General features: G+C 73.4%; 95 protein-coding genes (2 of these 95 running past the window's edge). 40 read left to right on the plus strand and 55 right to left on the minus strand.

The features are described 5' to 3' along the window. Both ACIBIW_RS25590 and ACIBIW_RS25595 read right to left on the minus strand, forming a co-directional pair. Positions 1 to 430 carry the 5' end (the start) of a deoxyguanosinetriphosphate triphosphohydrolase gene (locus ACIBIW_RS25590; protein WP_399339356.1) on the minus strand. The gene continues 950 nt to the left of window position 1, outside the view, so the window shows 430 of its 1,380 coding nt (coding positions 1–430); the start codon lies at positions 428 to 430; its stop codon lies beyond the left edge, outside the window. Between the two features lie 53 nt (positions 431 to 483). Further along, positions 484 to 1,290 (minus strand): sirohydrochlorin chelatase, encoded by an 807-nt coding sequence (locus ACIBIW_RS25595; protein ID WP_399339357.1) that lies wholly within the window; start codon positions 1,288 to 1,290, stop codon positions 484 to 486. Positions 1,291 to 1,489: 199 nt separating this feature from the next. Between ACIBIW_RS25595 and ACIBIW_RS25600 the strand changes: the two genes are divergently transcribed. The 3 genes from ACIBIW_RS25600 to ACIBIW_RS25610 all read left to right on the plus strand — a co-directional run bounded on the left by ACIBIW_RS25600 (position 1,490) and on the right by ACIBIW_RS25610 (position 6,572). Beyond that, entirely contained in the window at positions 1,490 to 3,751 is a 2,262-nt protein-coding gene (locus tag ACIBIW_RS25600; protein WP_399339358.1) for a molybdopterin oxidoreductase family protein, read from the plus strand. Between the two features lie 464 nt (positions 3,752 to 4,215). Beyond that, complete coding sequence (locus ACIBIW_RS25605) at positions 4,216 to 5,181, plus strand: glycosyltransferase family 2 protein (RefSeq protein ID WP_399339359.1); 966 nt, start codon at positions 4,216 to 4,218, stop codon at positions 5,179 to 5,181. 2 nt (positions 5,182 to 5,183) lie between these two features. After that, positions 5,184 to 6,572 (plus strand): polysialyltransferase family glycosyltransferase, encoded by a 1,389-nt coding sequence (locus ACIBIW_RS25610; RefSeq protein ID WP_399339360.1) that lies wholly within the window; start codon positions 5,184 to 5,186, stop codon positions 6,570 to 6,572. A 50-nt stretch (positions 6,573 to 6,622) separates the two neighbouring features. Here ACIBIW_RS25610 and ACIBIW_RS25615 read toward each other — a convergent pair whose 3' ends face one another. Continuing rightward, entirely contained in the window at positions 6,623 to 7,801 is a 1,179-nt protein-coding gene (locus ACIBIW_RS25615) for an acyltransferase (RefSeq protein ID WP_399339361.1), read from the minus strand. A 151-nt stretch (positions 7,802 to 7,952) separates the two neighbouring features. Then, on the minus strand, positions 7,953 to 8,576 hold the full coding sequence (locus tag ACIBIW_RS25620; protein ID WP_399339363.1) for an NADPH-dependent FMN reductase: 624 nt from the start codon (positions 8,574 to 8,576) through the stop codon (positions 7,953 to 7,955). A 53-nt stretch (positions 8,577 to 8,629) separates the two neighbouring features. On the opposite strand from ACIBIW_RS25620, the gene soxR reads away from it, so the two are divergent. The 6 genes from soxR (at position 8,630) to nirD (ending at position 15,251) form a co-directional block, all read left to right on the plus strand. Then, positions 8,630 to 9,088 carry a redox-sensitive transcriptional activator SoxR gene (gene soxR / locus ACIBIW_RS25625; protein WP_399339364.1) on the plus strand — a complete coding sequence of 153 codons (459 nt, stop codon included), beginning with the start codon at positions 8,630 to 8,632 and terminating at the stop codon, positions 9,086 to 9,088. 214 nt (positions 9,089 to 9,302) lie between these two features. Further along, positions 9,303 to 9,821 (plus strand): hypothetical protein, encoded by a 519-nt coding sequence (locus ACIBIW_RS25630; RefSeq protein WP_399339488.1) that lies wholly within the window; start codon positions 9,303 to 9,305, stop codon positions 9,819 to 9,821. Between the two features lie 373 nt (positions 9,822 to 10,194). Beyond that, positions 10,195 to 10,839: a class F sortase gene (locus ACIBIW_RS25635; RefSeq protein WP_399339489.1), complete on the plus strand. Its 645-nt coding sequence runs from the start codon at positions 10,195 to 10,197 to the stop codon at positions 10,837 to 10,839. A 67-nt stretch (positions 10,840 to 10,906) separates the two neighbouring features. Continuing rightward, complete coding sequence (locus ACIBIW_RS25640; protein WP_399339365.1) at positions 10,907 to 12,148, plus strand: NAD(P)/FAD-dependent oxidoreductase; 1,242 nt, start codon at positions 10,907 to 10,909, stop codon at positions 12,146 to 12,148. 2 nt (positions 12,149 to 12,150) lie between these two features. Next, positions 12,151 to 14,847 (plus strand): nitrite reductase large subunit NirB, encoded by a 2,697-nt coding sequence (gene nirB / locus ACIBIW_RS25645; RefSeq protein WP_399339366.1) that lies wholly within the window; start codon positions 12,151 to 12,153, stop codon positions 14,845 to 14,847. Beyond that, positions 14,844 to 15,251, plus strand: coding sequence for a nitrite reductase small subunit NirD (nirD, locus tag ACIBIW_RS25650; protein WP_399339368.1), 408 nt, complete (start codon positions 14,844 to 14,846; stop codon positions 15,249 to 15,251). The genes nirB and nirD overlap by 4 nt, the downstream gene beginning before the upstream one ends. 19 nt (positions 15,252 to 15,270) lie before the next feature. Here the strand turns inward: nirD and ppdK are convergent, their stop codons facing one another. Both ppdK and dusB read right to left on the minus strand, forming a co-directional pair. Further along, on the minus strand, positions 15,271 to 18,096 hold the full coding sequence (ppdK, locus tag ACIBIW_RS25655; RefSeq protein WP_399339369.1) for a pyruvate, phosphate dikinase: 2,826 nt from the start codon (positions 18,094 to 18,096) through the stop codon (positions 15,271 to 15,273). A 387-nt stretch (positions 18,097 to 18,483) separates the two neighbouring features. Continuing rightward, on the minus strand, positions 18,484 to 19,611 hold the full coding sequence (gene dusB / locus ACIBIW_RS25660; protein ID WP_399339370.1) for a tRNA dihydrouridine synthase DusB: 1,128 nt from the start codon (positions 19,609 to 19,611) through the stop codon (positions 18,484 to 18,486). Between the two features lie 166 nt (positions 19,612 to 19,777). On the opposite strand from dusB, the gene ACIBIW_RS25665 reads away from it, so the two are divergent. Then, the gene (locus ACIBIW_RS25665) at positions 19,778 to 21,268 is read left to right on the plus strand and encodes an MFS transporter (protein ID WP_399339371.1); all 1,491 of its coding nucleotides are present in this window, start codon (positions 19,778 to 19,780) and stop codon (positions 21,266 to 21,268) included. Between the two features lie 29 nt (positions 21,269 to 21,297). Here the strand turns inward: ACIBIW_RS25665 and ACIBIW_RS25670 are convergent, their stop codons facing one another. Next, positions 21,298 to 22,242 (minus strand): helix-turn-helix transcriptional regulator, encoded by a 945-nt coding sequence (locus ACIBIW_RS25670; RefSeq protein WP_399339372.1) that lies wholly within the window; start codon positions 22,240 to 22,242, stop codon positions 21,298 to 21,300. Between the two features lie 110 nt (positions 22,243 to 22,352). Between ACIBIW_RS25670 and ACIBIW_RS25675 the strand changes: the two genes are divergently transcribed. After that, positions 22,353 to 23,831, plus strand: coding sequence for an MFS transporter (locus ACIBIW_RS25675; protein WP_399339490.1), 1,479 nt, complete (start codon positions 22,353 to 22,355; stop codon positions 23,829 to 23,831). Positions 23,832 to 23,871: 40 nt separating this feature from the next. Here ACIBIW_RS25675 and ACIBIW_RS25680 read toward each other — a convergent pair whose 3' ends face one another. Next, entirely contained in the window at positions 23,872 to 24,876 is a 1,005-nt protein-coding gene (locus ACIBIW_RS25680) for an aldo/keto reductase (protein WP_399339373.1), read from the minus strand. 446 nt (positions 24,877 to 25,322) lie between these two features. Further along, positions 25,323 to 26,705, minus strand: coding sequence for a glycine--tRNA ligase (locus tag ACIBIW_RS25685; protein ID WP_399339374.1), 1,383 nt, complete (start codon positions 26,703 to 26,705; stop codon positions 25,323 to 25,325). Positions 26,706 to 26,925: 220 nt separating this feature from the next. Between ACIBIW_RS25685 and ACIBIW_RS25690 the strand changes: the two genes are divergently transcribed. Continuing rightward, on the plus strand, positions 26,926 to 27,378 hold the full coding sequence (locus ACIBIW_RS25690) for a Fur family transcriptional regulator (protein ID WP_399339375.1): 453 nt from the start codon (positions 26,926 to 26,928) through the stop codon (positions 27,376 to 27,378). Between the two features lie 62 nt (positions 27,379 to 27,440). Here the strand turns inward: ACIBIW_RS25690 and ACIBIW_RS25695 are convergent, their stop codons facing one another. The 4 genes from ACIBIW_RS25695 to ACIBIW_RS25710 all read right to left on the minus strand — a co-directional run bounded on the left by ACIBIW_RS25695 (position 27,441) and on the right by ACIBIW_RS25710 (position 31,942). Next, positions 27,441 to 28,286 carry an isoprenyl transferase gene (locus ACIBIW_RS25695; RefSeq protein WP_399339376.1) on the minus strand — a complete coding sequence of 282 codons (846 nt, stop codon included), beginning with the start codon at positions 28,284 to 28,286 and terminating at the stop codon, positions 27,441 to 27,443. Positions 28,287 to 28,329: 43 nt separating this feature from the next. Next, complete coding sequence (gene recO, locus ACIBIW_RS25700) at positions 28,330 to 29,076, minus strand: DNA repair protein RecO (RefSeq protein WP_399339378.1); 747 nt, start codon at positions 29,074 to 29,076, stop codon at positions 28,330 to 28,332. A 76-nt stretch (positions 29,077 to 29,152) separates the two neighbouring features. Next, the gene (locus tag ACIBIW_RS25705) at positions 29,153 to 31,063 is read right to left on the minus strand and encodes a beta-galactosidase (RefSeq protein WP_399339379.1); all 1,911 of its coding nucleotides are present in this window, start codon (positions 31,061 to 31,063) and stop codon (positions 29,153 to 29,155) included. A gap of 138 nt (positions 31,064 to 31,201) precedes the next feature. Next, positions 31,202 to 31,942, minus strand: a complete 741-nt coding sequence (locus ACIBIW_RS25710; RefSeq protein ID WP_399339380.1) for a FadR/GntR family transcriptional regulator — start codon at positions 31,940 to 31,942, stop codon at positions 31,202 to 31,204. 173 nt (positions 31,943 to 32,115) lie between these two features. Here ACIBIW_RS25710 and ACIBIW_RS25715 point away from each other — a divergent pair, with 173 nt between their 5' ends. The 5 genes from ACIBIW_RS25715 to ACIBIW_RS25735 are packed head-to-tail and all read left to right on the plus strand — an operon-like array spanning position 32,116 to position 38,797. After that, positions 32,116 to 33,747: an ABC transporter substrate-binding protein gene (locus tag ACIBIW_RS25715; RefSeq protein ID WP_399339381.1), complete on the plus strand. Its 1,632-nt coding sequence runs from the start codon at positions 32,116 to 32,118 to the stop codon at positions 33,745 to 33,747. A 28-nt stretch (positions 33,748 to 33,775) separates the two neighbouring features. Beyond that, complete coding sequence (locus ACIBIW_RS25720; RefSeq protein WP_399339382.1) at positions 33,776 to 34,735, plus strand: ABC transporter permease; 960 nt, start codon at positions 33,776 to 33,778, stop codon at positions 34,733 to 34,735. Then, positions 34,732 to 36,834 (plus strand): dipeptide/oligopeptide/nickel ABC transporter permease/ATP-binding protein, encoded by a 2,103-nt coding sequence (locus ACIBIW_RS25725; protein WP_399339383.1) that lies wholly within the window; start codon positions 34,732 to 34,734, stop codon positions 36,832 to 36,834. Before ACIBIW_RS25720 ends, ACIBIW_RS25725 begins: the two co-directional genes overlap by 4 nt. Next, positions 36,831 to 37,847 (plus strand): oligopeptide/dipeptide ABC transporter ATP-binding protein, encoded by a 1,017-nt coding sequence (locus tag ACIBIW_RS25730; protein WP_399339384.1) that lies wholly within the window; start codon positions 36,831 to 36,833, stop codon positions 37,845 to 37,847. The genes ACIBIW_RS25725 and ACIBIW_RS25730 overlap by 4 nt, the downstream gene beginning before the upstream one ends. Beyond that, positions 37,844 to 38,797, plus strand: a complete 954-nt coding sequence (locus tag ACIBIW_RS25735) for a dihydrodipicolinate synthase family protein (RefSeq protein ID WP_399339385.1) — start codon at positions 37,844 to 37,846, stop codon at positions 38,795 to 38,797. The genes ACIBIW_RS25730 and ACIBIW_RS25735 overlap by 4 nt, the downstream gene beginning before the upstream one ends. Before the next feature lie 172 nt (positions 38,798 to 38,969). Here ACIBIW_RS25735 and ACIBIW_RS25740 read toward each other — a convergent pair whose 3' ends face one another. Then, positions 38,970 to 40,196 (minus strand): exo-alpha-sialidase, encoded by a 1,227-nt coding sequence (locus ACIBIW_RS25740; protein ID WP_399339386.1) that lies wholly within the window; start codon positions 40,194 to 40,196, stop codon positions 38,970 to 38,972. A gap of 420 nt (positions 40,197 to 40,616) precedes the next feature. Continuing rightward, a complete protein-coding gene (locus tag ACIBIW_RS25745; RefSeq protein WP_399339387.1) occupies positions 40,617 to 41,864 on the minus strand; it encodes a helix-turn-helix domain-containing protein in 1,248 nt (415 codons plus the stop codon). 153 nt (positions 41,865 to 42,017) lie between these two features. Between ACIBIW_RS25745 and ACIBIW_RS25750 the strand changes: the two genes are divergently transcribed. Beyond that, positions 42,018 to 42,710 carry a hypothetical protein gene (locus ACIBIW_RS25750; RefSeq protein ID WP_399339388.1) on the plus strand — a complete coding sequence of 231 codons (693 nt, stop codon included), beginning with the start codon at positions 42,018 to 42,020 and terminating at the stop codon, positions 42,708 to 42,710. A gap of 7 nt (positions 42,711 to 42,717) precedes the next feature. Further along, complete coding sequence (locus tag ACIBIW_RS25755) at positions 42,718 to 43,347, plus strand: hypothetical protein (RefSeq protein ID WP_399339389.1); 630 nt, start codon at positions 42,718 to 42,720, stop codon at positions 43,345 to 43,347. 62 nt (positions 43,348 to 43,409) lie between these two features. Here ACIBIW_RS25755 and ACIBIW_RS25760 read toward each other — a convergent pair whose 3' ends face one another. The 6 genes from ACIBIW_RS25760 to leuA all read right to left on the minus strand — a co-directional run bounded on the left by ACIBIW_RS25760 (position 43,410) and on the right by leuA (position 51,895). Further along, the gene (locus ACIBIW_RS25760) at positions 43,410 to 44,645 is read right to left on the minus strand and encodes a cysteine desulfurase-like protein (protein ID WP_399339391.1); all 1,236 of its coding nucleotides are present in this window, start codon (positions 44,643 to 44,645) and stop codon (positions 43,410 to 43,412) included. A gap of 73 nt (positions 44,646 to 44,718) precedes the next feature. Further along, positions 44,719 to 45,390, minus strand: a complete 672-nt coding sequence (locus ACIBIW_RS25765; protein WP_399339392.1) for a response regulator — start codon at positions 45,388 to 45,390, stop codon at positions 44,719 to 44,721. Next, entirely contained in the window at positions 45,387 to 46,643 is a 1,257-nt protein-coding gene (locus tag ACIBIW_RS25770; RefSeq protein ID WP_399339393.1) for a sensor histidine kinase, read from the minus strand. The genes ACIBIW_RS25765 and ACIBIW_RS25770 overlap by 4 nt, the downstream gene beginning before the upstream one ends. 92 nt (positions 46,644 to 46,735) lie before the next feature. Next, positions 46,736 to 48,811, minus strand: coding sequence for an MMPL family transporter (locus tag ACIBIW_RS25775; protein ID WP_399339394.1), 2,076 nt, complete (start codon positions 48,809 to 48,811; stop codon positions 46,736 to 46,738). A gap of 416 nt (positions 48,812 to 49,227) precedes the next feature. Then, complete coding sequence (locus ACIBIW_RS25780) at positions 49,228 to 49,875, minus strand: TerB family tellurite resistance protein (protein WP_399339395.1); 648 nt, start codon at positions 49,873 to 49,875, stop codon at positions 49,228 to 49,230. Positions 49,876 to 50,140: 265 nt separating this feature from the next. Then, positions 50,141 to 51,895: a 2-isopropylmalate synthase gene (gene leuA, locus ACIBIW_RS25785; protein WP_399339396.1), complete on the minus strand. Its 1,755-nt coding sequence runs from the start codon at positions 51,893 to 51,895 to the stop codon at positions 50,141 to 50,143. Positions 51,896 to 52,333: 438 nt separating this feature from the next. On the opposite strand from leuA, the gene ACIBIW_RS25790 reads away from it, so the two are divergent. Together ACIBIW_RS25790 and ACIBIW_RS25795 are read left to right on the plus strand one after the other, a co-directional pair. After that, on the plus strand, positions 52,334 to 53,392 hold the full coding sequence (locus ACIBIW_RS25790; protein WP_399339397.1) for a M4 family metallopeptidase: 1,059 nt from the start codon (positions 52,334 to 52,336) through the stop codon (positions 53,390 to 53,392). 49 nt (positions 53,393 to 53,441) lie between these two features. Then, positions 53,442 to 53,708, plus strand: coding sequence for a protealysin inhibitor emfourin (locus ACIBIW_RS25795; protein ID WP_399339398.1), 267 nt, complete (start codon positions 53,442 to 53,444; stop codon positions 53,706 to 53,708). 108 nt (positions 53,709 to 53,816) lie between these two features. On the opposite strand, the gene ACIBIW_RS25800 is transcribed toward ACIBIW_RS25795, so the two are convergent. Then, on the minus strand, positions 53,817 to 54,719 hold the full coding sequence (locus tag ACIBIW_RS25800) for an aldo/keto reductase (protein WP_399339399.1): 903 nt from the start codon (positions 54,717 to 54,719) through the stop codon (positions 53,817 to 53,819). Positions 54,720 to 54,885: 166 nt separating this feature from the next. On the opposite strand from ACIBIW_RS25800, the gene ACIBIW_RS25805 reads away from it, so the two are divergent. From ACIBIW_RS25805 to ACIBIW_RS25815, 3 genes are all read left to right on the plus strand, one after another. After that, positions 54,886 to 55,608 (plus strand): TetR/AcrR family transcriptional regulator, encoded by a 723-nt coding sequence (locus ACIBIW_RS25805; RefSeq protein WP_399339400.1) that lies wholly within the window; start codon positions 54,886 to 54,888, stop codon positions 55,606 to 55,608. A gap of 89 nt (positions 55,609 to 55,697) precedes the next feature. Beyond that, complete coding sequence (locus ACIBIW_RS25810) at positions 55,698 to 55,859, plus strand: hypothetical protein (RefSeq protein ID WP_399339401.1); 162 nt, start codon at positions 55,698 to 55,700, stop codon at positions 55,857 to 55,859. Positions 55,860 to 55,891: 32 nt separating this feature from the next. Next, positions 55,892 to 56,785, plus strand: coding sequence for a virginiamycin B lyase (locus tag ACIBIW_RS25815; protein WP_399339402.1), 894 nt, complete (start codon positions 55,892 to 55,894; stop codon positions 56,783 to 56,785). Positions 56,786 to 56,886: 101 nt separating this feature from the next. On the opposite strand, the gene ACIBIW_RS25820 is transcribed toward ACIBIW_RS25815, so the two are convergent. Continuing rightward, entirely contained in the window at positions 56,887 to 58,530 is a 1,644-nt protein-coding gene (locus ACIBIW_RS25820) for a fucose isomerase (protein WP_399339403.1), read from the minus strand. Positions 58,531 to 58,776: 246 nt separating this feature from the next. After that, on the minus strand, positions 58,777 to 60,294 hold the full coding sequence (locus ACIBIW_RS25825; RefSeq protein WP_399339404.1) for an FGGY-family carbohydrate kinase: 1,518 nt from the start codon (positions 60,292 to 60,294) through the stop codon (positions 58,777 to 58,779). A 304-nt stretch (positions 60,295 to 60,598) separates the two neighbouring features. Between ACIBIW_RS25825 and ACIBIW_RS25830 the strand changes: the two genes are divergently transcribed. From ACIBIW_RS25830 to ACIBIW_RS25845, 4 genes are all read left to right on the plus strand, one after another. Continuing rightward, on the plus strand, positions 60,599 to 61,690 hold the full coding sequence (locus tag ACIBIW_RS25830; protein ID WP_399339405.1) for a glycoside hydrolase family 172 protein: 1,092 nt from the start codon (positions 60,599 to 60,601) through the stop codon (positions 61,688 to 61,690). 112 nt (positions 61,691 to 61,802) lie between these two features. Further along, entirely contained in the window at positions 61,803 to 63,167 is a 1,365-nt protein-coding gene (locus ACIBIW_RS25835; RefSeq protein WP_399339406.1) for an ABC transporter substrate-binding protein, read from the plus strand. Further along, entirely contained in the window at positions 63,164 to 64,120 is a 957-nt protein-coding gene (locus ACIBIW_RS25840) for a carbohydrate ABC transporter permease (RefSeq protein WP_399339407.1), read from the plus strand. Before ACIBIW_RS25835 ends, ACIBIW_RS25840 begins: the two co-directional genes overlap by 4 nt. Continuing rightward, positions 64,110 to 64,982, plus strand: coding sequence for a carbohydrate ABC transporter permease (locus ACIBIW_RS25845; protein WP_399339408.1), 873 nt, complete (start codon positions 64,110 to 64,112; stop codon positions 64,980 to 64,982). Before ACIBIW_RS25840 ends, ACIBIW_RS25845 begins: the two co-directional genes overlap by 11 nt. Before the next feature lie 13 nt (positions 64,983 to 64,995). Here ACIBIW_RS25845 and ACIBIW_RS25850 read toward each other — a convergent pair whose 3' ends face one another. After that, positions 64,996 to 65,340 carry an ArsR/SmtB family transcription factor gene (locus tag ACIBIW_RS25850; protein WP_399339409.1) on the minus strand — a complete coding sequence of 115 codons (345 nt, stop codon included), beginning with the start codon at positions 65,338 to 65,340 and terminating at the stop codon, positions 64,996 to 64,998. 114 nt (positions 65,341 to 65,454) lie between these two features. Here ACIBIW_RS25850 and ACIBIW_RS25855 point away from each other — a divergent pair, with 114 nt between their 5' ends. Then, on the plus strand, positions 65,455 to 66,162 hold the full coding sequence (locus ACIBIW_RS25855) for an alpha/beta fold hydrolase (RefSeq protein WP_399339410.1): 708 nt from the start codon (positions 65,455 to 65,457) through the stop codon (positions 66,160 to 66,162). Positions 66,163 to 66,194: 32 nt separating this feature from the next. Here the strand turns inward: ACIBIW_RS25855 and ACIBIW_RS25860 are convergent, their stop codons facing one another. Next, positions 66,195 to 67,601: a sulfatase-like hydrolase/transferase gene (locus ACIBIW_RS25860; RefSeq protein WP_399339411.1), complete on the minus strand. Its 1,407-nt coding sequence runs from the start codon at positions 67,599 to 67,601 to the stop codon at positions 66,195 to 66,197. Positions 67,602 to 67,646: 45 nt separating this feature from the next. Further along, positions 67,647 to 68,669: a LacI family DNA-binding transcriptional regulator gene (locus ACIBIW_RS25865; protein ID WP_399339412.1), complete on the minus strand. Its 1,023-nt coding sequence runs from the start codon at positions 68,667 to 68,669 to the stop codon at positions 67,647 to 67,649. Positions 68,670 to 69,032: 363 nt separating this feature from the next. Between ACIBIW_RS25865 and ACIBIW_RS25870 the strand changes: the two genes are divergently transcribed. The 4 genes from ACIBIW_RS25870 to ACIBIW_RS25885 are packed head-to-tail and all read left to right on the plus strand — an operon-like array spanning position 69,033 to position 74,647. Further along, positions 69,033 to 70,619, plus strand: coding sequence for an ABC transporter substrate-binding protein (locus ACIBIW_RS25870; protein ID WP_399339413.1), 1,587 nt, complete (start codon positions 69,033 to 69,035; stop codon positions 70,617 to 70,619). Positions 70,620 to 70,623: 4 nt separating this feature from the next. Beyond that, positions 70,624 to 71,571, plus strand: a complete 948-nt coding sequence (locus ACIBIW_RS25875) for an ABC transporter permease (protein ID WP_399339414.1) — start codon at positions 70,624 to 70,626, stop codon at positions 71,569 to 71,571. Further along, entirely contained in the window at positions 71,568 to 72,518 is a 951-nt protein-coding gene (locus ACIBIW_RS25880; protein WP_399339415.1) for an ABC transporter permease, read from the plus strand. Before ACIBIW_RS25875 ends, ACIBIW_RS25880 begins: the two co-directional genes overlap by 4 nt. Beyond that, complete coding sequence (locus ACIBIW_RS25885; protein ID WP_399339416.1) at positions 72,515 to 74,647, plus strand: dipeptide ABC transporter ATP-binding protein; 2,133 nt, start codon at positions 72,515 to 72,517, stop codon at positions 74,645 to 74,647. Before ACIBIW_RS25880 ends, ACIBIW_RS25885 begins: the two co-directional genes overlap by 4 nt. Positions 74,648 to 74,702: 55 nt before the next feature. Here ACIBIW_RS25885 and ACIBIW_RS25890 read toward each other — a convergent pair whose 3' ends face one another. Beyond that, positions 74,703 to 75,701, minus strand: a complete 999-nt coding sequence (locus ACIBIW_RS25890) for a LacI family DNA-binding transcriptional regulator (protein ID WP_399339417.1) — start codon at positions 75,699 to 75,701, stop codon at positions 74,703 to 74,705. Positions 75,702 to 76,279: 578 nt separating this feature from the next. Between ACIBIW_RS25890 and ACIBIW_RS25895 the strand changes: the two genes are divergently transcribed. Then, a complete protein-coding gene (locus tag ACIBIW_RS25895) occupies positions 76,280 to 77,155 on the plus strand; it encodes a helix-turn-helix transcriptional regulator (RefSeq protein WP_399339418.1) in 876 nt (291 codons plus the stop codon). A gap of 51 nt (positions 77,156 to 77,206) precedes the next feature. Here the strand turns inward: ACIBIW_RS25895 and era are convergent, their stop codons facing one another. Both era and ACIBIW_RS25905 read right to left on the minus strand, forming a co-directional pair. After that, positions 77,207 to 78,157: a GTPase Era gene (gene era / locus ACIBIW_RS25900; protein ID WP_399339419.1), complete on the minus strand. Its 951-nt coding sequence runs from the start codon at positions 78,155 to 78,157 to the stop codon at positions 77,207 to 77,209. Positions 78,158 to 78,244: 87 nt separating this feature from the next. Beyond that, positions 78,245 to 78,787 (minus strand): MarR family winged helix-turn-helix transcriptional regulator, encoded by a 543-nt coding sequence (locus ACIBIW_RS25905; protein ID WP_399339420.1) that lies wholly within the window; start codon positions 78,785 to 78,787, stop codon positions 78,245 to 78,247. A 160-nt stretch (positions 78,788 to 78,947) separates the two neighbouring features. Here ACIBIW_RS25905 and ACIBIW_RS25910 point away from each other — a divergent pair, with 160 nt between their 5' ends. Beyond that, on the plus strand, positions 78,948 to 79,463 hold the full coding sequence (locus ACIBIW_RS25910) for a YceI family protein (protein WP_399339421.1): 516 nt from the start codon (positions 78,948 to 78,950) through the stop codon (positions 79,461 to 79,463). A 50-nt stretch (positions 79,464 to 79,513) separates the two neighbouring features. On the opposite strand, the gene ACIBIW_RS25915 is transcribed toward ACIBIW_RS25910, so the two are convergent. The 14 genes from ACIBIW_RS25915 to hrcA form a co-directional block, all read right to left on the minus strand. Further along, positions 79,514 to 79,849 (minus strand): cytidine deaminase, encoded by a 336-nt coding sequence (locus ACIBIW_RS25915; protein WP_399339422.1) that lies wholly within the window; start codon positions 79,847 to 79,849, stop codon positions 79,514 to 79,516. A gap of 100 nt (positions 79,850 to 79,949) precedes the next feature. Continuing rightward, a complete protein-coding gene (locus ACIBIW_RS25920) occupies positions 79,950 to 80,306 on the minus strand; it encodes an MmcQ/YjbR family DNA-binding protein (protein WP_399339423.1) in 357 nt (118 codons plus the stop codon). Beyond that, complete coding sequence (locus ACIBIW_RS25925) at positions 80,303 to 81,637, minus strand: hemolysin family protein (RefSeq protein WP_399339424.1); 1,335 nt, start codon at positions 81,635 to 81,637, stop codon at positions 80,303 to 80,305. Before ACIBIW_RS25925 ends, ACIBIW_RS25920 begins: the two co-directional genes overlap by 4 nt. Positions 81,638 to 81,641: 4 nt before the next feature. Beyond that, a complete protein-coding gene (gene ybeY / locus ACIBIW_RS25930) occupies positions 81,642 to 82,139 on the minus strand; it encodes an rRNA maturation RNase YbeY (protein ID WP_399339425.1) in 498 nt (165 codons plus the stop codon). Between the two features lie 13 nt (positions 82,140 to 82,152). Beyond that, positions 82,153 to 83,232, minus strand: a complete 1,080-nt coding sequence (locus ACIBIW_RS25935; protein WP_399339426.1) for a PhoH family protein — start codon at positions 83,230 to 83,232, stop codon at positions 82,153 to 82,155. Between the two features lie 380 nt (positions 83,233 to 83,612). After that, the gene (locus ACIBIW_RS25940) at positions 83,613 to 84,713 is read right to left on the minus strand and encodes a PfkB family carbohydrate kinase (protein ID WP_399339427.1); all 1,101 of its coding nucleotides are present in this window, start codon (positions 84,711 to 84,713) and stop codon (positions 83,613 to 83,615) included. A 77-nt stretch (positions 84,714 to 84,790) separates the two neighbouring features. After that, the gene (locus ACIBIW_RS25945; protein WP_399339428.1) at positions 84,791 to 86,086 is read right to left on the minus strand and encodes a glucarate dehydratase family protein; all 1,296 of its coding nucleotides are present in this window, start codon (positions 86,084 to 86,086) and stop codon (positions 84,791 to 84,793) included. A 115-nt stretch (positions 86,087 to 86,201) separates the two neighbouring features. Continuing rightward, positions 86,202 to 87,113 (minus strand): ribonuclease Z, encoded by a 912-nt coding sequence (locus ACIBIW_RS25950; RefSeq protein WP_399339429.1) that lies wholly within the window; start codon positions 87,111 to 87,113, stop codon positions 86,202 to 86,204. A gap of 6 nt (positions 87,114 to 87,119) precedes the next feature. After that, on the minus strand, positions 87,120 to 87,479 hold the full coding sequence (locus ACIBIW_RS25955) for a histidine triad nucleotide-binding protein (protein WP_399339430.1): 360 nt from the start codon (positions 87,477 to 87,479) through the stop codon (positions 87,120 to 87,122). Positions 87,480 to 87,591: 112 nt separating this feature from the next. Then, the gene (locus tag ACIBIW_RS25960; protein WP_399339431.1) at positions 87,592 to 90,819 is read right to left on the minus strand and encodes a S41 family peptidase; all 3,228 of its coding nucleotides are present in this window, start codon (positions 90,817 to 90,819) and stop codon (positions 87,592 to 87,594) included. A 163-nt stretch (positions 90,820 to 90,982) separates the two neighbouring features. Then, positions 90,983 to 91,765 carry a 16S rRNA (uracil(1498)-N(3))-methyltransferase gene (locus ACIBIW_RS25965; RefSeq protein ID WP_399339432.1) on the minus strand — a complete coding sequence of 261 codons (783 nt, stop codon included), beginning with the start codon at positions 91,763 to 91,765 and terminating at the stop codon, positions 90,983 to 90,985. Next, entirely contained in the window at positions 91,762 to 92,961 is a 1,200-nt protein-coding gene (locus ACIBIW_RS25970; protein ID WP_399339433.1) for a nitronate monooxygenase, read from the minus strand. The genes ACIBIW_RS25965 and ACIBIW_RS25970 overlap by 4 nt, the downstream gene beginning before the upstream one ends. 82 nt (positions 92,962 to 93,043) lie before the next feature. Further along, on the minus strand, positions 93,044 to 94,177 hold the full coding sequence (gene dnaJ, locus ACIBIW_RS25975) for a molecular chaperone DnaJ (protein WP_399339434.1): 1,134 nt from the start codon (positions 94,175 to 94,177) through the stop codon (positions 93,044 to 93,046). Next, positions 94,178 to 95,194, minus strand: coding sequence for a heat-inducible transcriptional repressor HrcA (hrcA, locus tag ACIBIW_RS25980; RefSeq protein ID WP_399339435.1), 1,017 nt, complete (start codon positions 95,192 to 95,194; stop codon positions 94,178 to 94,180). 219 nt (positions 95,195 to 95,413) lie between these two features. On the opposite strand from hrcA, the gene ACIBIW_RS25985 reads away from it, so the two are divergent. Together ACIBIW_RS25985 and ACIBIW_RS25990 are read left to right on the plus strand one after the other, a co-directional pair. Then, positions 95,414 to 96,184 (plus strand): MBL fold metallo-hydrolase, encoded by a 771-nt coding sequence (locus tag ACIBIW_RS25985; RefSeq protein WP_399339436.1) that lies wholly within the window; start codon positions 95,414 to 95,416, stop codon positions 96,182 to 96,184. Between the two features lie 65 nt (positions 96,185 to 96,249). Further along, entirely contained in the window at positions 96,250 to 97,071 is an 822-nt protein-coding gene (locus ACIBIW_RS25990) for a DUF3097 domain-containing protein (RefSeq protein ID WP_399339437.1), read from the plus strand. Between the two features lie 182 nt (positions 97,072 to 97,253). On the opposite strand, the gene hemW is transcribed toward ACIBIW_RS25990, so the two are convergent. The 3 genes from hemW to lepA form a co-directional block, all read right to left on the minus strand. Then, positions 97,254 to 98,486 (minus strand): radical SAM family heme chaperone HemW, encoded by a 1,233-nt coding sequence (hemW, locus tag ACIBIW_RS25995; protein WP_399339438.1) that lies wholly within the window; start codon positions 98,484 to 98,486, stop codon positions 97,254 to 97,256. A gap of 97 nt (positions 98,487 to 98,583) precedes the next feature. Further along, positions 98,584 to 100,467 (minus strand): AMP-dependent synthetase/ligase, encoded by a 1,884-nt coding sequence (locus ACIBIW_RS26000; RefSeq protein WP_399339439.1) that lies wholly within the window; start codon positions 100,465 to 100,467, stop codon positions 98,584 to 98,586. A 618-nt stretch (positions 100,468 to 101,085) separates the two neighbouring features. Next, positions 101,086 to 103,005, minus strand: a complete 1,920-nt coding sequence (gene lepA, locus ACIBIW_RS26005; RefSeq protein ID WP_399339440.1) for a translation elongation factor 4 — start codon at positions 103,003 to 103,005, stop codon at positions 101,086 to 101,088. Positions 103,006 to 103,262: 257 nt separating this feature from the next. Between lepA and rpsT the strand changes: the two genes are divergently transcribed. Continuing rightward, the gene (gene rpsT, locus ACIBIW_RS26010) at positions 103,263 to 103,529 is read left to right on the plus strand and encodes a 30S ribosomal protein S20 (protein ID WP_399339441.1); all 267 of its coding nucleotides are present in this window, start codon (positions 103,263 to 103,265) and stop codon (positions 103,527 to 103,529) included. Positions 103,530 to 103,728: 199 nt separating this feature from the next. Here the strand turns inward: rpsT and holA are convergent, their stop codons facing one another. From holA to ACIBIW_RS26025, 3 genes are all read right to left on the minus strand, one after another. Beyond that, entirely contained in the window at positions 103,729 to 104,715 is a 987-nt protein-coding gene (holA, locus tag ACIBIW_RS26015) for a DNA polymerase III subunit delta (protein WP_399339442.1), read from the minus strand. A 79-nt stretch (positions 104,716 to 104,794) separates the two neighbouring features. Beyond that, entirely contained in the window at positions 104,795 to 105,040 is a 246-nt protein-coding gene (locus ACIBIW_RS26020; protein ID WP_399339443.1) for a hypothetical protein, read from the minus strand. 86 nt (positions 105,041 to 105,126) lie between these two features. Then, on the minus strand, positions 105,127 to 106,008 hold the full coding sequence (locus ACIBIW_RS26025) for a YceI family protein (protein ID WP_399339491.1): 882 nt from the start codon (positions 106,006 to 106,008) through the stop codon (positions 105,127 to 105,129). A gap of 292 nt (positions 106,009 to 106,300) precedes the next feature. On the opposite strand from ACIBIW_RS26025, the gene ACIBIW_RS26030 reads away from it, so the two are divergent. Together ACIBIW_RS26030 and ACIBIW_RS26035 are read left to right on the plus strand one after the other, a co-directional pair. Further along, complete coding sequence (locus ACIBIW_RS26030) at positions 106,301 to 106,909, plus strand: helix-turn-helix domain-containing protein (RefSeq protein WP_399339444.1); 609 nt, start codon at positions 106,301 to 106,303, stop codon at positions 106,907 to 106,909. Then, positions 106,906 to 108,225, plus strand: coding sequence for an MFS transporter (locus ACIBIW_RS26035; protein WP_399339445.1), 1,320 nt, complete (start codon positions 106,906 to 106,908; stop codon positions 108,223 to 108,225). The genes ACIBIW_RS26030 and ACIBIW_RS26035 overlap by 4 nt, the downstream gene beginning before the upstream one ends. Positions 108,226 to 108,275: 50 nt before the next feature. Here the strand turns inward: ACIBIW_RS26035 and ACIBIW_RS26040 are convergent, their stop codons facing one another. The 5 genes from ACIBIW_RS26040 to leuS all read right to left on the minus strand — a co-directional run. Beyond that, a complete protein-coding gene (locus ACIBIW_RS26040; RefSeq protein ID WP_399339446.1) occupies positions 108,276 to 110,804 on the minus strand; it encodes a ComEC/Rec2 family competence protein in 2,529 nt (842 codons plus the stop codon). Continuing rightward, the gene (locus ACIBIW_RS26045; RefSeq protein WP_399339447.1) at positions 110,801 to 111,832 is read right to left on the minus strand and encodes a helix-hairpin-helix domain-containing protein; all 1,032 of its coding nucleotides are present in this window, start codon (positions 111,830 to 111,832) and stop codon (positions 110,801 to 110,803) included. Before ACIBIW_RS26045 ends, ACIBIW_RS26040 begins: the two co-directional genes overlap by 4 nt. A 120-nt stretch (positions 111,833 to 111,952) precedes the next feature. Further along, a complete protein-coding gene (locus ACIBIW_RS26050; RefSeq protein WP_399339448.1) occupies positions 111,953 to 112,798 on the minus strand; it encodes a DegV family protein in 846 nt (281 codons plus the stop codon). A gap of 63 nt (positions 112,799 to 112,861) precedes the next feature. After that, the gene (locus ACIBIW_RS26055) at positions 112,862 to 113,614 is read right to left on the minus strand and encodes a hypothetical protein (RefSeq protein ID WP_399339492.1); all 753 of its coding nucleotides are present in this window, start codon (positions 113,612 to 113,614) and stop codon (positions 112,862 to 112,864) included. A 267-nt stretch (positions 113,615 to 113,881) separates the two neighbouring features. Next, positions 113,882 to 114,393, minus strand: the end of a protein-coding gene (gene leuS, locus ACIBIW_RS26060) for a leucine--tRNA ligase (RefSeq protein WP_399339449.1). Its footprint extends 2,407 nt past the window's final position; only the last 512 of its 2,919 coding nucleotides appear in the window; the start codon falls outside the window, past its right edge; the stop codon is at positions 113,882 to 113,884.

Consider the following 114,393-nt stretch of genomic DNA (forward strand, 5'->3'; position numbering starts at 1 on the left):
CGCCGCAGTCCCCGGCGATGTCGCTGAGGACCTGCTCGCCGTTGTGCCCGAAGGGCGGGTGGCCGAGGTCGTGGGCGAGGCAGGCGGCCTCGACCAGGTCGGGGTCGCAGCCGAGCGCGGCGCCCAGCTCCCTGCCGACCTGGGCGCACTCCAGGGAGTGGGTGAGCCGGGTGCGGGGGCTGGTGTCCCAGGCGCGGCCCTCGGCGCCCGGCGTGACGACCTGCGTCTTGCCTGCGAGGCGGCGCAGTGCGGCGGAGTGCAGCACCCGGGCGCGGTCGCGCTGGAAGGCGGTGCGCCCCGCCCGTTTGTCGGGCTCCGTGACGCGGCGCTCCAGGGAGGCGCCGTCGTACGGGCCCCCGTGGTGCGGGAGCGCGGCGCGGTGCGGCGCGGGCGGCGCGATGGGGCCGGGGCCCGGTGTGGTGCCTTCCATGCCGTCGACAGTACTTCGGGGCGGCGTCGGGGCCGCGTCAACGGGGGCGGGGCTCAGTGGGGCACCGGCACGGGCAGGGTGGCGCGGGCGGTGGTGTAGCGGTGCAGCAGCAGCCTGGCCACCGCGGGGTGGGCGCCGAGCGGCGCGGCGGCGAGGGCGGGCGCGGCGGCGCACTGCGCGGCGAAGCGGCCGGGGGCGGTGAAGTAGGAGGCGACGGCGGTGTCGCGGTGCCCGGCCGCGCGCAGTTCCCGGACGGCTTCGGCGACCGTGGGCCGCGTCGCCGACGCGTACGCGGCCGTCACCGGCACCCCGAGCCCGGCCGCGAGCAGCCCGGCCGCGCGTACGGTGTCCGCGGTCCCCGCCGGGTCCCGGGAGCCGGCCGCCGCCAGCACCACGGCGCCGCGCGCGGAGCGCCGCCATCCTGCCTCGTGCAGCCGGTCGCGCAGCGCGTCCGTGAGCAGCGGGTGGGGGCCGAGGGGCGGTGCGACGGCGGTGCCGAGATGGGCGGCGCGGGCCGCGGCGGCGGGGATGTCGTGGGAGCTGTGGTAGCCGCGGCCGAGCAGCAGCGGCACCAGTACGGCGAGCCCCGGCGGCAGTTCGCCCAGCACCTCGGGCAGCGTCGGCGCGTTCAGCTCCAGGTGGGCCAGGCGCACCGGGAGCCGCGGCGCCAGCGCCCGTACCCGGGTCAGCAGCGCGGCCACCGCCGCGGGGGTGCGCGGGTCCCGGCTGCCGTGCGCCACGAGCACCAGCGGCGGCGGCCCCGGTACGGCACGGGGGCGGGGGCCGGGCGCGGGGGTACGGGGGCTGAGGGCGGGGGTGCCGGTGCGGGGGCGGGGGGCGGTGGCGCCGGTCGGCATCATGCGCCCGATCCTGCGCGGCCGGTGTTATCGGGCCTTTGCCCCGGGGGTGCCGGGTGGTTTCCGGGGTCTCACCCCGGGGCGGGCGCGGCTGTGCGCCCCGGCCGCTCACCGGCCCCCTCGTGCCGCGGGGAGGCGCACGTACCGGCCGTGTAACCGCCGCCCCGACGTGCCGTAACACGCGCCCCGCAGGCTGCCCCGTATGCCGCACGCACTGCCCTCCCCGCCCGCCGCCACCGACGCCCGCGCCGGGGCCGCCACCGACACCCACTGCCCGTACTGCTCGTTGCAGTGCGGGATGACGCTGACCGGGGCTGCGGGCCGGGTCGAGGTGGTGGAGCGTGCCTCGTTCCCCGTCAACCGGGGCGCGCTGTGCGCGAAGGGGCGTACGGCCCCCGCACTGCTCGACCCGGCGGCGCGCCTCACACAACCGCTGGTACGCGATCCGGCGACCGGGGAGCTGGCCCCCGCCGGCTGGGACACGGCGCTCGACCGGGTCGCGGCCGGGCTCGCCGCGGCGCGCGCGGCGCACGGCGCGGACGCCTGCGGGGTGTTCGGCGGCGGCGGGCTCACCAACGAGAAGGCGTACGCGCTCGGGAAGTTCGCCCGGGTGGTGCTCGGCACCTCGCAGATCGACTACAACGGGCGCTTCTGCATGGCGTCGGCCGCCACCGCGCACCAGCGGGCGTTCGGGCTCGACCGGGGGCTGCCGTTCCCGCTTGCGGACGTGGCGCGCACCGGCTGTGTGATCCTGGTCGGCGCCAATCCGGCGGAGACGATGCCGCCCGCGCTGCGTTACTTCACCGAGCTGCGGGAGAACGGCGGCTCGCTGGTCGTGGTGGACCCGCGGCGCACCAGGACGGCCGGGTCGGCCGACCTCCATCTGGCGCCGCGGCCCGGCACGGATCTGGCGCTGGCGCTCGGCCTGCTGCATCTGGTGGTGGCGGAGGGCCGGGTCGACGAGGCGTTCGTCGCGGCGCGCACCACGGGCTGGCCCGCGGCGCGGGCCGCGGCGATGGCGCACTGGCCCGAGCAGGTGGAGCGGATCACCGGGGTGCCGGTGCCCAGGATGCGGGAGGCGGTACGGAGGTTCTGCGACGCCGGGACGTCGATGGTGCTCACCGCGCGCGGCCCCGAGCAGCAGTCCCACGGCACCGACACGGTGAACGCCTGGATCAACCTCTGCCTCGCCACCGGCAGGGCGGGGCGCCCGCTGTCCGGGTACGGCTGTCTGACCGGGCAGGGCAACGGGCAGGGCGGCCGTGAGCACGGGCAGAAGGCGGACCAACTGCCCGGCTACCGCAAGTTGACCGACCCGGCGGCGCGTGCGCATGTGGCGGGGGTGTGGGGCGTGCCCCCCGAGTCGCTGCCGGGTCCCGGGCGCAGCGCGTACGAGCTGCTCGACGCGCTCGGCGGCGATGTGAGGGCGCTGCTGCTGATGGGGTCCAACCCGGTGGTGTCGGCGCCGCGCGCCGCGCATGTGGAGCGGCGGCTGCGCTCGCTCGACTTCCTCGCGGTGGCAGACGTCGTGCTCTCGGAGACGGCGGCGCTCGCCGACGTGGTGCTTCCGGTGACCCAGTGGGCGGAGGAGACCGGCACCGTGACCAATCTGGAGGGGCGGGTGCTGCTGCGGCGCCGTGCGGTGGACCCGCCGCCGCTCGTCCGCTCCGACCTGGCGGTGCTCGGCGGGCTCGCGGCGCGGCTCGGGGTGCGCCGGGGGTTCCCCGAGGACCCCGGGGAGGTCTTCGACGAGCTGCGCAGGGCGAGCGCGGGCGGGCCCGCCGACTACTCGGGCATCAGCTATGCGCGGCTGGCGCGCGGGGAGGGGGTGTTCTGGCCGTGCCCTGCGGGTCCTGGGCACAACGACGGGGACGGCGACGGGGGCGAGGACAGCAATGGGGGCGGGCATGGCGGCGCGGGTGAACGGGCGGGCGGCGGCGGGGAGTTGCCTCCCGGGACGCCGCGGATGTTCCTCGACCGGTTCGCGACCGAGGACGGCAGGGCGCGCTTCGTAGCGGTGTCGTACCGGCCCTCGGCCGAGGAGCCGGACGCCCGCTACCCGCTGCTGCTGACGACCGGCCGGGTGCTCGCGCAGTACCAGTCGGGGGCGCAGACGCGCCGGGTCGCGGAGCTGAACGCGGCGGCCCCCGGGCCGTTCGTGCAGCTCCACCCGGGGCTCGCGGCGCGGCTCGGGGTGGCGGAGGGCGACATGGTGACGGTGGTGTCGCGCCGCGGCAGGGCGAGCGCGCCCGCCAGGCTGAGCGCGGACATCCGCCCCGACACGGTCTTCATGCCGTTCCACTGGCCGGGCCCAGGACGGGCCAACACACTGACCAACCCGCTGCTCGACCCGGCCTCCCGGATGCCGGAGTTCAAGCGGTGCGCGGTACGGGTCGAGAAGGCAGAACAGGCCCAGACGGCGGAGCGGGCAGAACAGGCGGGGCCCGGCCGCCAACTCCGGTAAAAGTACGGGTCGGCAGCAGGCAAAGGCGGGCTCCCCAGGACCCGGTGGAGCGGGGGCCGTGAGAGGGTTCGTCGCGGCGGCGGGTATCGCGTACGGCACCGCGGCGGTGTTTTCCCCACGGGGACAACGGGCGGCATCCCGCGGTCCCGCCCGGCAAGCCGTGCACGCCTTCGGTGAGATGAATCACAGAGAATTCATCAATCATGTGGGCAACTGCGGGCTATTGCGCGCTATGCCCGGCCAATTGTTGCGGGCAAAATCCGCGGGGTAACAAAACGCCAGGTCAGAGGCGCTGTTCAGCGCCTACTCTAGGGGGCGGACCCGCATCGGCCGATGCCGTTTCCACCGCGTATGCCGCACCGGATTCCCTCTGCCCACATGCTTGATTAACGATTAGTTCACCCCTTGTTCACCCGCATACGCATGCCCGCCTTCCGACCCGCCTTTACCGCCCTGGACTACGTATGCCCAAACTCTCTGTCATCGTGCCGTGCTTCAATGTGCAGGAATTCGCGGAGGACACCCTGATGGGCCTCGCCAACAACGCGGGGCCCGAGACCGAGTTCATCCTTGTCGACGACTGTTCCACGGACTCCACCGGCCAGATCCTCGACTGGTGGGAGCGGCGGCTGCCGAACGCCAGGGTGATACGGCACGAGCGGAACAGCGGCATCGCGCAGGGCCGCAACACCGGGATCGACGCCGCACGCGGCGAGTACCTCACCTTCCTCGACGGCGACGACTGGTACGCCCCCGGCTACCTCGACGCCCTCGTCCGCGTCATCGACGGCCTCGGCTGCGACTTTCTGCGCACCGACCACATACAGAGCACGGGCCTGCGGCGGGTCAGGCGCAGCGCCCCCGCGCCGGTGCGCGGCAAGGTGCTCGGCCCCCGCGACGTCATCGGCTCGCCGCACGCGGAGACCATGGTGGACTACCCGTTCGTATGGGCCGGGGTCTACCGGCGCTCGCTCTTCGACGACGGCGGGATGCGCTTCGATGTCGGCCTGCGCACCGCCGAGGACCGGCTGTGGACCTGGCGGCTGCACCTGAGGGCGCGCACCTTCGCGGCGACCGAGGTGCTCGGGGTGTTCTACCGGCGCGGTGTGACGACCTCGCTCACCCAGATACGCGACGCGCGTCAACTCGACTTCATACCGGCCCACGACGCGCTCCTCGCCGACCTCGCCGCCGACCCCGAGGGCGAGCGGTTCCTGCCCAAGGCGGTCCGCACGTACTGCGCGCTGATCGCCTTCCACCTGGCCAACATCCGGCGCTACCACGCCCCCGTGGCCAGGCGGCTGAAGAAGATGTCCGCCGCCGCGCTGCACGGCATGCCCCAGGACACCCTGGAGCTGACCCTCGCGGGCATGGACAACCGGCGCGCCGACGCCCTGCGGCGGCTGCACTCCGCGGGAAAGGCGGCCTGAAGATGCCCGAGACCCCTGCCACCGCGCGCCCCGTCCAGATCTTCGAGGTCTCCACGCTGTACGGCGCCGCGACCCTGGCCGCCGCCCTGGACGCGGGCCAGTTCGGCACCCGCGGCGCGGCCCGCCGCATCTTGCTGGTCTCCAACAACTCGGCCACCCCGGAGGCCGCGACCCTGCTGCCCTCGATGAACGGCTTCGCCGCGCTCGCCGCCCGCTTCGACGAGACCGTCGACTGGAACGACGCCATAAGACCGCACCACCCGAGCGCGTGGACACCGCTGCGCGACGAGTCGCCGGTGTGGGAGCGGATGTTCAGGAACGCGTGGCGGCTCGGCACCGCGCCCGTCGAGCTGGTCGTGGAGTCGGTCCAGGTCAGCCCCGCCAAGGCGCTGGCGACGATCTTCGGCGGCAGCGCCATCCACGTCTACGCGGACGGCCTGATGAGCTACGGGCCCACCCGGGAGCGGCTGCCGCAGTGGCTGGCCTGCCGCATCCGGCGGCTGCTCCACCTCGACCTGGTGCCCGGGCTGCGCCCGCTGCTGCTCGCCGAGCGCGAGGTGCCCGCCGAGACCGTGCCGAGCGACACGTTCGTGAAGGTGCTCGGGGAGCTGGGCGAGGCGGCGGTGGACGACCCGGGCCTCACCGAGGCCGCCGCGGACCGCCCCACGGCCGTGCTGCTCGGGCAGTACCTGGCCGCGCTCGGCATCCTCACCGCCGAGGAGGAAGAGGAGCTGCACGCCCGTATGCTGCGCGGCGCGGTGGCGGCGGGGCACCGCAGCATCGTCTTCAAGCCGCACCCCACGGCGCCCGCACGCTACTCCAAGATCCTTGAGGAGACCGCCGCCGGGGCGGGCGTACGGCTGCATGTGCTGACCGGGCCCGTGCTCGCGGAGGCGGTGTACGACCGGTGCCGGCCGGAGCTGGTCGTCGGCTGCTTCTCGACGGCACTGCTGACCGCCGCCGCCTACTACCGCGTCCCCATCGCCAGGGTCGGCACGGAGCTGCTGCTCGAACGGCTCACCCCGTACCAGAACAGCAACCGGGTGCCGGTCACCATCGTCGACTACGCGGTGGCCGACCTGGAGGGCCCCGAGGAGTACGCGCCGCTGTCCGAGGAGGAGACCGAGGACCTGGAGGCGCTGATCCGCACGGTGGGCTACTGCATGCAGGCCAAGCTGCACCCGACGCTGCGGGGCGACGCGGTCGCCTGGCTGGAGACGCACTTCGACGAGTCCACCGAGCGCTACTTCAAGCGGCGCCGCCTCACCGCGCTCGCCCTCCCGGGCGGCGGCACCTCGGTCCGCGCCCGGCTGCTGCGCAGCAGCCCCACGGCGCGGCGGGCCGCCCAGCAGATACGCGCCGCCCAACGGAGGCTCCGCCCCGCGGAGTAGCGGAGGGGGCCGGTACGCGTACCGGCCCCCTCCGTCTTCCCCCCTCGGGCTCACCCGAGGTATCGCCTCAGCTTCAGCTTCCCCCAGAGCATGCTGACGGCGAAGGACGGGACGGCGGTGGCCACGGTGAGGGCCGCCGCCGCGACGGCGGAGCCGAGCCAGCCGCGGCCGCCGTCCATGAACGACGGTGAGATGGTCTTCAGCAGCAGGACGTGGACCATGAACGCGCCGAGCCCCGCGTCCATCACCAGCGTCAGCCGCGGCCGTATCCGCTCGGGAATGCGCAGCCCGTTGAGGGACATCAGCACACAGGCGGCGAGCGCGCCGACGAAGATGCTGGCGTTGGGGATCACGAAGTGGATGGTGTGCTGGGACCAGAGGATCAGCGCGAGCGACACCACCGCGCCCAGCACCCACCAGCGCCGGTGGCCGCGCGGGGTCGGCGGCAGGCTCAGCAGCAGCGCGCCCACGACCGCGTACACCATCGAGTAGGTGCCGGCCCCCCAGCCGAAGTGCGGCACGTCCCAGCCGGTGACACTGGCGAGGTCGCCGGTGGCGGTCGGCCCCGCGCCGAGCACCACGAGCGCCGCGACGACGCCCCAGGGGCGCCGCCCCGCCTTCAGCAGCATCACGAAGCCGAGGATGAGGATCAGCGGCACGTGCGCGTAGAAGTACCAGAGGTGGTACGCGGGCTGGACGGTGCCGAAGACGGCGTCGAGCGCCAGCTTGGGCGTGGGGTGGCCGTTGGTGTCGCGCACCCAGCCCCACGCCAGGTAGACCGCCGACCAGATGCCGACGGGGACGATCATGCGCAGCGAGCGCTTGCGCAGCGTCCTGCCGTCCCGCGGCGGCGCGCCGACCAGCACCGCCCAGCCGGCGATCGCGAAGTACAGCGGGACGGCCCAGCTCGTCACCGAGTCGAGGAACAGGCCCGTCCAGTAGACCGCCTTGCCGTTCTGCTCGGACTTGTCGACGGCGAGCATGCACTCGCCGCCGACGTGCCCGAGGATGATGCAGAACGCGCAGATGATGCGCAACAGGTCGATGTCGTAGCGGTGTTCGCGGCGGGGCCGGTCCTGCTTCGCGGGGGTGGCGGCCGCCGCGGCCGGGGCCTCGGTCTGCACCGCCGTGACGGCCGCCGTGGCCGGGGCCGCGTCGGCGGGGGGCCGCGGCGCCGGGACCGTCTCGCGCGGGGTCGCCGGATGCGCGGATGCGTTCTCAGTTGACATGCCCTGCCCTGTGAAGACGAGGAAACGTGCACTACCTCGCCGTTCTGGGGCGAGCAGACGTTCGCATCTTTTCAGGAGGCAAGCCCGCGAAACTGTACGGAAGAAGAACAGAAGTCGAACTCATCCCCGTGCGCCCCTGCGGCCCCTCGGCTCACGCGCCGTACGGGCGGCGGGACTTGGCCTCCCGCAGCGCCTCGGCCCACCACACCAGGCGGTCGGCCATCGTCGCCAGGGCGGCGTCCGCGGCGGCGGGGTCGCGGTGGGCGCCGTGCTCGTCGAAGAGGCCGCCCGCGTTGTGGAAGGACACCGTGTCCCTGACCGTCACCGCGTGCAGTTCGGCGAAGACCTGCCGCAGGTGCTCCACCGCGCGCAGGCCGCCGGACACCCCGCCGTACGAGACGAGGCCGACCGGCTTCGCCTGCCACTCGGTGAAGTGCCAGTCGATCAGGCTCTTCAGGGACGCGGGAAAGGAGTGGTTGTACTCGGGGGTGAGGATGACGAACGCGTCGGCCGCCGCCAGCTTGGGGGTGATGTCGGACGCCAGCGCGGCAGGGGGCGCGCCGAGCCTGGTGGGCAGCTCGTGGTCGGCGAGGTCGAGCACGTCCAGGGCCAGGTCCGTGCGCCCGCGCAGCCCGGCGAGCAGCCATTCCGCCACCACGGAGCCGAACCTGCCGTCGCGGTTGCTGCCGACCACGACGAGGGTGTGCACGGGGGTGGTGGTGTCCGATGCGGTGGCGGGGGCGGCAAGGGTCTGGGGAGAAGAAGAAGGTGTCATGCGGCGAGTCTCATAGTTGAACCATGGTTTAAGTCAAGCGTTACAGTGGGGGCATGCCACGCCCCGTGCCCCTGGACGCCAAGGAGATCACCGTCGGCGAGCTGTCCCAGCGCAGCGGTGTCGCCGCCTCGGCGCTGCGCTTCTACGAGCGCGAGGGGCTGATCCACAGCCGCCGCACCTCGGGCAACCAGCGCCGCTACGCCCGCGACACGCTGCGCCGCGTCGCCTTCGTGCGCACCTCGCAGCGGCTCGGCATCCCGCTGGCCGCGGTGCGCGACGCGCTGGCGCTGCTGCCCGACGACCGCACCCCGAACCGCGAGGACTGGGCCAGGATCTCCGAGCGCTGGCGCGCCGACCTGGACCACCGCATCCGTACTCTGCAACGCCTCAGGGACGACCTCTCCGACTGCATCGGCTGCGGCTGCCTCTCCCTCGACCGCTGCGTCCTGTCCAACCCGTACGACGAACTCGCCAGCCATGGGCCGGGGCCGCGGCGGCTGATCGAGGACTGAGCGGCTCGGCGCCGGTCACCCGTTCACCCCCACGCCCCCCGCTTCCGAAACTCCCGCCCCGGGGCCGCTCTGACCTGCCCGGATTCTTGGGGGGCCGGGGCGTGGGCGCGGTTTCTGACGGGGCGTCGGCAGGCGGGGCCGCGGTGGGGGCACTTTGCTCGGGGCAGTGGCGGTTCGTACGGCCGCCTCCGTCACGCCCTTGCGAGGAGCACGCCTGATGCGCACTGCCCTGGTGCTGACCGGTTCCGTACTCGCGGTGGCCGCGGCCGCCGCGCCCGGATACGCCCGGGACGCCTCCTCCCGCGAGGCCCCCGCCGCCCATGGCGCGCTCGACGTGCGGCCGGCCGCGGCGGCGCCCGGCGCCACGGTGCGGGTCAGCGCGGCCGGCTGCGACGGCGGGCACGCCGCCGCGGGGGACGCGGAGGCCGTGGGGGCGCCGCCGTTCACGCTGGCCGCGGGGGACGAAGGCGCGGCGGGGCGGTTCCGGGTGCCGGACACCGCGCAGCCCGGCACGTACGAGATCGTGGCGCGCTGCGCGGGCGGCGGCCTCGCCCGCGGCGACCTCGCGGTCACCGAGGCGGCGGCGCGCCCCGCGGGCGCCGTGCACACCGGGGTCGGCGGGGCGCTCGGCCCCGACCCCGCACAGACCGCGGCGGGTGTGGCGGCGCTCGCCGTCGCCGCCGCGGGCGGTACCTGGCTCCTGCATCGCCGCGCGAGAGGCGACGGGATCTGAAGGACACCCTCCGCTGTCCACCGGTACCGCCGCTCCTCCCCCTCCGCTCCGGCCTCACCGCCCGGAGGGGGAGGAGCGCGACCGCGCCGGGAGGGACCGAGAAGGGCCAGGAGAGGCCAGGAGAGGCCAAGAGGGCCAAGAGGGCTCAGAGGGCCAAGAAAGCCAAGAAGGCCAAGGAAACCAGGAAGCCAGGAAGAGGGGGAAGCACCCCGTGCGTCTCATACCCGGTGCCCCGGCCGGGCGCCCCGCCGCCCGGCCGGGCCGCCGCCGCACCGTCCGCCGCCACCGCCGCCGCGGGGCCGCGGGGACTGCGCCCGCCGCCGCGGCCGATGGAACCCCGCGCCCCGCCGCCGCGCGCCGCCGCCCCCACCGTCTGACCGAGGCGGCCGTCGCCACCGTCACCGCCCTGGCGCTCACCGCCGCCGTCGTCCTGCTGCACGGCGGCCTCACCGGCACCCCGCCGCCCAGGCCCCCGGCCGACCAGGCCCGCCCCCGCGCCGCGGGACCCGCCGCCGCCCCGCTGCCGCGCGCACGCCCCGACCGGGTCCGCATACCCGCGCTGCGCGTGGACGCCCCGCTGACCGGGCTCGGCCTCACCCCGGACGGCCACCTCGACCCACCGCCGCCGGGCCGCGCCGACCTCGCAGGCTGGTACGCCGACGGGACCGCGCCGGGCGAGCGCGGCACCGCGATCCTGGCCGGGCACGTCGACACCGCGACGGGGCCCGGCGTGTTCTACCGGCTCGGCGCGCTGCGCAGGGGCCGCACCGTGGCCGTGGACCGCGCCGACGGCAGCACCGCCGTCTTCCGGGTGGACGCGATCGGGGTGTACCGCGCGGACGACTTCCCCGACGAGCGGGTGTACGGCGCCGCCACCCGCCCGGAACTGCGCCTGATCACCTGCGGCGGCCCCTACTCCTCCGGCACCGGCTACCGCGCCAACGTCGTCGTCTTCGCCCACCTCACCGGCCGCGCCCCGCGCCCGAGCGCCCTCACAGCGGTGTCGTCCGCCCGCTGAGAGCCACGTTCCGCACGGGAAACAGCCGGGATGCCGCCGGGTAACACCACGCGCCCAGGCTCGGCGTATGGCCACAGAACCGCACCGCGCGCCGCCGCGGGCCGCCGCCGCTCCTGGCCCCGTGGTGATCGTCGGCGCCGGGCTCGCCGGGTGCCGGGTCGCCGCGCGCACCGGCGGCGTCCTCATCGGCGACGAGGCCCACGCCCCGTACAACAGGGTGCTGCTCGCCGAGGTGCTGGCCGGCCGCTACGGGCCCGGGGTGATCGCGCTGCCGCCGCACCCCGGCACCCTGCTGCACACCCGCGCCACCCGCGTCGACCGCGCCACCCGCACCGTGCACTGCGCCGACGGGAGCGAGGTCGGGTACGGCACGCTGGTGCTCGCGACCGGTTCCGACCCGGTACTGCCGCCGCTGCGCGGCCTCCCGGGGGACCGTGCGCTGCCCTCGGGGGTGCACGCGTTCCGCACCCTCGACGACTGCCTCGCGCTGTCCGCCGCGGTGCGCCCGTGCGCCGCGGCCGTGGTGGTCGGCGGGGGCCTGCTCGGGGTGTCGGCGGCCAGGGCGCTGGCGCGGCGCGGCGCCCGGGTGGTGCTGGCGCAGCAGGCCGGGCGGCTGCTGGAGCGCCAGCTCGACCCGCGGGCCGCGGCGCTGGTGCGGCGCCATCTGACCGGGCTCGGCGTGCAGGTGCGCACCGAGTGCCGGGTGCGCGGCGCCCGGGTGCGCGGCGGCGCCGTGCGGGGCGTGGAACTCGCCGACGGGCACGTCCTCGACTGCGAGTTGCTGGTACTGGCGTGCGGGGTGCGGCCGCGCACCTCCCTGGCCGCTGCGGCCGGGCTCGCGGTGCGCCGCGGGGTCGTCGTCGACGCGGAGCTGCGCACCAGCGACCCCGACGTCCGCGCCGTCGGCGACTGCGCGGAGCACGACGGCGTGGTCTACGGGCTCGCCGCGCCCGCGCTCGACCAGGCCGACACGCTCGCCGACGCCCTCGCCCCGCCGCACCGCGCCGCCCGCTACCGCGGCACCAGGTCGCTGACCCGGCTGACCCTGCCGGGGCACGGGGCGCCCTGCGGGCCGCTCGACGTGGCCGCGTTCGGCGAGGTCGAGCCGCGCCCCGGCGACGACGTCGTCCAGCTCAGCGACGCCACCCGGGGCGTCCACCGGCGGGTGCTCGTGCGCGGCGACCGCCTGGTCGGCGGGGTGCTCATCGGCGACCTCGACACCGTGGGCGCGCTCGCCCGCGCCTGGGAGGACGGGGTGCTCGCCGACGCCCCGCTGCTGCATCTGCTGACCCACGACGGAGGCCGCTGACCATGTCCCACCATCCGCCCGCACCGCACTCCCCCGGCCGCCGGGGCGACACGCGGCCCGTCGTCGTCCTCGTCGGGCACGGCATGGTCGGCCAGCGGTTCCTCGAAGCGCTCGCCGCGCTCGGCGCCACCCGCACCCACCGGGTCGTGGTGCTGTGCGAGGAGCCACGGCCCGCCTACGACCGGGTGCACCTGACCTCGTACTTCTCCGGCACCCCCGTGGACGGTCTGGCGCTGGCCCCGCCGGGGTTCCTCGCCGAGCACGGCATCGAGATGCTGCTCGGCGAGCGCGCCGAGAGCCTGGACCCGGCGGCGCGCACCGTCACCGCGGCCTCCGGGCGCGTGCTGCGCTATGACGCGCTGGTGCTGGCCACCGGCTCGTACCCGTTCGTGCCGCCGGTGCCGGGCCGGGACGCGGAGGGCTGCTTCGTGTACCGCACCGTCGAGGACGTCCTCGCCATCGAGGCGTACGCGGCGCGCGGCGCCACCCGGGGCACCGTGGTCGGCGGCGGCCTGCTGGGGCTTGAGGCGGCGGGGGCGCTGTCCGGGCTCGGGCTCGACACCCGGGTGGTGGAGTTCGCGCCGCGGCTGATGCCCGCCCAGGTCGACGACGGCGGCGGCGCGGCGCTGCTGCGCCGCATCGAGGGCCTGGGGATCGGCGTGCACACCGGCACCGGCACCCAGGAGATCGTCACGGGCGCCGGAGGGCGGGTCACCGGGATGCGCCTCGCCGACGGCGGTGAACTCGCCACCGACGTCGTGGTGTTCTCGGCGGGCGTGCGGCCCAGGGACGAGCTGGCCAGGGCGTGCGGGATCGCGGTCGGCGAGCGCGGCGGCATCGCCGTCGACGAGCGGTGCCGCACCTCGCAGCCGGGGGTGTACGCGATCGGCGAGTGCGCCCTCGCCGCCGACGGGCGGGTGTACGGGCTCGTGGCGCCCGGCTACGAGATGGCGCGGGTGGCGGCGGAGGCCGTCGCGGGGACGGCGGCCATGGCGGACGGTGCCGGTACGACGGCCGCGGCGGGGGGCGAGGGCGCGGGGCACCGCGCCCTCGCGGTGTTCACCGGCGCCGACACCTCCACCAAGCTGAAGCTGCTCGGCGTGGACGTCGCCTCGTTCGGCGACGCGCACGGCACCGCGGACGGCTGTCTCGACGTGGTGTACGCCGACTCCCGCGCGGGCGTGTACAAGAAGCTCGTGGTCGCGGCCGACGGGACGCTCCTCGGCGGGGTGCTCGTCGGGGACGCGGAGGCGTACGGCACGCTGCGCCCGCTGACCGGCTCGGTGCCCCCGCTCCCGGTGGAGCGCCTGGTGCTGCCGCCGGGCGCGGGCGCCCCCGCGGCGCTCGGCCCCGCCGCGCTGCCCGACACCGCGGTGATCTGCTCCTGCCACAACGTCACCAAGGGCGCCGTCAGGGCCGCCGTCATCGAGGAGGGCTGCGCCACCGTGCCCGAGGTGAAGCGGTGCACCAGGGCGGGGACCGGCTGCGGAAGCTGTGTGAAGGTCCTCGGGGCGCTCGTCGACGCGGAGCGCGCGGCGGGCGGCGCCGAGGTCGACAGGGGCCTGTGCGGCTGCTTCGGACAGACCAGGCAGGAGCTGTACGAGACCGTGCGGGCGCTGCGCATCGCCTCGTTCCGGGAACTGCTCGACCGGCACGGCAGGCCATCGGCGCGCGGCGGCGACGGCTGCGACGTCTGCAAGCCCGTGGTGGCCTCCGTGCTCGCCTCGCTCGCCCCGGCCCTCGGCACCAGCGGCCATGTGCTCGACGGGGAGCAGGCCGCGCTCCAGGACACCAACGACCACTTCCTCGCCAACCTCCAGAAGAACGGCTCGTACTCGGTCGTGCCCCGGATACCGGGCGGTGAGATCACCCCGGAGAAGCTGATCGTGATCGGCGAGGTGGCGCGGGACTTCGGCCTCTACACGAAGATCACCGGCGGTCAGCGGGTCGACCTGTTCGGCGCCAGGGTGGAGCAGTTGCCGCTGATCTGGGCCCGTCTGGTGGCGGCGGGCTTCGAGTCGGGGCACGCGTACGGGAAGGCGCTGCGCACCGTGAAGTCCTGTGTGGGCAGCGACTGGTGCAGGTACGGGGTGCGGGACTCGGTGCGGATGGCGATCGACCTCGAACTGCGCTACCGGGGCCTGCGGGCGCCGCACAAGCTGAAGTCGGCGGTCTCCGGCTGCCAGCGGGAGTGCGCGGAGGCGCGCTCCAAGGACTTCGGCGTGATCGCCACGGCGAGCGGCTGGAACCTCTACGTGGGCGGCAACGGCGGCGCCACGCCCCGCCACGCCGACCTGCTGGCGCAGGACCTGTCGGACGCGGAACTGGTGCGCCTCGTCGACCGGTTCCTGATGTTCTACATCCGCACCGCGGACCCCCTGGAGCGCACCGCGGCCTGGCTCGAACGCGTCGAGGGCGGCCTCGACCACGTGCGGGACGTGGTGGTACGCGACGCGCTCGGGATCTGCGCCGAGTTGGAGGAGCTGATGGCGCGGCATGTGGCGGGCTACCGGGACGAGTGGGCCGCGACCCTGGACGACCCGGAGCGCCTGGCCCGCTTCGTGTCCTTCGTGAACGCGCCGGGCACCCCCGACCCCACCGTCCGCTTCGTGCCCGAGCGCGGCCAGATCAGGCCGGAGCCCCCGCTGCTCACCCTGGCCCCTCCCCCGTCCCGCCCGCTGGAAGGAAGCCCCCGATGACCGACACCGCCCCGGCCGCGCCCGCCCCGGCCCCCGCCCTCCCGGAACCGCCCGCGCCCGGACGCCCCGTACGGCTCACGGTGCTGCTCAGACTGGACGCGGGCTGGCACCCGGTGTGCGAGGGCGCCGGGCTGCTGCCGGGGCGCGGCGTGGCGGCCCTGCTGCCAGGCGGCGAGCAGGCGGCGCTCTTCCTCGACAGGCGGGGGCGGCTGTACGCGATCGACAACCGCGACCCGTTCACCGGCGCCGCCGTGCTCTCCCGCGGCCTGACCGGCTCCGCGGACGGCGTCCCGTACGTGGCGTCCCCCCTGCTCAAACAGCGCTTCGCGCTGACGACGGGGCGCTGCCTCGACGAGGACGGGGTGTCGGTACGGGTCTACGAGACCCGCACACTCGCGGAGTGAGGGCGCGCGGCGGCCCGGTTCAGCCGCCGTTCACGGCGCCGCGGCCCGCCTCAAGACGGGCGACCGGGACCCGGAACGGCGAGCAGGAGACGTAGTCGAGTCCCACCTCGTGGAAGAAGTGGACGGACTCGGGGTCTCCGCCGTGCTCCCCGCAGACGCCGAGCTTGAGGCCGGGGCGTGCCGCGCGCCCCGCCTCCACCGCGTCCCTGACCAGGGCGCCGACGCCGTCCTTGTCGATGGTCTCGAACGGCGACACCCCGAAGATGCCCTTCTCCAGGTAGGCGGTGAAGAAGGACGCCTCGACGTCGTCCCGGGAGAAGCCCCACACGGTCTGGGTGAGGTCGTTGGTGCCGAAGGAGAAGAACTCGGCCGCCCCGGCGATCTGGCCCGCGGTGAGCGCGGCCCTGGGCAGCTCGATCATGGTGCCGAGGGCGAGCCGGATGTCGGCGCCGGTGGCGGCGGCGACCTCGGCGATGACGCCCTCCGCCTCGTCGCGGACGATCTCCAGCTCCTGCACGGTGCCGACCAGCGGGATCATGATCTCGGCGCGGGGGTCGCCCTTGGCCTCGATCCGCTCGGCGACCGCCTCCGCGATCGCCCGTACCTGCATGGTGAACAGGCCGGGGATGACGAGGCCGAGCCGCACCCCGCGCAGGCCGAGCATCGGGTTCTGCTCGTGGAGACGGTGCACGGCCTGGAGCAGCCTGAGGTCGTTCTCGTTGGCGTCCTCGCGGGACTCGGCGAGCGCGACCCGTACCGAAAGCTCGGTGATGTCGGGCAGGAACTCGTGCAGCGGCGGGTCGAGCAGCCGTACCGTCACCGGCAGGCCGTCCATGGCCTCGAACAGCTCCACGAAGTCGCGCCGCTGGAGCGGCAGCAGCGAGGAGAGCGCCGCGTCGCGCTCCTCGTCGGTGTCGGCGAGGATCAGCCGCTCCACGTCGCGGCGCCGGTCGCCGAGGAACATGTGCTCGGTGCGGCACAGGCCGATGCCCTGCGCCCCGAAGCGGCGGGCGCGCAGCGCGTCCTCGGCGTTGTCCGCGTTGGCGCGCACCCGCAGGCGCCGCACCCGGTCCGCGTAGGCCATCACGCGGTGGACGGCGGCGACGAGTTCGTCCGCGTCGTCGGCGCCCGCGTGCATCCTGCCCTCGAAGTACTCGACGACGGGCGAGGGCACCACCGGCACCTCCCCCACGTACACCCGGCCGTTGGAGCCGTCGACGGAGACCGTGTCGCCCTCCTCGACGACGACGCCGCCCGGCACGGTCAGCCGCCGCCGCTTGGTGTCGACCTCCAGGTCCTCGGCGCCGCAGACGCAGGTCTTGCCCATGCCGCGGGCGACGACGGCGGCGTGCGAGGTCTTGCCGCCGCGCGAGGTGAGGATGCCCTGCGCGGCGATCATGCCGTCCAGGTCGTCCGGGTTGGTCTCGCGGCGGATCAGGATGACGCGCTCGCCGGAGCGCGACCACTTGACGGCGGTGTAGGAGTCGAAGACGGCCTTGCCGACGGCGGCGCCCGGGGACGCGGCGATGCCGCGCGCCACGCACACCGCGGCGCCCTTGCCGTCCCCCGTGTCCTTGCCCTTGCCCTTCCCCTTGCCGCCCGCGGCGGCCGCGTCGAAGCGGGGGAACATGAGCTGGGCGAGCTGCGCGCCGTTGACCCGGCGCAGCGCCTCGGCCTCGTCGATGAGCCCCTGGTCGACGAGCTGGGTGGCGATGCGGAACGCGGCGGCGGCGGTGCGCTTGCCGACCCGGGTCTGGAGCATCCACAGCTTGCCGCGCTCGATGGTGAACTCGATGTCGCAGAGGTCCCTGTAGTGGTTCTCCAGGGTCTCCATGATGCCGAGGAGTTCGTCGTAGGACTTCTTGTCGATCTTCTCCAGGTCGGCGAGCGGCACCGTGTTGCGGATGCCGGCGACGACGTCCTCGCCCTGGGCGTTCTGGAGGTAGTCGCCGTAGACGCCCTGGTGCCCCGTGGCGGGGTCGCGGGTGAAGGCGACGCCGGTGCCGGAGTCGGGGCCGAGGTTGCCGAACACCATGGAGACGATGTTGACGGCGGTGCCGAGGTCGTGCGGGATGCGCTCCTGGCGGCGGTAGAGGCGGGCGCGCTCGCCGTTCCACGAGGAGAAGACGGCGCGCACCGCGAGGTCCATCTGCGCGCGGGGCTCCTGCGGGAAGTCGGCGCCCGTCTCGGCCCTGACGATCTTCTTGTAGACCTCGACGAGCTGCTTCAGCGCGTCCGCGCCCAGGTCGGTGTCGGCGCGGGCGCCCTGGGCGTGCTTGGCGTCCTCCAGGGCGTCGTGGAAGCGCTCGCCGTCGATGCCGAGGACGGTCTCGCCGAACATCTGGATGAGCCTGCGGTACGAGTCCCAGGCGAAGCGCTCGTCCCCGGCCTGCGCGGCGAGACCCCCGACGGAGGCGTCGGAGAGGCCGACGTTGAGGACGGTGTCCATCATCCCCGGCATGGAGAACTTGGCGCCCGAGCGCACCGAGACCAGCAGCGGGTCGTCCTCGGCGCCGAGCTTCTTGCCCATGGCGGCCTCCAGGGCGGCGAGGTGCGCACTGACCTCGTCACTGAGTGCCGCGGGCAGGTCCCCGGTCTCCAGGAAGAGTTTGCAGGCCGCGGTGGTGATGGTGAAGCCGGGCGGCACGGGGAGGCCGAGATTGGTCATCTCGGCGAGGTTCGCGCCCTTCCCGCCGAGCAGGTCCTTGTGGTCCTTGTCGCCCTCGGTGAAGTCATAAACGAACTTGGCTGGGGGTGATGCTGCTTTGTCCGGCACGGATCTCGACTCCTCGCACGCCTCGAATCCATCGATGGCTCTGCCGACTGCCCTGACGGCAGGGAACATACCCAGATCGAAGGCTTTCGGGTACGTCCACTTGTGCGTCACATGGCCGCAACCACCCATCCGCTGAGAGATCAAAAGTCGATGGCGCGCGGCTTCCGGACGCTCCCCGTGTTCACTTCCTGAAGATCAGGCTACTCATTCTTGAAGCTCTCCGCTCATCCGAGCGGCAAAAAGCGCGGCCGGGTTTGCCCTTCGAACCTCCAAGGGGTGGCACTGGGTGCCACCCCTTGGAGAAGTGTGATGGGAGTCCGGCGGGCCCGAGCGGGCTCAGACGAGCATCGGATGTCTCAAAAGTGGCGGGAATCACTCGCCGCGCGGCGGTGGCGAGGGGGTGGCGGGACGGTTACGGAGGCGCGGCGGGCGGGCGCCGGCCGGCTCCCCGTGCGCTCAGCCGCCCGACGTGTCCAGTTCCGCGTCCGCGGCCACGCCCGGGCAGGCGTGCGGGTCGTCGAGCCAGCCGTCGGGCAGGACCACGCGGTCGCGGCCCGAGGTGCGGCCCCTGGGGCCCTCGGCGCCCTCCGGCCAGCCCTGGCCGAGGTCGAGTGCGGCGAGGCCGTCGGACAGCTCGGCGAGCGAGGAGGTCACCGCGAGCCTGCGGCGCATCGCGGAGCCCACGGAGAAGCCCTTGAGGTACCAGGCCACGTGCTTGCGGAAGTCGATGACGCCGCGCGCCTCGTCGTCCAGCCACTCCCCCAGCAGCCGGGCGTGCCGCTCCATGACGGCGGCGACCTCGCGCAGCGTCGGCGCCGCGGGCGCGCCCCCGCCGTCGAAGGCGGCGACCAGGTCCCCGAAGAGCCAGGGCCTGCCCAGGCAGCCGCGGCCCACGACGACGCCGTCGCAGCCGGTCTCGCGCATCATGCGCACCGCGTCGGCCGCCGACCAGATGTCCCCGTTGCCCAGCACCGGGATCTCCGGGACATGCTCCTTGAGGCGGGCGATGGCCTCCCAGTCCGCCGTGCCCGAGTAGTGCTGGGCGGCCGTGCGGCCGTGCAGGGCGATGGCCGCGACCCCCTCGTCGACGGCGATACGGCCCGCGTCCAGGCAGGTCGGATGGGCGTCGTCGATGCCCTTGCGCATCTTCATGGTGACCGGCAGCCGCCCCGCGCCCGCGACCGCCTCCCGCAGGATGGCCCGCAGCAGCGGCCGCTTGTACGGGAGCGCGGAACCGCCGCCCCTGCGGGTCACCTTCGGCACCGGGCAGCCGAAGTTGAGGTCGATGTGGTCGGCCAGGTCCTCGTCCGCGATCATCCTGACCGCCTTGCCGACGGTCGCGGGGTCGACCCCGTAGAGCTGGATGGAGCGCGGCCGCTCGCCGGGACCGAACTGGATGAGCCGCATGGTCTTCTCGTTCCGCTCGACCAGGGCCCGCGAGGTGATCATCTCGCTGACGAAGAGACCGCGCCCGCCCGCGAACTCCCGGCACAGCGTCCTGAAGGGCGCGTTGGTGATACCCGCCATGGGGGCGAGCACCACGGGGGGCGTGACGGTGTGGGGACCGATGGTGAGCGTGGACATGGGCCCCATTGTCCCGCACGCCGCACGCGGGGCCGCCCGTGGCGGGCGGTGGCAGGGTCGCGGGCGGGGCCGCTGTGGTCGTCGTCACGGGTGACCATCGCCTCACCTGGCCGGATCGGGCCCGCGCATGGCCCAACAGGTCATTAGTTAGTCGTACTATTGATGTATGCCCGACCTCAGCCCGCGCCGTCGCATGCTCGTCCTCGCCATCTGCTGCATGAGCCTGCTGATGGTCAGCCTCGACAACACGGTCCTGAACGTCGCGCTGCCCTCCCTCCAGACGGAGATGGGGTCGAGCGTGGCCGGTCTGCAATGGACCATCGACGCCTACACGCTGGTGCTCGCCTCGCTGCTGATGCTCGCCGGGTCGACCGCCGACCGGCTCGGCAGGCGCCGGGTCTTCCAGGCGGGCCTCGTGGTGTTCGTGCTGGGCTCGCTGCTCTGCTCGCTCGCGCCCAACCTGCCGTCCCTGGTCGCGTTCCGCATGGTGCAGGCGGTCGGCGGCTCCATGCTGAACCCGGTGGCGATGTCGATCATCACCAACACCTTCACGGACCCGCGCGAGCGGGCCCGCGCGATCGGCGTCTGGGGCGGGGTCATCGGCATCTCCATGGCGGCGGGCCCGCTCGTCGGCGGCCTGCTCGTGGACAGCGTCGGCTGGCGCTCGATCTTCTGGCTCAACCTCCCGGTGGGCCTCGCCGCGCTGCTGCTCACCGTCAAGTACGTACCGGAGTCCCGCGCGGCCACCGCGCGCCGCCCCGATCCGGTGGGCCAGGTCCTGGTGATCGTGCTGCTCGCCGCGCTCACCTACGCGATCATCGAGGCGCCCTCGGCGGGCTGGTCGGCCCCCACCGTCGGCTTCGGCGCGCTCGCGCTCGCCGCGCTCTGCGGCCTCGTCGGCTACGAGTCGCGGCGCCACGAGCCGCTGATCGACATCCGGTTCTTCCGCAGCGCGCCGTTCAGCGGGGCGACCGTCATCGCCGTCTGCTCGTTCGCGGCGCTCGCCGGATTCCTCTTCCTCAACACGCTCTACTTGCAGAACGTGCGCGGCGAGAGCGCGCTCCACGCCGGTCTCTGGATGCTGCCGATGGCCGCGATGACGCTGTTCTTCGCACCGCTGTCGGGGCGCCTCGTCGGCAGCAGGGGGCCCCGGCCCTCGCTGCTGGTGGCCGGGGTGACGATGACCGCGACCGGCGTGCTGTTCGCGGCGTTCGACGCGGAGACCAGCGCCTTCCCGCGGATCGTCGGCTACGTCCTCTTCGGCATCGGCCTCGGCGTGGTGAACGCGCCCATCACCAACACCGCCGTCTCCGGCATGCCGCGCTCCCAGGCGGGCGTGGCGGCCGCGGTGGCCTCCACCAGCCGCCAGATCGGCTCCACGCTCGGCGTGGCGGTGATCGGCGCGGTGCTCGCCTCCGGTGTGGCCGGGGGCTCGTACCGGGACACGTACGTGGCGGCGAGCAGGCCGGCCTGGTGGATACTCGCGGGCTGCGGGGTCTGCGTGCTGCTGCTCGGGCTGCTCACCTCGGGGCGGTGGGCGGCGCGCACCGCCCACCGGATGGCGGAGCGCATCGAGGCAGAGGACGCGGAGGCGGCCGTGGCCGCGCCCCTGGCACCCGCCGTGGAGGGCCCGGCACCGTCCCCGCACGCGTCGTAGCGGCGCCCCGGCGCGGGTCCCGGCGGCGGCTACCGCTCCCCCGGCTCCTCCCGCTCCCCTCGCTCCGCGGCGAGGGCCAGCTCAAGGAGCCGTTCCAGGCGGGCCCTGGTCGTGTCGTCGACCGGGACGTACGTCACGAGGCGGGGGCCGTGGGCGGGGCCGATCTGCAACTCCGTGTGCTCCACGGTGAGCAGGCCCACGTCCCGGTTGCGGTACTGCTTGACCTTGCCGCTCGGCGCCTGCACCTCGTGCCGCTCCCACACCTCGCGGAACTCGGGTGACTGCGTCAGCAGCCGGTCGAGCAGCATCTTCCAGGCGGGCTCCGCCAGGTGCTCCGCCATCGAGGCGCGGAACTTCGCGGCCATGGCGCGCGTCGACTCCTGGAGCGTGACGATGCCCGCCCGCCAGTGCGGGTTCAGATAGGCGAGGACCATGCAGTTCAGATCCTCCTCCGGCACCTCGTCGAGCGCGCAGAGCATGCGTCCGTAGGTGCGGTTGTACGCGAGGATGTCGTAGCGGCTGTTCTGCACGCCCGCCGGGATCGGTTCGAGCTGCTCCATGAGGCGGCGTACCGCGGGCGTCACCGTCTCGCAGCCGCGCCCCGGCAGCGGGTCGCTCTGCGCGGCCAGGTGGAAGAGGTGGGCGCGCTCGCTGCCGTCGAGCATCAGCGCGCGGGCCAGCGCGTCGAGGACGCTCACCGACACCTGGATGTCACGGCCCTGTTCGAGCCACGTGTACCAGGTGACCCCCACCGTGGAGAGCTGCGCGACCTCCTCGCGGCGCAGCCCTGGCGTGCGCCTGCGGCTGCCGCGCGGCAGCCCCACCTGCTCGGGGGCGATGCGCTCGCGGCGGCTGCGCAGGAAACCGGCCAGCTCGGAGCGGCGGATCTCGGACTCCCCCGCAGCGGCGGCGCGCGGCGCGGCGGGCGGCGGTCCTGTCCTCGGCAGCGGCGGCCCGGGTGAAGCGGTGACCATGCAGCCAGCGTGCCGCACCGCCGCGGTCATTGCCAGGTGCTTCTGCTACCAGGATAAGGACACTCTGGTACCAGTCTCGGCGGTCGACGAGGCTCGCTGCCGTGAGTGACATTCCCACGACCCAGACCAGGGCGGGCACCGCGGGCCCCACCACGGCCGCGCCGCCCGCCACCGGCGCACCGGGCGGCCGCGTCACGGTCCACCCGACCACGGTGCTCTCCGGCGCCGGGCTGCTCACGGTGCTCATCGGCGCCGCGCTGCCCCTCATCGACTTCTTCATCGTCAACGTCGCCCTGCCCACCATCGGCAGCGACCTGCACGCCGGGGAGGCGCTGCTGGAACTCGTCGTCGCCGGGTACGGCGTCGCGTACGCCGTCCTGCTGGTGCTCGGCGGCCGGCTCGGCGACCGCTTCGGCCGCAGGCGGCTGTTCATCGGCGGCATGGCCGCCTTCGGCGTCACCTCCCTGGCCTGCGGCCTCGCGCCCGACGCCTGGAGCCTCATCGGCGCCAGGGTCGCCCAGGGCATGGCGGCGGCGCTGATGCTGCCGCAGGTCCTCGCCACCATCCAGGCCACCACCCAGGGCCACCGGCGGGCGCGGGCCATGAGCCTGTACGGGGCGACGGCCGGGCTCTCCATGGTCGCGGGCCAGATACTCGGCGGCGTCCTGATCGCCGCCGACATCGCGGGCACCGACTGGCGGGCGGTGTTCCTGGTCAACGTGCCGGTGGTGGCCGTCGCGCTGGCGCTCGCGGTGCGCACCGTGCCGCCGACCCGCGCCGCGCGCCCCGCACCGGTCGACCTGGCGGGCACGGCGCTGCTCGCGGTGTCCCTGCTGACCCTGCTGCTGCCGCTGACCGAGGGCCGCGCCGCGGGGTGGCCGCTGTGGACCTGGGCGGCCCTCGGGGTGTTCCCGTTCGCCGCGTGGGGCTTCTACGCGGTGGAGCGCCGCCTCGACAGGCGCGGGCACACCCCGCTGGTGCCGCCGAGCCTGTTCCGGCTCGTGACGCTGCGGCGCGGGCTCGTGCTGATCGTCCCGTTCTCGATGGGGTTCAGCGGGTTCATGTTCGTGATGGCGGTGGCGCTCCAGCAGGGGGCGCGCCTCGGCCCCGTCGCGGCGGGCCTGGCGCTCGCACCGCTCGCCGGGGTCTTCTTCGTGTTCTCGGTGCTCGGGCCGCGCCTCGTGCGGCGCTTCGGCACCCGGGTGGTGACCGCGGGCGCCGGGCTCCAGGCCGTGGGGCTGCTGCTGATCTGCCTCGCGGCCTGGCGCGACTGGCCCCGCCTCGACGCGCTCACCCTGCTGCCGGGCTCCGTGTTCGCGGGCGCGGGGCAGGCGTTGCAGCTTCCGGTGATCTTCCGGGTGGTCATGTCCGAGGTGCCGGTGGAGCGGGCCGGGGTGGGCAGCGGCGTGATGATCACCACCCAGCAGTCGTCGCTTGCGCTCGGGGTCGCCGTGCTCGGCTCGCTCTTCCTGAGCGTGGCCGACGGCGGCGGGCTGCGGGACGGGCTGCTGGTGACGCTCGCCGTCCAGTTGGCCGGGGTGGCCGTGACGGCGGCGCTGAGCACCCGGCTGCCGCGGACGGTCGGGTAGCGGCCCGCCCCCGGTCGGCGTGCGCGGGCGGCGTGGGCGGTCAGCGCTCGCTGTCGAGCGAGGCCATCTGCGCCGCCGGATAGCGCTCGCCGCGCGCCGCGCCCGGCGGCACGGCGCCCTCCACCGCGGCGAGGTCGTCCTCGTCGAGCGTGACATCGAGGGCGCCGACGGCCTCCGCCAGGCGCTCGCGGGTACGGGCGCCGATCAGCGGCACGATGTCGTCGCCGCGGGAGAGCACCCAGGCGATGGCGATCTGCGCGACGGTGGCGCCCTTGCGCTCGGCGACGGCGGCGAGCGCGTCCACGAGGTCCAGGTTGTGCTGCAAGTTCTCGCCCTGGAAGCGGGGCGAGTGGGCGCGGAAGTCGGTCGGCTCCAGTTGGCGGTCGCGGGCGAAGTGCCCGGAAATCAGGCCGCGGGAGAGCACGCCGTACGCGGTGATGGCGATGCCCAGCTCGCGGGTGGTCAGCAGGATGGACTCCTCGATGCCCCGGGAGATCAGCGAGTACTCGATCTGGACGTCGCTGATCGGGGCGGTCGCCGCGGCCCTGCGGACGGTGGCCGCGCCGACCTCGGAGAGGCCGATGTGGCGTACGTGGCCCGCCTGGACGAGTTCCGCGATGGCGCCGACGGTCTCCTCGATGGGGACGGCAGGGTCGACGCGCGCGATGCGGTAGACGTCGATGTGGTCGACGCCGAGGCGGGTGAGGGAGTACGCGGCGAAGTTCTTGACCGCGGCGGGGCGGCCGTCGTAGCCGCCCCAGCCGCCGTCGGGGTCCCTGAGGCCGCCGAACTTCACGCTGAGCTGCGCCCCGGCGCGCCGCGCGGGCCCCGCGGAGCGCAGCGCCTCGCCGATCAGCATCTCGTTGTGGCCCATGCCGTAGAAGTCGCCGGTGTCGAGCAGGGTGATCCCGGCGTCGAGCGCGGCGTGGACGGTGGCGATGGACTCGGCCCTGTCGGCCTGCCCGTACAGGGCGGACATGCCCATACAGCCGAGGCCGAGGGCGGCGACCCGGGGGCCCTCGGTGCCGAGCGGAACGGTGCGCATGGTGCTCTCTCCTCGCTGACGCCCGTGGACGCCGCCGGTGGTGTGGCCTTGCCACTTCACCCTGCCACCTCGGCCCCGGCCCGCCCGGCCCGCAGCGGGGGCCTGCCGGTCCCCCCTTCCGGGCTTCGCCCTTTCGGCGGGCGCCGCCCCGTCTTCGCAAGAAGAACGACGAGGGGGCCAGAAGACCCCCTCGCACACGCCCACGCCCGGGGCGCTGGGGAGTGTCTTCAAAAGAGCGTCGTCCGCCTGTAGGGCGGGGTCGGGATGGTCCGGTGCTCCCCCACTGCCCGAAGGGCGTGGGAGGTGCCCCCATCGCAAGGCGGAGGAGGGAGTCGACGCGGCGCGTCGGCGACTGACGACAACGCGGCGTGGGGGCACCTCCCGGCCGAAGGCTGGGGGAGTGCGTGCCGGGCCGCCCCGACCAGACGGGCTCTTGAAGACACGCCCTAGCAGCCCGCCAGCCGCTCCCCGAGGTAGCCCTCGATGCGGTCGAGGGAGACCCGCTCCTGCCGCATGGAGTCGCGCTCGCGCACCGTGACGGCGTTGTCCTCCAGGGTGTCGAAGTCGACCGTCACACAGAACGGGGTGCCGATCTCGTCCTGGCGGCGGTAGCGGCGGCCGATCGCGCCCGCGTCGTCGAACTCGACGTTCCAGTTCTGCCGGAGCGCGGCGGCCAGGCCCTTCGCCTTCGGGGAGAGGTCCGCGTTGCGGGAGAGCGGCAGCACGGCGGCCTTGACCGGCGCGAGGCGCGGGTTCAGCCGCAGCACGGTGCGCTTCTCCATCTTGCCCTTCGCGTTCGGCGCCTCGTCCTCGGTGTAGGCGTCGAGCAGGAAGGCCAGCATGGTGCGGCCGACCCCGGCCGCGGGCTCGATGACGTACGGCACCCAGCGCTCCCCGGCCTCCTGGTCGAGGTAGGACAGCTCCTGCCCCGACGCCTTGGCGTGGGCGGAGAGGTCGTAGTCGGTGCGGTTGGCGACGCCCTCAAGCTCACCCCACTCGCTGCCGCCGAAGCGGAAGCGGTACTCGATGTCGGCGGTGCGCTTGGAGTAGTGGGAGAGCTTCTCCTTCGGGTGCTCGTACCACCGCATGTTCTCCTCGCGCAGGCCGAGGCCCGTGTACCAGGACCAGCGCTGCTCCATCCAGTACTCGTGCCACTTCTCGTCCTCGCCCGGCTTGACGAAGAACTCCATCTCCATCTGCTCGAACTCGCGGGTGCGGAAGATGAAGTTGCCCGGGGTGATCTCGTTGCGGAACGACTTGCCCATCTGGGCGATGCCGAACGGCGGCTTGCGGCGCGAGGTCTGCTGCACCTGGGCGAAGTTGGTGAAGATGCCCTGGGCGGTCTCGGGCCGCAGGTAGGCCACGGAGCTGGTGTCCTGGGTGGGGCCGAGGTGGGTGGCGAGCAGCCCGGAGAACTGCTTGGGCTCGGTGAACTGGCCCTTGTTGCCGCAGTTGGGGCAGTTCACGTCGGCGAGGCCGTTCTCGGGGAGGCGGCCGTGCTTCGCCTCGTACGCCTCCTCCAGGTGGTCGGCGCGGAACCGCTTGTGGCAGGAGGTGCACTCGGTGAGCGGGTCGGTGAAGGTGGCGACGTGCCCCGACGCCTCCCACACCTCGGTGGCCAGGATCACCGAAGAGTCGAGACCGACGACGTCCTCGCGCGAGGTGACCATGTAGCGCCACCACTGGCGCTTGATGTTCTCCTTCAGCTCGACGCCCAGCGGCCCGTAGTCCCAGGCGGCCCGCTGGCCTCCGTAGATCTCACTGCTCGGATAGACGAAGCCACGGCGCTTGCTCAGGCTGACGATGGTGTCGATCTTGTCGGCGGCCACGGTGCTCTCTTCATACGACGGTGAACGGCGAATGCCTCAGATTACCGGCGTGGCGCCCCCCCGGATCAAATCAGGGCGGCCCCCGTCCGCGCGCGGGTCCGTACGTGGCGACCCGCGCAGGTCCCGCCCCGCTCACGGGGCGCGCACGGCGCGCGCCGGGGCCCCCGGGGCGGCGCCGGGGCGCACCGTGGCTGCCGCCCCTGACGCCGGAGCTGGCAGAATGGCTGGACAAGCCGACGTGAGGAGGCACACCGTGGCAGCCCCGGTACGAGGCCGGTCGACCCGGCAGCGCGCGGCGGTAGCGGCCGCGCTCGACGACGTCGACGAGTTCCGCAGCGCTCAGGAGCTGCATGACATGCTCAAGCACAAGGGCGACTCCGTGGGCCTGACCACGGTGTACCGCACCCTCCAGTCGCTGGCCGACGCCGGGGAGGTGGACGTGCTGCGCACCTCGGACGGCGAGTCGGTCTATCGCAGGTGCAGCACCGAGGAGCACCACCACCACCTGGTGTGCCGGGTGTGCGGCAAGGCCGTCGAGGTGGAGGGGCCCGCGGTGGAGAAGTGGGCGGAGGGCATCGCCCGCGAGCACGGGTATGTGAACGTGGCCCACACCATAGAGATCTTCGGCACCTGCGCGGACTGCGCGGGGCACCCGGGGCACGGGGACGGCTGACGCCGCGCCCCGCCCGCCGGCACCGCCGCGGCGCCCCGCCCGCGCCCGCGCGTCACGCCCGGCTACTCTTCGCTTCCCGCGGCGGCCCCGGCCTCCTCGTCGGCGGTCTCGTTGGGGATCGCGCCGCCGAAGCGGCGGTCCCGTGAGGCGTACTCGACGCAGGCCCGCCACAGGTCGCGCCGGTCGAAGTCGGGCCACAGCACGTCCTGGAACACCAGCTCCGCGTAACTGCTCTGCCAGAGAAGGTAGTTGGAGGTACGCTGCTCCCCGCTCGGGCGCAGGAACAGGTCGACGTCGGGCATGTCCGGGTAGTACAGGTACTTCTGGACGGTCTTTTCGCTGACCTTCTCCGGGTCGAGCCTGCCCGCGGCGACATCGCGGGCGAGCCTTCGCGCGGCGTCGGCCACCTCGGCCCTGCCGCCGTAGTTGACGCAGAAGTACAGCGTCATGGCGTCGTTGCCGACGGTCTGCTCCTGGGCGACCTGCAACTCCTTGACGACGGACCGCCACAGCTTCGGCATCCGGCCGACCCAGCGGATGCGGATGCCCATCTCGTCCATCTCGTCGCGGCGGCGGCGGATCACGTCGCGGTTGAAGTTCATCAGGAAGCGGACTTCCTCGGGCGACCGCTTCCAGTTCTCGGTGGAGAAGGCGTACAGCGAGAGGTTCTTCACGCCGATCTCCAGGCAGCCCTTGAGCACGTCGAGGACGACGCCCTCGCCGACGCGGTGGCCCTCGGTCCTCGGCAGCCCGCGCTCCTTCGCCCAGCGGCCGTTGCCGTCCATGACGATGGCGACGTGCCGGGGCACCAGTTCCCCGGGGAGCTTCGGCGGGCGGGCGCCCGACGGGTGCGGCTCCGGCACCCTGTACTCGCGGCGCTGCCGTCCCAGAATCCCGCGTACTGCCATGATCGCTCCAGCTTCCCTGCTCGGACGTGTGGACCTCGGGGGACTACTTCTCGACGTACCGCAGTGAGCGCAGCCCGCGCTCCATGTGCCAGTGCAGATACGCCGACACCAGGCCGCTGCCCTCCCTGGCATACCGCGGCTCGGTGGCGTCCGCCGTCTCCCAGTCCCCCGTCAGCAGCGCGCCGAGCAGGGTGAGGGCCCCCGACGAGGGTACGACGCTGCCGGGCACCCGGCAGTCGGCGCAGACGCAGCCGCCGGCGCCGACGGAGAAGAAGCGGTGCGGTCCTGGCAGCCCGCAGCGTGCGCAGTCGGAGAAGCTGGGGGCGTAGCCGCCGACGGCGAGGGAGCGCAGCAGGAACGCGTCGAGGACGAGCCGGGGCTCGTGCTCGGCCCTGGAGAGGGTGCGCAGTCCGCCGATGAGCAGCAGGTACTGCTGGACGGCCGGTTCGCCCTCGTGGTCGGTGAAGCGCTCGGCGGTCTCCAGCATCGCGGTGCCCGCGGTGTAGCGGGCGTAGTCGGCGACGATGCCGGAGCCGTACGGCGAGATGGTCTCGCCCTGGGTGCACAGCGGCAGGCCGCGGCCGACGAGTTCACTGCCGCGGGCGAAGAACTGCACGTCGACATGGGTGAACGGCTCAAGACGCGCGCCGAACTTGGACTTGGTGCGCCGCACCCCGCGCGCCACGGCCCGCACCCGCCCGTGCCCCCGGGTGAGCAGCGTGATGATCCGGTCGGCCTCCCCCAGCTTCTGGGTCCGCAACACCACACCGTCATCCCGGAACAGGCTCATGGCCCCCATTGTCCCGCACGGATCTCCCGCCCCGCCCCACCCGGCGGCGCGGGCCGGGGCCGGGGCGTCCCGGGGGTCAGCCGCGGCGGATCTCCACCTCTGCCGTCGTGTCGTTCAGGACGATGTGGACGGGGGTGCCGTCGGCGGTGAGGCGGGTGCGGGCCTGGGTGGACGGGGGGAGGCCGGGGAGTACGGGGTGGACCTCGGCCTCCTCGCGGACGCGGTCCATCAGCGCGCGCATCGCCTCGGGCTCCGGGCGGGTGCCCAGGTACCAGGCGGTGCCCTCGCCGTAGGGGTGGCGGGTGACGGCGGGTGAGCCGTCGTCGAAGGTGTCGACCGCCTCCGCGCCCTCCAGGCGGATCACCTCGGCCCAGGAGCCGTCGGGCCCCGGGTCGAACTCCTCGACCGTGAGGCCGAGCAGCTCGCGGAACGGCGCCGGGTAGCCGCCGGGGTGGACCCGGTCGTGCTCGTCGGTGATGCCGGAGAAGTACGACATCACCAGGGTGCCGCCGCCGCGCACATACGCGGTGATGCGCTCGGCCGCCGCGGTGGGGACCGCGTACAGGTTCGGCACCACCAGCAGCTTGTAGGGGGCGAGGTCCGCGTCGAGGGGGACCACGTCGGTGGCGACGGACGCCTCGTACAGGGGCCGGTGGTGGGCGAGCGCGGCGGACATCAGGGTGACGTCGCGGCTGGGGTGGGCGTCGAGTTCCAGGGCCCACCAGCTCGGCCAGTCGAGCAGGATGGCGGCGTCGGCGCGCAGCGGGCGCGAGCCGAGGAGTTCCGGGTGGTCGGCGAGTTCGGCGCCCAGCTCCCTGACCTCGCGGTGGATACGGGTGTCGGGGCCGCCGTGCGGCACCATCGCCGAGTGGTACTTCTCGGCGCCGCCGCGCGACTGGCGCCACTGGAAGAAGAGGACCGAGTCGGCGCCGTGCGCCACCGCGCGCCAACTGTCGAGCCGCATCCGCCCCGGCGGCTTGCGGCCGTTGCGCTTTCGCCAGTTGACCGCGCTGGGCGCCTGCTCCATCAGCAGCCAGGGCCGGCCGCCGCCGAGCCCCCGCATCACGTCGTAGCAGAACGCGGTCTCGCGGCCCGCGGCCGGGTCGTGCGGGTCGGGGTAGGAGTCGTACGAGATGACGTCCAGGTGGGGCGCCCAGGAGAACAGGTCGAGGGTCTTGGCGACGGGCACGAAGTTGGTGGTCACCGGCACCTGCGGGGTCACCCGGGCGAGCACCTCCTTCTCCGCGAGGTAGCAGGCGAGCAGTTCGTCGGAGGAGAAGCGCAGGTAGTCGAGCTGCTGGGTGGGGTTGCGGAAGGACGGTGCGGTGCGCGGCGTGTGGATCTCGTCGAAGGAGCCGTAGCGCTGGGACCAGAAGTCGGTGGACCAGGCGGCGTTGAGCGCGTCCACGTCGCCGTAGCGCTTCCGCAGCCAGTCGCGGAACGCCGCGGTGGAGACCTCGCAGTGGCAGTGCCGTGAGATGTGGCAGCCGTACTCGTTGCCGATGTGCCAGAGGGCGAGGGCGGGGTGGTCCCCGTACCGCTCGGCGAGCTTGCCCGCGAGGCGGGCGGCGTGGTCGCGGTAGACAGGGCTCGACGGGCACCAGTGCTGCCGGGAGCCGGGGTAGAGGCGGGTGCCGTCGGCGAGCACCGGCAGCGTCTGCGGGTGCTCGGCGGCCAGCCAGGCGGGCGGGGAGGCGGTCATGGTGGCGAGGCTGACCGCGATCCCGTTCTCGGCGAGCCGGTCCATGTGGGTGTCGAGCCAGGTGAAGTCGTAGGCGCCCGGGGCCGGTTCGGACTTGGCCCAGGAGAAGATGCCGAGTGTGACGAGGTTCACCCCGGCGGCCCGCATCAGGGTCATGTCCTCGGCGTGGGTGGCCTCGTCCCACTGCTCGGGGTTGTAGTCGCCGCCGTAACCGGGGGTGCTGAGGCGGTCGTAGAAGTGCCGCAGGCGGCTTTCGCGGTTGGGGGCGTCCGGGGCGTCCGTCATGCGTGGTCCTCGTCCGTGCGGTGGTGGGCGGGGTCGGTGCGTGGTGGGCGGGTCGGTGGCGTGGGGGCGGGGTCGGTTACGTGGGGGTCGGTGGCGCGGGCGGGTGCCGACCGGCACCCGAGGGCTCCCCGGCGGGGGTCAGCCGACGCCACGGGTCTCCTGGGCGGCCCTGGTCTCGATGCCGCGGAAGTGGTCGGCCATGGCGCGCTGGGCGCCCTCGGTGCTGCCCTCGCGCAGGGCGTCGAGGATGTCGCGGTGGCGGCGGACGGTGAGGCTCGGCTCGGGGTCGTCGTCCCAGCCGCGGGCCCGCGCGACCCGGTGGAAGACGTGCCAGAAGGCGCCGAGTAGCTGGGGCACCAGCGCGTTGCCCAGGGTCTGGTACAGGCGCTCGTGGAACTCGCGGTCGAGGTCGGGGAAGGGCGACCCGGCGTCCTCGCCGCGCTCCATCCTGGCGACGATGTCGCCGAGCGCCGCCAGGTCCTCCGTGGTCACACAGTGCACGACCCGGCGTATCAGACCCTCCTCAAGCACCTCTCTGACCTGGAGGATCTCGCCGAGCGCATGCTCGTCGTCGCCGGACATGGCGAGGGTGCGGAAGGTGAGCCCGTCCACCAGCGGGGTCAGCGAAGCCTGGCCCACATAGGTGCCGTAACCGTGCCGGATCTCGACGATGTCGAGGGCCTGGAGCGCCTTCAGCGCCTCGCGCACCGAGTTGCGGCTGACGCCCAGGTCCTCCATCAGCTCGGTCTCGGTGGGCAGGGGGGAGCCAGGGCGCAGCTTGCGGTCCAGGATGAGCTGGGTGACCTCGCGCTGGATCTGGCTGTTCACGCGCGACTGACGGGTCGCGCGCATCCCGGAGTTGCTCGGCTCCTCAGGCATGCCGCACATCGTACGCCCATCAGACATCCCACGTCCCATGTCCGGCCAGGCGCCGACCGCCGGGCGTATGCGCGCCCTCTTGACCGGCCACCGGACCGGACTTATCGTCGCGCAACACGACGTAGGACGTCCTATCTCCCGAATATTTTCCCGGAAGCCCCGATGGAGGCACTGTGAGCGACGCGACCCCAGGGCGGGCCCTGCACCGCCGGTCCTTTCTGAAGTACACCGGCGCGTTCGGCGCCGCCACGGCCATCACCACCTCGCTCTCCGCCTGCTCCTCGGGTCCCGAGTCGACCAACGACACCGGGGGCGGCGGCGGTGGCTCCAAGGACGTCACCGCGGTCATCGGGTACGGCAACGACCAGAGCTGGGACCCACTGAAGACCGCGTCGGCCTTCTCCATGGCGGCCAACCACCACATCTTCGAGGGCCTGTGCGACAACGACCCGATCAGCCGCAAGCCCTACGCCGCGCTCGCCACCGCGATCCCGGCCGACCCGCAGGCCACCACCTGGCGCTTCACCCTGCGGGAGGGCGCCAAGTGGCACGACGGGCAGCCGGTCACCGCGGACGACGTGGTCTTCACCTACGACAAGATCCTCGACACCAGCTCCTACACCCTCGCGCAGGGCTTCTTCGCCTCCTGGCTGAAGAGCGTGAAGAAGGTCGACGCAAAGACCGTCGAACTCACGCTGAAGTTCCCGTTCCCGGACGGCACCGCCCGGCTGACCCTCGGCAAGATCCTGCCGAAGCACATCGTGGGCAAGTCCGGCGGCTGGGAGACCCTGGACGCGGGCAAGGCCATCGGCTCGGGCCCGTACAAGCAGACCGCGCACCACCCGAAGTCGAACACCACCTTCGCCGCCAATCCGGACTACAACGGGCCGCGCAAGGCGAATTTCGACACCATGAACTGGCTCGCCATCGTGGACGCCGCGCCCCGGGTGGCGAAGATCTCCGGAAACAGCGCCGGGGCCCAGATCGCCGACAACATTCCGTACCCGAACATCGAGCAGCTCCAGAAGAGCGGGCTCACGGTCGAGGGCGGCGCGGGGATGAACCACATCTTCCTGTTGTTCAACACCGCCCACAAGCCGTTCGACGACGTCCGGGTGCGCCAGGCGCTCTTCTACGCGATCGACACGGAGAAGATGATCCAGGCGGGGCTGCGCGGCCACGGAAAGGCGGCCCAGTCCTTTCTCGACCGGCAGAATCCCACCTTCCGCAAGGCGAAGACCGTCTACACCTACGACCCGGACAAGGCGAAGCAGCTCCTCGCCCGGGCGGGCGTGAAGAACCTCAAGGTGAACCTGCTCGCCGGGAACGTGAGCTGGATCGTGGACTGCCTGCCCACCATCAAGGCGTCCTGGGACGCGGTCGGGGTGAAGACCACGCTCGACCCGCAGGAGACCTCGGCGGTCTTCAGCAAACTGGACCAGAAGAAGGACTTCCAGGTCGTGGCGAGCGCCTCGAATCCGAACCAGTTCGGCATCGACGCGGACCTGATCATGCGCTACAACTACTCCCCCACAAACACCTGGACGGGCTACGCCAGGTGGCAGAGTAATTCCACCGCCAAAGCCCTGTTCAAGCAGATGGACCAGGCCACGAGGGAGTCGGATCCGGCGAAGAAAAAGAAGATGACGCAGGACTATATCGACGTGGTGGCGGAAAATGCGGTCATCTACCCGATCGTGCACACAGAACTGATGACGGCCTGGGACCCGAAGAAGATCACTGGAGTGCGGGCGCAGTCGTATCCCGGCATCAACCTCCTCCAGGCCAAGCCCGCAGCGGGCTGATCTCCCGCACCTCCGTTAGGAGCCGCACGTGCTCGCGATAGCCAGAATTCTGGCCCGCCGCATCCTGCTGCTGATTCCGCTGATGCTCGGGATCGTGCTGTTCGTCTTCATCATCATGCGGTTCTCGAACAGCGATCCGGCCTCCGCGTACTTCCAGGGTGCCAATCCGACCCCGGAGCAACTGCATCAGTTCCGGCAGGAGAACGGGCTGCTCGATCCGTTCCCGGTGCGCTATGTGCACTTCGTGGGAGACCTCCTCCACGGCGACATGGGCTTCAGCGTCCTCAATCGCGGCCAGGTGCTCGACCAGGTCTCCACCGCCCTGCCGCTGACCCTCCAGCTCACCCTGCTCGGCCTGGTCGTCGCGATCGTCATCGCGCTGGTCCTCGGGGTGACGGGCGCCCTCTACCGGGACCGCTGGCCCGATCAGGTGATCCGGGTGCTCTCGCTGATCGGGGTGGCCGCCCCCGGATTCTGGCTCGCGCTGCTCATGATCCAGTACCTCGCGGTGAACGCGGGCTGGTTCCCCGCCAACGGCTACATCAACCCGGGCGACTCGTTCAGCGGCTGGCTGAAGAGCATGACGCTGCCCGCGCTCGCCCTCTCGCTCCCCGTGGCCGCGCAGCTCACCCGTATCGTGCGCACGGCCGTCGTCGAGGAGCTGGACAAGGACTACGTGCGCACCGCGGTCGGCAGCGGTCTTCCGCCGGTCGTCGTGGTGGGCCGCAACGTCCTGCGCAACGCCCTCATCAACCCGCTGACGGTGCTCGGCCTGCGGGTGGGCTATCTGCTCGGCGGCGCGGTCGTCATCGAGACGATCTTCGCGCTGCCCGGCATGGGCAAGCTGATGATCGACGCCGTGAAGAACGGCGACCCCGCCGTGGTGCAGGGCGTCGTGATCACCACCGCCGTCGGCTTCGTCGTGGTCAACCTGATCATCGACATCCTCTACCTCCTGGTCAACCCGCGTCTGAGGAGTGCCGCATGAAGCCCGGGCAGCCGACCAAGGGGCGGGCGGCCCTGCGGAGTCTCACACTGCGCAGGCTGCCGGTGCGCTCCCGCGTCTCCGTCGTGGTCATCGCGCTGGTCATCCTGATGGCCCTGTGCGCGCCGCTGATCGCCCCGCACGACCCGCTCGACCAGGCCACCATGATCGGCAACGGGGGCCCGTCGGGCGAGCACTGGATGGGCCAGGACAGCCTCGGCCGCGACATCCTCAGCCGGCTGATGTACGGGGCGCGCTGGTCGCTCGCCATCGGCCTCGGCGCCACCGCGCTCGGCCTCGTCGCCGGGGCGGTCCTGGGCGCCGTCGCGGCCACGTCACGCAAGGCGGTCGACGAGACCCTGATGCGCGTCCTCGACGTAATCATGGCCTTCCCCGGCATCGCGCTCGCCGCCGTCCTCGTCACCGTCTTCGGCGGCGGCATCCCCATCCTGATCTGCGCGCTGGCGTTCCTGTTCACACCCCCGATCGCCCGCGTCGTACGGGCCAACGTCCTCGACCAGTACGGCGAGGACTACGTGGTCGCGGAACGCGTCATCGGGGCCCGCACCCCGCACATCATCCTCAGGCACGTCGCGGTCAACTGCGCGGCGCCGATCCTGGTCTTCTGCACGGTGCAGGTCGCCGAGGCCATCGTGTTCGAGGCGTCGCTGTCGTTCATCGGCGCCGGGGTGCGCCCGCCCGACCCGTCGTGGGGCAGCGTCATCTCCGACGGCAAGAACATGGTCCTCACCGGCGGCTGGTGGGCCACCGTCTTCCCCGGCCTGCTGATGCTGATCACGGTGCTGGCGCTGAACATCCTCTCCGAGGGCGTCTCCGACGCCTGGGCCTCACCCGGCGCCCGCACCGGCGACCAGGACCGGGCCGCGACCCGCAGCGTCACGGCAGAAGCGGCCGAGGGCGCCGAGCGGGTCGACCTCGTCAAGGGCGGGCCCGACACCGCCACGGCCGAGGGCGCGACCGCCTCCGGGGCCCCCGCGGGGGAGGCCCTGGACGCGCTGGAGGCGCCACGGCCCGGCAGCGGCGTCATCACCGAGCTGCCGTCCCTGACCGAGGCGGCGGCGCGGCTGCGGGAGCGGGCACGCGCGCTGCCGGGCGGCGAGCCCGTGCTGTCGGTGGAGGGGCTTGCCATCGGCTTCGAGCAGCGCCACCGCGGCGTGGACATCGTCGACGGCATCAGCTTCGACGTGCGCCCCGGGGAGGTGCTCGGCCTTGTCGGCGAGTCGGGATGCGGCAAGTCGCTGACCGCGCTCACCGTGATGGGCCTCGCGCCCGACAGCGCCCGTATCCGCGGCCGTGTCGTCTTCGACGGGCGTGAGCTGACCGGGATGCCCATGCGGGCCAGGCGCAGGCTGCTCGGCCACGACATGGCGATGATCTACCAGGACGCGCTGTCGTCGCTGAACCCGGCGATGACGGTCCGCGCCCAGCTCCACCAACTGGTGCGGCGCGGCGGCAGGCGCACCCCCGCCGAGCTGCTGGAACTCGTCGGCCTCGACCCGGCGCGCACCCTGAGGAGCTATCCGCACGAGCTGTCGGGCGGCCAGCGCCAGCGCGTCCTGATCGCCATGGCGCTCTCCCGCAGCCCCAAGCTGATCGTCGCGGACGAGCCCACCACCGCCCTCGACGTGACCGTGCAGGCGCAGATCATCGAGCTGCTGCTGCGGCTGCGCGAGGAGCTGGGCTTCGCCCTGATCCTGGTCTCGCACGACCTCGCCCTGGTGGCGGACGTGACGGACCGCATCGTCGTGATGTACGGCGGCCAGATCGTGGAGAGCGCGGTCACCGCCTCCCTGGTGGAGGCGCCCGCGCACCACTACACCAGGGGGCTGCTCGGCTCGGTGCTCTCGCTGGAGTCGGGGGCCGACCGGATGACGCAGATCAGGGGCGTGGTGCCGTCGCCCGCCGACTTCCCGCGCGGCTGCCGGTTCGCGGACCGCTGCCCGATGGCGAGCGAGGTCTGCCGCACCACGGCGCCCGCGCTGCTGGGCCCCGCGCCCACGCACACGGTCGCCTGCCACCACCCCGCGGTGGAGCTGCCCGTCTCCACCCGCACAGGACAGGGAAGCGAGGCCCTCAAATGACTCTGATCTCCTTGGCGGGCGCCAGTGTCGTGCACCGGGCCCGCACCGGCTCCCTGTTCAGGCGCGACCGGGTGTACGCCCTCACCGGCGCCGACCTCGACATAGCGGCCGGGGAGACGGTGGGCGTGGTCGGCGAGTCGGGGTGCGGCAAGTCGACCCTGGCGAAGGTCCTCGTCGGCATCGACAGGCCCAGCTCGGGCACGGTCTCCTTCGAGGACAGGGACCTGTGGTCGATGTCCGCGGCCGAGCGCCGCACCGCCGTCGGCAGCCACACCGGCATGATCTTCCAGGACCCGTCGACGGCGCTCAACCGCAGGCTGCCGATACGGCAGATACTGCGCGACCCGCTGGACGTCCACAGGCGCGGCACCACCGAGGCCCGCGAGGAGCGGGTGCGGGAGCTGATGGACCTGGTGGGTCTTCCGCCGGTGCTCGCGGACGCGCTGCCCGGACAGCTCTCCGGCGGGCAGCGGCAGCGGGTCGCGATAGCCAGGGCGCTGGCGCTCGACCCCCGCCTCGTGGTGGCGGACGAGCCCACCAGCGCCCTGGACGTCTCGGTGCGCGCGCAGATACTCAACCTGCTGCTCGACCTGAAGAGCCGGCTCGGCATCGCGATGGTGTTCGTCTCGCACGACATCCAGACGGTGCGCCGGATGAGTGACCGTGTCATCACCATGTACCTGGGCCGCATCGTCGAGGAGTCCCCCGCGGGGCGCGACACCGCGCAGGCCCGGCACCCGTACACCCGGGCGCTGTTCTCGGCGACGCCGGGGCTGCTCGACCCGATCGAGGCGATTCCGCTCGTCGGGCCCGTGCCGTCGGCGACCCATCCGCCGAGCGGCTGCCCGTTCCGCACACGATGCTGGAAGGCGGACGACACCTGTGCGGCGACGATGCCGGACTTCTCGCCGTCGGGTCCCGACCACCGCTTCCGCTGCCACCATCCGGTGGCGGCGGGCCAGTCCATCCGCGACCTCGTAGCCCAGGCCACGGTGCAGAAGGAGCGTTCATGAGCCCCCGTCCGTCATCCGCCCCGTTCCCCGCCCCGCTGACCGGTGTCGTGCCGCCCGTCTGCACCCCCCTCACCCCGGAGTACGAGGTGGACACCGCGTCGCTTGTCAGGCTCGTGGACCACCTGGTGGCGGGCGGCGTCGACGGGCTCTTCCTGCTCGGCTCCTCGTCCGAGGCGGCGTATCTGCCCGACGGGCACCGCAGGAAGGTCGTGGAGACCGTCATCGGGCATCTGGGCGGGCAGGTGCCGGTGCTGGTGGGCGCTATCGACATGGCGACCCTGCGGATGCTCGACCACGCCCGGGAGGCGGTCTCCGCGGGCGCCGACGCGGTCGTCGCCACCGCGCCGTTCTACACCCGCACCCATCCGGCGGAGATCGCCCGGCACTTCAGGATGCTCGCCGGGCGCACCGGGGTCCCGGTGTTCGCGTACGACCTGCCGGTGTCCGTGCACACCAAGCTGGGCGCGGGGCTCGTCCTGGAGCTGGCCGCCGACGGGGCGCTGGCCGGGCTCAAGGACTCCAGCGGCGACATGAGCGGCTTCCGCGAGGTCATCGTCGGCGCGAAGGAGCGCGGCATCCCCGGCTTCAGCGTGCTGACGGGCTCGGAGACCACGGTGGACTCGGCCCTCGCGATGGGCGCCGACGGCGTCGTGCCCGGGCTCGGCAACGTCGACCCTGACGGGTACGTACGGCTGTACCGGCTGTGCCGTGACGGCGACTGGGCGGCGGCGCGCGCCGAGCAGGAGCGGCTGTGCGCGCTGTTCCGCATCGTGCGGGCGGGCGCGGCGGACCGGATGGGCGGCAGTTCCGCCGGGCTCGGCGCGTTCAAGGCGGCGCTGCACCTGCGCGGCGTCATCGACTGCCCCGTGACCGCCTACCCCCAGATCCCGCTGGACGAGGACGAGGTACGCACCGTCGGCAAGCACCTCGCGGCGGCGGGCCTCCTGTAGCGGGGGCGTCAAGGACGCGGTGCGCGGCGGGGTCTTCGGGGGAGTCCGCCGACACCGCCAGGCGGGGTCCCGGCGCGTGTGCCGGGGCCCCGCTTCGGTGTACGGGGCTTCGGTGTACGGGGGCTTCGGTGCACGGGGCCGGTCGCAACCTCTCCGCCGTGCTGACGCGGCGTCAGTCGCCGTGCGGGGTGAGCCCGTCGAGCCGCAGGCGCCTGAACTCGATGCGCTCGTACGTGCCTTCGTCGCCTGTCTCGTAGAGGACGCCGACGGTGCCGCGGTCGGGCTGGACGAGATCCGAGTAGGCGGCGGGGAGTTCGGAGAGGGTGGTGGCCTTGGTGAAGCCGGCGCCTGCGTCGGTGCTGGACCAGACGGCCATGCCGGCGCGCGCGGTGGGCACGGAGGGGCCGGCGAACAGCAGCGGGGCGTGGCGGCCGCCCTCGGTCTGGAGCACGCTGCCCTGGACGACGGGGACGTCGTTCAGGGTGGGCTGGACGGCGTAGGGCCTGTCGAGGGTGGCGCCGCCGTCGCTCGAATAGGTGTCGAGGCGGTTGCCCGTACTGGTGCCGTTCTGGTCGCGGGCGCTGAAATAGATGCGCCCGTCGGGAAGTTGGGCGGCGGTCGACTCGTTGGCGTTGATGACGCCGTCGTAGGTCTCGTCGACGAAGCCGAGCTTCCAGTGCAGCCCGCCGTCGTCGCTGTAGAGGGCGTGCGCAGCGTAGTACTTGGCCTCCTGGCCGGTGTCGGACGAGCCGGCGGGCGGGGCGGTCGAGTAGTTGGAGGGGACCACGAGGCGGCCCTTGTGGGGGCCGTGGGTGAGGGCGATGGCATGGCCCGGCCCGGTGGCGTACCAGCGCCAGTCGGGGCGCTTGACGTCCGCGGTGATCTCGCGGGGCTTCGAGAAGGTGTGGCCGTCGTCCCTGCTGGTCTGCACGAAGACCCGGCGGCTCTGCTCGGGCGTCACCTCGCCGCGCATGATCTGGGCCTCGGTCACCTGCCCGCTGTTGAAGCAGGTGACGAGGACGAGGTGCCCGGTGCGCGGGTCGACCACGGGGGCAGGGTTGCCGCGGGTGTCGCCGCCGCCCGCGGCGACCACGCCGAGCGGCCCCCAGGTGCAGCCGCCGTCGTCGGAGCGCTTGCGCACGACGTCGATGTCGCCGCTGTCCGCCTCGCCGTCGTGCCGCCCCTCGGCGAAGGCGACGAGGGTACCGCCCGGGGTGCGCACCGCGGAGGGGATACGGAAGGTGTCGTAGCCGTCCTCCCCCGCTCTGAACGGCACCGAGGAGGTGCACGAGGCCGGTCTGTGACCGCTGCCGCCTGCGGCGAGGGCGGTTCCCGTACTGGCCAGCACCGCGGCCCCCAGCACGGCCATGCTCGTGATCAGCCGACTCTGCACGCTCATCTGTTACTTCCTTGGGACGGGAGGACACACAGGACATGGGAGGTGGGACATGGGACGTAGGACGTCCTGTGACGCTAGTGCGCGGCGAGTGCCAGATCAATACCCGCGCGACGGGCGGGGCGTGGGCCGCGTGGGCCGCGGAGGCCGCGGCGGGCGAGCCGGGTCCCCCGGGGCCGCCGGGGGGCAGGCGGCAAGGACGGTACGCCCGTCCGGGACGAGCAGACCTGCCGCGACGGCTACAGCCTCCAGCCTCCGCCTGCGGCCCCGGCCGGGCTCGTCTGTCGCCTCGACGACATGCCCCCCGATGACTCCTGCTCGGCGCCGCCGCAGGCCGCCGGACTCGACCCAACCCGCGGGCAGTACCGATAACTCACGGCCCCGCCCGCCCTGTGAAGGGGCGAGCGAAGGCCACTTCGCCGTTCACCTCAACAGCAGATGAGCATGATCCTTGAGGACTTCGCGGATCTCTGGCACATGGCGAAAGGGCTGCATACGGTCCAGCACGGCCTGGGCTCGCACGGCTGTCCTCCTCGATGACAAAGCCTCAGATGCCGTAAGGACCCGGGAGGCTTCATCGGCGGCCTGCTCGGGCTCGTTGGCGTCGAGGAGTGCGATGGCCAGCCACGAGCGGTACAGCGCGAGTTCTCGCGCGTGCGTGACGTCGTAGCGGCTCAAGACATCGGTCAGCAGGGGCACGGCACGGAGGGGCCTGCGCAGTTCCGTGTAGGCCCTGGCGTCCATGATGTCCAACTCGGCCGCCGAAACCCAGTACGCCCAGCGCGGGCTCTCGGGTCCATCACTGTTCAGCGCCTCGTGCGCCTCCCCGAGCGCCCGCATCGCGCCCTGGCTCTCTCCCACCCGAGTACGAGCCCAGGCCACGCGGTCAAGGAACAACGCTCGTGCCACCGGGGGTACGTCCGGCCCCGCCTCGTCGACCGCAGCCTGGGCAAGTTCGGCCCCTTCGTGCATCCGGCCGTTGTTCGTGTGCTGATAGGCGAGGGAGCCCGCGAGGTGAGCAACCAAGATCTTGTCATCCGCCTGACGAGCCGCGTCTATGCCGAGCCGATATGCGCGCTCGGCGTCCTTACGCCGACCAGCGTCGGAGGCCACCCAGCCGGCGATCTGTGCCACCTCGCCCACTTGGACAAGAAGTGCGCGCCCCACCTCGTCTGTGAACGTCGCCTCCCTGTAGAGCCGGACAGCGCGACGAAGCTCCTCGAACGCGGGAGCGACGATGTCGCCGCCTGAGAGGACGTCGTCAGCCAGCCGCAGGGCATGAACTCGGGCGGCGAGGCTCTCAACGTCCTCCGCTCCGAGGCGGCGCCCGGTACTGACGACGGCGCGTGCGAGCGGACCGCCGTCGCGGGGCAGGAGTTGAGCGAGTATGGCACTCGCCCCCGGCAGAACTGCACGGTCCTCGCCTCGGCCGTACGCTGCCGCCTGATCGAGATCAGCGAGCGGTGTGCCCAGCACGTGCGCCAGGGCGGACAACCACGAGCCCGGAACGCGAACCCCGCGCTCCCACCGGGAGACCTCGCTCCTCGTCACCGAATGTGTGCCCGTGGCCGCGCACAGAGCATCGGCCAACTCTGGCTGCGTCATCCGGGCTTGTCGACGAAGCCGCGCAAGATAGGCGCCGAACTGCCGTCGTCGCTCGCTGCTGTCCATGCCGGCCCCCTTCTCCGTACAGTCTGGCCCCTCCCTGGCCCCTTTTGTGGCTCCTGTGCGTGACCGGCCGCACCGGTTCGATAAGCGCATTCACCCCGGCAACCGCTTGTGACCGGTCCCGGGGCATGGCCGACTGCGAAGGAGTCGACGGGGATGGACGCTACACACTGCCACCCGGACGAGCGAACGGAACTGGACGCGTCCGCGGCGGCGTTGGCGCCCGCGTACCGGACGGGCGCCGCCGCAGCCTGGCTTGCCCAAGCGCACCCGCGCCCGGCGGAGGTGCGCGAGGCGTGGACGCACCCCTACGGGGTGGCGGCGCTGCCGTGCGACGGGCCGTTCACGGCGGTGCGTCTGCCGGAGAACGTGGTGCGGGCCGCGTGCGACGCCGACGACCTGACCGCTCTCCACGCGCAGCTCGGCGCCGCCCTGCACGGGCCGGTCATCCACGACCCGCAGTACCACCGCTACTACGCGCTCGTCCCGGCCGGGGCCGCGAAGGACTGGCGGCTGTCGTGGACGGAGTGTCTCGGCCCTGAGTACTACCTCGGCATGCCCCATCCCGCCGCCGTGCGCCCCTCGGGCATGAACGCGTACTGGGCGGTGCCCATGGACGGACCCGGCCACCTGTGCGACCCGGTCGCGGTGGAGGAGTTGGCGCGGGTGGGGCGGGAGCGGGTGGCGGCCGGGGCAGTGCGCTGGTGCAACTGGCATCACGGTCATGCCCGCGGCACGGAACTGGTGAGCATCATCGAGCAGATGAGCGGACCGGGCGCGAGCCTGTACGCCTGTGCCGACTGCCGCGCGGCACACCGCCTCACGCCCCTGGCCGAAGGCGGTGTGTGAGGTGCCGGTGAATGACAGCCGCCCCGCAGCCGACTGGCTCGCCTCCGCCCACCCCCGGCCCGCCCAGGCACACCAGGCGTGGGAGCGGCCGGGCGGTGTGGCCGCGCTGCCGTGCGGGGTGGTGTTCACCGCCGTGCGCCTGCCCGCACTGCTCGTCCACGCCGCCGTGGGAACCGCCGTCCCCCACGCCGTGCGCGCCCGGCTCGGCGAGCGCCTGGGCGGACCCGTCATCCACGACCCCGCGCACGCCCGCTACCACCTGCTCGTCCCCGCGGACACCGCCAAGTCCTGGCACCGCACGGTGGCGTACGTACGGTGCCTGGAACCCGAGGACCACCTCGACACCCCCGCGCCGGGCGCCACCCAGCTCTCCGGGCAGGTCCCGTACTGGGCCGTACCCCCGGCGAAGCCACACAAGCTGTGCGCCCCGGAAGCAGTGAAGGCCCTGACCCGCCACGGCCAGCGGCGGGCCGCCGCGCGCGGTATCGGCTGGTGTCACTGGCACACCGGCTACGCCCCCGGCACCGAACTGGTCACGGTCACCGGCACGTCGAGCCTGGACGCCGGCGGACGCTGGGCCTGCCCGCCCTGCCGCAGAACCCACCGCCTCGAACCCTTCTACGGTCGGCGGAACTGACCCCCAACTCTCACGTGACCGACGACCCCGCGGGGCGGCCACAGAAGCGCCGCCCCCGCCGTTCAGGCCGCCCCCGCGATGAACTCCCCCAGGCCCGCCAGCAGTCGGTCGATGTCGTCCTCGTCGGTGTACGGGGCGAGCCCGACGCGCAGGCCCCCGGTGTCGCCGAGGCCGAGGCCGCGGGACGCCTCAAGCGCGTAGAAGCTGCCGGAGGGTGCGGCGATGTCGCGCTCGGCGAGGAAGCGGTAGGCGTCCCGGGTGTCGGCGCCCTCGATGGTGAGCAGCAGGGTGGGGGTGCGCAGCGCGGCGCGGGAGTGGACGCGTATCCGGTCGAGCCCGGCGAGGCCGGTTTCGAGGCGGCGGCGCAACGGCTCCTCGTGCGCTGCGAGCACGGCGAAGGCGGCGTCGAGCCGGGCGGGCCTGTCGTCCGCGCGCCCCGCGCCCGCGCCCGTTCCCGTGCCGTCGGCGAGTCCCGCGAGGAAGTCGACGGCGGCGGTGGCCCCCGCAAGCGACTCATAGGGCAGGGTGCCGTACTCGAAGCGCTCGGGGACGCGGTCGGTGGACGGCAGCAGCTTGTGGGGCCGCAGGGTTTCGAGGAGCGCGGGGCGGCTCGCGAGGACGCCGAGGTGGGGGCCGAAGAACTTGTAGGGGGAGCAGACGGCGAAGTCGGCGCCGAGCGTGTCGAGCCGTAGGCGCGCGTGCGCGGCGAGGTGCACCGCGTCCACGTACAGCAGCGCGCCCGCGCGGTGGACCAGTTCGGCGATCTCGGGGACGGGCGGCCGGGTGCCGATGAGGTTGGACGCGCCGGTGACGGCGACGAGCCGGGTGCGCTCGCCGACCTCGGCGGCGATGCGCGCGGCGGTCAGCTCGCCCGAGTCCGGGTCGAACGCGGCCCGCCGCACGGTGGCGCCCACGGCCGCGGCCGCCTGCACCCAGGGGCGGATGTTGGCGTCGTGGTCGAGCGTGGTCACCACGATCTCGTCGCCCGGCTCCCAGGTCGCGGCGAGGGTGCGGGAGAAGTCGTAGGTGAGCTGGGTGGCGCTGCGGCCGATGACGACACCGTCGGGGTCGGCCCCCAGCAGGTCGCCGAGCGCCGCCCTGGCCCCGGTCACGAGGGCGTCGGCGGCGCGCTCGCCCGCGGTGAGGCTGCCGCGGTTGGACAGCGGGTGTGCGAGGGCGTCGGCCATCGCGTCGATGACGGGGCGCGGCGTCTGGCTGCCGCCGGGCCCGTCGAAGAAGGCGACGCCGGAGCGCAGGGCGGGGAACTGGGCGCGCAGGGCGCCGATGTCGTAGGTCACGCTGGTCTCCTAACCACCCCCGCCCGTCCTCACTCCCCGCCCCGGCCCGGCCCGGGGCCCCTCCCGCCTGGGCTCAGCCGCCCTCCCCCGGCCGTACGAGCCCCGACTCGTAGGCGGTCACGACGAGTTGCGCGCGGTCCCGGGCGCCGAGCTTGCCCATGATGCGGCTCACATGGGACTTGGCGGTCAGCGGGCTGAGCCCGAGCGCGCGGGCGATCTCCGCGTTGCTGAGGCCGTGGGCGACGAGCGCGAGCACCTCGCGCTCGCGGGCGGAGAGGCAGGCGGGCCCCTCGCCGTGGGCCGCGGGCGGCGCGGCGCCGCGCAGGAAGCTGCCGATGAGCCGGGCGGTGGCGGCGGGCGAGAGCAGCGCGTCCCCGGCGGCCACCACCCGTATCGCGTCGAGGAGTTCGGCGGGCCTGGTGTCCTTCTCCAGGAACCCGGAGGCCCCGGCGCGCAGCGCGTCCGCGATGTGCTCGTCGGTGTCGTACGTGGTCAGCACCAGGACCCGGACGCCGCCGAGCGCGGGCTGCGCGGCGATGCGGCGGGTGGCCTCGATGCCGTCGAGGTCGGGCATCCTGATGTCCATGACGACGACGTCGGGCGCCGCCTCCACGGCGAGCCGCACCGCCTCGCGCCCCGTGCCCGCCTGCCCGACGACCTCCATCCCCTGCGCGGTCCCGATCAGCATCGCGAACGCGGCGCGCACCAGTTTCTGGTCGTCGGCGAGGAGGACGCGGATGGTCATGAGACGGCTCCGTTCAGCGGCAGTACGGCGGTGACGGCGAAGCCGCCCACGGGGCGTGGCCCGGCGTGCAGGGTGCCGCCGACGCTGCGGGCGCGCTCGCGCATCCCGACGAGGCCGAAGCCGCCCGGTGTCGCGGGCGCGCCGGGCGCGGCGGCGCCGTCGTCGGTCACGGACACCCGCAGCGCACCGTCCCGTATCGCTATGTCGATGTCCACTCCGACCTCGGGCCCCGCGTGCCGGACGGCGTTGGTCAGGGCCTCCTGGACGATGCGGTAGGCGGCGGCGCCCACGGCGGGCGGTGTCCCGTCGTCGGGTCCCCCGGGCACGCGCAGCCGCACGGTGGCGCCCGCGCCGCGCGCCGACCTGGCGAGGTCGGTGAGTCCCGCGAGGCCGGGCAGCGGCTCGCGCGGCTCCGCGGCCCCGGCGCGCAGCACCTGGAGGGTGGCGCGCAGGTCGCCGCGTGCGGTGCGGCAGGTCTCGGAGATGTCGTCGAGGGCGCGGGCGAGGGCGGCGGGGTCGTGGTGCGCCGGGTCCGCGGCGAGCACGTGCGCGGCGACCGACGCCTGGACGCCGATGAGGGTGATGCTGTGCGCGAGCAGGTCGTGCAGGTCGCGGGCGATCCGCAGCCGCTCCTCGGCGACCCGCCGTGCGGCCTCCTCCTCCCGGGTGCGCTCGGCGCGTTCCGCGCGCTCCACGACGGCGGCGACGTGCTGGCGGTGGACGCGCACGTAGCCACCGATGAGCAGGAAGGCGAGCACCCAGCCGGAGATCCGCAGCAGTTCGACACCGCGGTGGGTGTCGACGCTCAGCGTCACCGAGAGCGACACCGCGAGGATGCAGGTGCCCGCGAGGAGGGTGCGCAGCGGGCGGCCGGTGGCGGCGAGGGTGTAGAGGGCGACGTAGGAGGCGCCCGACGGGGCGAGGTGGTTGTAGTCGAGGCCGTGGTACGGGGCGACGCAGCACAGCAGCGCCGCCATCATCAGCAGCGGGCAGCGGCGCCGCCACACCAGCGGCACGTGCAGCGCGACGAGCAGTGCCCAGCCGACCGCGTCCGGCCGTCTCGCCGGGTTGGTGAGCAGCGCGATCACCACCGCGGACACCGCGAGTACCGCCGCGAGCGCGGCGTCCTTGGCGAGCGCGTGGCGGGCGGCCAGCGGGTCGCCGTTGACGACGCCCACCAGCCACCCGCCTGTCCTGCTCATGGCCCGGCGCGGCCTCGCGGTGCGGTGTGGTGCCTGGGTGTGGGCCTGCACGGGTCCATCCTGGGGTACGGCGGTGGCGGCGCGGCCGCGGGGGCGCGCACCGCCGCCTGCCCCGGCGGGGCGGCGGGGGCGGCGGGTGTGGCTCAGCGCGCCGGGTCGGCGGCGGGTACGGGCTCCGGTGCGGACGCGGGTTTCGCCAGGGCGCCCGGCCACCAGACCCGGCGGCCGAGGAGCACGCTCGCGGACGTCACGAGGTAGGTGCGCACCAGGAACGTGTCGAGCAGCACCCCGACCGCGATGACGAAGCCCAGCTCCGCGAGTTGGACGAGCGGCATGTTCAGCAGCACGCCGAACGTCGCGGCGAGCACGACGCCCGCGGAGGCGATGACGCCGCCCGTGGTGCGCAGCGCGGTGAGCGCGGCGGCGGCCGGGACGGCGCCCGCCAGGGCCTCCTCGCGCATCCGGTGCAGCAGGAAGATGCCGTAGTCGACGCCGAGGGCGACGAGGAACACGAACGACAGCAGTCCGAGCCCGGGATCGGTGCCGTGGAAGCCGAACAGCGGCCCGAAGAGCAGCCCGCCGACGCCGACCGCGGCGCCCCAGACCACCACGACGGCGGCGAGCAGCAGCAGCGGCGCCACCAGGCTGCGCAGCAGCGCGACGAGGATCAGCAGCACGGCGGCGAGCACGAGGGGCACGACGAGCGCGCGGTCCCGGGCGTTGGTGTCCTCCAGGTCCCGCTGCTGGGCGCTCTCGCCGCCGATGTGCGAGCCGGGCAGCGAGGCGCGCAGCCGCCCGATGAGGGCGCTCTCCGCGGGGCTCTGCGGCGATGCCTTCGCGAGGACGGACAGTTCGGTCCAACCGCCGCCGCTGCGGCCGCGCGTGGCGGAGGCGACGCCTTCCGTGCCGCGGACGTCGGTGAGCGCACCGTCGGCGCCACGGGTCGGCGTCATGACGGTGAGGGGCTGGGTGCCGCGCTCCGGGTAGGCGTCGGCGAGGGTCCGCATGGCCCTGACGGCCTCGGGGGCGCTGCTGAACGAGTCCTCCTGCCTGAGGTCGCCGGGCAGCGCGAACTGGCCTAGGGCGAGGGCCCCGAGGAGCAGCGCGCCGAGTACGAGGACGGTGCGGGGGCGGCGTCCCGCGGAGGCGCCCATGGCGTTGAACAGGCCCCGGCGGCGCGGCGGGCTGCTGCCGAGTGAGGGCAGCAGCGGCCAGAACACCCGGCGCCCGAGGAGCACGAGCAGCGCGGGCAGCAGGGTCATCATGGCGAGCAGCGCGCAGAGCACCCCGACGGCGCCGAGCGGGCCCATGCCGCGGCTGCTGTTGAGGTCGGCGGCGAGCAGGCAGAGCAGCCCGGCCGCGACGGTGCCCGACGACGCGAGGACGGCGGGCCCGCAGCCCCGCAGCGCCGCGGCCATGGCGTCGTACGGGCGCGCCACGCGCCGCAGTTCCTCGCGGTAGCGGGAGACGAGCAGCAGCGCGTAGTCGGTTCCTGCGCCGAACACGAGGATCGTCATCACGCCCGCGCTCTGGCCGCTGACGGAGGTGTCGAAGACCCGGTTGAGTCCGTACGCGGCGGCCATCGCGAGGGCGTCGGCGACCCCGGCGGTGAGCAGCGGCAGCAGCCACAGGAACGGGCTGCGGTAGATCAGGACGAGCAGTACGGCGACGAGGGCGACGGTGGTGTAGAGCAGCGGGTCGCCGAGCGAGCCGTACACCTCGCCGGAGTCGGTGGCGAGGGCGCCGGGGCCGCCGACGTCGGCACCGAGCCCGCCGCCGCCCCTGACGACGTCGCGCACAGCGTCCACGAACCGGTCCCTGGCCTTCTCGTCGCCGCCGGGGGCGGTGGTCGAGACGGGGTACATGAGGGTGGTGCCGTCGCGGGAGGGCACCGCCCCGGGCGCGGACGCCAGGTCGAGGCGGCTCGCGACCCGCGCGGTCTGCCGGGCGGCGGTGGCACGGTCGGCGGCGGTGAGGCCGCCGTCGCGGTGGTACACCACGACAAGGTCCGTGGCCTGCCCGCCGGGCAGCGCGCTCTGCAACTCGGCGGCCCTGGTGGAGTCGGCGCTCGCGGGCAGGTAGTCCACGACGCGGTTGTGCTCCACGCCCCCGAGCCGCCCCGCGAAGGTCCAGGCGACGGCGACCAGCACCACCCAGAACCCCACCACAAGCCAGGGCGCGCGCCTTCCGCGCCGGCCCGCCTTCGTCTCGGCCCCCATCCGGGCCCCCTCCCACTGGGCGTTGCACAACCCGCCCAGCGTCCAGCCGACCCCCCACCCCCCGCGTCCCCCACCCGACCGACCCCGCCCTACCGCCCCGGTCCCGCCACCGCTTCCGTTCCTCCCGCCGGAGTACAGCACGGGGAGCGACGGGCGCTCCTCTTCGCAGCTTTCCCCTCCTCTCCCCCCTCCCCCCTTCCCCCCTTCCCGCCGCAACGGCGAGAACCCCGTAGCCGAGGGTCCGGCGGAATCCCCACGCACCCGCATCCCGACCCTCCAACTCCCCACCCACCCGCACAGCAAGGAGAGCCCCACCCCCGACAACCCCACGCCGACGCAACGCCGACCGACAACGCAAAACGCCCCCCGCACAGGGGGGCGCCGCCCGCGTAGGGCAAAGCGGTGTCACGCCAGGGCTACGCCCTGACCGCCGCCAGCAACCGGTCAATGTCGTCAGGACAGAGCGTGAGCGCGGCCCCCACGGTCCCCAGCACCTCCCGCTCGGCGGGCGTGTACGCCCCGTCCGCGAGGGCGATCCGCGCCCCCTGCGCGAGGATGGACTCCCGCCCGGCGGGCGCGAGATGGGGCGCGAGCGGGTCGAGCGCCTCGTGCAGCTCTATGGCGAGCCCGGTGAGCCCGGTCCCGCACTGCTCGGGCAGCCGCCCGGTGTCGGCGGCCAGCGCCTCGATCAGCGCGAGCAGTTGGTCCTCCGTGCACTCGTCGAACCCGGCGGCGCGTACCACCGACACGGCCGTGCCGAGCGCGGCGCGCTCGCACGTGCCGTCGGCGGCGAGCACGGCGAGCGCCACGGTGTGGACCGCGTCGCGCAACATGGCCGAAAAGCGGTGCGTGGTGGGGTGGTCGAGCACCTCGGTGCCGAACTGGTCGTCGCAGGCGGCGCATTCGACGACGGGCCCGGCGGAGCCGCGCGGCAGTACCGGCACGCCGAGCAGGAAGAAGCGGCGGCGTCCGGTGCGCCGCTGGTAGTTCCTGTCGCCGCCGCACCCCGGGCAGAAGAACTCTCCGTCGCCCACGGTGGTCCAGACGACGCGGGTGCCGAGCACGCGGGAGAGGCTGGAGGGGCGCCCTGCTGGGTGATCCGCAGCGAATTGTCCGCTAGGTCCGGTCTGACCGAATCTCCCGGTTCCCCCCGGTCGTCCCCATACTGGCAGCACGTGGCACCTCCCATAACGCTGCGGCAACGATGCCGCATTGGCGTGATGTTAGCCACATACCCGAGGGGACGTCAGTACCCCGCACGGCGGCTGGCCGGGACACGCCCCGTCCCCGGCGGCGGGAAAGCGCCGCCGGGGAGGGGGAAAGCGCCGGTCAGGCCCCCTGTCGGGCCGCGCGGTTGACCGCGGAGACAACCGCCTTCAGAGAGGCACGTGTCGTATTCGCGTCGATGCCGATCCCCCACAGCACGGCCCCGTCGATGGCGCACTCGATGTACGAGGCGGCCTGCGCGGACGCGCCCTCGCTCATCGTGTGCTCCTGGTAGTCCAGCAGCCTGGCGTCGATGCCGATGCTCTGGAGCGCGGCGAAGAACGCCGAGATGGGGCCGTTGCCCGCGCCGGTCAGCACGGTCGGGGCGCCGTCCACGTCGGCCCGTGCCGTGAGGGTGTCGACGCCGTCCTTGTCGGTGGTCGTCTGACCGGCCCTGAGCTGCACCCTTCCCCAGGGGTTGGCGGGGTTGGGCAGGTACTCGTCGCGGAAGACGTCCCAGATCGCGCCGGGCGTGACCTCGCCGCCCTCGGCGTCCGTCTTGGCCTGGATGATCTTCGAGAACTCGATCTGCATCCGGCGCGGCAGGTCCAGATTATGGTCGTTCTTCAGGACGTAGGAGATGCCGCCTTTGCCCGACTGCGAGTTGACCCGGATGACGGCCTCGTAGGAGCGCCCGACGTCCTTGGGGTCGATGGGCAGGTAGGGCACGGCCCAGGTGATCTCGTCGACGGTCCTGCCGGCCGCGGCGGCCTTGGCCTCCATGGCCTCGAAGCCCTTCTTGATGGCGTCCTGGTGGGAGCCGGAGAAGGCGGTGTAGACGAGGTCGCCCGCGTAGGGGTGGCGCGGGTGGACCTCCATCCGGTTGCAGTACTCGGCGGTGCGGCGGATCTCGTCGATGTCGGAGAAGTCGATCTGCGGGTCGACGCCCTGGCTAAACAGGTTCATGCCGAGGGTGACCAGGTCGACGTTGCCGGTGCGCTCGCCCTGCCCGAACAGGCAGCCCTCGATGCGGTCGGCCCCGGCCATCAGGGCCAGTTCCGCGGCGGCGACGGCGGTGCCGCGGTCGTTGTGCGGGTGGACGGACAGGCAGACGTACTCGCGGCGGGAGAGGTTCCGCGACATCCACTCGAAGCGGTCGGCGTGGGTGGAGGGGGTGGAGCGCTCGACGGTGGCGGGCAGGTTCAGGATGATCTCGCGGCCCTCGCGCGGGCCCCACACGTCCATGACGCCCTCGCAGACCTCCAGCGCGAAGTCCAGCTCGGTGTCGGTGAAGATCTCGGGGCTGTACTGGTAGCCGAAGGTGGTGCGCTCGTCGAGCAGCTTGTCCGCGTACTCCATGACGAGCCGGGTGCCGTCCACGGCGATCTGCCTCACCTGGTCGCGCGAGCCGCGGAAGACGACCTCGCGCCAGACGGGCGCGGTGGCGTTGTACAGGTGCACGGTGGCCCGGTGGGCGCCCTTGACGGACTCGACGGTCCGCTCGATCAGCTCCTCGCGCGCCTGTGTCAGCACGGAGATCGTGACGTCCTCGGGAATGGCGTCGCTCTCGATGATGGAGCGTACGAAGTCGAAGTCGGTCTGGCCCGAGGAGGGGAAGCCGACCTCGATCTCCTTGTAGCCCATGCGCACCAGCAGGTCGAACATCTCGCGCTTGCGGGCGGGGGACATGGGGTCGATCAGGGCCTGATTGCCGTCGCGCAGGTCGGTGGAGAGCCAGCGGGGCGCCTTGGTGACGCGCTGCTCGGGCCAGGTCCTGTCGGGGATGTCCACCTGCTCGTACCGGTCGTACTTGTGGATCGGCATACCGGTCGGGCGCTGGAAGTGGGAACCAGTGGTGATCGGAGTAGGTTGCGACATTTAGGGGGCTCCTCGGTCCGCGGGGGACGGCCGACGTGGACAACGCCGCACTCCGCGGGGAGGGGGTCGGCCTACGACTACAGACCCTCGCCGCGGCAGCTAAGAAGAAGCAGCCCGTAACGCATGATGTGGGGCAGCATAGCCGAGGCGCCGCGGTCCAAGAGATCCGTATCAGTATGCGGGACCCTTTCCGGGCTCCCGGCCCCCACGCGTGCGGGCCCGCCACGGGCGCCCCGGCGGCCCCGCGCACCGCCGACGCCCCTGACGGCCCTGACGGCCCTGACGGCCCTCGCGCACTATGCCGTCACCGTCTTCTCAAACCAGATCCACCGTATGTTTCACTCTATTTCACCAATCGCCGTTGCAGCTAGTGACATCAGGGTGACGGAGTGCCACCTTCGGAGTATGACCACGACTTCATCTCCGGGCACACGGCCCATGACGGGGATCACCCCCGTGTTCTGCACGATCGTCCCGCCCCAAGTCCTCGACGCGCTGTCCAGGAGCACCGACCCGGCCCTCTCCGACCCCGCACGCCGCACCCTGATGCGTGACGCGGAGCACCGCACCAGGCGCCACACGGCGACCCTCGCCGTGACGGCGGGGGCGGCCCAGGGCGCGGCCTCCGACAAGCCCCGCCGCACGGTGTACGACTGCCGGCACGGCACCTCCCTGCCGGGCACCAAGGTCCGCTCCGAGGGCGAGGAGGCCGTCGAGGACGCCACGGTGAACCGCGCGTACGCGGCCCTCGGCGCCACCTTCGAGTTCTACCTGAAGGCGTACGACCGCCGCTCCATCGACAACCACGGCCTCCCGCTCGACGCGAGCGTGCACTACGACGAGAAGTACAACAACGCCTTCTGGAACGGCGAGCAGATGGTGTTCGGCGACGGCGACGGCGAGGTCTTCCGCGACTTCACCATCCCCGTGGACGTCATCGGCCACGAGCTGACCCACGGCGTCACCCAGCACACGGCGAACCTGACCTACCAGGGCCAGGCAGGCGCGCTCAACGAGTCGGTGTCCGACGTCTTCGGCGCCCTCATCAAGCAGTACTCGCTCGGCCAGACCGCCGAGCAGGCCGACTGGCTGATCGGCGCGGGTCTGCTCGCCCCGAGGGTCACGGGCAAGGCCCTGCGCTCCATGAAGGCCCCGGGCACGGCGTACGACGACGACGTCCTCGGCAAGGACCCGCAGCCCGCCACCATGGCCGACTATGTGGACACCCAGGAGGACAACGGCGGCGTCCACGTCAACTCCGGCATCCCCAACCACGCGTTCTACCTGGTGGCCAAGGAGATCGGCGGCCACGCGTGGGAGCGCGCGGGCCGGATCTGGTACGACGTGCTGACCGGCGGCGACCTGGAGTCGAACGCCGACTTCGCGGCCTTCGCCCGGCTGACCGTCGAGGCGGCGCGCAACCGCTTCGGCGACGGCGACGCGGAGGAACAGGCCGTCACCAAGGCGTGGCAGCAGGTGGGGGTGCTGACGTCGTAGCCGCGCCGCCGCCCTGTTCCCCGGCGGCCCGAGCGGCTAGACAGGACCCATGCGTATCCAGGTGAAGCGAACCGGCGGGTTCGCCGGAATCCCCCGCCGCGCCGAGGTGGACACGGCCGACCGCTCCGACGCGGCGGAGTGGCACGACCTGGCCCACCGCGCCCTCGCGGAGGCCGAGACCACCCCATCCCCCGGCGTCCCCGACGGCTTCCACTACACCCTGACCGTCGACGACACGACCACCCACTGCACCGACCCCCATCTCAGCCCGTCCCAACGGGAGTTGATCAGCCGAGTGCTGAAAGAGGGCGCCTAGCCCCGCGGGGCCGCCCCCAGCGGCGCCCGGCGCGGCGGGGGCCCCTCCCGGGGCGCGCCGTAAGGCCCGAAAGCCGACCTCGGACTTCCCGGTCGGCCTTCCCGCCGCTCAGCGGTGCTCGCGCGCCGCGGCGGCGAGGGCGTCGAGCGTGGACTGGTCAGGACGGTCGAGGACAGCCGCCGACTCGTCGACGAGGCCCGTCAGCCGTGCCACCTCGGCGTCGGTGAGTTCCCCCGCCACCTCGGCGGCGGCGACGTTGGCGCGCAGATGGCCGGGGTTCGACGTGCCGGGGATGACGACCACGGCGGGGGAACGGCGCAGCAGCCAGGCCAGCGCGATCTGGGCGGGCGTCCTGCCCAGGCGCCCGGAGGGGCCGGTCAGCGCCTCGTCACCGGTCAGCCGCCCCGACGCCAGCGGGAAGTAGGGCACGAACATGACGCCGTGCTCCTCGCAGTCGGCGAGGACCTGGACGCCGCTGCGGTCGAGCAGGTTGAAGCGGTTCTGCACGGCCGCGATCGGCGTCATCCGCCGCGCGCGTGCCAGCATCTGCGGCGAGGCGCCCGACAGCCCGATACGGCGGACGAGGCCCTGTTCGCGCAGGTCCACGAGCGCCCCGAGCGACTCTTCGAGCGGCACGTCGCTCGTGGCCCCCGGGGTGTCGCCGCCGAGCCGCAGATAGGTCAGCTCGCTGGCCTCGGCGCCCATGTCCTCCAGGGCCTCGTGGACCTGTCGGCGGACCGTGTCCGGACGGTCGGTGATGATCCACGACCCGTCCTCGCCGCGCCCGGCGCCGACCTTGTTGCCGACGATCACCCCTTCGGGGAAGGGCCGCAGCGCCTCCCCGATCAGCCTGTTGACGGTACGGGGCCCGTACGCGTTGGCGGTGTCGAAGAACGTGACCCCGCACTCCACCGCCAGCCGCAGCACCCGCCGCGCCGCTTCCGGGTCGTCCGGCGGCCCCCACACGTTCGGCCCGGCGAGCTGCATGGCGCCATATCCCACACGGTTCACAGACTTCTCCCTGTCCATTTCATTCTGTTTGATCCTGGTAAATTCCAGTCGCCCCGGTCGTCCCGCCCCGATTCGAGGGCCAGGGCCCGGTTCCGTATCACTGCCACACCAATGCGCGTATCAGTGCCTGTGTCAGTGATACGCGGAATGCCGTAGCATCGCAACCGTGGAGGACGCGAAGAGCCGGACACGGCAGCAGATCATCGAGGTGGCGGCCGACATCCTGGAGCGCGAGGGCGCGCAGGCGGTGTCCACCCGGTCGGTGGCGGCGGCGGCCGGTATCCGCGCCGCCTCCCTCTACCAGCTCTTCGGCGACAAGGACGGCCTGCTCGCGGCGCTGGCCGTGCACGCCTTCGAGAAGTACCTGGCCGAGAAGCACGCGCTGAAGGCGGGCGGCGACCCCGTGGAGGACATGCGCCGCGGCTGGGACACCCATGTCGAGTTCGGGCTGCGCCACAGCGCGCTCTATCTGCTGATGTACGGCCCCGACCGCCCGGGGCGGCGCCCGCCCGCCGCCGACGAGGCGCAGGGCCTCCTGAGGGCGTTCCTCGACCGGGTCGCCGCCGCCGGGCGCCTGCGGGTGCCGCCCGCGCTCGCCGCGTCCCTGTCGCTGGCCGCCGTCACCGGCGCCACCCTGTCGCTGATCGGCCTCCCCGAGGAGGAGCGCGACCCGGCGATCTCCACGCGCCTGCGCGACACCCTCATCGACTCCCTCGTCACCGACCCCCTCCCGCCCCCGGAGCCGGGCCTGGCCCCCCTGGCCCTCTCCCTGGACGCCGCCCTCACCACCACCGACCCCGCCACCCTCCCCCTGCGCCCCGCCGAGACGGCCCTGCTGCGGGACTGGCTCGGACGGTTGGCGGGGTGGGAGCGGGCTTCGGCCCGGTAGCCGCACTCCCCGTGCCCTGAGTACGCCGAGTACTCCGTTCCCCGGGGGAAATGCGGTTGCGCGGCCCGTCTTCCCGCAGACAGGGTGCGATGGTGACCGGAACAGAGATCGAACTCCCCGTCGCGGACGGGGCCCTGTCGGGTGTGGACTTCGGCGGTCACGGCAAGCGCGTGCTGCTTGTCCACGGCAGCGGGCACCACGCCGCGGCTTGGTGGGACCGGGCCGCGGCATCGGCAGCCGACGTCGATTGATCTCACCCCACCACCCCTGCAAGGAGTTTGCCGTGCAATCATCCGGTGCCCCGGCCATCAGGGAGATCTCCGTGCCGGACAAGGGTGCGGGGCCCTACGGCATCGTGGCCGGACCCGACGGCGCGCTGTGGCTCACCTTCGTGCACAGTGGCCGCGTCGCGCGTCTCTCCCTCGACGGCGAACTCGACGAATACCCCCTGGACTCGTCCGAGTGCGGCCCTACGGTCATCGCTCCCGGGCCCGACGGAGCACTGTGGTTCACCCGCACCCAGGACCACCGGATCGGCCGCGTCACCGCCGACGGCGAGGCGGAGTCCTTCCCCGTACCGACGCCCGGCAGCGGACCCTACGGCATCACGGCCGGTCCGGACGGCGCGATGTGGTTCACGGAGATGAACACCGACCGTATCGGCCGTATCACCCGCACGGGAGAGATCACCGAGTTCGCCCTTCCCCGTACGGGCGCCTATCCCTCGGCGATCACCGCGGGCCCCGACGGAGCCCTGTGGTTCACCCTCAACCAGGCGAACGCGATCGGCCGCATCACTCTCCACGGCGACATCGCCATACACCCGCTCCCCACTCCCGGCGCCGCACCCGTGGGCATCACCAGTGACGGCGCCGCCCTGTGGTTCGTCGAGATCGCGGCGGGCCAGATCGGCAGGATCTCGGTGGACGGCGCGGTCAAGGAGTTCCCGCTCCCCGACCGCACGGCCAGACCCCACGCCATCATCGCGGCCTCCACGGGGGACTGCTGGTTCACCGAATGGGGAGCCAACCGCATCGGCCACATCACCGAGAGCGGCGAGATCGCCGAATACAGCCTGCCGTCACCGTCGTCCGAGCCGCACGGCATCGCCCTGGGCCCCGACGGCGCTCTGTGGGCGGCCCTTGAGACCGGAGGGGTCGCGCGGCTTGAACCGTAGCGGATGACGGGCGGACGGGAGCGGCGCCTTCCCCCGGCGACCGCCCCCTCCGGGGTGGGAATCCCCGCGGCTTCCCACCCCGTCCGGGGAACCCTCCCCCGTCAGATTCCGGCCTCCCCGCACAGATGGACCGTGAGGCCCAGCTCCGCGAAGAACGCCGCCTTCGCCAGGAGGGCCTTCTCCGCGGTGGGGGCGTCGGGGGCGTAGGCCACATTGAGGTGGTTGGCGCGGTGGCGGGCCATGAACTGGTCGCGGGTGACGCCATGCAGGACCGCGTGCATGATCGGCCACTGCGGGTTGGTGGCGTCGAGCCTGCGGCGGGTCTCCTCCTCCGGGAGCGCCACCGCGGTGGCACGCCCCAGGTCGACATGGAGGGTGCCGTCCATCAGGAAGACACGGGACCACACGAGTTCGCCCGGCTTGGAGACGCCGCTGAGGGTGCCGCCGCCCAGCGGGAAGAACATCGGGGGCTGGCGCATGCTCCAGGACTTGTCGTAGCCGCCGTGGTGGGAGGCGGGCACCGCGCCCGAGATCTCGAAGACCCAGACGAAGCGGCCGTCGTACTCCTCGCCCCAGCGGATGTCGTGGAGCGTGGTGGCCGGGTCGAGGCCCATCGCGGTCCAGATCCGGTTGGTGACGAGGAGGTCGACGGCGACGCCCTCGTCGACCTCGTTGAAGTGCGGCAGCGGGGCGCCCGCGTACAGCTCGCGGGAGCCGTCGCGGCTGCGTACCGGCGGGCGCTGCACATTGCCCAGCAGCCCCTCGGCGAGGTCGCTCGCGGGGACGGTGTCCTTCAGGCCCTGCTGGTACTGGATGCCGACGGCGTCGAGGCCGAAGTCGTCCGCGATCCGCAGCGCGGCGATGTACATCTTGAACTGGCTGTGCAACTGCGCGTCGGTCAGCTCGGTGGCCTCGTCGGTGCCGGTGTGGAAGGTCATCCCGGCGTCGTCGAGCCAGGTGCGCACCGCGGCGGCCTCCTCGTCGGGGACCTTCCTCATCTCGGCGACGAGGGCGCTCTGCGAGAGCCGCTCCTTGTATATGCCCAGGGGGTTGAGGTGCTCGTCGTCGATGATGGCGTTGTACATGCCCATGCAGCCCTCGTCGAAGACGCCGATGATGGCCTTCTCGGTGATGAGCTGCCGCGCGAGGGCTGTGCCGAGTTCGGTCTCGGGCCCGGCCGGGAGGTCGGCGAGCGGGGGCAGGTCGCGTACGTGGCCGGTGTCGTGGCGCAGCGTGCCGGTCTCCAGCCAGGTGCGCAGGCCCTCACGGGCCCACTCGTCGGTGAAGTCGACGCTCCAGAGCACCGAGTAGTCGCGGCGGGCCTTGGTGAGGCTGCCGGCGAGGTTGAGCAGTCCGACGAGCCCGGGGAACTCACCGCTCCAGTTCGCCACGACCAGGATCGGGCCGCGGTGGCTGCGCAGCCCGGCCAGCACATGATGGCTGTACTGCCACACGCCCTCGACGACGATCAGGGGCGCGTCGGGCGGCAGCGTCTTGAAGACCTCGATACCGGCGCGCTGGCTGTCGATGAAGCCGTGACCCTTGGCCTCGTCGACGGGGTGGCCGCGGGCGACCTTCCAGCCGAGTGCGGTGAGGGCGGCGGTGAGGTCGCCCTCCAGTTTCTGCTGGGTGGGCCAGCAGGTGACGTTGGCGCTCGGCCGCAGGTCGCCACTGGCCACGGTGTAGACGGTCCCGGTCGCGGCGCTGGGCGCCTCGGTCACGACGGGAAGCGTGTACGTGCTCATATGCTCTCCGAACTACGAAACGATCCGGCCCGGAAGACCGGAAAACCGAACAGGACCCCGGGGCCCCGGCTCAAGAACCCCGGCACCTCAGGGGCCCGGCGGGGTCCGAGGGCGGCCCCCTCGACCCCCCGCGCTCCTCGCCCACCCACGCACTCCCCGTACGCACCGCACCCCACCCGCACGCGCCCCCGCACGCCCCCGCGCAGAGCGCATCCGCCTCACGCGCCCCCGCGCGGGACGCACCGCTCACCCCTCCCGCTGGAGGGCCGCGAGCGCGTGCACGGTGTCCGCGGTGCCGTCGTAGAGCCGTCGGTAGAGCCCGTAGAGCCGGTCGTAGCGCTCCCGGTTCCCGGGGCGGGGGGCGACCGTCTCCACGACGGGGTTCCAGGCGTCGAGCGAGACGTCCTCGACGAGGCGGGCGGCGAGCCAGGCGCCGCCGTAGCTGGCGCCGATGGTGGTGGCGCGCAGCTCCTGTTCGCGGCCGGTGATGTCGGAGACGATGCCGGTCCACAGGCGGCCCTGGGTGCCGCCGCCGACGGCGACGACGCGCCGGATGTCGCCGCCCGCGGCCTCGATCACCTCGATGTTGTGGCGGACGCCGAAGCCGGTGGCCTCCAGGGCGGCCCGGTAGAGGTCGCCGCGGGTGTGGGAGAGGGTGAGCCCGGCGACGACGCCGCGCGCGTCGGGGTCCATGACCGGGGTCCGCTCACCGGAGAAGTACGGCAGCATCAGCAGCCCGCCGGCGCCCACGGGCGACTCGGCGGCGGCCTCGACGAGCCCCGCGTGGCCCGCGGAGCCGAACAGGTCGCGCAGCCAGTTGGTGACGGCGCCCGAGGTGGCCATGCCCCCGGCGAGGTTGCGGGTGCCGGGCAGGGCTCCGACGGTGCCCCAGAGGGAGGGGCTGGTCAGCGGCGCGGGCACGGTGTGGATGAGGAACATGGTGGTGCCGTACATCAGCATGAGGTCGCCGACGCCCTGGGCGCCGACGCTCAGCGCCTCCGCCCAGGCGTCGATGGTGCCGGTGGTGACGGGCACGCCCGCGGGCAGCCCGGTGGCGGCCGCGGCCTCGGCGGTGACGGTGCCCGCGGCCTCCCCCGACCACCGCAGGGGCGGCAGTTCGATACCGGGGGCGACCCGCTCCGCCCAGGGCGCGTACCAGGCGCGGGCGGCGGTGTCGTAGAGCGGCGTGGACTGGCTGGCCGAGTGGTGGTCGAGGACGTAGGCGCCGGTGAGCCTGCGCACCAGCCAGGAGCTGGGCATATAGAGGCGGCGGGCGCGTGCGTACCGCTCGGGCTCCTCGTCGGCGATCCAGGCGATCTTGGGTCCCGCGGCCTGGGTGGTGAGGGCGGAGCCGCAGCGGGCGATGACGGCGTCGGCGCCGAGTTCCCGCTCCAGGCGCTCGATCTGGCGCACCGCGCGGGTGTCGACGCCGTAGAGGATCGCGGGGCGCAGCGGGGTGTCGTCGGCGTCCGTGAGCAGCACACAGGGGCCCATGCCGCTGACGCCGACGGAGACAACGGTGGCGGCCGTGGCGGCGGTGAGTTCGCGGGCGATGCCGGTGAACTCCCGCCACCAGAGCCCGGCGTCCATCTCGAAGTGGCCGGGCGCGGGCCGCTCGGGGGCGTGCTCCCGTACGGCGGTGCCCAGCAGGGTGCCGTCGAGCCCGACGAGGACGCCCTTGGTGCTCGACGTGCCGATGTCCACGCCGAGAACGGCACGGACGGCCCGGGTGGGGGACGGGGCGCTGGCTGCGTTGCTAGGCATGACCCGCACGGTGGCAGAAATCGATTTCAAGGTCAAGAGGCCCGACAGCCCGCCCCGCAACTCCCCGGAGATTCCAGCAGGTCAGCAGCGCGGTCCACACCGTGACGCAGCAGCCCTTGACACCTCGGGCACCCCACTCTACGTTTCGGTGAAATGGATTTCAGCCACCTCCCATATAGTTACAATCGGCGAAGTCCAGTACGTTTCCCGACATTTCTTGATCGTCGGCGGTCCGGGGTCCCACGGGGGGTGCCCGGGCCCGCACGGCGCGCACTCGCGTACTCCCCCTCGAAGGCGGACAACGATGACGACCTTTGGACTCGACGGCCTCTCCCGCAGGTCACGAGCCGTGACGCGCTCCATCAGCGCCGAGAACTTCACCGGCGCGAAGTCGGGGGGCGGCCGGGCGACCGAGGGCACGGGCGCCGTCGCGGCCGACAGGCTCGGTCCCGGCTGGAAGATCTCTCCCAGCATCGGGATAGCCGGCGGCGAGACCGCGACGCTCGCGTCCGTCGAGGGCCCCGGCACCCTGCGCCACCTCTGGTGCACCACCGCACCGCACCAGGCGTGGCGCTCCACGCTGCTGCGGGTGTACTGGGAGGACGAGGCGGAGCCCGCCGTGGAGGTGCCGCTCGGCGACTTCTTCTGCAACGGCTGGAACACCTGGAGCCAGGTCTCCTCGGTCCCGGTGGCGTCGAATCCGAACGGCGGTTTCAACGCGTACTGGCCGATGCCGTTCCGGCGCGCCGCGAGGATCACGCTGGAGAACCTCTCCGCCGACCCGGTGACGCTGTACTACCAGGTGGACTACGAGCTGGCGGACGTCCCCGAGGACTCCCGCTACTTCCACGCGCAGTGGCGGCGCAGCCACCCGGTGCCGTACGGCGAGGTGCACACCCTGCTCGACGGGGTGCGGGGCGAGGGCAGCTACGTCGGCACCTATCTCGCCTGGGGCGTGAACAGCCCGGGCTGGTGGGGCGAGGGCGAGCTGAAGTTCTACCTGGACGGGGACGAGGAGTTCCCCACGATCTGCGGCACCGGCACCGAGGACTACTTCGGCGGGGCCTGGAACTTCGACGTGCCGGGGCAGGGGTACACCGCGTACACGACGCCGTACCTCGGGCTGAACCAGATCCTGCGCCCGGACGGGCTCTACAGCAGCCAGCAGCGCTTCGGGATGTACCGCTGGCACGTCCTGGACCCGATCCACTTCGCGGATGACCTGCGGGTGACCGTCCAGAGCCTGGGCATCGGCCCTGGACAGGGCAACGGGCTGCCGCACCGCTACCGGCCGACGAGCGACGACATCGCCAGCACCTCGCTGTTCTATCTGGACGCCCCGTCGTCCGCGTCCCGTCCCGGGGCGCCCGACCTGCTCACCCTCGAAGTGGACTGACGGCGTCCCGCTCGCCCTCCTCCCCGGTGGTCCGCACGGACCCTGCCCCGCGGCGCGGCCGCAGGGGCGTTCCCTTCCGCATGGCTCCATCCCACGAACAGGAGCGAACCTGATGCTCCAGCACGGCAACGGCACCGGGCGCGGCGGCGTCTCGCGGCGCCGTTTCCTCACCGCCACCGCGGGCGCGGGGGCCGCGGCGGCCGCCCCCGCGCTGCTCACCGGCTGCGGTACGGCCTCGGCCAAGGGCGGCACCCTGAAGTTCTGGAACTTCTACGGGCCCCAGGACTCCCCCGACCCGGCGGTCAACGCGCAGTCGAAGTGGTATGTCGACATGGTCGACAAGTGGAACGCGACCCACAAGACCCGTATCGAACTGGTCTACCTGCCGCAGCCGACGTATCTGAACGGCTTCAAGGTGCCGTCCGCGTTCGCCACGGGCGACGGTCCCGACATCTTCATGCTGAGCCCGGGCGACTTCCTGCGCTACTACAACGGCGGGGTGCTCGCCGACCTCACCCCGCACCTGGGCAAGGGCGTCGTCGAGGACTACGGCACGGCGCTGGACAGCCGCCGGGTCGGGAACAAGGTGTACGCGCTGCCGATGGAGGTGGAGCCGCTGGCGATCTTCTACTCGGTGGACGCCTTCGAGAAGGCGCACCTGTCGGAGGCGGACATCCCCACCACCTGGGACCAGCTCCTCGACGTCGGCGACAAGCTCCGTACGAGGACGAGGGCGGGCCTGGTCTTCGAGACGAACCCCGGCTACTACCAGAACTTCACCTGGTACCCGTTCATGTGGCAGGGCGGCGGCGACGTGCTGGACAAGAACGGTGACGTCGCGTTCGACTCCAAGGCCACGCGGCAGGCGCTCCAGTTGTGGCAGGACGCGGTGAAGCACGGCATCGCACCGCGCACGCTGCCGGCCGCGGGCGACGTCATCAGCGGCTTCAAGGGCGGCAACGTCGCCATGTGGCAGCAGGGCATCTGGAACGTGTCCAGCTTCAAGGCGTACGCGCCCAAGTTCCGCTACGGGGTGTTCAAGCTGCCGCTGCCCCCGGGCGGCAAGTACGTCACGGGGCTGGGCGGCTGGTCGTTCTGCGCGAACGCCAAGGGGCGCAATCCCGAGGCGGCGGCGGAGTTCTGCGCCTGGGCGCTCGGCTCCGACCGCCGGGACTCGGTGGACCGCATGGTCGACTGGTGCATCCGCGCCAAGTCGGACGTGGCGCCCCGGCAGAGCGCGCTGAAGCGCGGGAACGCCGAGGGCGGCTACAAGTCGCCGGTCATGACGCAGTTCAAGGACGAGATATTTCCCGGCGGGCGCGCCGAGCCGCGCTATCCCCCGGTGGTCTACAAGGCGATCTCCGACGCCGTCCAGGGCGTGATGCTGGCCGGCCGGAGCGTGGACAGCGAGGCGTCGCGGGCCGCGGAGTCCATCGCCGCGTACACGAAGAGCTACAAGGGGGCGAGCCTGGTATGAGCAGTGTCACCGCGGGGCGTGACCGTGCCGCCGCCCCGGAGGCGGCGGAGCGGCCGCCGCGGCCCCGGATGAGCCGCAAGCACAGGGAGTGGCTGGCCGCCCTCCTGTTCCTGGCGCCCGACGGCATCGGCCTGCTGGTCTTCGTGGCCGTTCCGATGGTGCTGTCCGTCCTGCTGAGCTTCTTCCAGGTGAGCGGCTTCGGCAGCTACGACTGGATCGGTCTCGGCAACTACGACCGGATGTTCCACGACCCGCTGTTCTGGCAGTCGTTGAAGATCACCGGGCTGTACATGGTGATCCTGGTCCCGGTGCTCTTCTGTGTGAGTCTGGGTCTCGGGCTGCTGATCAAGCAGAGGCTGCCGGGCGTGGGCGTCTACCGCACGTTGCTCTTCCTGCCGTACGTGATCAGCCTCGTCGTGGTCGGCGTGCTGTGGAAGTTCCTGCTGGACGAGCAGACCGGCGCGGTCAACAGGGCCATGCGGGCCGCCGGGTTCGACGGCGAGTCCTGGCTGGGCAGCCCCTCGCTCGCCCTCGGCTGCGTCATCGCGGTCATGGTGTGGGTGATGATGGGCTACTACATGATCATTTTCCTGGCGGGCCTCCAGGAGATCCCCACCGAGTACTACGAGGCCGCGAAGATCGACGGCGCCGGGCCCTGGCGCACGTTCCGCTCCATCACCTGGCCGCTGCTGCGCCCCACGAGCTTCTTCGTGCTGCTGATGTCGGTGGTCGCGGCGATCACCGGCGGCCTCGACCTCATTTTCGTCCTCACCAACGGCGGCCCCGCGAACGGCACCTCGCTGGCGATCTTCTACATCTACCAGCAGGCGTTCGGCTTCGGGGAGTACGGCTACGCGTCGGCCATGGGCACCTTCCTGGTGCTGATCATGGTGGTCTGCTCCGCGGTGATCTTCAAGTTCACGCGTGGCGGGAGGTTCGACGATGGCGAGTGACACGACCGCGGTGCGCACGGCGGGCGGACGGGCGCGGACGCGGCCCGCGCGGCGGCTGCGTCCGGGCAGGGCGGGTCTGACGCTCCTCGCCGTCGTGGTCTCCGTGATCAGTGTGCTGCCGGTGCTGTACATGGTGTCGGCGGCGTTCAAGACCCGTTCCACGGTCACCGACGGGAGCCTGGTCCCCAAGGAGTTCACGGTCCAGAACTTCGTCTACGTCTTCACCGAGGTGCCGTTCGCGCGCTATCTGTGGAACAGCTTCTTCACCTCGGCCGTGATCACGATCGTGGCGCTCTTCTTCCACTCGATGGCGGCCTACGCGCTGGCGCGGCTGCGCTTCCCGGGCCGGGAGAAGATCTTCGCGTCGATCTTCGCGACGCTGCTGGTGACGGCGCCCGTGGTGCTGATCCCGCTGTTCATGGTCGCCCGCGAGCTGCACCTGCTCAACAGCTACCAGGGGCTGATCGTCCCGGCCATCTTCAACGCCTTCGGGATCTTCCTGCTGCGGCAGTTCTATCTGGGGCTGCCCAAGGAGCTGGAGGAGGCGGCGATCATCGACGGCTGCGGGCACTGGCGGGTCTACTGGAACATCGTCCTTCCGATGTCCCGTCCGATCCTCTCGGCGCTGGCGATCTTCTTCTTCCTCGCCAACTGGAACGCCTTCGTCTGGCCCCTCGTCGCCACCAACGACGACAGCCTGACGGTGGTGCAGTTGGGGATCGCCTCGTTCCAGACGCAGTACAGCTCCAACTGGAACTACATCCTGGCGGCGGCCACCGTCGCCGCCATCCCGATGCTGATCCTGTTCTTCGCCTTCCAGCGGCAGATCGTGGAGTCGATCAAGACGTCCGGGCTGAAGTAGGGCGGGGTCCGCCTCAGCCCTCCCGTGCCATCGCGCGCAGCAGCGCCGTGACGAGCCCGGGGAACCGGGCGTCGAGGGCGGCGCGGCGCAGGCTCATATAGCGGTGGGTGCCCTCGCGGCGGGTGTCGGTGAGCCCGGCGAGCCGCATGACCTTGAAGTGGTGCGAGGCCGCGGACGCCTTCAGACCCAGGTCGGCGATGGCGCCCGTGCAGGAGATCTCGCCGCCCTCGGCGAGCAGCCGGAAAATGGTGCGCCGGTGGGGGTCGGAAAGCGCGGAGAGCAGCCCCCCGAGGGACGGTTCGGGGACCGCGTCCCCCTCGGGCGGGTCCTCCGCGTCCGCCACCGTGCTCCGCGCCATCCCGGCCCCCTTCTTCAACGCCTCTTGAACAATAACGTGCCGTCCGGGCATGCTGTGCACCCCGCGCTGTTTCAACAGACCTTGAAACAGGCCCGTACGGCGAAAGGCACAGCCATGCCCGCGTCCCCCGGCTCCTCCTGCCCGCCCCTGCGCACCTGGGGCGAGGGCGACCGCACCGTACTGCTCGTGCACGGCCTCAGCTCGGCCTCGACCAGCTTCGTACGGCTCGGGCCCGCGCTGGCCGCACGGGGTTATCGGGTCCTGGCGCCCGACCTGCCGGGGCACGGCCGCAGTTCCAGGCTGGAGTCGTACACCCTCGGGGCCGAGGCGGACGCGCTGGCCGCCGCCGCGCCCGGCCCGTACACGGTCGCCGTCGGCCACAGCCTGGGCGGGCGGCTGCTGTTCATGGCGCGCGACCGTATCCGCGCCGCACGCTATGTGTACCTGGACCCGGCGTGGGGCCCGGCCCCCGACGAGAGCGTCGCGGCGGGACTGCGTGCCCAGACCCGCTGGGACCTGGACACCCTCGCCGCCGCGAACCCGCGCTGGCACCCGGACGCGCTCGCCGCCAAGCTGGCGGCGCTGCGCCGCTGGGACACCGCCACCCTCGACGCGTCCCTCGGCTCCCCCGGCGTGACACCGGAACCGGCCGACGCCCCCTCCCTGGTGCTGCTCGCGGACCCCAGCCTCACGGTCCCCGACGCGCTGGCGCGGCGGCTGCCCGGCCTCGGCTACACGGTGCGGACCGTGCCGGGCGCGGGACATGTGCTCCACCACGACGACCTCGACGGCACGCTGCGGGGGATGGCCGACTGGCTCTGACGCGGGCGTGGCGTGGGTCCGGCACCCGGTGGTCACCGCCCGCCCTTCGGCTGGTGCCCGAAGCGCGCTCCCCGCACGGCGAGGGAGTGCACCGTGGGGTCGACGCGGCGCTGGGAGCGGGTGCGCGCCGGGGCGGGCACGATCTCGGCGGGCGGCTCGCCCGCCTCCGCCATCCGCCGCAGCAGCCGCTCGCGCAGCCCGTCGGCGACAGCGCGGTGGGACGTGAGGCCGACCAGGTTGTCGAGTTCGTACGGGTCGTGCTCCAGGTCGTAGAGCGCGGACTCGGTGTAGCGGGCGGACGCGGGCGTGTTCCAGGGGTCGGCGTCCGGGTCGGCGACGTAGTACTTCCAGCGGGCGGTGCGCAGCGCCCTGCCGCACTCGGACTCGCTGATCTGGCTGTACGCGGCCGCGTCGGGGGCGGCGGCGGGGTCGCGCAGCCGGGGCAGGAACGAGCGGCCCTGCATGTCCTGCGGCACCCCGACACCGGCCGCGTCCAGCAGGGTCGGCGCCAGGTCCATGGTGCTGACGGGCCCGGTGAGGACCCGGCCGCCCTCGAAGCCAGGACCGCGCACGGCGAGCGGCACCCGCAGCGAGCCGTCGTGGCAGGAGCGCTTGTACTCGGCGTTGCGGGTCTTGAAGTGGCTGCCGTGGTCGGAGGTGAACGCGACCACGGTGTCGTCCAGGATGTCCATGCTGCGCAGGGCGTCGAGCAGCCGTCCCAGGCCCTCGTCGACGCGGCGGACCTGGCCGAGGTAGCCGCCCATGTGCCGGTGCGCGGTGCCGCCGTGGGCCGAGAGGGCGGCCAGGTCGGGCGGCATCCAGCGGCCCTGGTAGCGCTCGGCGTAGCCCTCGGGCGCCGGATGGCTGTCGACCTCGTTCTGGTGGTGCGGCTCGATCAGCGAGAGGAAGAGGAAGAACGGCTCGCGGTGGTGGTCGGCGGCGAAGCGCACGGCGGCGTCGAAGAGGGCGTCCGAGCGGTAGCCGGGCAGCCTGACGGGGTCGCCGTCCTCGTCGTAGAGCACCGTGCGGTAGGCGTCGGAGGTGAACTCCAGGGTGTTCGCGCCCAGCCAGTGCCGGTAGCCGCCGCGCTGCGCCTCGGGGACCGGGTCGCCGTCGGCGAGGTGCCACTTGCCGATGTAGCCGGTGGTGTAGCCCGCGTCGCCGAAGTGGTGGGCGAGGGTGCGGTTCCCGGCTCCGAGGGGGATGCCGTTGCGGAAGGTACCGGTGGCGGTCGGGTGGCGGCCGGTCTGGAGGGCGGCCCTGGCCGGGGCGCAGACGGGCTGGGGCGTGATCGCGGCCTCGGCGAGGGTGCCGGAGCGCGCCATCCGGTCGAAGGCCGGGGTGAGTCCGAGCGGGTTGCCGCCGGCGCCCGTGGTGTCCCAGCGCTGCTGGTCGGTGAGGACGACGATCACATGGGGGTGGGGCCGCCCTTGCGGCATGGCGGGTTCCTTTCGCTGGGCCGCGCGGTGCCGCGGCTCGGTGTGTCAGGTGGTGCCACGGCGGATGAAGGACCAGGGGATGACGGCCTCGCGGCCCGGCGGGGGCTCGTCGGCCTCCAGCCGGTCGAAGAGCAGCTCTATCGCGCCCGTGAAGTCGAGCCGAGGCTGTCCCACGGTGCTCAGCGCGGGCCGGGTGATCAGCCCCTCGTCCAGGTTGCCCACGCCGAGGACGGCCACGTCGAACGGGACGGAGCGGCCCGCGTCGCGGATCGCCCACACGGCGCTGATCGCGGCCCTGTCGGACGCGCAGAAGATCGCGTCGGGGGGCTCCTCAAGTTGCAGAAGACCGGTGACGGCCCAGTAGCTGCGGGTGCGGTCCTCCGCCCCCGGCACCAGCAGCCGCGGATCGCGCGGCAGCCCGTGGCGCGCGTGCGCCTCGACATACGCGTCGAGGCGCTCGGCGAAGCCCTGAGGACCGGGCCGCAGGTCGCTGTCGTGGCCGAGGAACGCGATCCGGCGGCGCCCGCTCTCCACGAGGTGGTCGAGCGCGATGCCGCACTCGCGCTTCTCCGGGGTGCGCACGACGTCGAAGCCCTCCGGGTCCACCGCGTTGTCCATGACGACCAGCGCGAGCCGGTTGCGCGCGAGCGCCGCCAGCCTGCCCTGGTCCATGCGGTTGTACGGGTCGGAGACGAGGGCGCCGTCGGCGATGCCGCGCCGCAGCAGCGCGAAGGCGCGGTCGGCGCGCGCGGCGGAGTCGACGAGGACGCTCAGGACGCTGTAACCGCGCCGGTCGGCCTCGTCGTTGAGCTGGCGCACCAGCACGTCGGTCGCCGGCACCCCCACCGAGCCGAGTACCAGGCAGATCTGGTCCGTGCGCCGCCTGCGCAGCCCGCGCGCCGCGGAGTCCGGCACATAGCCGAGCTGCTCGACGGCGGCGAGCACCCGGTCCCTGGTGGCGGCGCTGAACCGGTCGCCGCGCCCGTTGACGACGTAGGACACGGCCGCGGGCGATACTCCCGCAAGCTCGGCCACGTCCTTGGCGGTGGGGCGCTGTCCCTTCGGCATGGTGAGACGATTAACAACCCCGGGGCCGGGAGTCAACCCCGCTGCGTTCACCATTTGAACCTCCCTTCACGCACACCGCCCTGAACTGCACGTTCCGTAAGCGGCCTGTGGCTTCACAGCAATTTAATCAATCGATTCACTCCTTTCTCTTGCCAGCGGAGGGTGAGGGCACCTTTCCTGGGCGCTGCGTGGGTGAAGGACCAGCGGGGCCGCCCCGGGCGCACGGCGAGGGCCGGAAACACGGAAACGCGAGAACGCGAGAACGCGGCAACACCGAACACCCGAACACCCGAAACACGGAGAACGAGGACGGACACGGCGGCTGCCGGACACGCGGCCGCCGGTCACGGCGAGGGGGTGGCCATGTCGGAGCCCGACGCGGCGCACGGGCGGCCGTCGCGGCGCGCCCTGCTCGGCGCCGCGGGCCTGGCGGGGGCGGGCCTGCTCGCCGCGGGATGCACCCCGGTGGTGCGGCAGGTCGGCAGCGCGAGCGGGGGCGCGCGGCGCGGCGGGCGTCTTGTCATGGCGCAGATGGACGATGTGGACATGCCGACGCTGCGGCAGCAGAACACCCCGAACACCTCATGGCCCCGGCTGGTGTTCAACTCCCTGACCGCCTACGACCACCGCACGCTGACCCCGCGCCCGCAGCTCGCCGCCGACTGGGACATCGGGGACGGCGGCCGCACCGTCGTGCTGCGCCTGCGCGACGACGTCCGCTTCCACTCGGGCCGCCCCTTCGGGCCCCGGGACGTCGCCGAGAACATCGCGTACCAGGCGAGCGGGGAGGGCGCGCCCGGCCAACTGCGCTCCGCCGCCTCGGTGGTGAAGGACCACGGCGTCACCGGCAGGAACGAGATCACGCTGCGGCTCGGGCACAGCATCACCAACTTCTTCGACCTCGCCGAGATCATGATGATCGTCGACCACGAGTCGATCCCGGAGCTGGAGAGCGGCAAGGTCATCAACGGCACCGGCGCGTTCACGTTCCGGGACTACTCCCCCGGCGTGTCGATGACCTTCCGCCGCAACCCCCGCTACTGGCGGGCGGGGCTGCCCCGGCTCGACGAGGTCGAACTGCGTATCGTCACCGAGCCGCAGGCCATCGTGGCGTCCCTGCAGAGCGGCCAGACCCATCTCGGCGTCGGGCTCCAGCCCCTCCAGCAGCGCGACATCCGCGCCGACGACCGGCTGCGGCTGATCGAGGCGGACACCCGCGACGTCGGCCAGTACATCGGCTGCAACGTCACCCGCGCACCGCTGGACGACAAGCGGGTGCGGCAGGCCATCGCCTGGTCCGTCGACCGCCGCAAGGTGCGGGACATGGCCATGTCGGGCGTCGGCACCACCAGTTGCCTGCCCTGGGCGCCCACCTCCCCCGGCTACGACGAGCGGGCCGCCGGCCACTACCACCAGGACCTGCCGCGCGCCCGGCGGCTGGTCGAGGAGGCCGGCGCGCGGGGCGCCCACCTGGAGCTGACCATCCGCGGCAACGACTCGGGCGGCTACCGCTCGATCGCCGAGATCGTCCAGGTCGGGCTGCGCGCCATCGGCCTCGACGCCACCATCCGGCCGCTCCAGCCCGCCGAGTTCCAGCAGCACCTGAACACCGCCACGTTCCCCGGCCTGTGGGTCGCGGGCCACGGCTTCGGGCAGATCAACCCGGCCACCCTGCTGGGCGGCGCCTATCCGTTCAACGCCACCAAGAACGCCTCGAACTTCGACAGCGCCGAGTACCGGGCGCTCGCCGCGAAGCTGTGGGCGTCGAACGAGCCGGACGCCACCCGGCGGACCGTGGCGCGGGTCAACGCCTTCCTGCTGGACGAGCAGTTCGTCATCGACCTGGTCAACAGCTCGACGACGTTCGCCGTGAGCAGGTCGGTACAGGGCATCGCCTACAGCATGTTCAACTACCTGGTCCTGGACGGGACCCGGCTGGCGGAGGGCTGAGACGATGCTCCGTTACGTGCTCCGCAGGGTGCCGTCGGCACTGCTCGTGCTGCTGCTGTCCACCGTGCCGATCTTCGCGGTGCTGCGGCTGGCGCCGGGCGATCCCGCCGCGATCGTGGCGGGCCCGGACGCGGGCCCGGCGGCGGTGGCCGCGATCCGGCACGGCATGGGCCTCGACCGGCCGCTGACCGACCAGTACTTCTCCTGGCTCGGGCACGCGCTGCGCGGCGACTTCGCCACCTCGTTCACCAGCGGCGCCCCGGTGTCGGAGCTGGTGCTGCGCGGGCTCGGCAACACCGGGACGCTGGCGGTGTGCGCACTGCTGCTCGCGGTGCTGATCGCGTTCCCGCTCGGCGTGGCGAGCGCGCTGGCGCGCACCGGCTGGCTGCGCACCGCGCTCGCCGCGTTCAACGCCCTGATGCTGTCGGTGCCGACGTATGTCACCGGGGTCGTCCTGGTGCTGGTGTGCTCCACCTGGCTGCGGCTGCTGCCGCCCGGCGGCTATGTGTCGCTGTTCTCCGACCCGGTCGCGGGGGCGCAGTTCCTGCTGCTGCCGAGCCTGTGCCTGGCGATGCCCGCGGCGGCGGTCCTGGCCAGGTTCCTCACCGCCTCGCTCCAGCGGGTCTTCCACGAGGAGCACTACTTCGCCTCCCGGATGCGGGGGCTCTCGGGCCGCAGGCTGCTGCTGCGGCACGCGCTGCCCAACACGGCGGGCCCCGTGGTGACCGTGCTGGGCATCCAGATCGGGCAACTGCTGGGCGGCGCGATCATCGTGGAGAGCGTCTTCGCCTGGCCGGGGCTCGGCCAGACGATGGTCACCGCGGCCCACGCCCGTGACTATCCGCTGGTGCAGGCCCTGCTGCTGCTCGCCGTCACGGCGTTCATCGTGCTGCAACTGCTCAGCGACGTCGTCTACGCGGCCCTCGACCCCCGAGTGCGGGAGCGGACATGACGGACCCGAACGAGGCGGCGCACCCCGCCGACACGACCGGCACGGCCCATCCCGTGGAAGCGGCCGTGGCCGACAACGGCGGACCCGACGGGCCGCCCGCGGCCGCCCCTGCACCGCCCGCGGACACCGGGCGCGGCGGCCTCCTCGGCGCGCTGCGCACCCCGGCCATCGGGGTCAGCGCCGCCCTGCTGCTCCTGCTGGCGCTCGCCTCGCTCGTCGTGCCGCCGCTGCTGCCGCACGGCCCCGACGAACTGGCGTCCGCCACCGCGCTCGCCCCGCCGTCCTGGGCGCATCCGCTGGGCACCGACGAACTCGGCCGCGACCTGCTCGCCCGGGTACTCGCCGGGACCAGACTGACGCTGCTCGTCATCGTGACGGGGGTGCCGCTGAGCCTGGCGGCCGGGGGGCTGCTCGGCCTCTTCTCGTCCGCGGGACGGTGGTCGGACACCCCCGTACAGCGGCTGTTCGACGTGGTGCTCGCGTTCCCCGCGCTCATCCTCGGCCTCGCCTTCGCCGCCGTGCTCGGCGCCGGGCTGCCCGCCGTCGTCACGACGGTGGCCGTGGCCGCGACGCCGATGATCGGCCGGGTGCTGCGCGGCGCCGTACGGGCCCAGGCGCACCGGGAGTACGTGCACTCGGCGCGGGTGCTCGGGGTGCCCACGGCCCGGCTGTACCTGCGGCACATCCTGCCCAACTGCTTCGACGTGCTGCTGGTGCAGACCGCGCTGTCCTGCGCCACCGCCGTCTTCATCGAGGGCGGCATGGGCTTCCTCGGGCTCGGTGTGGCGCCGCCCGACCCCTCGCTCGGCAGCCTGCTGAACACCAGCCTGTCGCTGCTCACCTCCTCGCCCTTCTACGCGATAGGACCGCTGGTGGTCATCAGCCTCATGGTGCTGTGCTTCACGCTGCTCGCCGACGCGCTGAACCGGAAGCTGGCCGCCCGGTGACGGCCGCGGCCACGCCGCCCGGGGCGTCCGGGGCGCCCGTCGTGCTGCGGGTGCGGGACCTGCGCGTCAGCTTCGACACGCCCGCCGGGCGGGTGCGCGCCCTGCGCGGCGTCGACCTGGACGTGCGCGCGGGGCAGACGCTCGCCGTCGTCGGGGAGTCGGGCTCCGGCAAGTCGGTGACCGCGCTCTCGCTGCTCGGCGAGGTCCGCGGCAGCGGCCGTGTCGACTCGGGCGCTGTCGCCTTCCACGGCCGCGACCTGTTCGCGATGCCGGAAGCGGAGCGTGCGGCGCTGCGCGGCGACCGGATCTCCATGGTGTTCCAGGACCCGATGAACGCGCTCGACCCGGTGATGCGGGTGGGCGCCCAACTGGAGGAGACCATCCGGGTCAAGCGCCCCGGGCTCGGCGGCCCCGAGGTGCGCGCCCGGGCCATGGAACTGCTGCGCGTCGTCGGCATCCCGGCGCCGGAACGCCGCTGCCACGACTACCCGTTCGCGTTCTCCGGCGGCATGCGCCAGCGCATCGTGATCGCGCTGGCGCTGTGCGGGGAGCCCGAGGTGCTGGTGGCGGACGAGCCGACCACCGCGCTCGACGTCACCGTGCAGGCCCAGATCCTGCGGGTGTTCGCCCGGCTGAACCGGGAGTACGGCACCGCCGTGGTGCTGGTCACCCACAACTTCGGGGTCGTCGCCGAACTCTGCGACGAGGTCGCGGTGATGTACGCGGGCCGTGTCGTGGAACGGGCCCGGCTGCCCGAGGTGTTCACCGCGCCCCGGCACCCGTACACCCGCGCGCTCATCGACTCCGTGCCGCACCTGGGCGCGCGCAGGGACCGCAGGCTGCGCGCCATCGAGGGCGCCCCGCCCGATCTCACACGCCCCCTCGAAGGCTGCTCGTACGCGCCGCGCTGCGCCAGGGCGCTCGACTCCTGCGCCACGCGCGACCCGCACGGCGTGTGGGACGGCGCGGGCGGGGAGCCGGGCGCCGCCTGCTGGAACCCGGTGCCGCTCGACGCGGCGCGGGGTGACGCGGCCGTAACCACACCGTCCGCGCCGCGCGCCGCGCGCAGTTCGCCGGGGACCGGCGACGAGAGCGCGGCGGCGCCCCTCGCCGGGCGGGCCCTGACCCGGCACCACCGGGTGCGCAGCCGCCTGTTCAGCAGGGGCGGGGCCGGGGTGGTGCGCGCGGTGGACGGCGTGGACGTGTCGGTCGCGCCGGGCGAGACCCTGGGCATCGTCGGTGAGAGCGGCTGCGGCAAGTCGTCGCTCGCCCGGCTCCTCGTCCGTATCGACGAGCCCACGGGCGGCACCGTCACCGCGGGGGGCCGGGACGTCACCGGGCTCTCGGGGCGGCGGCTCGCGCCGTTCCGCCGCTCGGTGCAGATGATCTTCCAGGACCCGAAGGCGTCCCTCAACCCCCGCAAGACCATCGGGGCCCTCCTCGACGAGCCGCTGCTCGTGCACGGCATCGAGCCGGACCCGCGGGCCCGCCGCAAGCGGAGCGCCGAACTCCTCGAAGCCGTCGGCTTCGGCGCCGACGCGCTCGACCGGCGCCCCGGGCAGTTCTCCGGCGGGCAGCTCCAGCGGATCTGCATCGCCCGCGCGCTCGCGGTCGACCCCCGGGTCCTGATCTGCGACGAGGCGGTCTCCGCGCTCGACGTGTCCCTCCAGGCGCAGGTGGTGAACCTGCTGGACGAACTCCAGGCGGAACGCGGCCTCTCCTACGTCTTCATCTCCCACGACGTCTCCCTGGTGCGCTACTTCAGCCACCGGGTCACCGTGATGTACCTGGGCACCGCCGTGGAGACGGGCCCCGCCGCCACCGTCCTCGACGCCCCGCTGCACCCGTACACCCGGGGCCTGGTCGCGTCGGTGCCCGAGCCGAGCGCGGCATCCGTAGAACGGCGCGCACGGCGCGCGCCCGCGCTGACCGGGGAGCTGCCGAGCCCCCTCGACCCGCCCGCCGGCTGCCGCTTCCACACCCGCTGCCCCCTGGGGCCGCTGCACCACGAGGGCCGCGCCCGCTGCACCGAGGAGGCGCCGGTCCTGCGCGAGATACGCCCCGGCAGGTCCGCGGCCTGCCACTTCGCCGAGGAGCTGCTGGACGCGGGCAGCCCCACGGCGCCCTGAACGCACGGACGGCGCGGCGCGCGTACGGCGCCGGGGGCCGCCGGGGCGGGGGGCGCTACGGCTCCGCGGGGCCCGTGGTGCTCTCGCGGGCGCGCAGCGTGGTGCGCAGCACCACCGTCTGGAGCGAGGTCTCCCGCCCGCTCATCCGCCGCAGCAGCAACTCGGCGGCGGTGCGGCCCAGTTCGTACGAGGGCAGTTCGACGGTGGTGAGCGAGGGGCGCAGCAGGGAGGCCCAGGGCACGTCGCCGAAGGAGAGGACGCCGACGCCGGGCGCCGCGAGGTCCGCCTCGCGCAGTGCGTCGAGGGCGCCGATGGTCATCAGGTTGTTGGTCACGAAGACCGCGTCCGGGGGCTCGGGCAGCGCGAGGAGCGCGCGCATCGCGGCCCTGCCGCCCTCGACGCGGAAGTCGGCGTAGCGGACGTAGGCGTCCTTGACGCCGCCGCTGTCGCGGAGCACCGTCAGGTAGCCGCTCAGCCGCTCCTCGGAGGTGGAGGCGCCCTCGGGTCCTGTGATACAGGCGATCCTGCGGTATCCGGCGCGCAGCAGATGGCGGGTGGCGGCCTCGCCGCCGTGCTGGTTGTCCACCATCACGGCGTCGACCTCGGCGTCGTGCGGCCTGCGGTCGACGGCCACCACCGGGATGCCGCGGGCGATCAGCGGCCCCAGGTCCGTATGGTCGCGGGAGGCGGCGGCGACGATCACCCCCGCCATCTGCTCGCCGAGCGCGACCTCCAGATAGCGGCGCTCCTTCTCGGTGTCCTCGTCCGAGTTGCAGAGCACCACGGAGAGGCTGGTGCGCTGCGCCGCGTCCTCGACGCCGCGGGCGAGCGAGGTGAAGAAGGGGTTCTCGATGTCCGGTATGACCAGCCCGATGACGCTCGACTGCTGCTTGCGCAAGGAGCGCGCGAGGCGGTTGGGCGCGAAGCCGAGTTCGGCCGCGGCCTGCTGCACGGACAGGGCGCGCGCCGGGGTGACATTGCCGCCGTTGAAAACGCGGGAGACGGTTGCCGGTGATACTCCGGCGGCCCGCGCCACGTCATGGATCGTGACCACCTGTGTCCGCATCCTTTCCCGGTGTCTGCCCCCAGCCTACCGTGAAAAGGATTTCATACTGGTGGGAGGCGTACGGCCGGGGCCGAATGTGGCGCTGGACACGTCGGCCCCGAGGCGCGGGGACCGGCCGAAGCCTACCCGGCCGAGGCCGGGGAGGCTCGGGAATTTCGGGGGGTGCGCGCTTGGCGGGCAGGCGGACGCTTGGCGGGGACGTGGGCTTGGCGGGCGCGCGCTCGCCGTCGCGCCTGCGGCGGGGTGGGGCGTGCGGGTGGATGGTGGACCCGGCTTCCGGTCCGCTGGCCGTGCCAGCGAGACCCGCCGCGCCAGCGGCGACCCCGCCCCCGACAGGCATACGCATCCCGGCCCCCTCGGAGGCGGCAGGCACGGCGTTCCCCGCAGAGGCGCCAGGCACCGTGCTCCCCGCGGGGAGCGACGGGCACGGCTTTCCCCACAGGAGCGGCAGACACCGCCCCCCGGCGGGAGCCGCAGGTGCGGCTTTCCCCGCGGAAGCGGCCGGTGTCGGTCCTGGGACCAGTGGGCCCTGGATACGGGGTGCGGATGGGGTGAAGCTGGAGGGTGTGGACCGACTCGACCGACCCGAACTGGCCGACTTCCTGCGCCGCGGCCGCGCCCGGCTGAACCCCGTGGACGTGGGTCTCGAACCGGGCTCGCGGCGCCGCACCCCCGGGCTGCGCCGTGAGGAGGTGGCGCGGCTCGCGGGCATGTCGGCGGACTACTACACGCGCCTCGAACAGCGCAGGGGCCCGCGCCCCTCACGCCAGATGCTGCGGGCGCTCGCCCGCGCGCTGCGGCTCACCGGCGACGAGCGCGACCACCTCTTCCACCTCGCGGGCGAGGCGCCGCCGCGCGAGCACCGGGAGCCCGGCCATGTGCGGCCGGGGCTGCTGCTCCTGCTCGACAGGCTGTACGACACCCCGGCCCGGGTGATCACCGACTACGGGGACGTGCTGGCGCAGAACAGGATGGCGGAGCTGCTGAGCGGGCACGCGTACGGGCGCCCCGCAGGCGTGCACAACCTCATACGGGGCTACTTCCTCGACCCCGGGGCCCGGCTGCTGTTCCCCGAGGAGGACCGCGCCGAGCACGCCCGCGCGCATGTGGCGAACCTGCGCGCGGTGGCGGCGGCGCGGCCCGACGATCCCGCCCCCGCCGCGCTGGTGGCGGAACTGCTGGCGACGAGCGGGGAGTTCCGCGCGCTGTGGCGGACCCACGAGGTGGCGCGGCGGCGCGTGGACACCAAGCGGTTCCTGCACCCCGTGGTGGGCCTGCTGGAACTCGACTGCGAGACCTTGGTCGGCTCCGACCCCTGCCAGCACCTGCTGATCCACTCGGCCCGCCCCGGCACCCCGGCCCACGAGGCGCTGGCACTGCTGCGCGTGGTCGGCCACCAGTCGATGACCGCGGATGAGCGCCCTGACGGGCCGCACCGGTAGCCGCCGTGCGGCGCGCTCCCGGCAACACCGCCGGTCGCGCGGCGCCCGCTCTCAGAAGCCCAGTTTCCTGAGCTGCCTCGGGTCGCGCTGCCAGTCCTTGGCGACCTTGACGTGCAGGTCGAGGAAGACCGGGGTGCCGAGCAGCGCCTCGATCTGGCGGCGGGACTTGATGCCGACGTCCTTGAGGCGCTTGCCCTTCGGGCCGATCACGATGCCCTTCTGGCTGGGGCGCTCGATGTAGACGTTGGCGTGGATGTCCAGCAGGGGCTTGTCCGCCGGGCGGTCCTCGCGGGGCAGCATCTCCTCCACCACCACCGCGATCGAGTGCGGCAGCTCGTCCCGCACGCCCTCAAGCGCGGCCTCCCTGATCAGCTCGGCGACCATGATCTGCTCGGGCTCGTCGGTGAGGTCGCCCTCGGGGTAGAGCGCGGGCCCCTCGGGCATGAGCGGCACCAGCAGGTCGGCCAGCAGGCTCACCTGCTCGCCCCGTACCGCGGACACCGGGACGATCTCCGTCCAGGTGATGCCCAGCTCGCTGCCGAGCTGGTCCACCGCGATGAGCTGCTGCGCCAGCGCCTCCTGGGCGACCAGGTCGGTCTTGGTGACCACCGCGATCTTCGGGGTCCTGCGGATGCCGGCCAGCTCCTTGGCGATGTAGCGGTCGCCCGGGCCGATCTTCTGGTCGGCGGGGAGGCAGAAGCCGATGGCGTCCACCTCGGCCCACGTGGCGCGCACGACGTCGTTCAGCCGCTCGCCGAGCAGGGTGCGCGGCTTGTGCAGGCCGGGGGTGTCCACGAGCACCAGTTGGGCGTCGGGGCGGTGCACGATGCCGCGTACGGTGTGGCGGGTGGTCTGGGGGCGGGTCGAGGTGATCGCCACCTTCTGCCCGACCAGAGCGTTCGTCAGGGTGGACTTGCCCGCGTTGGGGCGGCCCACGAAGCAGGCGAAACCGGCCCGGTGGGGCACCTGGGCGGGCTCGGGGGGCTGGGGACTGGCGCTCATGGCGCCCATTGTCCCCGATCCCGGCGGGCCCCTCGCACCACGTCCGCCGCGACGGCGGCGGCGGTCCACGCGGGGCGGCGGGCGCCGCTACGGTTCGGCCGGCAGCGGTGCGCCGCCCGGGGCCGCGCGCCCCGGGCGTGAGCCGTCGGCCGTCTCGGGCAGCAGGGCGCGCAGGGCGGCGCGCTGTGCGGGGCCGACGAACCGGGCGAGGGCGTCGGTGACCGCCTCCGCGAGCGCGTCGGAAGCCTCCGTCAGCAGCCGCCGCGCCCTGTCGGTGAGGGAGACCTCGACGCCGCGCCGGTCGCCGCGCACGGAGCGCCTGGCGACGAGGCCGGAGTGCTGGAGGCAGGCGATCTGGTACGTGAGACGGGTCTTGGGGCGGCCGAGCAGTTCCGCGACGCGGGACATGCGCAGCCCGCCCTCCGGCTCCTCGGCGAGCAGGCACAGCACCAGGAACTCGTCGTGCGAGACGTCGAGCCGCTCCTTCACGACGGAGTGCAGCCGGCGCTCGGCGGCCCCGGTCGCGGCGAGCACGGTCATCCACGCGCGCAACTCCTCCGGGAGCAGTCCGCCGCCCTGCGCCCCGGGGCATTCGGGCAGGTCAGCGGCGTGATCACGGGAGGCGTCCACGGGTTTGAGTCTAACAGCCGGCGTTACGCGCGCCAGAGGTTGTTCAGTTTTGGATTACCCGCTAGCGTGACGTCGTCCCACTCGGCGCCCGACTCGGCGCGGCGGGACACTCAAGGCGATCCGAAGTGGTCGGAAGAGACCCGAGGAAAGGAACACCCCCATGAGCGCCGCCGTGGAAACCGGCCTGTGGCAGCTCGACAGCGGCGCCAGCAGCGTCACTTTCCGCCACAAGACGATGTGGGGCCTGGTCACCGTGAAGGGTGCCTTCACCTCCGTCAGCGGGCAGGGCGAGGTCAGGGCGGACGGGTCGGCCGTGGGCTCCCTGAAGCTTGAGGCCGCCTCGCTCGACACCAAGAACGCCAAGCGCGACACCCATCTGAGGTCGGCCGACTTCTTCGACGCCGACAACCACCCGGGCATCACCTACGACGTCACGGGCGCCGAACTGCGCGACGGCGGCGAGGTGCAGGTCGACGGCGAGCTGACCGTGCGCGGCGCCGCCCGGCCGCTGTCCCTCACCGCGCGCCTCGCCGAGTCGGACGCCGACGCGGTCACGCTGCACACGGAGTTCGAGGTGGACCGCTCCCACTTCGGCATGGGGTGGAACCAGCTCGGCATGATGCGCGGCCTGACCACCGTCACCGCCGCCCTCCGCTTCACCCGCGCGACGTCCTGACCGGGGCGCGCGGGCGTCGGGCGCGGCGCGCCGGGCGCCCCCGCGCGCGGCTAGGAGGAGCGCAGTGTGCCGTCCGGCGCCGCCACCAGGACCGGGGTGTCCTGGCCGCCGAGGTCGCGTACCGCGGCGCGGTCCGCTTCGGGCAGTTCCGGCGCCTCGGTGACGACGGCGGCGGCCTCCAGGGACGTGGCGCCCGAGGCCACCGCCATGGCGACGGCGGTGCGCAGGGCGCTCAGGCTGAGGGAGGGCAGGTCCACGGTGGCGGCGACGTAGGTGCGGCCGGTCTCGTCCCGTACCGCGGCGCCCTCCGGCACGGCGTTGCGGGCCCTGGCGGAGCGGGCCAGGGTGACGATCTTCTTGTCCTCGGGGTCCAGGGCGTCGGTCATGGTCAGAGGATATGGGGTGGCCCCGCGGCGCCCCTGGGCGGTCCCGGGTCGTCGACGGGCCCGTCCCCGGGGCGTTTCCCGGCCCGCGGCACCGGTCTTGTCAGGGCCGGTCGAGGCGCAGCCGCTCGGCGCGCGGCAGCTTCGCCACCACCAGGTCGTACGAGTCCTCGATCAGCTCGCGGACCAGGGTGTCGTCGAGGTCCGCGTCGACGGTAACGGTGTTCCAGTGCCGCTTGTTCAGGTGGTAGCCCGGAACGATGGCGGGGTGTTCCGCGCGCAGCCGGACCGCGTCCTCGGGGTCGCACTTGAGGCTGATCTTCAGCGGCACGGTGTCGAGGCCGCTGAGCGCGAACATCCTGCCCGCGACCTTGAACACGGACGCGTCGGGCCCGAAGGGGAACTCCTCCACTGCGGCGTTGAACGACAGGCAGAACGCGCGCAGCCGTGCCGCGTTCACAGCGCCTCCCCCGGGCTCTGGGCGGCGGGGGCCGCGGCGTCCGTGCTGCCGGGGCCCGCCACCTCGACGGGCTCCACGAGCACCGTCACGATCTTGTTGCGGCGGCCCGCGGCGGACTCGGCGGTCAGCCGCAGCCCGCGGCCGTCGGGCAGGGGTACGACGGCGTGCGCCCCGGCGATGGGGACCCGGCCGAGCGCCTTGGCGAGGAGGCCGCCGACGGTCTCCACGTCCTCGTCGTCGTAGGACTCCAGGCCGTAAAGATCGCCGAGGTCGCCGGTGGCGAGCCGGGCCGTGACCCGGTGGCGGCCCTCGCCCAGGTCCTCGACGGGCGGCAGTTCGCGGTCGTACTCGTCGGTGATCTCGCCGACGATCTCCTCCAGGATGTCCTCGATGGTGACGATGCCCGCGGTGCCGCCGTACTCGTCGATGACGACGGCGACGTGGTTGCGGTCCTGCTGCATCTCGCGCAGCAGGTCCCCGGCGTTCTTGGTGTCGGGCACGAACGCGGCCGGGCGCATCGCGGTGGACACCAGGTCGGACTCGGTGTCCCTGCTGATGTGGGTCTTGCGGGCGAGGTCCTTCAGATACACGATGCCGACGACGTCGTCCTCGCTCTCGCCGGTCACCGGTATGCGGGAGAAGCCGGAGCGCAGCGCGAGGGAGAGCGCCTGGCGGACGGTCTTGTACCGCTCGATGACGACGAGGTCGGTGCGCGGCACCATCACCTCGCGCACCAGGGTGTCGCCGAGTTCGAAGACGGAGTGCACCATGCGGCGCTCCTCGTCCTCGATCAGGGACTCGCTCTCGGCGAGGTCGACGAGGGCGCGCAGTTCGGCCTCGGAGGCGAACGGGCCGCGCCGGAAGCCCTTGCCGGGGGTGAGGGCGTTGCCGATGAGGATGAGCAGCGCGGGCACCGGGCCCATGATCCTGGCGAGCGGCAGCAGGACATAGGCGGCGGCGGTGGCGACGTTCAGCGGGTGCTGGCGGCCGATGGTGCGCGGGGAGACGCCGACGGCCACGTACGAAACAAGAACCATGACGCCGATGGCGACGAGCAGCGCCCCCCAGGTGGTGTCGAACGCCTGGAGGCAGGCGTAGGTGACGAGGGCGGCGGACGCCATCTCGCAGGCCACCCGCACCAGCAGGGCGACGTTGAGGTAGCGGGTGGGGTCGGCGGCGACCTGGGCGAGCTTGGCGCTGCCGCGGCGTCCTGAGCGCACCGCCTCGTCGGCGCGGAAGCTGGACGTCCTGGCGAGGCCCGCCTCGGCGCAGGCGGCGAGCCAGGCGACGACGACCAGCAGGACGGCGCCGACGATCAACTGGGCACTCATGGCGTCAGGCGACGGTCGGCGCCGGTGAGGGGCCCGTGAGGCCCTGCTCGGCGCGCCAGCCGTCGACGATCGCGGACTGGAGGCCGAACATCTCCGCCTTCTCGTCGGCCTGCTCGTGGTCGTAGCCGAGCAGGTGCAGCAGGCCGTGGACGGTGAGGAGTTGCAGTTCCTCGTCCATGGTGTGCCGGGTGGGCGCCTCCTCGGCCTGCCGCTCGGCGACCTCGGGGCAGAGCACGATGTCGCCGAGGAGGCCCTGCGGCGGCTCGTCGTCGTCTTTGCCGGGCGGGCGCAGCTCGTCCATGGGGAACGACATGACGTCGGTCGGACCCGGCAGGTCGAGCCACTGGATGTGGAGCTGCTCCATGGCCGCCGTGTCCACGACGATCACGGACAGCTCGGAGAGGGGGTGGATACGCATCCGGGCGAGGGAGTAGCGGGCGATGTCGAGGAGCGCCCGCTCGTCCACGTCGGTGCCGGATTCGTTGTTGACGTCGATCGCCATGCCTGGTGTCTGGTCACTTTCCGGGAACGTCCCCGCGGGTGCGGGGCCTTCCGCCGGTCCTCGGGGCCGGGGACTCGGCGAGCTGACGGCTGTCGTACTTCTCGTAGGCGTCGACGATACGGCCGACGAGCCGGTGGCGTACGACGTCCTGGGAAGTGAGCCGGGAGAAGTGCACGTCGTCCACGCCGTCGAGGATGTCCTGGACCTGGCGCAGGCCGCTCTTCGTGCCGCTCGGCAGGTCGATCTGGGTGACGTCGCCGGTGATGACGATCTTGGAGTCGAAACCGAGGCGGGTCAGGAACATCTTCATCTGTTCCGGATTCGTGTTCTGGGCCTCGTCCAGGATGATGAAGGCGTCGTTGAGGGTGCGGCCGCGCATGTAGGCGAGGGGGGCGACCTCGATGGTGCCCGCCGCCATCAGCCGGGGGATCGAGTCCGGGTCGAGCATGTCGTGCAGGGCGTCGTAGAGCGGGCGCAGATACGGGTCGATCTTCTCGTAGAGCGTGCCGGGCAGGAAGCCGAGCCGCTCGCCCGCCTCGACCGCGGGCCTGGTGAGGATGATCCGGTTGACCTGCTTGGACTGGAGGGCCTGCACGGCCTTGGCCATGGCGAGGTAGGTCTTGCCGGTGCCCGCGGGGCCGATGCCGAAGACGACGGTGTGCTTGTCGATGGCGTCGACATAGCGCTTCTGGTTGAGCGTCTTGGGGCGGATGGTGCGGCCGCGGGAGGAGAGGATGTTCTGCGTCAGCACCTCGGCGGGGGTCTCGCCGCCCTCGCCCTCGCCGTTCTCGCTCGCCCTGAGCATGGCGATGGAGCGTTCCACTGAGTCCTCCGTCATCGGCTGCCCCGTGCGGAGCACCAGCATCATCTCGTCGAAGAGGCGCTGCACGAGGGCGACCTCGTCGGGGTCGCCCACGGCGCTGATCTCGTTGCCCCGGACGTGGATGTCGGCCGCCGGGAAGGCCCTCTCGATCACACGCAGCAGGGCGTCTCCCGAGCCGAGGACCGTCACCATGGGGTGCGCGGCGGGGACGGTGAAGTGCGCGTGTGCCTGCCCCTTGGCGGGGCCCTGAGCTGTGGATGTCTGCGTCATGGGCTGGCTCTGGGGCCTGCTCGTCCCTCCTCGGTGCGGGTGCGTCGCTGCTGCCCCCAGCGTACGTCGGGGGGCTGACAACACCGAGGTTTTTTCATACCAGCAGTCCGGAGGCGGGGGGCGCGGGGGCCCGGCGCCGCGGGGATACAGCTCGCGCTGCGCGGCACGCACGCATGGGTGGCGGTGGTGATCGGCGGGGTGGTGTACACGGTCGCCTTCACCTCGCTCACGATGTGGCGGCGGCGCGCCACGCGCCATCGGCGGGGGCACGCACCAGGCCGCCTGACGCCGTCCCTGAGCCGCGGGCGGCGCCTGCCGCCATCCCGGCGCGGGCGGTGCCCCCCGCAGCCGCTCGGCCACCCGGCTCCCGCACGGTCCCTTCAGCGCCCGAAGCCGAGCGTCGGGACCGCCCTGCGCAGCGGTCCTGGGCGGAAGCTGGCGGGCAGCAGCCGGTCGAGGAAGGCGTAGCGGGCCAGGGGCTGGTCGTCGTAGCGGTCCGCGTGGCGCCACCAGGCGGCGATCTCGGCCCAGCCGGGCGCGGAGAGGGAGCCGCCGAACTCCTGGACGGAGAGGGCGGCGGTGAGACCGGCGAAGGCGAGCCGGTCGGCGAGCGGCCAGCCGGCGAGGGTGCCGGTGACGAAGCCGGCCATGAAGACGTCTCCCGCGCCGGTCGGGTCCAGCGCCTCCACCTGGATGGCGGGCACCTCGGCGGTCTCCCCGCTGCCGCCGTCCACGGCGTACGCGCCCTCGGCGCCGAGGGTGACCACGGCGACGGGGACCCGCTCCGCGAGGGCGCGGGCGGCGGCGCGCGGGCAGTCGGTGCGGGTGTAGCGCATGGCCTCAGCGGCGTTCGGCAGGAACGCCTCGCAGTGGGCGAGCTGGGCCAGGTCGCCGAGGTCCCAGCGGCCGGTGTCGTCCCAGCCGACGTCGGCGAAGATACGGGTGCCGCGGCGTGCGGCCGCCTCGACCCAGGGGGCGTGGCCGCCGGGCGCGAGGGCGGTGACGGCGGCGCGGGCGTGCGGCGGACGGCGGGGCGCCGGTTCCGGTTCCTCGGGCGGCGGTTCGTGGCCGTGGGAGACCATGGTGCGCTCGCCCTCGTACGCCATCGAGACGGTGACCGGGGAGTGCCAGCCGGGGACGGTGCGCGACGCGGACAGGTCGACGCCCTCGCCGCGCTCCAGCGCGTCCCTGCAATAGTCGCCGTAGTGGTCGTCGCCGAAGGCGGCGGCCAGCGAGGTGCGCAGCCCGAGGCGGGCGAGCGCGGTCGCCATATTGGCCACTCCCCCGGGGCTCGACCCCATGCCGCGGGCCCAGGACTCGGTGCCGCGGACCGGGGCGCTGTCGAGGCCCGTGAAGATGATGTCGAGGAACACGGCGCCGGTCAGATAGACGTCGACGGGGGGATCGTGCGGTGCCCTGACCCCTCCGAGCGGGTCGACCGCGCTCTCGTGTCGGCCGGTTTCCTCGCCCTGAGTGCTCACGCTGCGCTTCCTGTGCGGTACGGATCGAGACCCCGCCGCGGCGGGGGACGGTGTCCGAACCGTACCGGAACGCGGCCTTACCAGCGCGGCATGGCGGGGGCGGTCCAGCCCGGTTCCACGACCCGCATGGCCGCGACGTCGTCGCGTTCGCGCAGGTGGCCGTCGTCGTCGAGCCAGCGGCGGTGCAGGAGGGCGAGCCGGTCGCGGTCGACGGTGACGCCGAGCCCCGGGGCGTCGGAGACGGTGACGCGGCCTTCGGTGAACGTGAGGCGCTCGGTGAGGACGTCCTCGGACTGCCAGGGGTAGTGGGAGTCGCAAGCGTGGTGCAGGTTCGGCACCGTGGCGGCGACGTGGGTCATGGCGGCGAGGCTGATGCCGAGGTGGGTGTTGGAGTGCATGGAGACGCCGACGCCGAAGGTGCGGCAGAGCGCGGCGAGTTGCTGGGTGTGGCGCAGCCCGCCCCAGTAGTGGTGGTCCGAGAGCACGACCTGCACGGCGCCGGTGGTGAACGCCTCGGGGATCTCCGCGAAAGTGGTCACGCACATGTTGGTGGCGAGCGGCACGCCCGTGGCGGCGGCGACCTCGGCCATGGCGGGGGTGCCGAGGGCCGGGTCCTCCAGGTACTCAAGCAGGTCGCCGAGTTCCCCGGCGACCCGGAGGGAGGTGGGCACGGACCAGGCGCCATTGGGGTCGAGCCGCAGCGGCCGCCCGGGGAAGGCTTCGGCCAGCGCCCGGACCGCGGCGATCTCCTGCTCGGGCGGGAAGACGCCGCCCTTGAGCTTGAACGAGCCGAAGCCGTACCGCTCGGCGAACGTGCGGGCCTGCGCGACGATCCCGGCGGGGTCGAGGGCCGCGCCCCAGTCGTCGCGCTGCGCGGGGACGCCCTCGGGGTGCGCGGCCCACTTGTAGAAGAGGTAGGCGCTGTACTCGACGCTGTCGCGGAGCTTGCCGCCGAGCAGGGCGTGCACGGGGAGTCCGAGCGCCTTGCCGAGGGCGTCGAGGCAGGCGACCTCGAAGCCCGACACCACGGAGAGCCGCAGCTTGTCGGCGCTCTGCACGCCGCGCAGCCCGCCGACGTCCACGGCGTCGTCGACGCGCGCGGCGTCCACCGCGACCTCGTCGGCGAGGGGGACGAGCGCGCCGAGGTCGGTGACCCGGCGCCCGGTGAGCTTGGTGGCGTAGGGCCTGGCGAGTTCCAGGTACTTGGTGTCGCCGTAGGTCTCGCCGAAGCCGCTGACGCCGTCCGCGGTGACGACCTCGATGATCAGCCGGGGGGTGTACGGCTGGTGCACGCCCTGGGTGTTGAGGAGCGGGGGGTCCGCCACCAGGATCGGGGTCAGCCGGACTTCGGCGATGGTCAGATCCTGGCCCACGGCCACCCTCCCACGGCTCGTCTATGTATGAAGACCGAGGTTAGATACGCGAACGAACGGCGTCAATGGCGGTCCGGGGCGGGGTGCCGTACGGCGGCAGCGGGCGTCGGCCGGGTCAGGGGGTGCGGCGTCTGGGCAGCGGCACGCGGTCCAGGTCGTCCGCGACGGTCAGCTCGCCGGTGAACCCGGCGGCCCTGGCCTCCCGCCCGTACGCGGACGGGTCGGTGTAGCGCTGGCTGAAGTGCGTCAGCACCAGGTGCCGCACCCCCGCCTCCGCGGCGGCCCGCGCGGCCTGGCCCGCGGTGAGGTGCCCGTACTCCTCGGCGAGCGCGGCGTCCGCGTCGAGGAAGGTGGACTCGATGACCAGCAGGTCGCAGCCGTCCGCGAGCGCGGGCACCGCGTCGCACATCCGGGTGTCCATGACGAACGCGAAGCGCTGCCCCCGCCGCACCTCGCTGACCTCGTCGAGGCGGACCCCGCGCAGCTCCCCCTCGCGCTGGAGCCGCCCGATGTCGGGGCCCGCGATGCCGCGCTCGGCGAGCAGCCGCGGCAGCATGCGGCGCCCGTCGGGCTCGACGAGGCGGTAGCCGAAGGACTCCACCGGGTGCGAGAGCCTGCGGGCGCTCAGCGTGTACGGGGGCCCGGACACCAGGGTGGCGTCGTCCGCCACGGGCGCCTCGGTGATCCGGGCGGTCTCGCGGTAGGCGGTGGCGTGCCTGAGCCGGTCGAAGTAGCGCTGCCCCGAGGCCGGGTAGTGGGCGGTGACCTCGTGCGGGACCCGGTCCAGGTTGATGCGCTGGATCACCCCGGCGAGGCCGAGCGAGTGGTCGCCGTGGAAGTGGGTGACGCAGATGCGGTGCAGGTCGTGCGCGGCGACCCCGGCGCGCAGCAGTTGCCGCTGGCTGCCCTCGCCGGGGTCGAACAGGATGCCCTCGCCGTCCCAGAGCAGGACGTGGCCGTTGTGGTTGCGGCGGCGCGTGGGGACCTGGCTCGCGGTGCCGAGGACCACGAGTTCACGTGCGGACAACGCGGGTCAGCCGGGGGGCCATTGCAGCCCGCGGCCGCCGAGGACGTGCGCGTGGGCGTGGAAGACGGTCTGCCCCGCGCCGCCGCCGGTGTTGAACACGATGCGGTAGCCGGTGGCGTCGACCTTGTCGCCCGCGGCGACCTCGGCGGCCTCCCTGAGCACGTCGGCGGCCACGTCCGGCTCCGCGGCGGCGAGCGACGCGGCGTCCGGGTGGTGCACCTTGGGGATCACGAGGACATGGGTGGGCGCCTGCGGGTTGATGTCACGGAAGGCGACGGTGGTGTCCGTCTCCCTGACGATGGTCGCGGGCACCTCCCCCGCGACGATCTTGCAGAACAGGCAGTCTGCCTGCGGCTCTCCGGCCACGGTGCGCTCTCCTCGCTGGGCCTGGTACGGACGGAACGGGTCGCATCGTATCGGCAGCGCGGCCGCGCCCCCGGCCCGGGCGTGGTGCGCCGGTCCTGGGGCGCGGGCCGCGTCAGATCTCCGGCAGCGGCGGCGGGGTCTTGGCGGGGGTCTGCGCCAGGGCCTCCAGCGCGCCGCGCACGGCCTCGTCGAGCTGGGGGTCGCGGCCCGCCGCGTGGTCCTGCGGGGCCATCACCACCTCGATGTCCGGGTCGACGCCGTGGTTCTCCACGCCCCATCCGGCGCCCTCGAACCAGGACGCGTACTTGGGCTGGGTGACCAGGGTGCCGTCGACGAGCCGGTAGCGGCTGTCGATGCCGATGACGCCGCCCCAGGTGCGGGTGCCGACGACGGTGCCGATGCCGAGCGCCTGGACGGCGGCGTTGATGATGTCGCCGTCGGAGCCGGAGAACTCGTTGGCGACGACGAACAGCGGCCCCCTGGGCGCGTCGTCCGGGTAGCTGCTCGGCGTCATGCCGCGCGGCAGGTCCCAGCCGACGATGCGGCGCGCCAGCTTCTCCACGACGAGCTGCGAGGTGTGGCCGCCGCGGTTCTCCCGCACGTCCACGACCAGGCCCTCCCTGGCCACCTCGACACGCAGGTCACGGTGGATCTGCGCCCATCCGGGGGCCTGCATGTCGGGGACGTGGAGGTAGCCGACGCGGCCGTCAGACAGCTCGTGGACGCGGGCGCGGCGGCCCGCGACCCAGTCGTGGTAGCGCAGCGGCTCCTCGTCGTCGAGCGGTACCACCACGACGTGTCGGAGGTCGCCGCCGCCCGCGGGGGACACGGTCAGCTCGATCGGCTTGCCCGCCGTGCCCACGAGCAGCGGGCCCGGGCCCCTGAGGGACTCGACGGGGCGCCCGGCGACGGCGACGACCGCGTCGCCCGCGCGGACCGCGACGCCGGGCGCGGCCAGCGGGGAGCGGGCGGCGGGGTCGGAGGTCTCCGAGGGCAGCACCCGGTCCACGTGCCACTGCCCGTCCTCGTGCCGGGACAGGTCGGCGCCGAGCAGGCCCTGTCTGGCCCCCGGCGGTGTCCAGCCGCCCGAGGGGCTGACGTAGGCGTGCGAGGTGCCGAGTTCGCCCTGTACCTCCCAGAGCAGGTCGACGAGGTCGTCGTGGGTGGCGAGGCGGTCGAGGACGGGCCGGTAGCGGTCGAGGACGCCGTCCCAGTCGACACCGCCGAGGTCGGCGCGCCAGTAGTTGTCCCGCATCAGCCGCCCGGCCTCCGCGTACATCTGGCGCCACTCGGCGGCCGGGTCGACGGTCTGGCGGACCCGGGCGAGGTCGACGGTGATGTTGGTGTCGCTGTCGTCGTCGTGGGAGGCGCGCCGGTCGCTGGGGACGACCTTCAGCTTGCCGTCGGTCCACAGCAGGACGCGCTTGCCGTCGCCGCTGACCGCGTAGTGGTCGGCGTCGGACGCGAGGTGCTCGACGCGCTGCTGGGCGAGGTCGTAGCGCTCCAGGTCGGACTTGGCGCCCTCGTCGTCGGGGGTGGCGCGGGAGGTGCCGAGGACGCCGCGTACCGGGTGGCGCAGCCACAGCACGCCGTCCTTCGCGGCGCGCAGCGAGCCGTAGCGGCCCGCCTCCACGGGGAACGGCACGATGCGGTCGGCGAGCCCGTCGAGGTCGATCCTGGTCGCGGGGGTGCCCTCGCTGTCGGGGGTCTCGTCCTTGTCCGGGGCCTCGAAGGGGCGGCCGTGCCGCTGCGGTCCGAACGGCGAGGGCGTCGTCGCGGCGAGGGTGATCAGGTACGGGCGGGAGCCGTCGACGAAGGCGAGGTCGAAGACGTGCTCGTCGTAGACGGGGTCGAAGGCGCGCTCCGACAGGAACGCGAGGTGCTTGCCGTCGAGGGTGAACGCGGGCGAGTAATCCCTGAACCGCAGCGGGGTGGCCTCGCTGACGTTGCCCTCGGCGGTTCCGGCGAGCTTGAGCTGCCGCAGCGGCCCTGGTCCCGGGTGGGACCAGGCGAGCCAGGCCGAGTCGGGCGAGAAGACGAGGCCGCTCGCGTCGCCGTGCTCGCTGCGGTCGACCTCGCGCACCTCGCCGCTGTCCCGCTCGACGAGCAGGACGCGGCCGTCGTGCGAGGCGACGGCGGCGCGGGTGCCGTCGGGCGACATGGCGAGGCACAGCACCCGGCCGAGCTGCCCGGCGGCGAGCCTGCGGGGGGTGGCGCCGGGGGCGGGCCCGGTGGCGGGGGCGAACTCCAGGGCGTCGTCGCCGTCGGCGTCGGTGACCCAGACGACGTGCTCCTCGCCGTCGGCGCGGAAGGTGCGGGGCAGCCGGGCGCGCACCCCGGGCTCGGCGGCGAGCGAACGCGCCGGGCCCTCCCTGTGGGTGATCCAGTGCACGGCGCCGCGCACCGAGAGGGCGCTGCCGCGCCCGGTGTGGTCGGGGGCGGCGGCGCCGAACCAGCGGGCCGCGTTCAGCTCGAACGGGTGCAGGTCGGTGCGCTGCCCGCCGAGGCGTACGTCGAGGCGGCGGGGCTCGGCTTCGAGGTCGTCCAGGAGCCAGAGTTCGCCGAGGCAGGCGTAGACGACGCGGGTGCCGTCGGTGGTGGCGTGCCGGGCGTAGAAGCCGTGGCCGTCCTCGGCGCCGAGGCCGACGGGGCTGTGCCTGCGCAGGTCCGTGCCGTCGGGCAGGGAGGAGTAGAGGGCTCCGGCGCCCTCGTGGTCGCAGAGGAAGGCGATGCGGTCGCCGACCCACAGCGGGTCCTCGATGTTGCCGTCGAGGTCGGCGTGGAGGCGGACGAACTCGCCGTCGCCGCCGCGGTCGATCCACAGCTTGCCCGCGGTGCCGCCGCGGTAGCGCTTCCACCAGGCGGCCTCGCGACCCATGGGCGCGGACAGCAGCAGGACGTCTCCCCCGGTGCCCCCTGGCCCGTACGCGACGCCGCCCACGGGTCCATAGGGCAGCGTCTCGGCGGGGCCGCCGTCGAGCGGGACCGCGCGGGCCCAACTGCGGCGCAGCGAGGCTTGCCCGTGGGTGCTGATGGCGAGGACGCGCCCGTCGGGGGTCCAGCCGAGCACGGTGGTGCGGGCGCCCCAGTGGGTGAGCCGGCGGGAGGGGCCGCCGTCGACCGGGGCGGTGTGGATCTCCCTGGCGCCGTCCTTGGTGGAGGTCCACGCCACGGTGGCGCCGTCGGGCGAGATCCTGGGGTGGTCGACCGGCGTGTTGTCCGCGCTGACCCGCCAGGCCCTGCCGCCGTCGAGCGGTGCGAGCCACACGTCGTCCTCTGCGGTGAAGGTGATGAACTCACCGTGAACATGCGGAAACCGTAGGTACCCAGACTCTGTCACGCGATCAGCGTAAGCAGACCGGGGGACCCGGGTCAGCGGTTTGGATCACTTCCGCTGGGTATGGCTCGGGCTCGACGGTCCCGCGCGGGGGCGTGCGGAGCCCGTGGCGCGGTGTTCACGGGCCGTTCCCGCGGGCGCCGGTGGCCCGGCGTGGCGTCGGTCACTACGTGTCGTACGGGTGGGTGTCCTGGCGGCGCCAGCGGGTGCGGGTGAGCACGGCGGCGACGGCCGCGGTGCCCGCGGTGGAGGTGCGCAGCACGGTCGGCCCGAGCCGGTGGACCTCGGCGCCGACGTCCCGGAACTGGTCGAGTTCCTCGCCGGTGAGGCCGCCCTCGGGGCCGACGACGAGCACGATGTCGCCCTCGTCGGGCAGGGCGGCGGTGGCGAGCGGCCGTGCGGGCACGGCGGCGTCCTCGTGGAGCACGGCCGCGAGCGCGGCGTCCCCCAGCAGGGCCGCGACCCCCGCGGAGTTCAGCGGCTCGGCGACGGTGGGGAAGCGCACCCGCCGCGACTGCTTGCCCGCCTCCCTCGCGGTGGCGCGCCACTTGCCGAGCGACTTCTGGCCGCGCTCGCCGCGCCACTGGGTGACACAGCGGTGCGCGGTCCAGGGGACGATGGCGTCGACTCCGGTCTCGGTCATGGTCTCGACGGCCAGTTCGCCCCTGTCGCCCTTGGGCAGCGCCTGGACGACGGTGATACGGGGCGTGGGCTCGGGCTCCTCGCGTACGGAGTCGACGCGGACGACGAGCCGGTCCTTGCCCTCGGTGGCGAGGGTGAGGCAGGGCGCCCAGCGGCCCGCGCCGTCGGTGAGGGTGACGGGCTCGCCGGGCCGCAGCCGCTTCACGGAGACGGCGTGCCGGCCCTCGGGCCCTTCGAGGGTGTAGTGCTCGACGCCCCTGGGCGGTACTCCGTCGAAGCTGTCGACGACGAAGACGGGCGGGGTCACTGGGCGCCGCCCCTCTCCGGCGGCACGGGACGCCGCGGTGCCTCGGGTCTGCTGTGGCTCTGTGTCTCCTGCCGGTCCACGGCCTCCCGGGCGGCGGCCCGCTGCTCGGCGGTGAGCTGCGAGGCCCAGGCGGGGGTGGCGACCTGGACGAGCCTGGCCTGTTCCAGCTCGGCGGCGAGCAGCACGACGAGGTCGGCCGCGGGCAGGTCGCGGGCGAGGCGGTGGCCCTGGCCGGCCCACAGCGCCATGCCCTGGGCGTCCCCTGCACGGGCCGCGGCCTTGCGCAGCGGGGACGTGAGGTGGTGCACCTGGGGGTAGGCGGCGGGCGCGTAGGGGCCGTGTTCGCGCAGGAAGCGGTTGACGAGGCCGCGGGCGGTGCGGCCGGAGAAGGCGCGGGTCGTCTCGGTGCGGGTGAACAGCGGGCTGGTCAGGGCCTCCTTGTGAAGCGGGGAGGCGCCGGACTCGGGGGTGGCGAGGAAGGCGGTGCCGAGCTGGGCGGCCGAGGCGCCCGCGGCGAGCACGGCGGCGATCTGGGCGCCGCGCATCAGCCCGCCGGCCGCGATGAGGGGCAGTTCCGTGGTCTCCCTGAGCCGGGTGACGAGCGGCAGCAGGGCGGTGCCCGCGCGGTCGTCCTCGGGCAGGTCGCGGTGGCTGCCGTAGTGCCCGCCGGCCTCCATGCCCTGGGCGCACAGCGCCTCGGCGCCCGCCCGCTCGGCCGCGGCGGCCTCCTCGGGGGTGGTGACGGTGACGACGGTACGGGTGCCGACGCGGGCGAGCGCGGACAGCACCTCCGCGCGCGGACAGCCGAAGGTGAACGACACCACGGGCACCGGGTCGTCCATGAGGACGGCCAGCTTGGCGTCGTAGCCGTCGTCCATGCCGCTGTCGGGGTCGCCGAGTTCGGTCTCGTACCACCCGGCCTCGCCGGAGAGCTGGTCGCGGTAGACGGCGACGGCGGAGGGGTCCGCGTGGTCCGGCTGCGGCAGGAAGAGGTTGACGCCGAAGGGGCGTGAGGTCATCGACCTGAGCTGCTTGATCTCCTGGTACATGCCGTCGGCCGTCTTGTAGCCCGCCGCGAGGAAGCCGAGTCCGCCCGCCTCGGACACCGCGGCGGCGAGCCGGGGGCCCGAGACCCCGCCCGCCATGGGCGCCTGCACGATCGGCAGAGGGAAGATCTCGGTGAGCGCAGGGGACATGACCGCATGGTGTCACGTCCCTCACACAAGTCAGAACCGTCGCCCCGGGGAAGCTCCCGGGGCGGGTCACGACCGCCTTGCCCTAGCGCCCGTTGAACGCGTCCTTGAGCCGCGAGAACAGCCCCTGCTGCCCCGGCTGGAACTGTCCCACCGGGCGCTCCTCGCCGCGGAGCTTGGCCAGTTCGCGCAGCAGGCGCTCCTGCTCCGTGTCCAGCTTGGAGGGGGTCTGCACCTCGACGTGGACGATGAGGTCGCCACGGCCGCCGCCGCGCAGATGTGTGATGCCGCGGGTGTGCAGCGGGATGGACTGCCCGGACTGGGTGCCGGGGCGGATGTCGACGTCTTCGAGCCCGTCCAGGGTCTCCAGCGGCACCTTGGTGCCGAGGGCGCCCGCGGTCATCGGGATGGTGACCGTGCAGTGCAGGTCGTCGCCGCGGCGCTGGAAGACGGCGTGCGGCAGCTCGTGGATCTCGACGTAGAGGTCACCCGCCGGGCCGCCGCCTGGGCCGACCTCGCCCTCGCCCGCGAGCTGGATACGGGTGCCGTTGTCGACGCCCGCGGGGATCTTCACCGTCAGGGAGCGGCGGGAGCGGATGCGGCCGTCGCCCGCGCACTCGGGGCAGGGCGTGGGCACCACGGTGCCGAAGCCCTGGCACTGGGGGCAGGGCCTCGACGTCATGACCTGGCCGAGGAAGGAGCGGGTGACCTGGGAGACCTCGCCGCGTCCGCGGCACATGTCGCAGGTCTGCGCCGAGGTGCCGGGGGCCGCGCCCTCGCCGTTGCAGGTGTTGCAGACGACGGCGGTGTCGACCTGGATGTCCTTCGTGGTGCCGAAGGCGGCCTCGTCCAGCTCGATCTCCAGCCTTATCATCGCGTCCTGGCCGCGCCGGGTGCGCGACCTGGGGCCGCGCTGGGCGGCCGTCCCGAAGAAGGCGTCCATGATGTCGGAGAAGTTGCCGAAGCCGCCGGCGCCGAAGCCGCCCGCGCCGCCGCCCGACTGGGACAGCGGGTCGCCGCCGAGGTCGTAGACCTGTTTCTTCTGCGGGTCCGACAGCACCTCGTAAGCGGCGTTGATCTCCTTGAACCGCTCCTGGGTCTTCGGATCGGGGTTGACGTCCGGGTGCAGCTCGCGGGCGAGCCGCCGGAACGCCTTCTTGATCTCGTCCTGGGATGCGTCGCGGCGTACGCCGAGTACGGCGTAGTAGTCCGTGGCCACTTACGACTCCGCCAGGATCTGTCCGACGTAACGTGCCACTGCGCGTACTGCTCCCATCGTTCCCGGGTAGTCCATGCGGGTCGGTCCGACCACGCCGAGCTTGGCAACTGCCTCGCCGCCCGAACCGTAACCGACCGACACGACGGACGTGGAGTTGAGTCCCTCATGCGCGTTCTCATGACCGATTCGCACGGTCATGGCCGAATCCGTTGCCTCCCCGAGGAGCTTCAGGAGCACCATCTGCTCCTCAAGCGCCTCCAGCACCGGCCGGATGGTGAGTGGGAAGTCGTGCCCGAAACGGGTCAGATTGGCGGTGCCGCCGATCATGAGCCGCTCCTCGGTGTTCTCCACCAGTGTTTCGAGGAGGGTGGAGAGCACCGTCGACACCGTACCCCGGTCCTCGGCCTCGAAGTCCTCCGGCAGGTCCTGGACGAGATGCGGCACGTCGGCGAACCGCCGCCCCGCGACCCGGCTGTTGAGCCTGGCGCGCAGGTCGGCGAGGGGGGCCTCGCCGCAGGGCGCGGGGCAGTCCACCGTACGCTGCTCGACCCGTCCCGTGTCGGTGATCAGCACCAGCATGACGCGGGCGGGGGCCAGCGACAGCAGCTCCACATGGCGCACCGTGGAGCGGGTCAGGGAGGGGTACTGCACGACGGCGACCTGCCGGGTGAGCTGCGCGAGCAGCCGGACGGTGCGGGCCACGACGTCGTCGAGGTCGACCGCGCCGTCCAAAAAGTTCTCGATCGCGCGCCGCTCGGGCAGGGTCATCGGCTTGACGCCGGCGAGCCGGTCCACGAAGAGCCGGTAGCCCTTGTCCGTGGGGATGCGGCCCGCGCTGGTGTGCGGCTGCGCGATGAAGCCCTCCTCTTCGAGGGCCGCCATGTCGTTGCGCACGGTCGCCGGGGAGACGCCGAGGTGGTGGCGCTCCGTGAGGGCCTTGGAGCCGACCGGCTCCTCGGTGCCCACGTAGTCCTGGACGATGGCGCGCAGCACTTCGAGCCTGCGCTCATTGAGCATCGCGCACCTCCCGCCACCGGCTGGCACTCGCGCGCTGGGAGTGCCAAGTTACTGACCACCAGTGTACGGGGCCCGGGTGTGCCCCGGGCAAGACCGGCCGGTCGGGGGTCTTCCCCGATTCCGGGCGCGGCATGCGCGGTGCGGGTGGTGACGGGTGGGGAGTTGGGGACGCGGGGGCGGCTGCGGTGGCCGCGGGTGCCGGGTCGGTACCGTCGGGGCATGTCCGTCGACGACAGCCAGGACGCCGGGCTCCGCTGGGAGGCCGTGACGGCGTCCGCGGCCCGGGTGCGGCTCGCCCCCTGGGACTGCGGCGCCGCTCTCGTACGCACTCCCGTGGGGCCGCTGCTGGTGGACGCGGGGGCCGATCTGCGGCAGGGGGCGGCGCTGCGGGAGGCGGCGCGTGCGCGCGCGGGGGCGCCCGTGGCGTGCGTGGCGTTCACCCACCCCCACTTCGACCATGTGCTGGGCGCCGCCGCGCTGTCCGGGGCCCGCGGCTACGGCGCCGCGGGCATCGGGAGCGCGCTCCTGGCGGGACCGGGCCCCGGAGGGCTCGCGGCGCTGCGCGCGGACGCGCTGCGGGAGGGCGCGGAGCCGGGCGCGGTGGCGCGGGCGTGCGCGGCGCTCGGCGGTCCTGGGAGCCCGGCGGCGGCGCCGGTCGAGGTCGCCGGGGAGCTGTGGCTCGGGCCGCCAGGCGGCGGGGTGCTGCTGGTGGCGCTCGGCGCCGCGCACAGCCCCTGTGACCTCGCCGTGGTCGTGCCCGGCGCCGGGGGCGAACCGCCCGTGGTGTTCTGCGGTGACCTGGTCGAGGAGTCGGGGCCGCCCCAGGCGGGCCAGGACGCGGCGCCGGGACGCTGGCCCGCCGCGCTCGACCGGCTGCTCGCCCTCGGGGGCCCCGACGCGCGCTATGTGCCGGGGCACGGCGCGGTGGTCGACGCGGCGTTCGTACGGCGCCAGCGCGACGCACTGGCGCGGCGGTTCAGGACCGGCTGAGCGGCGCGCCCCGCGTGCGGCGTGTCGCCGTATCGGGCCCGGCACTTGTTCCTATCGTCGGCCGAATGCGCCAGTACTCGCAGGACCTGACTCCGCCCTGGAAGAAGCAGCAGCCCGCGCCCGAGGTCCCCGCGACCCCTGACCTGGTCGTGGAGGAGGCGGGGACGGGGTTCTGCGGCGCGGTGATCCGCTGCGAGGCGGGCACGGTCACGCTGGAGGACCGGTTCGGCAAGCACCGGGTGTTCCCGCTGCAACCGCGCGGCTTCCTGCTGGAGGGGCGCACGGTCACCCTGGTCGCGCCCGGGGCTGGCGCTCCCGCGCGCCCGGCGCGCACGGCGTCGGGCTCCGTGGCGGTGCCGGGCGCGCGCGCCCGGGTGGCGCGGGCCGGCCGGATCTATGTGGAGGGCCGGCACGACGCGGAGCTGGTCGAGAAGGTGTGGGGCGACGACCTGCGCGTCGAGGGCGTGGTCGTGGAGTACCTGGAGGGCGTGGACGACCTCCCGGCGATCGTGGCGGAGTTCGCGCCGGGTCCCGACGCGCGCCTCGGGGTGCTGGTGGACCATCTGGTGCCGGGCTCCAAGGAGTCCCGGATCGCGGCGGCGGTCACCAGCGAGCACGCGCTGGTGGTGGGGCACCCGTACATCGACGTCTGGGAGGCGGTGAAGCCGTCCGCGGTGGGCATCGCGGCCTGGCCCCGGGTGCCGCGCGGGCAGGACTGGAAGACCGGGGTCTGCCGCGCCCTCGGCTGGCCGGAGAACACCGGCGCCGCGTGGTCGCGCATCCTCGGCTCCGTGCGCTCGTACCGGGACCTGGAGTCCCCGTTGCTCGGCGCGGTGGAGCGGCTCATCGACCATGTGACGGTGGGCGGGCCCCTGATGGAGGGCTGAGGGGCCCGGAGGGGCCCTGAAGGGGCGTGGGGGCGGGCCGGCTCCCGCGCGCCCCGTCGGGCGCCCGTACGCGGGGCGTGGGCGGGCCCCTGCCGCCCGCGCCGCCAGGACCGACAGGAGCGCCCGCGCCGCCCGCGCCGCCCGGTGCGTGCGCCGGTGCCTCCGCCGCGCCCGCGCGCCCCTCAGTCGACCAGGTCGCGTACGACCGCGTCGGCGAGCAGGCGGCCGCGCAGGGTGAGGACGGCGCGGCCCGCGGCGAGCGGTTTCGGCTCCAACAGGCCGCCCTCGGCGTGCCGGTGGGCGGCGGCGAGCCCTTCGGGCCGCAGCAGGGACAGCGGGCAGCCGTCGCCGAGGCGCAGCTCAAGCAGGACGCGTTCGACCCTGCGGTCCTCGTCCGTCAGCACCTCGCGGCCCGCGCCCGGACTGTGGCCCCGGGCGAGGCGGGCCGCGTAGGCGCCGGGGTGCTTCGCGTTCCACCAGCGCACCCCGCCGACGTGGCTGTGCGCGCCGGGGCCCGCGCCCCACCAGTCGGCGCCGCGCCAGTACAGCTCGTTGTGGCGGCAGCGGGCGGCGGGCGAGGCCGCCCAGTTGGACACCTCGTACCAGGTGAGACCGGCCGCGGTCAGCGCCTCCTCGGCGATCAGATAGCGGTCGGCGTGGACGTCGTCGTCGGTCGGGGGGATCTCGCCGCGCCTGATGCGCTGGGCGAGCCTGGTGCCGTCCTCGACGATGAGGGCGTACGCGGAGACGTGGTCGGGGCCCGCGCCGAGGGCGGCGTCGAGTGAGGCGCGCCAGTCGTCGTCGCTCTCGCCCGGGGTGCCGTAGATGAGGTCCAGGTTGACGTGCTCGAATCCGGCGGCGCGCGCCTCCGCGACGCACTCCTGCGGGCGGCCAGGCGTGTGGCCGCGCTCCAGGACGCGCAGCACGTGGGGCCTGTCGCTCTGCATGCCGAAGGAGATCCGGTTGAAGCCGCCCTCGCGGAGCGCGGCGAGCGAGGCGGGGTCCACGGTCTCGGGGTTGGCCTCGGTGGTGATCTCGGCGTCGTCCGCGAGCCCGAACTCGTCGGCAAGGGTGTGCAGCGCGCGCACCAGGTCGGCGGGGTCGAGCAGGGTGGGGGTGCCGCCGCCGACGAAGACGGTGCGCACGGGGCGCGGGTCGTCGCCGAGGACCTTGCGGGCGAGGCGGATCTCGTCGGTGAGGAGGTCCGCGTAGTTGTCCCGGGAGGCGAGGACGCCGCCCGAGCCGACCAGCTCGGTGGCGGTGTAGGTGTTGAAGTCGCAGTAGCCGCAGCGGGTGGCGCAGTACGGGACGTGCAGATAGAACCCGAGGTCGCGCCCGGCGGCCCCGGCGAGCGCCGCTTCGGGGAGGCGTCCGTCGTCGGGCACGGGTTCCCCGTCGGGCAGTACGGATGGCATGCGTCCAGTGTCCCGCATGCGCGACGGGTGCCCGCCCCCTCCCGCACGGGAAGGGGGCGGATACGGAAACCAGGGGTGCGTGCCGGTAGCCGGGCGGCTACGCCTCCCGACTACCGGCGTACATGTCGTCGATGAGGCGGGCGAACTCCGCCTCCACCACGGGCCGCTTCAGCTTGAGGCTCGGGGTCAGCTCGCCGTGCTCGATGTCGAGGTCGCGGGGCAGCAGCCGGAACTGGCGGATCTTCTCCCAGCGCTGGAGGTGTTCGTTCAGCTCCCGGACGTGGCCCTCGATCAGCCCGACGGTCGCGGAGTCGGCCACCACCTGGGCGTACGTCTTGCCGGCCAGGCCGTTCTCCCCCGCCCACTTCATGATCGCCTCCTCGTCGAGGGAGATCAGCGCGGAGCAGAAGTTACGGCCGCCGCCGAGGACGAGGATGTTGGACACGTAGGGGCAGACCGCCTTGAACTGGCCCTCGACCTCGGCGGGCGAGATGTACTTGCCGCCGGAGGTCTTGATGAGGTCCTTCTTGCGGTCGGTGATCCGCAGGAAGCCGTCCACGGACAGCTCGCCGATGTCGCCGGTGTGCAGCCAGCCGTCGTCCTCCAGGACCTCCTTGGTCTGCTCCGGCATCCCGTGGTAGCCCTCCATGATCCCGGGGCCGCGCAGCAGCACCTCGCCGTCGTCGGCGATCCGCACCTCGGTCCCGGCGAGCGGCTTGCCGACGGTGCCGGTGCGGTAGGACTCGCCCGGGTTGACGAAGGAGGCGGCGGAGGACTCCGTGAGGCCGTAGCCCTCCAGGATGTGCACCCCGGCGCCGGAGAAGAAGAAGCCGATCTCGGGGGCGAGCGCGGCGGAGCCGGAGATACAGGCCCGCATCCGGCCGCCGAACGCGTCCCGGAGCTTGGAATAGACCAGGGTGTCGGCGACGCGGTGCTTGGCGGTGAGCGCGAAGGGGGCGGAAGTCTTGCCGGTGCGCCGGAAGTTGTCCTGGGTGGCCTTGCCGTACTCCCTGGCGACCTCGGCGGCCCACTGGAAGATCTTGTACTTGGCCGGGCCGCCCTCGCGCGCCTTGGCGGCGACCCCGTTGTAGACCTTCTCGAAGATGCGGGGCACGGCGGCCATATAGGTGGGCTGCACCACCGGCAGATTGTCGATGATCTTGTCGACCCTGCCGTCGACCGCGGTCACATGGCCGGCCTCGATCTGCCCGCTGATCAGCACCTTGCCGAAGACATGGGCGAGCGGCAGCCAGAGGTAGAGGATGTCGTCGGGGCCGATGAGCCCGGTGGCGACGATGGCCTTGGCCATGTACGACCAACTGTCCTGGAGCAGCCGCACGCCCTTGGGACGGCCCGTGGTGCCCGAGGTGTAGATGAGGGTGGCGAGCTGGTCGGCGGTCACCCCGTCGACGATCTTGCGGATGAGCTGGGGGTCCTTGGCGAGCTTGGCGGCGCCGCGCCGCTCCAGCTCCGCGAGGGTCAGTATCCAGCCGTCGGGGTCGTCCGGGGTGGGCTCGGCGCCCTCGGGGTCGATCACCACGACATGGGAGATCCCGGGCAGCTCGGCGCGGTGGCCGCGGGCCTTGGCCAGTTGTTCGGCGTTCTCGGCGATCAGCAGGCGGCTGCCGGAGTCGCCGAGGATGAACACGGACTCCTCGGCGTTGGTCTGCGGGTAGACGGTGGTGGTCGCGGCGCCCGCGCAGAGGATGCCGAGGTCGGCGAGCACCCATTCCAGGCGGGTCGAGGACGCGAGCGCGACCCGCTCCTCGGGGCGTATGCCGAGGTCGACGAGGCCCGCGGCGATGGCCTCGACGCGCTCGGCGGCGGCGGACCAGGTCAGCGCCCGCCACTCCTCGCTCCCGTCGGGCCCTGGCGCCGGGTAGCGGTACGCCTCGCGGTCCGGCGTGGCTGCCACGCGCTCGAAGAAGAGCGCGGCCAGGGACGGCGGCCGGTTCTCGATCAGGGTCTGTGTGTCGCTCACGACGTCCTCCGTGCCCGCCGACAGGGTGACTGGGCTGCTGCTGACCGGCCTCGGCCGGGTCTGGTCCGGTTTACGGGGTGACTCCCTGGCGCCCCTTGCTTAACTCGCGAGTAACTAGCGCGTCGCGATCAGGGTAGAGCGCGACAGCCCGCGGCGTAAGGGCCCTCGCGACTTTCCTCACGGGACGCCCTCAGCCTCCACGTGACCCCTTGCCTCCGGCTTTAGCACCCAGGATGGCCGCCGCGGGCCGGGGAGGCGGGGACGGGAGGGCCGGTGGGGTGAGTGCGCCGCCCAGGGGAGCGGCGGCCGACGGTCGCCCGTCGCCCGCGCCGGGGGCGCCCTGAGGGCTCCCACCAGGCACGACACCGGGCGGGCTGGTGCCGGGACGCCGGGCGGGCGGGGCGTGAGGACAGCGGGGGCGACCGCTCCCGTATCCCCGGAGCCGCCCGGAGCCGCGCGACTGCCGGGCGGGTGGCGGCGCCCCGGGTGCGCGGGGCGCGGGGCCCGGGCGGGCGCCGGGTGTGACGGCCTCGTGGAGATTGTGAGGCCCGTCCCCCTGCCGTGAGGGGCGATGGGGTGTCCCCCTGCCGCGGGCAGGGGGACGGGCCCACCGCGGGGCTACTTCTTCGCGGACTTGGCCTTGCCGCCGTCGTCGCTGGAGAGCACCGCGATGAACGCTTCCTGGGGCACCTCCACCGCGCCCACCATCTTCATCCGCTTCTTGCCCTCCTTCTGCTTCTCCAGCAGCTTCCGCTTGCGGGAGATGTCGCCGCCGTAGCACTTGGCGAGGACGTCCTTGCGGATGGCCCTGATCGTCTCGCGGGCGATGACCCGGGAGCCGACCGCCGCCTGGACGGGCACCTCGAAGTTCTGCCGCGGGATCAGCTCCTTGAGCTTGGCCACGAGCCGTACTCCATAAGCGTACGCCTGGTCACGGTGAGTGATGGCGGAAAAGGCGTCGACCTTGTCGCCGTGCAGCAGGATGTCGACCTTCACCAGCGAGCTGTCCTGCTCCCCCGTGGGCTCGTAGTCCAGCGAGGCGTAACCGCGGGTCTTGGACTTGAGCTGGTCGAAGAAGTCGAAGACGATCTCCGCGAGCGGCAGCGTGTAACGGATCTCCACGCGGTCCTCGGAGAGGTAGTCCATGCCGAGCATGGTGCCCCTGCGGGACTGGCACAGCTCCATGATCGCGCCGATGAACTCGCTGGGCGCGAGGATCGTGGCCCGCACCACCGGCTCGTACACCTCGGCGAGCTTCCCCTCGGGGAACTCGCTCGGGTTGGTGACGGTGTGCTCGGTGCCGTCCTCCATGAGGACGCGGTAGACGACGTTCGGCGCGGTGGCGATGAGGTCGAGGCCGAACTCCCGCTCAAGGCGCTCGCGCACCACGTCCAGGTGGAGCAGCCCGAGGAAGCCGACGCGGAAGCCGAAGCCGAGCGCGGCGGAGGTCTCCGGCTCGTACACCAGCGCGGCGTCGTTGAGCTGGAGCTTGTCCAGGGCCTCGCGCAGCTCCGGATAGTCGGAGCCGTCCAGGGGGTAGAGGCCGGAGAACACCATGGGCTTGGGGTCCTTGTAGCCGCCGAGCGCGGTGCCGGCGCCGCCGGACTGCGAGGTGACGGTGTCGCCCACCCGGGACTGGCGCACGTCCTTCACACCGGTGATCAGATAGCCGACCTCGCCCACGCCGAGCCCGTCCGCGGGCAGCATCTCGGGGCTGTTGGTGCCGATCTCCAGCAGCTCGTGGGTGGCGCCCGTGGACATCATGCGGATGCGCTCGCGCCGGTTGAGCTGGCCGTCGACGACCCGTACGTAGGTGACGACGCCGCGGTAGGAGTCGTAGACCGAGTCGAAGATCATGGCGCGCGCGGGCGCGTCGGCGACGCCGACCGGGGGCGGGATCTCCGCGACCACCTTGTTGAGCAGCGCGTCCACCCCGAGCCCCGTCTTGGCGGAGACCTTGAGGACGTCGTCGGGTTCGCAGCCGACCAGGTTGGCCAGCTCCTCGGAGAACTTCTCCGGCTGCGCGGCGGGCAGGTCGATCTTGTTCAGTACGGGGATGATCGTGAGGTCGTTCTCCATCGCCAGGTACAGGTTGGCGAGGGTCTGGGCCTCGATGCCCTGGGCGGCGTCCACCAGCAGGATGGTGCCCTCGCAGGCGGCGAGGGAGCGGGAGACCTCGTAGGTGAAGTCGACGTGGCCCGGGGTGTCGATCATGTTGAGGATATGGGTCATCGGGCGCTCGGCGAGCGGCGCGGCGCCGGCTCCGGGGCCGGCTCCGACGGCCGCGGGGACGCTCGTCGGTGTCCACGGCAGCCGGACGGCCTGGGACTTGATGGTGATGCCGCGCTCGCGCTCGATGTCCATACGGTCGAGGTACTGGGCGCGCATCTGCCGCTGCTCGACGACTCCGGTGAGCTGGAGCATCCGGTCGGCGAGGGTGGACTTGCCGTGGTCGATGTGCGCGATGATGCAGAAGTTGCGGAGCAGCGCCGGGTCGGTACGGCTCGGCTCGGGCACATGGTCAGTGGTCGCGGGCACGCAGGGTCCTGTCTCTTGAGGCTTCCATGCCTCGGCTCGGATCAGTACGCAACCACCATCGTCCCACGCTCGGGGCACCGGACCCGGTTTGGGACGCGATGAGCCCGGCTGCTAGCCTGGGCCGCTGTGCCTGAGGACCCGCGTGACGGTCGGCGGCTTCGCACCGCCCCCGGCACCGGCCACGGCACGGAGCATCATCTCCCGCGGTGGCTTCCACCGCACCCCTGTTCTGTACCTGTATCCGAAAAGGCTCATTCGTGGCGAACATCAAGTCCCAGATCAAGCGGATCAAGACCAACGAGAAGGCCCGGCAGCGCAACAAGGCCGTGAAGTCCTCCCTGAAGACCGCGATCCGCCGCACCCGCGAGGCCGTCGCCGAGGGCGACGTCGAGAAGGCCACCGCCGCCGCGCGCGAGGCTTCGCGCAAGCTGGACAAGGCCGCCTCCAAGGGCGTCATCCACAAGAACCAGGCCGCCAACAAGAAGTCCGCGCTGGCCGCCAAGGTCGCGACCCTCAAGGGCTGACGGACCGCGGCCACACCGCCGGACGGGAATCGCGGGCCCTCTACCCCGCCCCCGCTCCGGCCCCCGGGGTGACACACGGCCAGCGTTCGCCACGCGCGTGCGCCCCAGCAGAACGGCACCGGAACCCCCGTGCCCCCTTTCCCCAGGGGGTGCGGGGATTCCGGCATGCGCGGCGTGGGGCCGGGGCGCAGGGGGGCGTTCAGCGGCGGGAGCGTGCCGCGGCGGCGATGACCACCACCGCGCGCTCCAGCGCGTACTCGGGGTCGTCACCGCCGCCCTTCACCCCCGCGTCAGCCTCCGCGACGGCCTGGAGGGCGCGGGCCACGCCGTCGGGGGACCAGCCCCGCATCTGCTGGCGCACCCGGTCGATCTTCCACGGGGGCATGCCCAGCTCCCTGGCCAGGTCGGCGGGGCGGCCGCCGCGCGCCGAGGAGAGCTTGCCGATCGCCCGCACCCCCTGTGCCAGCGCGCTGGTGATCAGCACCGGCGCCACCCCGGTGGCCAGCGACCAGCGCAGGGCTTCGAGGGCCTCGGCGGAGCGCCCCTCGACCGCGCGGTCCGCGACGGTGAAGCTCGACGCCTCCGCCCTGCCGGTGTAGTAGCGGCCCACCACGGCGTCGTCGATGGCGCCTTCCACGTCCGCCACCAACTGGGAGACCGCCGAGGCCAGTTCGCGCAGATCGCTGCCGATGGCGTCCACGAGCGCCTGGCACGCCTCCGGGGTGGCCGACCTGCCCAGGGCCCTGAACTCGGCGCGCACGAAGGACAGCCGGTCGGCCGGTTTCGTCATCTTGGGGCAGGCCACCTCGCGCGCGCCCGCCTTCCGCGCGGCGTCCAGCAGGCCCTTGCCCTTGGCGCCGCCCGCGTGCAGCAGCACCAGCGTGATCTCCTCGACGGGCGCCCCCAGATACGCCTTCACCTCTTTGACCGTGTCCGCGGTGAGATCCTGCGCGCTGCGCACCACCACGACCTTCCGCTCGGCGAAGAGCGAGGGGCTGGTCAGCTCGGCGAGGGTGCCGGGCGCGAGCCGGTCCGGGGTGAGGTCGCGCACGTCGGTGTCGGCGTCCGCGGCCCGCGCCGCTGCCACCACCTGCTGCACGGCACGGTCGAGCAGCAGGTCCTCCTGTCCCACGGCGACCGTCACGGGGGCGAGGGGATTGTCGTTCGATCCACTGTTCCTGGCCATCACGCCCCAGCATGGCACGGGGCACCGACAGGCCCCCGCCCACCGGGGCCGCGCCCGCCGCCACGGGTGCCGTACGGGGTCACGGCTCCTCGCGCCAGCCGTCCCAGTGCGCCGCGAAGGCGTCGAGTTCTGCCGGGTCGAGGCGGTCTTCGGGGTCTTCGAGGAGCAGCAGCCACTGGGCGTCCTCGGCGTCGTCCTCGCCGGCGAGGGCGTCGCGCAGGAGCCGGGGCTCCTCGCCGGTCCCGAAGCGGGCGCCGATCGCCTCGGCGGCCTCCTCTGCGGCGTCGCGGTCGGGCAGCACCAGCACATGTCGTACGTCACTCACCCGGCCATCCTCCGGCACGGCGGCGGGCGCGCGGGCGCGGGGGCGGGTTCCGGCCGGACGGGCGGGGCCGGAACCGGGTCCTCCGGTCAGCTCTTGGGGACGATCTGGACGTCGAGGCTGACGACGACGCTGGGGCCCACGACGGCGATGCCGCGCGCGAGCATGGTCTGCCAACTGACGGTGAAGTCGTCGCGGTGCAACTCCGCGGTGGCCCGGCAGGCGGCCCTGGTCTCGCCCTCCATGCCGTTGCCGATGCCCAGGTACTCGGCGTCCAGCGTGACCGTGCGGGTCACTCCGTGCAGGGAGAGCGCGCCGACGATCGACCAGCGGGTGCCGCCCTTGTGGACGAAACGGTCGCTGTAGAACTCCAGGGTCGGGTAGTGGACCACGTCGAGGAAGTCCGTGGAGCGCAGGTGGTCGTCGCGCATCTGCACGTTGGTGTCGATCGAGGCCGCGTCGATCACGACGTGCATGGCGGACCGCTCCATGCTGTCGCCTATGCGTATCGCACCGGCGAAGCTGTTGAACCTGCCGTGGATGCGGGCGAGTCCGATGTGCCGGGCGGTGAACGCGACGGAGGAGTGGGTGGGCTCCACCTCCCAGTCCCCCGGGTCGGGCAGCCGGGGCGGCTCAAGGACCTGGAGGCGTACGTCGCCGAGCGAGGACAGGGTGCTCTCGGCCACCGTCGCGTTGGCGCGGTAGGGCGTGAAGCCCTCCGCCGACACCGCGAGCCGGTACTCCCCCGCGGGCACGGTCGCCACGAAGGAGCCGTACGGGTCCGTGCCCCCGGACACCACGGTGCGGCCCATGGCGTCACTGACGGCGAACTCGGCGTGCGGCACCGGGACGCTCACGGGGTCCAGTACCCGGCAACTGATCACTCCCGCGCTGGGCGGTGTGGGGACCGCCGCCAGCAGACCTGAACGTTGCGCCCGGTCCGAACGATTTCCCAGCCATCGACCGAACATCCGCGACACACCCCAGTGGTACTTGACTATGCGACTTTTCATTCGCCTGAACGGGGCGGCATTCGACCATCAGCCACTCAGGACAGGCAACCGGTGACCACTATGCGAGAGCCATGATCATCCATCAGCTTCTGCAACGAGTGGCCTGAATTGATCCTACAGATTACCTTTTCACCGCCAATTCGACCCCGGAGACCGACTCCGGAGGGCTCGCCCGCGGCCCGACGATCGGCAGAGTCTTCTCTGCAAAGAACCCTATGCAGAGAAGACTCTGCAATCTAGGCTGCGGTTCATGAGCGACGACCACGAAACCGCCGCGCCCCCGCCGCCCCGGTCTCCACGGCGTCTCGACGCGCGCAGCCTGCGCGGGCTCGCGCACCCGCTCCGGATGCGGGTCCTCGAACTGCTGCGGCTCGACGGCCCGGCCACCGGCACGGCGCTCGCCGCGCGGCTGGGAGAGAACACCGGCACGGTGAGCTGGCATCTGCGCCACCTCGCCGAGCACGGCTTCATCGAGGAGGACACCGGCCGTGGCACCAGGCGCGAGCGCTGGTGGCGCGTCGTGGAGCGGGCGAACCTGGTGGAGAGCGCGGACTTCCGCCACGACCCCGACGCCAGGGGCGCGCTCACCACCTTCGTGTACGAGCTGGTGGGCCAGTACTTCAACCGGGTCACCCACTACCTGGGCGAGGAGTGGGAGGACGAGTGGCGCGGCGCCGCGACCGTCTCCGACTGGAGCGACCTGCGCCTCACCCCGGCGCAACTCGCCGCGCTCAACGAGGAGTTGGCCGCCGTCATCGCCCGCCACACCCGCCCCGCGGGCACGGCGGCCGACCCCGGGGCGCGGCCGGTGATCGTGCAGATCCAGTCGTTCCCGCGGCGCGGGCGCGACGAGCGGTGAACACGGGACTCGGCCTGCTGCGCGCCCACCGGGACTTCCGGCTGCTGTGGTGCGGCGAGGTCGCGGGCAAGTTCGGCGCCTCCGTCACCTCCGTGGCGATGCCCCTGATCGCCGTCTCCACCCTGGGCGCCGGCTCCTTCCAGGTCGGGCTGCTGAGCGCGGCGGCCTGGCTGCCGTGGCTGGTCGTCGGCCTGCCCGCGGGGGCGTGGGTCGACCGGGCGCGGCGCAGAACGGTCATGCTGGCCGCCGCGGGGGTGTCCTTCCTGCTCTTCGCCGCCATCCCCGTCGCACGGTGGACGGGGCACCTCGGCATCGGCCTGCTGCTGTCCGTCGCCCTGGGCGCGGGAACCGCGTCGGTGTTCTTCCAGACCGCGTACAGCGCCTATCTGCCCGGCCTCCTCGCCCCCGGGGACAGGCCGGAGGGCAACGCCAAGCTGCACGGCAGCGCCTCCGCCGCGCAGCTCGCGGGGCTCGGCTCGGCGGGTCTTATCGGGCAGACGGTGGGGGTGGTGAACGCGATGTTCGCCAACGCCGCCACCTTCCTCGTCTCCCTCCTCTGTCTGAGCAGCATCCGGCACCGCGAGCCGCGCCGCCCACGGGCCGAAGGGCGCGGCGGCGCGCTGCGCGCCGAGGTCGCCGAGGGCCTGGGGCTCGTGGCCCGTGATCCGTGGCTGCGCACCCTGACGCTCTTCGGGGCCGCCTCGAACATGGCGCTGATGGGCTACCAGTCGATCCAGGTCGTCTTCCTCGTCGACACCGTCGGGCCGGCGCCCGGGGCCGTCGGCGGGCTGATCGCGGCGGCGAGCACGGGCGGCATCGCCGGGGCCCTCCTGGCGCGGCGCGCCGCGCACCGTCTGGGGACGGCGCGCGCCATGCTCTGGTCCGAGCTGGGCTTCGCCCTGTTCGCCCTGCTCATACCGGCCGCCGCCGGTGGACCCCGGCTGCTCCTCTACGTGGCGGGCGGCTTCGGCGTGGCGGCGGGGGTGGTGGCGGGCAATGTGATCAAGTCCAGCTTCCAGCAGCGCTACTGCCCGCCGGAACTCCTCGGCCGCCTCACCGCGAGCGCCGCCTTCCTCAACTACGGGGCCATCCCGCTCGGCGCCCTGCTCGGCGGGTGGCTCGGGGCCGCCCTCGGGCTGCGCCCGGCCATATGGGCCATGACCGCAGGGGTGCCACTGGCCGGGCTCATCCTCCTCTTCTCCCCTCTCCGCCACCACCGCGACCTGCCGACCGCTCCCCCGGCCCCCGACGCCCCGGAGGCCGACGCCCCGGCGGCCGCACCCCTGCCCGGCCGCCCCGAGGAGGCACCCCGCTGACACGGCGCCGTACCGGGCCCCGCGCGCGCCCACCCGGGAGCGCATCCCCCTCATCCCACGCCTCCATGACCCCGTGTCACCGTCCCGAGTCCCTCTCCGCCCGCGCCCGTCACCGCCACCGAGCCGTCCTTGTCGGTGCGCAGCACTCTGGTGCCCCGGGCGCGCAGGGTGTCGACGGTGCGCGGGGAGGGATGGCCGTACGGGTTGTCCGTGCCCACCGGGATCAGGGCGAGGCGTGGGGACGCGGTGGCCAGGAGGCCGTTGTCCTGGTATGCCGAGCCATGGTGGGCCACCTTCAGGACGTCCACCCTGGCCAGTTCCCCGGCCGCGGGGCTCGTGGCCAGGGCGTGTTGGGCGTCGGGTTCCAGGTCGCCGAGGAGCAGCAGGCGCAGGCCGTGGGTGCGGACGAGCAGGGTGACGCTGGCGTCGTTGGCGTTCTCGTCGGCGGGCGAGGGCCCGGGCGGCGGCCAGAGCACTTCCCAACTGAGGTCGCCGATACGGCGCCGCTCTCCGGCCCTGGCCACCGACACCCGCAGGCCGTGCGCCGCCGCCGTCCTGTCCACGGACGCCGCCTCGCCGGGCGGGTCGCGCAGCCCGGTGGTCTCGATGGCGCCGACGCTGCGCCCGCGCAGGACGCCGGGGAGGCCGGAGACGTGGTCGGCGTGGAAGTGGGTGAGCAGCACGAGCGGGACACGGGTGATGCCGAGCGAGCGCAGGCAGTCGTCCGCCAGGGCCGGGTCGGGTCCTGTGTCGACGACGACCGCGGTGCCCTTCCCCGCCGCGAGGACTCCCGTGTCGCCCTGTCCGACGTCGCAGAGCACCATGCGCCAGCCGGGCGGCGGCCAGCCGGTGAGGACCCGGGTGACGGGCGGCGGCTGGACGACGAAGAGGACGAGGGCGCCCGCGCAGACCACGGCGGGCCAGCGCCGCGCCCGCAGCCGCCGCGCCGCCCACAGCAGCCCCACGAGGATCGGCACGAGCAGCAGGCCCCCGGCCGCTCCCCCGGGCCAGCCCATGTCGGCGCCCGGCAGGGCGGCTCCGCCGCGGGCCACCTGGGCGACGGCGCCCGCGGGCAGCCCGGCGCACCTGGCGAGCCCCCGGGCGAGCGGCATCGCGAAGGGCGCGGTGGCGAGGGCCCCGAAGCCCAGCACGGTGGCGGGGGCCACGGCCAGCTCCGCGAGGATGTTGCACGGGATCGCGACCAGGCTGACCCGCGCCGCGAGCCCGGCGATCACCGGGGTGCAGGCGAGCTGGGCCGCTCCCGCGGCGGCCAGGGCCTCGGCGAGCCGCGGCGGCAGCCCCCTGTGGCGCAGCGCCGCGGCGAGGCGGGGGGCGAGGGTGAGCAGGGAGGCCGTGGCGAGCACGGAGAGCAGGAAGCCGTAGCTGCGGGCGAGCCGTGGGTCGTAGAGGACGAGCAGCAGGACGGCGGCGGCGAGGGCCGGGACGAGGGAGCGTCTGCGGCCGGTGGCGACGGCCAGCAGCCCGATGCCGCCGCAGGCCGCGGCGCGCAGCACGCTCGGCTCGGGTCTGCACAGGATGACGAAGCCCGCGGTGAGGCAGGCGCCGAGGAGCGCGGTGGTGCGAAGGCCGATACCGAGGAGCGGGGCGAGGCCGCGGCGCTCTGCGCGCTGGGAGAGCCCGGGCGGGCCGGTGAGCAGGGCGAGCAGCAGGGTGAAGTTGGCGCCGCTGACGGCGGTCAGATGGACCAGGTCGGTGGCCTTGAACGCCTCGGTCAGCTCGGGCGGCATCCGTGAGGTGTCGCCGATGACGAGCCCGGGCAGCAGCGCCCGGGCGTCGGTGCCGAGCGGCTCGGTGGCCGTGCGCAGGCCCGCCCTGAGGTGTCCGGCGAGGCGTTGCACGGCGGTGGGACCGCGGATGACGCGGGGTGTTTCGTCGGGGGTCCTGGCCACGGCGGCGATGTCGTGGTCGTGGGGGTCGGGGGGTGTCAGGCGTGCGGTGACGCGCAGGCGGGTGGTGGGCAGGAGGGCGCCCCAGGGGTCCCGGGCGGGGGTGATGAGGAGGATCGGGGTGCTGGTGGTGGTGCTTCGGCCGTGCTGGGTGGTGGTGCGCAGGGCGGTGGCGCGGATGAGGGTGAGGGTGGGTGCGGTGTGGTCGCCCGTGACGCGGGGGCGGGTGCGGCGGGGGTCGCCGGTGATCTCGACGTCGAGGGTGGTGGGGGCGTAGCGGCGGGCGAGTTCGGGCAGGGGGCCGCGGCGCAGGTCGGCGCCGTGCAGGGTGGCGGAGGTGGCGGCAGCGGCGGCGCAGAGCAGCAGGGCCGCCGCGGAGGCGCGGTGGCGGCGGGCGGGATGGGGGTCGGGGGCGCCGTCGGGGTGGGCGGCGGTCCTTGGGGTGCGGGGGCGGCGGGCGGTGAGGAGTGCGGCGGCCGCGATGGCGCAGATCAGGGCCGTGATCAGCACCGGGGCGGTGGGGGCGTCGAGGGTGAGGGCGGCGGTGGCCCAGGCGGCGAGGGCGGGCGGGACGAGGCGGAGGTCGGGCGGGCCCTCCTGACGGGGGTGGGCGGCGCCCAGGGGGCCGGGGGCACCGGTGTGGACGGGGGCTCGGGGCGCGGCTGTGGTCATGGGCGTACGAGGTCGTGGAGGTCGTCGAAGCGTGACTGGCCGATGCCGTCGACCTCGCGGAGTTCATCGACGGAGCGGTAGCCGCCGTGCTGGGTGCGGTAGTCGATGATGTGCTGGGCGAGGACGGGGCCGACGCCGGGGAGGGTGTCGAGCTGGTCGGCGGTGGCGGTGTTGAGCGCGAGGGGTGCGCCGGGCACCGCCCCTGCCGCGGCTCCTGGCAGGGCGCCGGTCCCGGGGGCGGGCGGGCCCGCGGCCGGCAACTCCGCGCCGACGACGAGCTGTTCGCCGTCGACCAGGAAGCGGGCGCGGTTGAGCCCGGTGGTGCTGGTGCCGGGGCGTACGCCGCCCGCGGCGCGCAGGGCGTCGTCGACGCGGGAGCCCGGGGGGAGCTTGCGCAGGCCGGGCTCGCGCACCTTGCCGCTGACGTCCACCACGACCGCGCTCTGCCCGGCGGCAGGGCCCGCGCTCGGGGCGGCCGTGGGGGCGGGCTCGCGCGGGGCCTCGGCGGCGGCGCGGACGGCGGTGGGGGCGGGGACCGGCCTGCTTCTGCCGCTCCAGAAGTGCTGGAGGGCGAGGGCGGCGGCGAGCGCGAGCACACAGGCGAGGGCGATGACGCCGCGCCGCTCGATACCGCAGCGGGTCTGCACCCACAGCGGCAGCCGCTCCCGCAGCGCGAGGGCGGCCCGCTCCCGCCAGGACCGCGGCTGCGCGGGGAGCGGCCGCGGCGCCATGGGCAGCGGGAGTGTGGGGGGCGGCGGGTCGGGCGCGGGGTCCGGCGGCGCCGGGTGGCGGGGCGGTGGGGTGGCGAGGACGGTGAGGGCGCGTCTGCGGAGGGGGTCGGAGGCGGTGGGCGCGCTCTGGTGGCGGGGGCGCGGGCGGGCGTGGCGGGGCCCGGACGGGGAGGGAGCGGTGGGCTTGGCGGGCGTGGCCGAGGTGCCGGTGGGGCGGGTCGACGTACTGGCCGGGCGGGCCGAGGTGCTGGTGGGGGCGCTGGTCCTGGCGGGGCGATGCGGGTGGAGGTGGGGCATGGCGGCCACGTTAGGCCGGGGCCGGGAAGCCAGTGGATCTTGGTGATTTTCTGTGGACTACTCGGCGCCTGTGGATAATTCGGCCACCCGTGTGGGTGACGCCCCCCGGTCGCGGGGATGTCAGCGGGGAGAGATGACCGCGCCCAGGAGGCCGGGTCCCGTATGGGCGCCGATGACGGCTCCGACCTCGCTGACGTGCAGGTCGACGAGGCCGGGGACACGGTCGCGCAGCCGGGCGGCGAGGGTGGTGGCGCGCTCGGGGGCCGCGAGGTGGTGCACGGCGAGGTCGACGGGGCCCGCTCCGGCGCGGCGGGCGACGATCTCTTCCAGGCGGGCGATGGCCTTGGACGCCGTGCGGACCTTCTCCAGCAGTTCGATGCGGCCGCTGTCGAGCTGGAGGAGGGGTTTGACGGCGAGGGCTGAGCCGAGGAGCGCCTGGGTGGCGCCGATGCGGCCGCCCCTGCGGAGGTAGTCGAGGGTGTCGACGTAGAAGTAGGTGGCGGTGGCCGCGGCCCGCTTCTCTGCGGCGGACACGGCCTCGTCGATACTGCCGTCGGCCTCGGCGGTCTCGGCGGCCGCCATGGCGCAGAATCCGAGGGCCATGGCGACCATGCCGGTGTCCACGACACGTACCGGGACGGGGGCGTCGCGGGCGGCGAGGGTGGCGGCCTCGTGGGTGCCGGAGAACTCGGCGGAGAGGTGGAGGGAGACGATGCCGGTGGCGCCCTGGGCGGCCAGCTTCCGGTAGGTCTCGGCGAAGACGGCGGGGCTGGGGCGGGAGGTGGTGACCGAGGTGCGCTTCTGGAGGGCCTGGGCGAGGGAGCGCGCGGAGATCTCGGTGCCCTCCTCGTAGGCGTGGTCGCCGAGGACAACGGTGAGGGGGACCGCGGTGATGCCGTGCCGGTCCATCGTCCGCTGCGGCAGATAGGCCGTGGAATCGGTGACGATGGCGACATGGCGGGACATGATCTGGAGGTTACCCGCCGCCCGGGGCGACGGACAGTCCGGCCCCGTGGGGCCTTGGACCGATCAAGTGGTGCTCTCGGGGCGGGTCTTCTTCTGCCAGGGCGGGGTGGGCCGCGCGGTCGGCGGGGTGATCTCGGGGCGGGTGGCCCCGGCGCCCGGCGCCCCGTCCGACCAGGTCTGTTCCGCGGTGGGGTCGGCGGGCGCGGGCTCGGGCCAGGCGCCCGAGGTGTCCGCCGCGTGGCCGCCTGCGGGGGTGCCGGGCCCGTCGGCGGGGGTCCAGTGGCGCAGGGCGCCGGTCTCCATGCTGATCTCGTCGCTGAGGGAGTCGAGGTCGTCGGCGGCGATGTGGTGGGCGCGGTCGCGGACGGCCCAGCGCAGTGCGTCGGCGGAGTCGACGATGCGGCGGGTGCGCTCGCGCACCTCGGGGACGCGCCGGCGGAGGGTGGCGCGGTCGGGGTCGGACTCGAAGCGCTTCAGGTCGTCGTCGAGTTCCCTGCCGTGCACGGAGAGGCGGTTGAACAGGGCGAGCGAGTCCTTCAGGGAGTCGTCCTCCGCGGCCGCGGCGTGGAGCGCGTTCTGCGTGGCGCGCATGGTGGTGCGCAGGCGCAGCCTGAGCTGGGCGATCTCGGAGAGGGGGCTGCCGGGCTGGGCGAGCGCCTTGGCCTTGAGCGCGGTGTCCTCCACGGTGCGGCGGGCCTGGCTGATGGTGCGGTCCACGCGCCGCCTGGTCATGCCGACGGCTTTCACCGTGCCGTACGCGAGGGCGACGACGAACAGCAGGAACAGTACGGCCGTCACGGCGACCACGGCGTCCATGGGCATCCCTCCGGTCCTCGGCAGGACTCCGCGCTGCGCGGGCGCCCGGCACCTCTCCACGGTAAACGCAAAGGGGCCGTTGTGGGTTCCGTGTTGTCCCGGACTCTCCCCGTAGGGGGATTCCCCGGGTCCGGGTGGTGCCGTCCACCGGGGCGCCAGAGCGCGGGATGGCCCGGGCCCGGCCCGGCGGAGGATAGGCGGCGTCTGCCGCGTACCCGGCGTGTCGTACGGGACACGGCGGGTACGCGGCGCGGGGAGCGGGGCGGGTCAGGCGGGGACGATGTTCACGAGCTTCGGGGCGCGGACGATGACCTTGCGCAGGTCGGCGCCGCCGAGTGCCGCCCTGACCTTCTCGTCGGCCAGGGCCAGCTTCTCCAGTTCGTCGGCCGCGATCGACGGGGACACCTCGATACGGGCCTTGACCTTGCCCTTGACCTGGATGACGCAGGTGACGCTCTCGTCGACGACGTGGGCGGGGTCGGCCACGGGGAAGGGCTCGCGGGTGACGGTGCCGGTGTGGCCGAGCCGCCGCCACAGTTCCTCGGCGATGTGCGGCGCCAGCGGGGTGATCAGCAGGACGAGGCGCTCGGCGACGGTCCTGGGCACGTGGCCGCCGGCCTTGGTGAGGTGGTTGTTCAGCTCGGTGATCTTGGCGATGGCGGTGTTGAAGCGCAGGCCCTCCAGGTCGTGGCGGACGCCGTCGATGGCCTTGTGCAGGGCGCGCAGGGTGGCCTCGTCGACGCCGTCGTCGGGGCCCGCGCCTGGGGCGGGCTCGGTGA

Source organism: Streptomyces sp. NPDC050560 (assembly GCF_044457285.1).
Classification (GTDB): domain Bacteria; phylum Actinomycetota; class Actinomycetes; order Streptomycetales; family Streptomycetaceae; genus Streptomyces.

Coding starts and splice junctions, on each gene's coding strand:
- ACIBIW_RS25595 (WP_399339357.1), bottom strand. CDS start 1,290: ATGATGCCGACCGGCGCCACCGCCCCCCGCCCCCGCACCGGCACCCCC.
- ACIBIW_RS25600 (WP_399339358.1), top strand. CDS start 1,490: ATGCCGCACGCACTGCCCTCCCCGCCCGCCGCCACCGACGCCCGCGCC.
- ACIBIW_RS25605 (WP_399339359.1), top strand. CDS start 4,216: ATGCCCAAACTCTCTGTCATCGTGCCGTGCTTCAATGTGCAGGAATTC.
- ACIBIW_RS25610 (WP_399339360.1), top strand. CDS start 5,184: ATGCCCGAGACCCCTGCCACCGCGCGCCCCGTCCAGATCTTCGAGGTC.
- ACIBIW_RS25615 (WP_399339361.1), bottom strand. CDS start 7,801: ATGTCAACTGAGAACGCATCCGCGCATCCGGCGACCCCGCGCGAGACG.
- ACIBIW_RS25620 (WP_399339363.1), bottom strand. CDS start 8,576: ATGACACCTTCTTCTTCTCCCCAGACCCTTGCCGCCCCCGCCACCGCA.
- soxR (WP_399339364.1), top strand. CDS start 8,630: ATGCCACGCCCCGTGCCCCTGGACGCCAAGGAGATCACCGTCGGCGAG.
- ACIBIW_RS25640 (WP_399339365.1), top strand. CDS start 10,907: ATGGCCACAGAACCGCACCGCGCGCCGCCGCGGGCCGCCGCCGCTCCT.
- nirB (WP_399339366.1), top strand. CDS start 12,151: ATGTCCCACCATCCGCCCGCACCGCACTCCCCCGGCCGCCGGGGCGAC.
- nirD (WP_399339368.1), top strand. CDS start 14,844: ATGACCGACACCGCCCCGGCCGCGCCCGCCCCGGCCCCCGCCCTCCCG.
- ppdK (WP_399339369.1), bottom strand. CDS start 18,096: ATGTTCCCTGCCGTCAGGGCAGTCGGCAGAGCCATCGATGGATTCGAG.
- dusB (WP_399339370.1), bottom strand. CDS start 19,611: ATGTCCACGCTCACCATCGGTCCCCACACCGTCACGCCCCCCGTGGTG.
- ACIBIW_RS25665 (WP_399339371.1), top strand. CDS start 19,778: ATGCCCGACCTCAGCCCGCGCCGTCGCATGCTCGTCCTCGCCATCTGC.
- ACIBIW_RS25670 (WP_399339372.1), bottom strand. CDS start 22,242: ATGGTCACCGCTTCACCCGGGCCGCCGCTGCCGAGGACAGGACCGCCG.
- ACIBIW_RS25680 (WP_399339373.1), bottom strand. CDS start 24,876: ATGCGCACCGTTCCGCTCGGCACCGAGGGCCCCCGGGTCGCCGCCCTC.
- ACIBIW_RS25690 (WP_399339375.1), top strand. CDS start 26,926: ATGGCTGGACAAGCCGACGTGAGGAGGCACACCGTGGCAGCCCCGGTA.
- ACIBIW_RS25695 (WP_399339376.1), bottom strand. CDS start 28,286: ATGGCAGTACGCGGGATTCTGGGACGGCAGCGCCGCGAGTACAGGGTG.
- recO (WP_399339378.1), bottom strand. CDS start 29,076: ATGAGCCTGTTCCGGGATGACGGTGTGGTGTTGCGGACCCAGAAGCTG.
- ACIBIW_RS25705 (WP_399339379.1), bottom strand. CDS start 31,063: ATGACGGACGCCCCGGACGCCCCCAACCGCGAAAGCCGCCTGCGGCAC.
- ACIBIW_RS25710 (WP_399339380.1), bottom strand. CDS start 31,942: ATGCCTGAGGAGCCGAGCAACTCCGGGATGCGCGCGACCCGTCAGTCG.
- ACIBIW_RS25725 (WP_399339383.1), top strand. CDS start 34,732: ATGAAGCCCGGGCAGCCGACCAAGGGGCGGGCGGCCCTGCGGAGTCTC.
- ACIBIW_RS25730 (WP_399339384.1), top strand. CDS start 36,831: ATGACTCTGATCTCCTTGGCGGGCGCCAGTGTCGTGCACCGGGCCCGC.
- ACIBIW_RS25735 (WP_399339385.1), top strand. CDS start 37,844: ATGAGCCCCCGTCCGTCATCCGCCCCGTTCCCCGCCCCGCTGACCGGT.
- ACIBIW_RS25740 (WP_399339386.1), bottom strand. CDS start 40,196: ATGAGCGTGCAGAGTCGGCTGATCACGAGCATGGCCGTGCTGGGGGCC.
- ACIBIW_RS25745 (WP_399339387.1), bottom strand. CDS start 41,864: ATGGACAGCAGCGAGCGACGACGGCAGTTCGGCGCCTATCTTGCGCGG.
- ACIBIW_RS25750 (WP_399339388.1), top strand. CDS start 42,018: ATGGACGCTACACACTGCCACCCGGACGAGCGAACGGAACTGGACGCG.
- ACIBIW_RS25765 (WP_399339392.1), bottom strand. CDS start 45,390: ATGACCATCCGCGTCCTCCTCGCCGACGACCAGAAACTGGTGCGCGCC.
- ACIBIW_RS25775 (WP_399339394.1), bottom strand. CDS start 48,811: ATGGGGGCCGAGACGAAGGCGGGCCGGCGCGGAAGGCGCGCGCCCTGG.
- leuA (WP_399339396.1), bottom strand. CDS start 51,895: ATGTCGCAACCTACTCCGATCACCACTGGTTCCCACTTCCAGCGCCCG.
- ACIBIW_RS25790 (WP_399339397.1), top strand. CDS start 52,334: ATGACGGGGATCACCCCCGTGTTCTGCACGATCGTCCCGCCCCAAGTC.
- ACIBIW_RS25795 (WP_399339398.1), top strand. CDS start 53,442: ATGCGTATCCAGGTGAAGCGAACCGGCGGGTTCGCCGGAATCCCCCGC.
- ACIBIW_RS25810 (WP_399339401.1), top strand. CDS start 55,698: ATGGTGACCGGAACAGAGATCGAACTCCCCGTCGCGGACGGGGCCCTG.
- ACIBIW_RS25820 (WP_399339403.1), bottom strand. CDS start 58,530: ATGAGCACGTACACGCTTCCCGTCGTGACCGAGGCGCCCAGCGCCGCG.
- ACIBIW_RS25825 (WP_399339404.1), bottom strand. CDS start 60,294: ATGCCTAGCAACGCAGCCAGCGCCCCGTCCCCCACCCGGGCCGTCCGT.
- ACIBIW_RS25830 (WP_399339405.1), top strand. CDS start 60,599: ATGACGACCTTTGGACTCGACGGCCTCTCCCGCAGGTCACGAGCCGTG.
- ACIBIW_RS25835 (WP_399339406.1), top strand. CDS start 61,803: ATGCTCCAGCACGGCAACGGCACCGGGCGCGGCGGCGTCTCGCGGCGC.
- ACIBIW_RS25840 (WP_399339407.1), top strand. CDS start 63,164: ATGAGCAGTGTCACCGCGGGGCGTGACCGTGCCGCCGCCCCGGAGGCG.
- ACIBIW_RS25845 (WP_399339408.1), top strand. CDS start 64,110: ATGGCGAGTGACACGACCGCGGTGCGCACGGCGGGCGGACGGGCGCGG.
- ACIBIW_RS25850 (WP_399339409.1), bottom strand. CDS start 65,340: ATGGCGCGGAGCACGGTGGCGGACGCGGAGGACCCGCCCGAGGGGGAC.
- ACIBIW_RS25855 (WP_399339410.1), top strand. CDS start 65,455: ATGCCCGCGTCCCCCGGCTCCTCCTGCCCGCCCCTGCGCACCTGGGGC.
- ACIBIW_RS25860 (WP_399339411.1), bottom strand. CDS start 67,601: ATGCCGCAAGGGCGGCCCCACCCCCATGTGATCGTCGTCCTCACCGAC.
- ACIBIW_RS25865 (WP_399339412.1), bottom strand. CDS start 68,669: ATGCCGAAGGGACAGCGCCCCACCGCCAAGGACGTGGCCGAGCTTGCG.
- ACIBIW_RS25870 (WP_399339413.1), top strand. CDS start 69,033: ATGTCGGAGCCCGACGCGGCGCACGGGCGGCCGTCGCGGCGCGCCCTG.
- ACIBIW_RS25875 (WP_399339414.1), top strand. CDS start 70,624: ATGCTCCGTTACGTGCTCCGCAGGGTGCCGTCGGCACTGCTCGTGCTG.
- ACIBIW_RS25880 (WP_399339415.1), top strand. CDS start 71,568: ATGACGGACCCGAACGAGGCGGCGCACCCCGCCGACACGACCGGCACG.
- era (WP_399339419.1), bottom strand. CDS start 78,157: ATGAGCGCCAGTCCCCAGCCCCCCGAGCCCGCCCAGGTGCCCCACCGG.
- ACIBIW_RS25910 (WP_399339421.1), top strand. CDS start 78,948: ATGAGCGCCGCCGTGGAAACCGGCCTGTGGCAGCTCGACAGCGGCGCC.
- ACIBIW_RS25915 (WP_399339422.1), bottom strand. CDS start 79,849: ATGACCGACGCCCTGGACCCCGAGGACAAGAAGATCGTCACCCTGGCC.
- ACIBIW_RS25925 (WP_399339424.1), bottom strand. CDS start 81,637: ATGAGTGCCCAGTTGATCGTCGGCGCCGTCCTGCTGGTCGTCGTCGCC.
- ybeY (WP_399339425.1), bottom strand. CDS start 82,139: ATGGCGATCGACGTCAACAACGAATCCGGCACCGACGTGGACGAGCGG.
- ACIBIW_RS25935 (WP_399339426.1), bottom strand. CDS start 83,232: ATGACGCAGACATCCACAGCTCAGGGCCCCGCCAAGGGGCAGGCACAC.
- ACIBIW_RS25970 (WP_399339433.1), bottom strand. CDS start 92,961: ATGTCCCCTGCGCTCACCGAGATCTTCCCTCTGCCGATCGTGCAGGCG.
- hrcA (WP_399339435.1), bottom strand. CDS start 95,194: ATGCTCAATGAGCGCAGGCTCGAAGTGCTGCGCGCCATCGTCCAGGAC.
- ACIBIW_RS25985 (WP_399339436.1), top strand. CDS start 95,414: ATGTCCGTCGACGACAGCCAGGACGCCGGGCTCCGCTGGGAGGCCGTG.
- ACIBIW_RS25990 (WP_399339437.1), top strand. CDS start 96,250: ATGCGCCAGTACTCGCAGGACCTGACTCCGCCCTGGAAGAAGCAGCAG.
- hemW (WP_399339438.1), bottom strand. CDS start 98,486: ATGCCATCCGTACTGCCCGACGGGGAACCCGTGCCCGACGACGGACGC.
- holA (WP_399339442.1), bottom strand. CDS start 104,715: ATGGCCAGGAACAGTGGATCGAACGACAATCCCCTCGCCCCCGTGACG.
- ACIBIW_RS26025 (WP_399339491.1), bottom strand. CDS start 106,008: ATGTTCGGTCGATGGCTGGGAAATCGTTCGGACCGGGCGCAACGTTCA.
- ACIBIW_RS26030 (WP_399339444.1), top strand. CDS start 106,301: ATGAGCGACGACCACGAAACCGCCGCGCCCCCGCCGCCCCGGTCTCCA.
- ACIBIW_RS26040 (WP_399339446.1), bottom strand. CDS start 110,804: ATGACCACAGCCGCGCCCCGAGCCCCCGTCCACACCGGTGCCCCCGGC.
- ACIBIW_RS26045 (WP_399339447.1), bottom strand. CDS start 111,832: ATGCCCCACCTCCACCCGCATCGCCCCGCCAGGACCAGCGCCCCCACC.
- ACIBIW_RS26050 (WP_399339448.1), bottom strand. CDS start 112,798: ATGTCCCGCCATGTCGCCATCGTCACCGATTCCACGGCCTATCTGCCG.
- ACIBIW_RS26055 (WP_399339492.1), bottom strand. CDS start 113,614: ATGGACGCCGTGGTCGCCGTGACGGCCGTACTGTTCCTGCTGTTCGTC.